Annotated in this window: 108 protein-coding genes and 2 pseudogenes (1 of these 110 cut by a window edge); 72 read left to right on the top strand and 38 right to left on the bottom strand. The window is 57.9% G+C overall.

The features are described 5' to 3' along the window. Together H097_RS28045 and H097_RS24855 are read left to right on the top strand one after the other, a co-directional pair. On the top strand, positions 1 to 13 hold the 3' end of the coding sequence (locus tag H097_RS28045; protein WP_082445677.1) for a fimbrial protein. Its footprint begins 944 nt before the window's first position; the window shows 13 of its 957 coding nt (coding positions 945-957); the start codon falls outside the window, past its left edge; the stop codon is at positions 11 to 13. A gap of 163 nt (positions 14 to 176) precedes the next feature. After that, positions 177 to 1,139 (top strand): DMT family transporter, encoded by a 963-nt coding sequence (locus H097_RS24855; RefSeq protein ID WP_032863181.1) that lies wholly within the window; start codon positions 177 to 179, stop codon positions 1,137 to 1,139. 105 nt (positions 1,140 to 1,244) lie between these two features. Here H097_RS24855 and H097_RS24850 read toward each other — a convergent pair whose 3' ends face one another. Further along, positions 1,245 to 2,633: a class II fumarate hydratase gene (locus tag H097_RS24850; RefSeq protein WP_032863180.1), complete on the bottom strand. Its 1,389-nt coding sequence runs from the start codon at positions 2,631 to 2,633 to the stop codon at positions 1,245 to 1,247. Between the two features lie 194 nt (positions 2,634 to 2,827). On the opposite strand from H097_RS24850, the gene H097_RS24845 reads away from it, so the two are divergent. From H097_RS24845 to H097_RS24815, 7 genes are all read left to right on the top strand, one after another. After that, a complete protein-coding gene (locus H097_RS24845) occupies positions 2,828 to 3,349 on the top strand; it encodes a DUF2059 domain-containing protein (RefSeq protein WP_029298732.1) in 522 nt (173 codons plus the stop codon). A gap of 12 nt (positions 3,350 to 3,361) precedes the next feature. Further along, entirely contained in the window at positions 3,362 to 3,655 is a 294-nt protein-coding gene (locus H097_RS24840; RefSeq protein ID WP_032863177.1) for a BolA family protein, read from the top strand. Between the two features lie 239 nt (positions 3,656 to 3,894). Further along, positions 3,895 to 4,836, top strand: coding sequence for a rhodanese-related sulfurtransferase (locus H097_RS24835; protein WP_032863175.1), 942 nt, complete (start codon positions 3,895 to 3,897; stop codon positions 4,834 to 4,836). A gap of 36 nt (positions 4,837 to 4,872) precedes the next feature. Beyond that, positions 4,873 to 5,475, top strand: coding sequence for a DsbA family protein (locus tag H097_RS24830; RefSeq protein ID WP_174553309.1), 603 nt, complete (start codon positions 4,873 to 4,875; stop codon positions 5,473 to 5,475). Positions 5,476 to 5,506: 31 nt separating this feature from the next. After that, a complete protein-coding gene (locus H097_RS24825; protein WP_032863439.1) occupies positions 5,507 to 7,288 on the top strand; it encodes an ABC transporter ATP-binding protein in 1,782 nt (593 codons plus the stop codon). A gap of 95 nt (positions 7,289 to 7,383) precedes the next feature. Then, positions 7,384 to 9,846, top strand: coding sequence for an EAL domain-containing protein (locus H097_RS24820; RefSeq protein ID WP_032863172.1), 2,463 nt, complete (start codon positions 7,384 to 7,386; stop codon positions 9,844 to 9,846). Between the two features lie 46 nt (positions 9,847 to 9,892). Beyond that, entirely contained in the window at positions 9,893 to 10,684 is a 792-nt protein-coding gene (locus H097_RS24815) for an iron-containing redox enzyme family protein (protein WP_032863170.1), read from the top strand. Between the two features lie 22 nt (positions 10,685 to 10,706). Here H097_RS24815 and H097_RS24810 read toward each other — a convergent pair whose 3' ends face one another. From H097_RS24810 to H097_RS24790, 5 genes are all read right to left on the bottom strand, one after another. After that, the gene (locus H097_RS24810) at positions 10,707 to 11,633 is read right to left on the bottom strand and encodes a GGDEF domain-containing protein (protein WP_032863168.1); all 927 of its coding nucleotides are present in this window, start codon (positions 11,631 to 11,633) and stop codon (positions 10,707 to 10,709) included. A 377-nt stretch (positions 11,634 to 12,010) separates the two neighbouring features. Next, positions 12,011 to 12,751: a YciK family oxidoreductase gene (locus H097_RS24805; RefSeq protein ID WP_032863166.1), complete on the bottom strand. Its 741-nt coding sequence runs from the start codon at positions 12,749 to 12,751 to the stop codon at positions 12,011 to 12,013. A 64-nt stretch (positions 12,752 to 12,815) separates the two neighbouring features. After that, positions 12,816 to 13,487, bottom strand: coding sequence for an N-acetylmuramic acid 6-phosphate phosphatase MupP (mupP, locus tag H097_RS24800; protein WP_032863164.1), 672 nt, complete (start codon positions 13,485 to 13,487; stop codon positions 12,816 to 12,818). Between the two features lie 4 nt (positions 13,488 to 13,491). Then, a complete protein-coding gene (ubiG, locus tag H097_RS24795; protein ID WP_032863162.1) occupies positions 13,492 to 14,190 on the bottom strand; it encodes a bifunctional 2-polyprenyl-6-hydroxyphenol methylase/3-demethylubiquinol 3-O-methyltransferase UbiG in 699 nt (232 codons plus the stop codon). 63 nt (positions 14,191 to 14,253) lie between these two features. Beyond that, positions 14,254 to 15,585 carry a TRZ/ATZ family hydrolase gene (locus tag H097_RS24790; RefSeq protein WP_032863160.1) on the bottom strand — a complete coding sequence of 444 codons (1,332 nt, stop codon included), beginning with the start codon at positions 15,583 to 15,585 and terminating at the stop codon, positions 14,254 to 14,256. A gap of 110 nt (positions 15,586 to 15,695) precedes the next feature. Here H097_RS24790 and mtnA point away from each other — a divergent pair, with 110 nt between their 5' ends. The 27 genes and pseudogenes from mtnA to H097_RS24670 all read left to right on the top strand — a co-directional run bounded on the left by mtnA (position 15,696) and on the right by H097_RS24670 (position 46,164). After that, positions 15,696 to 16,772 (top strand): S-methyl-5-thioribose-1-phosphate isomerase, encoded by a 1,077-nt coding sequence (mtnA, locus tag H097_RS24785; RefSeq protein WP_032863158.1) that lies wholly within the window; start codon positions 15,696 to 15,698, stop codon positions 16,770 to 16,772. A gap of 358 nt (positions 16,773 to 17,130) precedes the next feature. After that, a complete protein-coding gene (gene gyrA / locus H097_RS24780) occupies positions 17,131 to 19,785 on the top strand; it encodes a DNA gyrase subunit A (protein ID WP_032863156.1) in 2,655 nt (884 codons plus the stop codon). Positions 19,786 to 19,939: 154 nt separating this feature from the next. Continuing rightward, positions 19,940 to 21,025: a 3-phosphoserine/phosphohydroxythreonine transaminase gene (serC, locus tag H097_RS24775; protein WP_032863438.1), complete on the top strand. Its 1,086-nt coding sequence runs from the start codon at positions 19,940 to 19,942 to the stop codon at positions 21,023 to 21,025. Then, positions 21,025 to 22,119, top strand: coding sequence for a prephenate dehydratase (pheA, locus tag H097_RS24770; RefSeq protein ID WP_029298704.1), 1,095 nt, complete (start codon positions 21,025 to 21,027; stop codon positions 22,117 to 22,119). Before serC ends, pheA begins: the two co-directional genes overlap by 1 nt. Before the next feature lie 9 nt (positions 22,120 to 22,128). Continuing rightward, on the top strand, positions 22,129 to 23,241 hold the full coding sequence (hisC, locus tag H097_RS24765; protein WP_032863154.1) for a histidinol-phosphate transaminase: 1,113 nt from the start codon (positions 22,129 to 22,131) through the stop codon (positions 23,239 to 23,241). Positions 23,242 to 23,269: 28 nt separating this feature from the next. Beyond that, positions 23,270 to 25,480, top strand: coding sequence for a bifunctional prephenate dehydrogenase/3-phosphoshikimate 1-carboxyvinyltransferase (locus tag H097_RS24760; RefSeq protein ID WP_032863437.1), 2,211 nt, complete (start codon positions 23,270 to 23,272; stop codon positions 25,478 to 25,480). After that, positions 25,477 to 26,166 (top strand): (d)CMP kinase, encoded by a 690-nt coding sequence (gene cmk / locus H097_RS24755; protein ID WP_032863151.1) that lies wholly within the window; start codon positions 25,477 to 25,479, stop codon positions 26,164 to 26,166. The genes H097_RS24760 and cmk overlap by 4 nt, the downstream gene beginning before the upstream one ends. A 121-nt stretch (positions 26,167 to 26,287) precedes the next feature. Continuing rightward, entirely contained in the window at positions 26,288 to 27,982 is a 1,695-nt protein-coding gene (gene rpsA, locus H097_RS24750) for a 30S ribosomal protein S1 (protein WP_029298694.1), read from the top strand. Between the two features lie 330 nt (positions 27,983 to 28,312). Then, positions 28,313 to 28,609 (top strand): integration host factor subunit beta, encoded by a 297-nt coding sequence (gene ihfB / locus H097_RS24745; protein ID WP_008437689.1) that lies wholly within the window; start codon positions 28,313 to 28,315, stop codon positions 28,607 to 28,609. A gap of 25 nt (positions 28,610 to 28,634) precedes the next feature. Beyond that, positions 28,635 to 28,868, top strand: a complete 234-nt coding sequence (locus H097_RS24740) for a lipopolysaccharide assembly protein LapA domain-containing protein (protein ID WP_032863148.1) — start codon at positions 28,635 to 28,637, stop codon at positions 28,866 to 28,868. Positions 28,869 to 29,228: 360 nt separating this feature from the next. Then, positions 29,229 to 30,584, top strand: coding sequence for a Wzz/FepE/Etk N-terminal domain-containing protein (locus H097_RS24735; RefSeq protein ID WP_032863146.1), 1,356 nt, complete (start codon positions 29,229 to 29,231; stop codon positions 30,582 to 30,584). Between the two features lie 467 nt (positions 30,585 to 31,051). After that, positions 31,052 to 31,945 carry a glucose-1-phosphate thymidylyltransferase RfbA gene (gene rfbA / locus H097_RS24730; RefSeq protein ID WP_032863145.1) on the top strand — a complete coding sequence of 298 codons (894 nt, stop codon included), beginning with the start codon at positions 31,052 to 31,054 and terminating at the stop codon, positions 31,943 to 31,945. Beyond that, positions 31,942 to 32,475, top strand: a pseudogene (gene rfbC / locus H097_RS28955) (dTDP-4-dehydrorhamnose 3,5-epimerase); the annotation flags it as partial. The gene rfbA and the pseudogene rfbC, both read left to right, overlap by 4 nt. A gap of 63 nt (positions 32,476 to 32,538) precedes the next feature. Next, entirely contained in the window at positions 32,539 to 32,919 is a 381-nt protein-coding gene (locus H097_RS28950) for an FdtA/QdtA family cupin domain-containing protein (RefSeq protein ID WP_241495445.1), read from the top strand. Further along, complete coding sequence (locus H097_RS24720; RefSeq protein WP_032863141.1) at positions 32,912 to 33,454, top strand: GNAT family N-acetyltransferase; 543 nt, start codon at positions 32,912 to 32,914, stop codon at positions 33,452 to 33,454. Before H097_RS28950 ends, H097_RS24720 begins: the two co-directional genes overlap by 8 nt. Next, complete coding sequence (locus H097_RS24715; protein ID WP_032863139.1) at positions 33,451 to 34,578, top strand: DegT/DnrJ/EryC1/StrS family aminotransferase; 1,128 nt, start codon at positions 33,451 to 33,453, stop codon at positions 34,576 to 34,578. Before H097_RS24720 ends, H097_RS24715 begins: the two co-directional genes overlap by 4 nt. 2 nt (positions 34,579 to 34,580) lie before the next feature. Next, positions 34,581 to 35,825 carry an O-antigen translocase gene (locus tag H097_RS24710; RefSeq protein ID WP_032863137.1) on the top strand — a complete coding sequence of 415 codons (1,245 nt, stop codon included), beginning with the start codon at positions 34,581 to 34,583 and terminating at the stop codon, positions 35,823 to 35,825. Positions 35,826 to 36,044: 219 nt separating this feature from the next. After that, the gene (locus tag H097_RS28035; protein ID WP_162237658.1) at positions 36,045 to 36,578 is read left to right on the top strand and encodes a hypothetical protein; all 534 of its coding nucleotides are present in this window, start codon (positions 36,045 to 36,047) and stop codon (positions 36,576 to 36,578) included. A gap of 12 nt (positions 36,579 to 36,590) precedes the next feature. Continuing rightward, a complete protein-coding gene (locus H097_RS24705) occupies positions 36,591 to 37,502 on the top strand; it encodes a glycosyltransferase family 2 protein (RefSeq protein ID WP_032863134.1) in 912 nt (303 codons plus the stop codon). Further along, positions 37,499 to 38,845: a hypothetical protein gene (locus H097_RS24700; RefSeq protein ID WP_032863126.1), complete on the top strand. Its 1,347-nt coding sequence runs from the start codon at positions 37,499 to 37,501 to the stop codon at positions 38,843 to 38,845. The genes H097_RS24705 and H097_RS24700 overlap by 4 nt, the downstream gene beginning before the upstream one ends. A 7-nt stretch (positions 38,846 to 38,852) precedes the next feature. Then, positions 38,853 to 39,716, top strand: coding sequence for a glycosyltransferase family 2 protein (locus tag H097_RS24695; RefSeq protein WP_050593443.1), 864 nt, complete (start codon positions 38,853 to 38,855; stop codon positions 39,714 to 39,716). Between the two features lie 40 nt (positions 39,717 to 39,756). Continuing rightward, positions 39,757 to 40,563, top strand: coding sequence for a glycosyltransferase (locus tag H097_RS24690; protein ID WP_032863124.1), 807 nt, complete (start codon positions 39,757 to 39,759; stop codon positions 40,561 to 40,563). Between the two features lie 13 nt (positions 40,564 to 40,576). Then, a complete protein-coding gene (galE, locus tag H097_RS24685) occupies positions 40,577 to 41,581 on the top strand; it encodes a UDP-glucose 4-epimerase GalE (RefSeq protein WP_032863122.1) in 1,005 nt (334 codons plus the stop codon). Between the two features lie 18 nt (positions 41,582 to 41,599). Continuing rightward, positions 41,600 to 42,553 carry an NAD-dependent epimerase/dehydratase family protein gene (locus H097_RS28030; protein WP_082445667.1) on the top strand — a complete coding sequence of 318 codons (954 nt, stop codon included), beginning with the start codon at positions 41,600 to 41,602 and terminating at the stop codon, positions 42,551 to 42,553. Positions 42,554 to 42,604: 51 nt separating this feature from the next. Further along, complete coding sequence (locus tag H097_RS24680; protein WP_032863120.1) at positions 42,605 to 43,627, top strand: glycosyltransferase family 4 protein; 1,023 nt, start codon at positions 42,605 to 42,607, stop codon at positions 43,625 to 43,627. 95 nt (positions 43,628 to 43,722) lie between these two features. Beyond that, positions 43,723 to 45,720 carry a nucleoside-diphosphate sugar epimerase/dehydratase gene (locus H097_RS24675; RefSeq protein WP_162237659.1) on the top strand — a complete coding sequence of 666 codons (1,998 nt, stop codon included), beginning with the start codon at positions 43,723 to 43,725 and terminating at the stop codon, positions 45,718 to 45,720. Positions 45,721 to 45,828: 108 nt separating this feature from the next. Continuing rightward, on the top strand, positions 45,829 to 46,164 hold the full coding sequence (locus H097_RS24670; protein WP_032863118.1) for a helix-hairpin-helix domain-containing protein: 336 nt from the start codon (positions 45,829 to 45,831) through the stop codon (positions 46,162 to 46,164). Positions 46,165 to 46,181: 17 nt separating this feature from the next. On the opposite strand, the gene H097_RS24665 is transcribed toward H097_RS24670, so the two are convergent. The 3 genes from H097_RS24665 to eat form a co-directional block, all read right to left on the bottom strand. Then, the gene (locus tag H097_RS24665; protein ID WP_032863116.1) at positions 46,182 to 46,772 is read right to left on the bottom strand and encodes a TetR/AcrR family transcriptional regulator; all 591 of its coding nucleotides are present in this window, start codon (positions 46,770 to 46,772) and stop codon (positions 46,182 to 46,184) included. Between the two features lie 127 nt (positions 46,773 to 46,899). Beyond that, positions 46,900 to 47,067 carry a DUF2897 family protein gene (locus tag H097_RS28025; RefSeq protein WP_003172675.1) on the bottom strand — a complete coding sequence of 56 codons (168 nt, stop codon included), beginning with the start codon at positions 47,065 to 47,067 and terminating at the stop codon, positions 46,900 to 46,902. A gap of 111 nt (positions 47,068 to 47,178) precedes the next feature. After that, on the bottom strand, positions 47,179 to 48,543 hold the full coding sequence (eat, locus tag H097_RS24660) for an ethanolamine permease (RefSeq protein WP_032863114.1): 1,365 nt from the start codon (positions 48,541 to 48,543) through the stop codon (positions 47,179 to 47,181). A gap of 336 nt (positions 48,544 to 48,879) precedes the next feature. On the opposite strand from eat, the gene kdpF reads away from it, so the two are divergent. The 6 genes from kdpF (at position 48,880) to H097_RS24630 (ending at position 56,883) form a co-directional block, all read left to right on the top strand. Further along, the gene (kdpF, locus tag H097_RS24655) at positions 48,880 to 48,969 is read left to right on the top strand and encodes a K(+)-transporting ATPase subunit F (RefSeq protein WP_032863112.1); all 90 of its coding nucleotides are present in this window, start codon (positions 48,880 to 48,882) and stop codon (positions 48,967 to 48,969) included. Positions 48,970 to 48,977: 8 nt separating this feature from the next. Continuing rightward, complete coding sequence (gene kdpA, locus H097_RS24650) at positions 48,978 to 50,672, top strand: potassium-transporting ATPase subunit KdpA (protein ID WP_032863110.1); 1,695 nt, start codon at positions 48,978 to 48,980, stop codon at positions 50,670 to 50,672. 5 nt (positions 50,673 to 50,677) lie between these two features. After that, positions 50,678 to 52,741 (top strand): potassium-transporting ATPase subunit KdpB, encoded by a 2,064-nt coding sequence (kdpB, locus tag H097_RS24645; RefSeq protein ID WP_032863108.1) that lies wholly within the window; start codon positions 50,678 to 50,680, stop codon positions 52,739 to 52,741. A 63-nt stretch (positions 52,742 to 52,804) separates the two neighbouring features. After that, the gene (kdpC, locus tag H097_RS24640; RefSeq protein ID WP_032863105.1) at positions 52,805 to 53,350 is read left to right on the top strand and encodes a potassium-transporting ATPase subunit KdpC; all 546 of its coding nucleotides are present in this window, start codon (positions 52,805 to 52,807) and stop codon (positions 53,348 to 53,350) included. A 136-nt stretch (positions 53,351 to 53,486) separates the two neighbouring features. Beyond that, the gene (locus H097_RS24635; protein ID WP_032863104.1) at positions 53,487 to 56,138 is read left to right on the top strand and encodes a sensor histidine kinase KdpD; all 2,652 of its coding nucleotides are present in this window, start codon (positions 53,487 to 53,489) and stop codon (positions 56,136 to 56,138) included. Between the two features lie 49 nt (positions 56,139 to 56,187). Then, positions 56,188 to 56,883, top strand: a complete 696-nt coding sequence (locus H097_RS24630; protein ID WP_032863102.1) for a response regulator — start codon at positions 56,188 to 56,190, stop codon at positions 56,881 to 56,883. A gap of 123 nt (positions 56,884 to 57,006) precedes the next feature. On the opposite strand, the gene H097_RS24625 is transcribed toward H097_RS24630, so the two are convergent. Then, positions 57,007 to 58,044 (bottom strand): patatin-like phospholipase family protein, encoded by a 1,038-nt coding sequence (locus tag H097_RS24625; protein WP_032863100.1) that lies wholly within the window; start codon positions 58,042 to 58,044, stop codon positions 57,007 to 57,009. A 216-nt stretch (positions 58,045 to 58,260) separates the two neighbouring features. Between H097_RS24625 and H097_RS24620 the strand changes: the two genes are divergently transcribed. The 3 genes from H097_RS24620 (at position 58,261) to H097_RS24610 (ending at position 60,296) form a co-directional block, all read left to right on the top strand. Then, on the top strand, positions 58,261 to 58,539 hold the full coding sequence (locus H097_RS24620) for a hypothetical protein (RefSeq protein WP_032863097.1): 279 nt from the start codon (positions 58,261 to 58,263) through the stop codon (positions 58,537 to 58,539). A 95-nt stretch (positions 58,540 to 58,634) separates the two neighbouring features. Continuing rightward, positions 58,635 to 59,396 carry a CHAD domain-containing protein gene (locus H097_RS24615; RefSeq protein WP_032863095.1) on the top strand — a complete coding sequence of 254 codons (762 nt, stop codon included), beginning with the start codon at positions 58,635 to 58,637 and terminating at the stop codon, positions 59,394 to 59,396. A 102-nt stretch (positions 59,397 to 59,498) separates the two neighbouring features. Then, positions 59,499 to 60,296 carry a thioesterase family protein gene (locus H097_RS24610; RefSeq protein WP_032863093.1) on the top strand — a complete coding sequence of 266 codons (798 nt, stop codon included), beginning with the start codon at positions 59,499 to 59,501 and terminating at the stop codon, positions 60,294 to 60,296. A gap of 7 nt (positions 60,297 to 60,303) precedes the next feature. Here the strand turns inward: H097_RS24610 and H097_RS24605 are convergent, their stop codons facing one another. From H097_RS24605 to H097_RS24595, 3 genes are all read right to left on the bottom strand, one after another. Continuing rightward, positions 60,304 to 60,666 carry an Mpo1-like protein gene (locus H097_RS24605; RefSeq protein ID WP_032863091.1) on the bottom strand — a complete coding sequence of 121 codons (363 nt, stop codon included), beginning with the start codon at positions 60,664 to 60,666 and terminating at the stop codon, positions 60,304 to 60,306. Positions 60,667 to 60,811: 145 nt separating this feature from the next. Then, positions 60,812 to 62,293, bottom strand: a complete 1,482-nt coding sequence (locus tag H097_RS24600) for a methyl-accepting chemotaxis protein (protein WP_032863089.1) — start codon at positions 62,291 to 62,293, stop codon at positions 60,812 to 60,814. A 96-nt stretch (positions 62,294 to 62,389) separates the two neighbouring features. Next, positions 62,390 to 63,196: a TatD family hydrolase gene (locus H097_RS24595; RefSeq protein WP_032863087.1), complete on the bottom strand. Its 807-nt coding sequence runs from the start codon at positions 63,194 to 63,196 to the stop codon at positions 62,390 to 62,392. Positions 63,197 to 63,431: 235 nt separating this feature from the next. Here H097_RS24595 and H097_RS24590 point away from each other — a divergent pair, with 235 nt between their 5' ends. The 3 genes from H097_RS24590 (at position 63,432) to H097_RS24580 (ending at position 65,946) form a co-directional block, all read left to right on the top strand. Next, positions 63,432 to 64,853 carry a transglycosylase SLT domain-containing protein gene (locus H097_RS24590; protein WP_032863084.1) on the top strand — a complete coding sequence of 474 codons (1,422 nt, stop codon included), beginning with the start codon at positions 63,432 to 63,434 and terminating at the stop codon, positions 64,851 to 64,853. Positions 64,854 to 64,955: 102 nt separating this feature from the next. Beyond that, positions 64,956 to 65,390: a DoxX family protein gene (locus H097_RS24585; RefSeq protein ID WP_032863083.1), complete on the top strand. Its 435-nt coding sequence runs from the start codon at positions 64,956 to 64,958 to the stop codon at positions 65,388 to 65,390. Between the two features lie 247 nt (positions 65,391 to 65,637). Then, positions 65,638 to 65,946 carry a hypothetical protein gene (locus H097_RS24580; protein WP_032863081.1) on the top strand — a complete coding sequence of 103 codons (309 nt, stop codon included), beginning with the start codon at positions 65,638 to 65,640 and terminating at the stop codon, positions 65,944 to 65,946. 10 nt (positions 65,947 to 65,956) lie between these two features. Here the strand turns inward: H097_RS24580 and H097_RS24575 are convergent, their stop codons facing one another. From H097_RS24575 to H097_RS24565, 3 genes are read right to left on the bottom strand one after another with little or no spacing between them, the layout of a single operon-like run. Beyond that, complete coding sequence (locus tag H097_RS24575; RefSeq protein WP_229752163.1) at positions 65,957 to 67,738, bottom strand: Gldg family protein; 1,782 nt, start codon at positions 67,736 to 67,738, stop codon at positions 65,957 to 65,959. Between the two features lie 26 nt (positions 67,739 to 67,764). Beyond that, positions 67,765 to 68,445, bottom strand: a complete 681-nt coding sequence (locus H097_RS24570) for an ABC transporter permease (protein ID WP_346962902.1) — start codon at positions 68,443 to 68,445, stop codon at positions 67,765 to 67,767. A 41-nt stretch (positions 68,446 to 68,486) separates the two neighbouring features. Beyond that, entirely contained in the window at positions 68,487 to 69,413 is a 927-nt protein-coding gene (locus H097_RS24565) for an ABC transporter ATP-binding protein (protein ID WP_082445666.1), read from the bottom strand. A 309-nt stretch (positions 69,414 to 69,722) separates the two neighbouring features. Between H097_RS24565 and H097_RS24560 the strand changes: the two genes are divergently transcribed. Next, complete coding sequence (locus H097_RS24560; protein WP_050593442.1) at positions 69,723 to 70,916, top strand: hypothetical protein; 1,194 nt, start codon at positions 69,723 to 69,725, stop codon at positions 70,914 to 70,916. 138 nt (positions 70,917 to 71,054) lie between these two features. Beyond that, positions 71,055 to 71,528 carry a transcription elongation factor GreB gene (greB, locus tag H097_RS24555; protein ID WP_032863073.1) on the top strand — a complete coding sequence of 158 codons (474 nt, stop codon included), beginning with the start codon at positions 71,055 to 71,057 and terminating at the stop codon, positions 71,526 to 71,528. Positions 71,529 to 71,610: 82 nt separating this feature from the next. Here the strand turns inward: greB and H097_RS24550 are convergent, their stop codons facing one another. Further along, a complete protein-coding gene (locus tag H097_RS24550; RefSeq protein WP_032863071.1) occupies positions 71,611 to 74,121 on the bottom strand; it encodes an ABC transporter permease in 2,511 nt (836 codons plus the stop codon). Continuing rightward, positions 74,121 to 74,804 carry an ABC transporter ATP-binding protein gene (locus H097_RS24545; protein WP_032863069.1) on the bottom strand — a complete coding sequence of 228 codons (684 nt, stop codon included), beginning with the start codon at positions 74,802 to 74,804 and terminating at the stop codon, positions 74,121 to 74,123. The genes H097_RS24550 and H097_RS24545 overlap by 1 nt, the downstream gene beginning before the upstream one ends. A 10-nt stretch (positions 74,805 to 74,814) precedes the next feature. Here H097_RS24545 and H097_RS24540 point away from each other — a divergent pair, with 10 nt between their 5' ends. The 3 genes from H097_RS24540 to H097_RS24530 are packed head-to-tail and all read left to right on the top strand — an operon-like array spanning position 74,815 to position 76,802. Continuing rightward, complete coding sequence (locus H097_RS24540) at positions 74,815 to 75,420, top strand: arylesterase (protein WP_032863067.1); 606 nt, start codon at positions 74,815 to 74,817, stop codon at positions 75,418 to 75,420. Between the two features lie 56 nt (positions 75,421 to 75,476). Then, a complete protein-coding gene (locus tag H097_RS24535; protein WP_029297976.1) occupies positions 75,477 to 75,773 on the top strand; it encodes a hypothetical protein in 297 nt (98 codons plus the stop codon). 60 nt (positions 75,774 to 75,833) lie between these two features. Next, positions 75,834 to 76,802 (top strand): L,D-transpeptidase family protein, encoded by a 969-nt coding sequence (locus H097_RS24530; RefSeq protein WP_032863065.1) that lies wholly within the window; start codon positions 75,834 to 75,836, stop codon positions 76,800 to 76,802. 132 nt (positions 76,803 to 76,934) lie between these two features. Here the strand turns inward: H097_RS24530 and oprI are convergent, their stop codons facing one another. Continuing rightward, positions 76,935 to 77,186: an outer membrane lipoprotei OprI gene (oprI, locus tag H097_RS24525; protein WP_003172710.1), complete on the bottom strand. Its 252-nt coding sequence runs from the start codon at positions 77,184 to 77,186 to the stop codon at positions 76,935 to 76,937. Between the two features lie 614 nt (positions 77,187 to 77,800). On the opposite strand from oprI, the gene H097_RS24520 reads away from it, so the two are divergent. Beyond that, positions 77,801 to 78,082 (top strand): GNAT family N-acetyltransferase, encoded by a 282-nt coding sequence (locus tag H097_RS24520; RefSeq protein ID WP_029297992.1) that lies wholly within the window; start codon positions 77,801 to 77,803, stop codon positions 78,080 to 78,082. 56 nt (positions 78,083 to 78,138) lie between these two features. Here the strand turns inward: H097_RS24520 and H097_RS24515 are convergent, their stop codons facing one another. Continuing rightward, a complete protein-coding gene (locus H097_RS24515) occupies positions 78,139 to 79,215 on the bottom strand; it encodes a 3-deoxy-7-phosphoheptulonate synthase (protein WP_029297994.1) in 1,077 nt (358 codons plus the stop codon). 187 nt (positions 79,216 to 79,402) lie between these two features. On the opposite strand from H097_RS24515, the gene H097_RS24510 reads away from it, so the two are divergent. The 5 genes from H097_RS24510 (at position 79,403) to cysB (ending at position 83,274) form a co-directional block, all read left to right on the top strand. Then, a complete protein-coding gene (locus H097_RS24510) occupies positions 79,403 to 79,738 on the top strand; it encodes a thioredoxin (protein WP_050593441.1) in 336 nt (111 codons plus the stop codon). Beyond that, a complete protein-coding gene (locus H097_RS24505; RefSeq protein WP_032863063.1) occupies positions 79,735 to 80,697 on the top strand; it encodes a putative 2-dehydropantoate 2-reductase in 963 nt (320 codons plus the stop codon). Before H097_RS24510 ends, H097_RS24505 begins: the two co-directional genes overlap by 4 nt. Before the next feature lie 9 nt (positions 80,698 to 80,706). Further along, on the top strand, positions 80,707 to 81,624 hold the full coding sequence (locus tag H097_RS24500; protein WP_032863060.1) for a 5'-nucleotidase: 918 nt from the start codon (positions 80,707 to 80,709) through the stop codon (positions 81,622 to 81,624). A gap of 70 nt (positions 81,625 to 81,694) precedes the next feature. After that, a complete protein-coding gene (locus tag H097_RS24495) occupies positions 81,695 to 82,195 on the top strand; it encodes a universal stress protein (protein ID WP_032863059.1) in 501 nt (166 codons plus the stop codon). A 104-nt stretch (positions 82,196 to 82,299) separates the two neighbouring features. Further along, the gene (gene cysB, locus H097_RS24490) at positions 82,300 to 83,274 is read left to right on the top strand and encodes an HTH-type transcriptional regulator CysB (RefSeq protein WP_010176165.1); all 975 of its coding nucleotides are present in this window, start codon (positions 82,300 to 82,302) and stop codon (positions 83,272 to 83,274) included. A 5-nt stretch (positions 83,275 to 83,279) separates the two neighbouring features. Here the strand turns inward: cysB and H097_RS24485 are convergent, their stop codons facing one another. Both H097_RS24485 and H097_RS24480 read right to left on the bottom strand, forming a co-directional pair. Continuing rightward, positions 83,280 to 83,762 carry a GreA/GreB family elongation factor gene (locus H097_RS24485; protein WP_032863056.1) on the bottom strand — a complete coding sequence of 161 codons (483 nt, stop codon included), beginning with the start codon at positions 83,760 to 83,762 and terminating at the stop codon, positions 83,280 to 83,282. Positions 83,763 to 83,775: 13 nt separating this feature from the next. Further along, positions 83,776 to 84,135, bottom strand: a complete 360-nt coding sequence (locus H097_RS24480; protein ID WP_032863054.1) for a hypothetical protein — start codon at positions 84,133 to 84,135, stop codon at positions 83,776 to 83,778. 132 nt (positions 84,136 to 84,267) lie between these two features. Here H097_RS24480 and earP point away from each other — a divergent pair, with 132 nt between their 5' ends. Both earP and H097_RS24470 read left to right on the top strand, forming a co-directional pair. After that, positions 84,268 to 85,401, top strand: coding sequence for an elongation factor P maturation arginine rhamnosyltransferase EarP (gene earP, locus H097_RS24475; protein ID WP_032863052.1), 1,134 nt, complete (start codon positions 84,268 to 84,270; stop codon positions 85,399 to 85,401). A gap of 49 nt (positions 85,402 to 85,450) precedes the next feature. Continuing rightward, complete coding sequence (locus H097_RS24470; protein WP_032863050.1) at positions 85,451 to 86,023, top strand: elongation factor P; 573 nt, start codon at positions 85,451 to 85,453, stop codon at positions 86,021 to 86,023. Positions 86,024 to 86,082: 59 nt separating this feature from the next. Here H097_RS24470 and H097_RS24465 read toward each other — a convergent pair whose 3' ends face one another. From H097_RS24465 to H097_RS24455, 4 genes and pseudogenes are all read right to left on the bottom strand, one after another. Beyond that, a complete protein-coding gene (locus H097_RS24465) occupies positions 86,083 to 86,502 on the bottom strand; it encodes an organic hydroperoxide resistance protein (protein ID WP_032863048.1) in 420 nt (139 codons plus the stop codon). A gap of 114 nt (positions 86,503 to 86,616) precedes the next feature. Further along, positions 86,617 to 86,703, bottom strand: a pseudogene (locus tag H097_RS28945) (outer membrane lipoprotein carrier protein LolA); the annotation flags it as partial. Between the two features lie 46 nt (positions 86,704 to 86,749). Continuing rightward, positions 86,750 to 87,193 carry a MarR family transcriptional regulator gene (locus tag H097_RS24460; RefSeq protein ID WP_032863046.1) on the bottom strand — a complete coding sequence of 148 codons (444 nt, stop codon included), beginning with the start codon at positions 87,191 to 87,193 and terminating at the stop codon, positions 86,750 to 86,752. Between the two features lie 77 nt (positions 87,194 to 87,270). Then, on the bottom strand, positions 87,271 to 88,221 hold the full coding sequence (locus H097_RS24455; protein WP_032863043.1) for a LysR family transcriptional regulator: 951 nt from the start codon (positions 88,219 to 88,221) through the stop codon (positions 87,271 to 87,273). 110 nt (positions 88,222 to 88,331) lie between these two features. Here H097_RS24455 and H097_RS24450 point away from each other — a divergent pair, with 110 nt between their 5' ends. Next, the gene (locus H097_RS24450; RefSeq protein WP_032863042.1) at positions 88,332 to 89,081 is read left to right on the top strand and encodes a sulfite exporter TauE/SafE family protein; all 750 of its coding nucleotides are present in this window, start codon (positions 88,332 to 88,334) and stop codon (positions 89,079 to 89,081) included. On the opposite strand, the gene H097_RS24445 is transcribed toward H097_RS24450, so the two are convergent. Further along, positions 89,071 to 89,952, bottom strand: a complete 882-nt coding sequence (locus H097_RS24445; RefSeq protein ID WP_032863036.1) for a LysR family transcriptional regulator — start codon at positions 89,950 to 89,952, stop codon at positions 89,071 to 89,073. The two genes, H097_RS24450 and H097_RS24445, sit on opposite strands and share 11 nt — an antisense overlap. 70 nt (positions 89,953 to 90,022) lie before the next feature. Between H097_RS24445 and H097_RS24440 the strand changes: the two genes are divergently transcribed. Then, positions 90,023 to 90,229: a DUF1127 domain-containing protein gene (locus tag H097_RS24440; RefSeq protein ID WP_032863432.1), complete on the top strand. Its 207-nt coding sequence runs from the start codon at positions 90,023 to 90,025 to the stop codon at positions 90,227 to 90,229. Between the two features lie 43 nt (positions 90,230 to 90,272). Further along, the gene (locus H097_RS24435; protein ID WP_032863034.1) at positions 90,273 to 91,505 is read left to right on the top strand and encodes a winged helix-turn-helix domain-containing protein; all 1,233 of its coding nucleotides are present in this window, start codon (positions 90,273 to 90,275) and stop codon (positions 91,503 to 91,505) included. 51 nt (positions 91,506 to 91,556) lie between these two features. Here the strand turns inward: H097_RS24435 and H097_RS24430 are convergent, their stop codons facing one another. Further along, positions 91,557 to 92,903, bottom strand: coding sequence for a 3-deoxy-7-phosphoheptulonate synthase class II (locus H097_RS24430; protein ID WP_032863033.1), 1,347 nt, complete (start codon positions 92,901 to 92,903; stop codon positions 91,557 to 91,559). Positions 92,904 to 93,044: 141 nt separating this feature from the next. Here H097_RS24430 and H097_RS24425 point away from each other — a divergent pair, with 141 nt between their 5' ends. Beyond that, a complete protein-coding gene (locus H097_RS24425; RefSeq protein WP_032863032.1) occupies positions 93,045 to 93,800 on the top strand; it encodes a spermidine synthase in 756 nt (251 codons plus the stop codon). 85 nt (positions 93,801 to 93,885) lie between these two features. On the opposite strand, the gene H097_RS24420 is transcribed toward H097_RS24425, so the two are convergent. Next, the gene (locus H097_RS24420; protein ID WP_032863030.1) at positions 93,886 to 94,677 is read right to left on the bottom strand and encodes a crotonase/enoyl-CoA hydratase family protein; all 792 of its coding nucleotides are present in this window, start codon (positions 94,675 to 94,677) and stop codon (positions 93,886 to 93,888) included. 422 nt (positions 94,678 to 95,099) lie between these two features. On the opposite strand from H097_RS24420, the gene H097_RS24415 reads away from it, so the two are divergent. Further along, a complete protein-coding gene (locus H097_RS24415; protein ID WP_032863027.1) occupies positions 95,100 to 96,773 on the top strand; it encodes a DEAD/DEAH box helicase in 1,674 nt (557 codons plus the stop codon). Between the two features lie 95 nt (positions 96,774 to 96,868). Here the strand turns inward: H097_RS24415 and H097_RS24410 are convergent, their stop codons facing one another. Beyond that, positions 96,869 to 97,636, bottom strand: coding sequence for a class III extradiol ring-cleavage dioxygenase (locus H097_RS24410; RefSeq protein ID WP_032863026.1), 768 nt, complete (start codon positions 97,634 to 97,636; stop codon positions 96,869 to 96,871). A 103-nt stretch (positions 97,637 to 97,739) separates the two neighbouring features. On the opposite strand from H097_RS24410, the gene H097_RS24405 reads away from it, so the two are divergent. Next, positions 97,740 to 98,396: a thiopurine S-methyltransferase gene (locus H097_RS24405; RefSeq protein WP_032863025.1), complete on the top strand. Its 657-nt coding sequence runs from the start codon at positions 97,740 to 97,742 to the stop codon at positions 98,394 to 98,396. 57 nt (positions 98,397 to 98,453) lie between these two features. Here H097_RS24405 and htpX read toward each other — a convergent pair whose 3' ends face one another. Together htpX and H097_RS24395 are read right to left on the bottom strand one after the other, a co-directional pair. Then, a complete protein-coding gene (gene htpX, locus H097_RS24400; protein WP_029298042.1) occupies positions 98,454 to 99,341 on the bottom strand; it encodes a protease HtpX in 888 nt (295 codons plus the stop codon). 314 nt (positions 99,342 to 99,655) lie between these two features. Then, positions 99,656 to 100,867: a pyridoxal phosphate-dependent aminotransferase gene (locus tag H097_RS24395; protein ID WP_029298044.1), complete on the bottom strand. Its 1,212-nt coding sequence runs from the start codon at positions 100,865 to 100,867 to the stop codon at positions 99,656 to 99,658. 203 nt (positions 100,868 to 101,070) lie between these two features. Here H097_RS24395 and msrB point away from each other — a divergent pair, with 203 nt between their 5' ends. The 3 genes from msrB (at position 101,071) to H097_RS24380 (ending at position 102,581) form a co-directional block, all read left to right on the top strand. Then, a complete protein-coding gene (gene msrB / locus H097_RS24390) occupies positions 101,071 to 101,472 on the top strand; it encodes a peptide-methionine (R)-S-oxide reductase MsrB (protein WP_032863024.1) in 402 nt (133 codons plus the stop codon). A gap of 165 nt (positions 101,473 to 101,637) precedes the next feature. Next, positions 101,638 to 102,123 carry a glutathione peroxidase gene (locus H097_RS24385; RefSeq protein WP_032863023.1) on the top strand — a complete coding sequence of 162 codons (486 nt, stop codon included), beginning with the start codon at positions 101,638 to 101,640 and terminating at the stop codon, positions 102,121 to 102,123. After that, positions 102,120 to 102,581: a MarR family transcriptional regulator gene (locus H097_RS24380; protein WP_032863022.1), complete on the top strand. Its 462-nt coding sequence runs from the start codon at positions 102,120 to 102,122 to the stop codon at positions 102,579 to 102,581. Before H097_RS24385 ends, H097_RS24380 begins: the two co-directional genes overlap by 4 nt. Here the strand turns inward: H097_RS24380 and H097_RS24375 are convergent. Beyond that, positions 102,565 to 104,889 (bottom strand): response regulator, encoded by a 2,325-nt coding sequence (locus H097_RS24375; protein WP_032863021.1) that lies wholly within the window; start codon positions 104,887 to 104,889, stop codon positions 102,565 to 102,567. The genes H097_RS24380 and H097_RS24375 overlap by 17 nt on opposite strands. A 165-nt stretch (positions 104,890 to 105,054) precedes the next feature. Between H097_RS24375 and H097_RS24370 the strand changes: the two genes are divergently transcribed. Both H097_RS24370 and H097_RS24365 read left to right on the top strand, forming a co-directional pair. After that, positions 105,055 to 105,945 (top strand): ATP-binding protein, encoded by an 891-nt coding sequence (locus H097_RS24370; RefSeq protein WP_032863020.1) that lies wholly within the window; start codon positions 105,055 to 105,057, stop codon positions 105,943 to 105,945. Beyond that, positions 105,942 to 106,424, top strand: coding sequence for a GAF domain-containing protein (locus H097_RS24365; RefSeq protein ID WP_032863018.1), 483 nt, complete (start codon positions 105,942 to 105,944; stop codon positions 106,422 to 106,424). The genes H097_RS24370 and H097_RS24365 overlap by 4 nt, the downstream gene beginning before the upstream one ends. A gap of 138 nt (positions 106,425 to 106,562) precedes the next feature. Here the strand turns inward: H097_RS24365 and H097_RS24360 are convergent, their stop codons facing one another. The 5 genes from H097_RS24360 to H097_RS24340 form a co-directional block, all read right to left on the bottom strand. Then, on the bottom strand, positions 106,563 to 110,189 hold the full coding sequence (locus H097_RS24360) for a transporter substrate-binding domain-containing protein (protein ID WP_032863017.1): 3,627 nt from the start codon (positions 110,187 to 110,189) through the stop codon (positions 106,563 to 106,565). 8 nt (positions 110,190 to 110,197) lie between these two features. Continuing rightward, positions 110,198 to 110,824, bottom strand: a complete 627-nt coding sequence (locus tag H097_RS24355) for a response regulator transcription factor (protein WP_032863015.1) — start codon at positions 110,822 to 110,824, stop codon at positions 110,198 to 110,200. A gap of 353 nt (positions 110,825 to 111,177) precedes the next feature. Beyond that, a complete protein-coding gene (locus H097_RS24350; RefSeq protein WP_032863013.1) occupies positions 111,178 to 111,579 on the bottom strand; it encodes a response regulator in 402 nt (133 codons plus the stop codon). Between the two features lie 246 nt (positions 111,580 to 111,825). Further along, complete coding sequence (locus H097_RS24345; protein ID WP_032863012.1) at positions 111,826 to 113,157, bottom strand: deoxyguanosinetriphosphate triphosphohydrolase; 1,332 nt, start codon at positions 113,155 to 113,157, stop codon at positions 111,826 to 111,828. A gap of 72 nt (positions 113,158 to 113,229) precedes the next feature. After that, on the bottom strand, positions 113,230 to 114,139 hold a 910-nt coding region (locus H097_RS24340; protein ID WP_032863010.1), incomplete at its 5' end, for an EAL domain-containing protein.

The raw sequence follows: 114,139 nt of genomic DNA, 5'->3' as shown, positions 1-114,139 counted from the left end.
GGGGGTGCCATAAGGCCGAGCCTTGCTAAAGGCTCGAAGCTCCGAGCCGGGCACGCCTGCCATGGGTGCCCGGTCAAAATCAGAGGGCCTTCAGTGCGTGGGAATGATCGATATCCAAAACGCACCGCATCCCCCTAGAATGCCTGCTCCTCCACCTCTGGTTTTTTGGGGCGCTCATGCACATCTCCTCCGGCCGCTGGGTCTACGGTTTATCCCTGACCCTGCTGACCGCGCTGCTCTGGGGTATTTTGCCGATCAAGCTCAAACAGGTCCTGCAGGTGATGGACCCGATCACCGTGACCTGGTTTCGCCTGATGGTGTCCGGTACGTGCCTGTTTGTGTACCTGGCCGCCGTCAAACGCCTGCCCAGCCCGAAAGTCCTGGGCAAGCGCGGTGGCTGGTTGGTGGCAATGGCGGTGTGTGGCCTGGTGGGCAACTATGTGCTGTACCTGGTCGGGCTGAAGATGCTGAGCCCCGGCACGGCGCAACTGGTGGTGCAGATGGGGCCGATCTTCTTGATGATCGCCAGTGTGTTCCTGTTCAAGGAGCGTTTCAGCCTGGGGCAGGGCGTGGGCCTGCTGGTGCTGATCATCGGTTTTGCGCTGTTCTTCAACCAGCGCCTGGCAGAGTTGTTGACGTCCTTGGGCACCTACACCGCCGGGGTCCTGACCATTTTGCTGGCGACCACCATCTGGGTGTTCTACGCCCTGGGCCAGAAGCAATTGCTGACGGTGTGGAATTCATTGCAGGTGATGATGGTGATTTACCTGTGCTGCGCGTTTTTGCTGCTGCCCTGGGTGCATCCCATGGAGGCGCTGCAACTGAGCCCATTGCAAGGCTGGCTGTTGCTGGCGTGCTGTTTCAATACGCTGATTGCTTATGGCGCGTTTGCCGAGGCGCTGGCCCATTGGGAAGCATCGCGGGTCAGTGCGACCCTGGCGATCACGCCGTTGGTGACGTTCGTGGCGGTGGCGATTGCAGCCTGGCTGTGGCCCGATTATGTACATGCCGAACAGATCAACGGCCTGGGGTATGGTGGCGCGGTACTGGTGGTGCTGGGGTCGGCGTCGGTGGCGTTGGCGCCGTCCTTGATCGCGGGGCTCAAGGCCCGGCGCGCAAGGTTGATACAACCCTTGTAGGAGCCGGCTTGCCGGCGAAAAGCCCGAGGGCAACGCGGGGCATCAGACACCCCGCGTTATCGTTGACGTTTTTCGCCGGCAAGCCGGCTCCTACAGGGGAGGGGATCAGTGCCCCGCTTCGAGCATATTCTCCGGGCGTACCCACTGGTCGAACTCGGCATCGGTGAGGTAGCCCAGGTCCAGCGCCGCTTCGCGCAGTGTCAGCCCCTCGGCATAGGCTTTCTTGGCAATCTCTGCTGACTTGTCATAGCCGATATGCGGGTTCAACGCCGTTACCAGCATCAGGCCCCGTTCCAGGTGCTCGGCCATTTGCTCGGCGTCGGGCTCAAGGCCGGCGATGCAATGTTCCTGGAAGTTGCGACAGCCGTCGGCGAGCAAGCGGATCGACTCCAGCAGGTTATGGATAATCACCGGCTTGTACACGTTCAATTGCAAATGCCCTTGGCTGGCGGCAATGCCGATGGTCACGTCGTTGCCCAGGACCTGGCAGGCCAGCATCGACAGCGCCTCGCACTGGGTCGGGTTGACCTTGCCGGGCATGATCGAACTGCCCGGCTCGTTGGCCGGCAGGCGCACCTCAGCAAGCCCAGCGCGCGGGCCCGAGCCCAGCAGGCGCAGGTCGTTGGCGATTTTCATCAAGGCCACGGCCAGGGTTTTCAGGGCGCCGGACAGGGTGGTCAGCGGTTCATGGCCCGACAGCGCGGCGAATTTGTTCGGCGCGGTGACAAATGGCAACCCGGACAACGCGGCGATTTCTGCGGCGATCGCCTCGCCAAAACCATGGGGCGAGTTCAGGCCGGTGCCCACCGCCGTACCGCCCTGTGCCAATTCGTAGACGGCGGGCAGGGCACTGCGAATGGCGCGCTCGGCGTAGTCCAGTTGCGCGATAAACGCCGAGACCTCCTGGCCGAAGGTGATGGGGGTGGCATCCATCATATGGGTGCGGCCGGTCTTGACCAGCTTCATATGGCGCGCCGACAACTCTGCCAGGCCACCGGACAGTTCACGCAGCGCCGGCAGCAACTGCTCGTGCACCGCCTGCACGGTGGCAATGCTCATGGCGGTGGGGAAGCAATCGTTGGAGCTCTGGGAGCGGTTGACGTGATCGTTGGGGTGTACCGGGCTTTTGCCGCCACGGGGCTTGCCCGACAGCTCGTTGGCGCGGCCGGCGATCACTTCGTTGGCGTTCATGTTGCTTTGGGTGCCGCTACCGGTCTGCCAGACCACCAGCGGGAATTGGTCGTCGTGCTGGCCATCAAGCACTTCATCGGCGGCCTGTTCGATCAGCCGGGCGATATCGGCGGGCAGGTCGCCATTGCGGTCGTTGACCCGTGCCGCGGCTTTCTTGATCAAGGCCAGGGCATGCAATACCGCCAGTGGCATGCGTTGCTCGCCGATGGCGAAGTTGACCAGCGAACGTTGGGTCTGTGCGCCCCAGTAAGCGTCATCCGGGACCTGTACTTCGCCCAGGCTGTCGGTTTCGATACGGCTCATCGCGGGGACCCTCCTTGTAGTCGGTTTGCGCAGTTTAGGCCCTGGGCGCGCGTTTGGGTTCCATAAAACCCATTTCATCGGCCAAACTCCCGCAAAACCAGGCCCTACAAGGCGTGGGGTTGAGTGCCAGCGTTTTTTAGGCGCAGAATGGTCGCCCTTGGGGTCTTACCTCGCCTGCTAGAAAAGGAAACTCGATGACTCGTCTTCGTGCCATCTGTACCGCGGTTGCTCTGGTATGTGCCAGCGGCCAGGTTCTTGCCGATACCGCCAGCCACAACGCCAGTGCCGAAGCCTTCCTGACCCTGGCCCACGCAGACAAGCTGGGCACCCCGGTGTACATGCAAGTGCAGCAAATGTTTGCCCAGCGTTTCGAGCAGACCAAGGCGCCTGCCGCCAAGCAAACCGTTCTGGACACCTACCAGGCCAAGGCCAACGCCGCCCTGGACCAGGCCATTGGCTGGAACAAGCTCAAGCCGGACATGGTCAAGCTGTACACCAGCAACTTCAGCGAGTCCGAACTCAAGGACCTGGTTGCCTTCTACAAGTCGCCACTGGGCAAGAAAGTCCTGGAGAAAATGCCGCAACTGACCCAGCAATCGGCCCAGTTGACCCAGGCCAAGCTGGAAAGCGCAGTGCCGGTGGTGAACAAACTGTTGGAAGACATGACCAACGAACTGGCTCCGGCGAAAAAAGCCGCCGCGCCTGCCAAGAAGTAAGTGGAGCCAGCAATGACCATGCAACAGCGCATCGAGACGGCGCTTGACGCCCTGAGCCCGGAACACCTGAGTGTGCTGGACGAAAGCCATATGCACAGCCGTGGATTGCAGACGCACTTCAAGGCCGTGCTGGTCAGCCAGCAGTTCGACGGGCTCAATCGCGTCAAGCGCCACCAGAAGGTCTACGCCACCCTGGGCGACCTGATGGGCGAGTTCCATGCGCTGGCGCTGCATACCTACACGCCTGAAGAATGGGCAAAAACCGACGCAGCCCCGGCCTCGCCGACCTGCGCTGGCGGACATTGATGGGTAACGGTCAACCTCTGTAGGAGCGAGCTTGGCTCCGGGCGGCGTTCCGACGAAAAACGCAAAGGCGCCGCGTTTACCCAGGGTGCCAGCGTCATCGTTAACGAGCTTCGCGAGCAAGCTCGCTCCTACAGTTCAGGGTTTATCCCTGATAGAATCCGCAACGCGCCGCTCAGTCGGCGCGTTTTTTTTGCATCCGGTTCACCCTTTGCGAGGGTAGCCACCTGGAGAGAACACCCATGACACAACCCATCGTCGTGGCGGCACTGTATAAGTTCGTCACCCTCGAAGATTACGTCACCCTGCGCGAGCCTCTGCTGCAAGCCATGGTCGACAACGGCATCAAGGGCACCTTGCTGATCGCCGAAGAAGGCATCAACGGCACCGTTTCCGGTAGCCGCGAAGGCATTGATGGCCTGATGACCTGGCTGAAGAACGACCCGCGCATGGTCGACATCGACCACAAAGAGTCGTACTGCGACGAGCAGCCGTTCTATCGCACCAAGGTCAAGCTCAAGAAAGAGATCGTGACCCTGGGCGTCGAAGGCGTCGACCCCAACAAAAAAGTCGGCACCTATGTTGATCCACAAGACTGGAACGCGTTGATCAGCGACCCAGAAGTGCTGTTGATCGACACCCGTAACGACTATGAAGTGTCGATCGGCACCTTCGAAGGCGCGATCGACCCGAAAACCACGAGTTTTCGCGAATTTCCCGACTACATCAAAGCCAACTTCGACCCGGCCAAACATAAGAAAGTCGCCATGTTCTGCACGGGCGGCATTCGCTGTGAAAAAGCTTCGAGCTATATGCTCAGCGAAGGCTTCGATGAGGTGTATCACCTCAAGGGCGGCATCCTCAAGTACCTCGAAGAGGTACCGCAGGAAGAAACCAAATGGCAGGGCGACTGCTTTGTTTTCGATAATCGCGTGACCGTGCGCCACGACTTGAGCGAAGGTGACTACGATCAATGTCATGCTTGCCGCACACCGATTAGCGTAGAGGATCGCGCATCCGAGCATTATGTGGCTGGCATCAGTTGCCCGCATTGCTGGGATAAGCTGTCCGAGAAGACCCGTCGCAGTGCGATCGACCGCCAGAAGCAGATCGAACTGGCCAAGGCCCGCAACATGCCGCACCCGATTGGTTACAACTACAAGCAATCATCCACCGAGGCTTGAACCATGTCTGCACGCCTGCTCTATGTAATGGACCCGATGTGTTCCTGGTGCTGGGGTTTTGCCCCGGTGGCCAAGGCCTTGGTCGAGCAGGCCCAGGCGGCGGGCGTGGAGCTGCACCTGGTGGTGGGCGGTTTGCGTACCGGCAGTGGCGCGGCGCTGGAGCCGGCCACCCGGCGCTATATCCTGGAGCACTGGCAGGCGGTGACTGAGGCCACTGGCCAGCCGTTTCGCCTGGAGGGCGCCTTGCCTGACGGTTTTGTGTATGACACGGAGCCGGCATGCCGCGCGATAGTCACAGCGCGCAGTCTGGCGCCGGATTGCGCCTGGACGTTGCTCGGGCTGATCCAGCAGGCGTTTTATGTCGAAGGTCGCGATGTGACCCGCGCCAGTGTGCTGGTGGAGCTGGCCGAGACTGCGGGCGTGCCGCGTATCGAGTTTGCCGAGGCCTTTGACCGCGCTGAACAGCATGCCGCCACGGCCGCCGATTTCACCTGGGTGCAGGACCTGGGCATCGCTGGGTTCCCCACGTTGCTGGCTGAGCGCAACGGTCAGTTGGCGTTGTTGACCAACGGCTACCAGCCGCTGTCCGAGCTGTCGCCTTTGCTCGGTCGCTGGCTGGAGCGAGCTGCCTGTGCATGACCCGTCTCATACCGGCGAGCCACGCGCACGCATCGATCGGCTGACCTGGGCAGAAATTCGCCGCCTGGCCCTGCGCCATAAAAAAGCCCTGTGGATTGCCAATGGGGTCGCGGTATTGGCGACCTTGTGCAGCGTACCAATTCCCTTGCTCCTGCCCCTGCTGGTGGATGAGGTACTGCTGGGCAATGGCGATGCCGCGTTGAAGGTGATGAACCACGCATTGCCTACGGCCTGGCAACAGGCTGCTGGCTATATCGGCCTGATGCTGCTGATCACCCTGATCCTGCGTTGCGCGGCGTTGGTATTCAACGTGGTCCAGGCGCGCTTGTTTGCAGGGCTGGCCAAGGACATTGTCTACCGGATCCGTGTGCGGCTGATCGAACGGCTCAAGCGCGTCTCCCTGGGCGAATACGAAAGCCTGGGCAGCGGCACCGTGACCACGCACCTGGTCACTGACCTGGACACTGTGGACAAGTTTGTCGGTGAAACCTTGAGTCGTTTCCTGGTGGCCATGCTGACCCTGGTTGGCACCTCCGGGATCCTGATGTGGATGCACTGGCAGCTGGCGCTGTTGATCCTGCTGTTCAACCCGCTGGTGATCTACGCCACGGTGCAGTTGGGCAAGCGGGTCAAGCACCTCAAGAAGCTGGAAAACGACAGCACCTCGCGGTTTACCCAGGCCCTGACGGAAACCCTCGATGCTATCCAGGAAGTACGCGCTGGCAATCGCCAGGGCTTTTTCCTCGGGCGCCTGGGGCAGCGCGCCCAGGAAGTGCGCGATTTTGCCATCAACTCCCAATGGAAAAGCGATGCCTCCAGCCGGGCCAGTGGCTTGCTGTTCCAGTTTGGCATCGATATTTTTCGTGCGGCGGCGATGCTCACCGTGCTGTTTTCCGACCTGTCCATCGGTCAGATGCTCGCGGTGTTCAGCTACCTGTGGTTCATGATCGGTCCGGTGGAGCAACTGCTGAACCTGCAATACGCCTACTACGCCGCCGGTGGCGCGCTGACGCGGATCAACGAACTGCTGGCCCGTGCCGACGAACCGCAATATACCGGGGGCGAGGATCCGTTTACCGGGCGCGAAACCGTGGGCATCGAGGTGCGGGGCCTGGATTTCGGCTACGGCGAGGAGTTAGTGCTCAATCAGCTGAACCTGGCCATTGCGCCGGGCGAGAAGGTCGCGATTGTCGGCGCCAGCGGCGGCGGTAAAAGTACCTTGGTGCAGCTGCTGCTGGGGCTCTACACCCCACAAGCGGGCACGATCCGCTTCGGCGGCGCGACTCAGCAGGCGATTGGCCTGGAAACCATCCGCGAGCATGTCGCGGTGGTGCTGCAACATCCCGCGCTGTTCAATGACACCGTGCGCGCCAACCTGACCATGGGCCGCGAACGCAGCGACCAGGCCTGTTGGCAGGCCCTTGAAATTGCCCAGTTGGATGCTACGGTCAAAGGGTTGCCCCAGGGCCTGGACAGCATTGTCGGGCGCTCGGGGGTACGTTTGTCCGGTGGCCAGCGCCAACGTCTGGCGATTGCCCGGATGGTGCTGGCCGAGCCAAAGGTGGTGATTCTCGACGAAGCCACCTCGGCCCTGGATGCGGCCACCGAGTACAACCTGCACCAGGCGCTGGCGCGGTTTCTCAGTGGGCGTACTACACTGATCATTGCTCACCGTTTGTCGGCGGTGAAGCAGGCTGATAGGGTGTTGGTGTTTGACGGTGGGCACATTGCCGAAGATGGCGACCACCAGCAACTGATTGCCGATGGCGGTTTGTACGCCAAGCTTTATGGACACTTGCAACAAGTTCGCTGAATCGATCCTGGCCCCTATCCTGGAGGGATCGCGTTTGGCCTCGGCTGTGCTGTCAGGAGCAGTTTTTACTCGCCTGTGCTGATGCAAGGGACCTCATGAAGCAGAAGCGAACTCTCGGAACACCCCGGTTACTGGGTATTGTCTGGCCCTTTATTGCTGTCGTGCTGTTCCAGGCATTGCTGGGGTGCGTCAGTCTTTACATGCTGTCGGCCGTGCGCGGCTATGTGGCGGGCGAGAGCCTGTGGTCCAAGGGCCAGAAAGACGCCATCTACTACCTGACCCTGTACGCCGACAACCGTGACCAGGCGACTTTTCTCAAATACCAGAACGCCATTGCCGTGCCACAGGGCGGGCATGAGTTGCGCGTGGCCCTGGATCGCCCCAGCCCTGACCTGACGGCCGCGCGCCTGGGCATTCTCAAGGGTGGCAATCATCCTGATGACGTATCGAGCGTGATCTGGCTGTACCTCAACTTTCGCCATTTCAGCTATCTGGAGAAGGCCATCGAGTTGTGGACCGTGGGCGATGGTTACCTGGTGCAACTCGATGACCTGGCGCAGGAGATGCACCGGGCAATCCTGGCCAACCAGGTCAGCAGCAGCGAGATCCGTGCCTGGAAAGAGCGCATTATCGCGATCAACGATGGCGTGACGCCGGCGGCCAAGGCCTTCAGTGATGCGTTGGGCGAAGGCTCCAGGATGATTCTGCGCCTGTTGCTGATCACCAACCTGGCCACCGCCCTGGGCCTGATTGCCTTGGCCTTGTTGCGCACGCGCAAACTATTGGCCCAGCGTCATGCGTTTGCCGATGCCTTGCAACTGGAGAAGGAGCGGGCACAGATCACCCTGGAGTCGATCGGCGACGGAGTGATCACCACCGATGTCGATGGCGCGATCGCCTATATGAACCCGGCGGCGGAATTCCTGACCCACTGGAATGCTGCTCAGGCCCAGGGCCTGCCTTTGGCTGCGTTGTTCAACCTGCTGGATGAAAACGCCCAGGCCGATGGGTTTACCCTGATCGATCACATCCTGGGTGGTCAGCTTAGCGGTGGCAGCGAGCATTCCAAGCTGATCCAGCGCCTGGATGGCAGCACCGTCTCCGTGACCCTGGTCGGTGCGCCGATCCGCAGTGCCGGTAAAGTCAGCGGTGCAGTGCTGGTGTTGCACGACATGACCCAGGAGCGCCAGTACATTGCCAATCTGTCCTGGCAGGCGACCCATGACGCCTTGACCGGGCTTGCCAACCGACGCGAGTTCGAATACCGCCTGGAGCAGGCGCTGCATGGCGTCGGGCGCCAGCAATCGGGGCACCACGCCTTGATGTTTCTCGACCTGGACCAGTTCAAGCTGGTCAATGACACCTGTGGCCACGCGGCGGGCGATGAGTTGCTGCGCCATATCTGCGCCCTGCTGCAATCGGACCTGCGCGAAGGCGATACCCTGGCCCGCCTGGGGGGCGACGAGTTCGGCATTCTGCTGGAGAACTGCCCGGCGTCGGTGGCCGAAAAGATCGCCGAAAGCCTGCGTCACACCGTGCAAAACCTGCACTTCGTCTGGAAAGGGCGACCATTTGTCACCACGGTCAGTATCGGTCTGGTGAATATCTCGCACACCCCGACCACCCTGGAAACCTCATTGCGGGCCGCGGATATGGCCTGCTACATGGCCAAGGAGAAAGGCCGCAACCGGGTGCAGGTCTATCACGCCGATGACACCGAGTTGTCCTTGCGCTTTGGCGAGATGGCCTGGATCCAGCGCTTGCACATGGCCCTGGAAGAGGACCGTTTTTGCCTATATGCCCAGGAAATTGCACCCTTGGGCCACACCGTGGCGGGTGCCGGGCATATCGAGATCCTGCTGCGCCTGCACGATGAAGCGGGGCGGATCATCTTGCCCGACAGCTTTATCCCAGCCGCTGAACGTTACGGGTTGATGACCTCGTTGGACCGCTGGGTGGTAGAAAACGTGTTCAAGCTCATTGCCCGTTGCATGATCGAGCGCCCGGGCAGGCCGATGGCGATGTGTGCGATCAACCTGTCGGGCATTACCATCGGCGATGACGACTTCCTGCGCTTCCTGCGGGAGAAGTTCGCCGCCTATGACATTCCTCCGGGCATGATCTGTTTTGAAATCACCGAAACCAGTGCCATCTCGAATTTGGGCAGTGCCATTCGTTTTATCAACGAACTCAAAGCGTTAGGTTGTTGCTTCTCGCTGGATGACTTTTGCGCCGGAATGTCCTCATTCGCCTACCTCAAACATTTACCTGTAGACTTCCTGAAGATCGATGGAAGTTTCGTAAAGGATATGCTGGACGACCCGATTAACCGCGCCATGGTCGAAGTGATCAATCACATCGGCCATGTCATGGGTAAACGTACGATTGCCGAGTTTGTCGAGACACCGCACATCGAGCAGGCATTGCTTGAGATTGGCGTGGACTACGCTCAGGGCTACCTGATTGAACGCCCGCAATTGTTTACCTTTGATAGTTTGCAGTGTCGACCTGCGCGCCCGCAGCCCCTGTTATTCAGGGCGCCCGGCACGTTCCGCTGAAGCATCTGCCGGTCTGTACACATCACACATCAAAAGGAGCCCGACAGTGATCGACACATTCAGCAGAACCGGCCCGCTTATGGAGGCCTCAAGCTACCCCACCTGGGCTCAGCAATTGATCCAGGACTGTAGCGAGAGCAAGCGCCGGGTTGTCGAACACGAACTGTACCAGCGCATGCGCGATAACAAGCTCAGTGCCAAAACCATGCGCCACTACCTGATTGGTGGATGGCCGGTGGTTGAACAGTTTGCGTTGTACATGGCACAAAACCTGACCAAGACCAAGTTTGCCCGTCATCCTGGCGAGGATATGGCGCGGCGTTGGCTGATGCGCAATATCCGCGTGGAACTGAACCATGCCGATTATTGGATGCACTGGGCACGCGCCCATGGCGTTGGCCTGGAGGAGTTGCAGGCGCAGAACGTACCGCCAGAGTTGCATGCACTGAGCCATTGGTGCTGGCACACCAGTTCGGCAGATTCGTTGATCGTGGCCATTGCCGCTACCAACTACGCCATTGAGGGGGCCACTGGGGAGTGGTCTGCGCTGGTGTGTTCGACGGGCGTCTATGCCGCAGCTTTCCCCGAGGAAGATCGCAAGCGCGCCATGAAGTGGCTGAAGATGCATGCCCAGTATGACGACGCCCATCCATGGGAAGCGTTGGAGATCATCTGCACCCTGGCCGGGATGAACCCGAGCAAGGCGCTGCAAGTGGAACTGCGCCAGGCCGTGTGCAAGAGCTACGACTACATGTATCTGTTTCTGGAGCGCTGCATGCAGTTGGAGAAAACCCCGGTGACCCGCGAGCGCCAGGTGCTGGCGGCCAGCGAAGCCTGACCCAGGCATGGCGGGGTAGCGTTTACCCCGCCATTGCCAGGCGGTTGCGGCCTTCGCGCTTGGCCACATACAAAGCATTGTCGGCCCGGCGCAGCAGGCTTTCGGCGGACTCTCCGGTCAACAGGGTCGAGCAACCCAGGCTCACCGTCAATTCGATACGCGTGGTGTCCGCCCAATAGTCCTGGGCCTGCGCTGCCTGGCGCAGACGTTCGCCCACCATGGCTGCGGCATCCCGGCCGGTGTTGGAAAGCAGGATCAGAAACTCTTCCCCGCCAAACCGAAACACCATGTCCACATTGCGCAACTGGTTCTTGATCGAGGCGGCGACGGCCTTGAGCACCTTGTCGCCCGTGGCATGGCCGTGGCTGTCGTTGATACGCTTGAAGTGATCGATGTCGAGCATCAGCAAGGACAACGGGTGCAGATGCCGCTTGGCCATCTCGATTTCCCGGCCCAGGGTCTGGTCCATGGCGATGCGGTTGCCGGTCTCGGTCAGTGGGTCGCGCAGTGCGCTGCGGGTCGCGGCGCGATACAGCAAGGCGTTGCGCATGGGATAGAGCAAACTGGCCAGCAGCGACTCCAGATTGCCCTGTTCCTCTTCGCTGAAACGCTGGTTGCGGCGAAATACCAGTTCGCCCAGGTGCTCACCCTGATGGCTGAGGCTATAACTCACCGAATGATGGCCGCGCTGACCATATTCCAGGCGCAGGTCGCTGGCTTCATGGCTGTATTGCAAGGCATCCAGGGGCACCAGGCGCTGCACTTCGCGAAAGAACAGGCCAAGGATCCGCTCGGGTTCCAGGCTGGTCTGCAATTGCAGGTTCAACTGCTGACGCAACTGCGCGAGGCTGATGGGGCGCCGTGCAATCAGGGAAGGCTGGCCAAAGCCCAGGCGCTGCAATTTGGCACTGTCGAAGTCAATTGCGTTGGTCTGGGTCGGTGTTTTCATAAGCAGGTAGGCCTCTAAGCACTTAATGCTGTCTTACAGGCTCGGTGGGAGCGGCGTTTTACTGTTCCTTCAGTTCCGTAAAACATAGGTAACAGTCTAGTCCGCTTTACCGGGGGTTATAACCCCTGATCCCATGCCACACGTCTTGACGTCGCGCCGCCTGCTTAAACAAACTTGAGCGAAAAGCGTGCCATTTTGTGCAATGTTTTTTATTGCTTGTAAAACAATAGGATAGGATTTTATTGCGTATGCACAGTGCTGGAAATTTGGCGCCGGCCCCTTGTGGGAGCGAGCTTGCTCGCGAAGGCTGTGTATCAGTCAATAAATTTGGTACTGACACACCGCCTTCGCGAGCAATCCCGCTCCCACATTGAGAACTATTGCGCGTCAAACGCCTGCCCATTGATCCCTGAGCTGTCCGGGCCCATCAGGTACAGATAGACCGGCATGATCTCTTCCGGCAGCGGGTTGTTGGCCGGGTTTTCTCCAGGGTAAGCCTGGGCGCGCATGCTGGTGCGGGTGGCGCCGGGGTTGATGCTGTTGGCGCGCACTGCGGCGACGGTGTCGAGTTCGTCGGCCAGGGTCTGCATCAGGCCTTCGGTGGCGAATTTCGACACGCCGTAGGCGCCCCAGTAGGCGCGACCCTTGCGTCCGACGCTGCTGGAGGTGAACACCACCGAAGCGTCCTGGGACAGCTTGAGCAACGGCAGCAAGGTCGCGGTCAGCATAAACATGGCATTGACGTTGATATGCATGACGCGCATGAAGTTTTCGCCCGACAGCTGTTCGATCGGGGTGCGTGGGCCAATGATCGAGGCGTTGTGCAGCAGGCCGTCGAGATGGCCGAACTCTTTTTCGATCATTGCCGCCAGCTCATCGTATTGATGAGGCAGGGCCGTTTCCAGGTTGAACGGAATCACCACCGGCTGCGGGTGGCCGGCGGCTTCGATTTCATCGTAGACCTGGGCCAGGTTGGCTTCGGTCTTGCCCAGCAACAGCACGGTGGCACCGTGGGCGGCATAGGTCTTGGCTGCCGCTGCACCAATCCCGCGACCGGCGCCGGTGACCAGGATGACCCGGTCCTTGAGCAATTCTGGGCGTGCGGAGTAATCAAACATAATCGACCTCAACAAAATTCAGTGGGGCAGCACATATCTGAATGTGGGAGCTTCATTTAACCTGTCAGCAACTGCAGAGTGCGCTATCGAGCACCTTGCGCAGTTCCAGCGGGTGATCGACCACGACGTCGGCGCCCCAGTTACGGGCATTGTCGTCGGGGTGGATGTAGCCGTAGGTGACGGCAGCGGTGCGGGTGCCGGCGTCGCGGCCCGACTCGATATCGCGCAGGTCATCGCCGACGAACAGCACGCTGGCCGGGTCCAGGTCGAGCATCTTGCAGGCCAGGATCAGTGGCTCCGGATCGGGCTTGCTGTTCTTCACGTGGTCCGGGCAAATCAACAGGGCCGAGCGCTCGGCCAGGCCCAGTTGCTGCATGATCGGTTCGGCGAAGCGCAGTGGCTTGTTGGTGACCACGCCCCAGATCAGCTTGGACCGCTCGATGTCTTCCAGCAGTTCGGCCATGCCATCAAACAACTTGCTGTGGATCGCGCAGCCCTTGAGGTAGCGTTCGAGGAACTCCAGGCGCAACGCTTCAAAGCCTGGGGACTCGGGGTCCATGGAGAATGTCACGGCAACCATGGCCCGGGCGCCGCCGGAGATTTCATCACGGATATGCTGGTCGTTGATCGGCGCAAGCCCGCGCTCGGCGCGCATGGCCTGGCAGATGGCGATAAAGTCCGGCGCGGTATCGAGCAGCGTACCGTCCATGTCGAAAAGAACCGCTTTCAACTTCACAGGCTTATTCCTCTCGCAGGGTCTGGATCATGTAGTTGACGTCCACGTCGCTGGCCAGCTTGTAGTGCTTGGTCAGTGGGTTGTAGGTCAGGCCGATGATGTCCTTGACTGTCAGCCCGGCCTGGCGGCTCCAGGCGCCCAGTTCGGAAGGACGGATGAATTTCTTGAAGTCATGGGTGCCGCGCGGCAGCAGCTTCATGATGTATTCGGCGCCGATGATCGCGAACAGGTAGGCCTTGGGGTTGCGGTTGATGGTGGAGAAGAACACCTGGCCGCCCGGCTTGACCATACGGAAACACGCGCGGATCACTGATGAGGGGTCTGGAACGTGCTCCAGCATCTCAAGGCAAGTCACCACGTCGAACTGCTCGGGCAACTCTTCGGCCAGGTCTTCGGCAGTGATCTGCCGGTATTCCACACTCACGCCCGACTCCAACTGATGCAGTTGGGCCACGGCCAGCGGCGCTTCGCCCATGTCGATGCCCATGACCGTGGCGCCACGCTGGGCCATGGCTTCGCTGAGAATGCCGCCACCGCAGCCTACGTCGAGGACTTTCTTGCCGGCCAGGTTGACGCGCTCGTCGATCCAGTTGACCCGCAACGGGTTGATGTCGTGCAGGGGTTTGAACTCGCTCTCGCGGTCCCACCAGCGATGGGCCAGGGCTTCGAATTTGGCGATTTCGGCGTGGTCGACGTTACTCATGGGTAGTCCTCTAAATCCGATAAAACGGTTTGCCGGGTCTGGAATGCTGATCCAGGGCCGGCGTTATTCGTGGTGTCCGCTGATGCGCCGGCCCCAGGCAGCGGCTGTGGCGCTCAACTGCTGTTCATCCATACGTGTCAGTTGCCGGTCGTCGAGCAATGGCTTGCCGCCGACCCAAAGGTGTTTCACACAATCGCGTCCGGTGGCATATATAAGCTGCGAGACCGGATCGTAGATCGGTTGCTGGGCCAGTCCCGACAGGTCGAAGGCCACGATATCCGCGGCCTTGCCTACTTCCAGCGAGCCGATTTCAGCTTCCAGGCCCATCGCTCGCGCACCGTTGAGGGTGGCCATGCGCAACGCACGATGGGCATCCAGGGCGCTGGCCGAGCCGGCGACGGCTTTGGCCAGTAGCGCAGCGGTGCGGGTTTCGCCCAGCAGATCCAGGTCATTGTTGCTTGCCGCGCCGTCGGTGCCTACTGCCACATTGACGCCGGCCTGCCACAGGCGTTCCACCGGGCAGAAGCCGCTGGCCAGTTTCAGGTTGGATTCCGGGCAGTGGATTACGCTGCTGTTGCTTTCTACCAGCAACGCCAGGTCGTCTTCGCTGATTTGGGTCATATGAACGGCCTGTAGGCGCGGGCCGAGCAACCCCAGGCGGGCGAGGCGGGCCAGGGGCCGTTCGCCGTACTGCTCAACGGACTGCTGCACTTCAAAGGCGGTTTCGTGGATGTGCATATGAATGGCTGCGTCCAACTCCTCGGCGATCACCCGGACTTTTTCCAGGTTGGCATCGCTGACGGTATAGGGCGCGTGGGGGCCAAAGGCGATTTTGATCCGTGGGTGGTGCTTGAGGTCGCCAAACAGTTCGATGCCCTGGCGCAGGGCCTCGTCGGCGGTGGCGGCGCCAGGGATCGCAAAGTCGAGGATCGGAATCGCGATCTGCGCGCGGATACCACTGTTGTGCACGCGTTCGCTGGCGATCTTGGGGAAGAAGTACATGTCCGAGAAGCAGCTAATGCCGCCCTTGATCTGTTCGGCGATCGCCAGGTCCGTGCCGTCGCGCACGAAGGCTTCATCGACCCACTTGGCTTCGGCGGGCCAGATGTGCTTTTCCAGCCAGGTCATCAGCGGCAGGTCATCCGCCAGGCCGCGAAACAGGCTCATCGCCGCGTGGCCATGGGCATTGACCAGGCCCGGACTGAGCAGTATGCCCGGCAACTCGCGCACTTCGTGGGCCGCCAGCTTCAGGGCCTGCGTACGCGGCCCGATATACGCAATGCGCCCGTCGCGGATGCCCAGGCCATGCTCCTTGAGCACCACGCCGGCAGGCTCGACCGGTACCAGCCAGGTTGGCAGTAGCAAGAGGTCGAGCGGGGCAACGGGTGGTGTCATGGCGAGCAGCGTCCGGGGCGGTGATATAAAGAGGGGCGAAGTATACCCGAGCGTCCTGGCTGGCGGATCGCTATAATCGGCGGCTTTTGTTCACGAGTGCGGGGTTAGGGATGCGCGATCGACTGTTGGCAGCGGAGAAGGTGAAGGCCATCGATTGGCGTGATGGCGCACTGCACCTGCTCGATCAGCGTGCGTTGCCGTTTCGGGAAAGCTGGGTGGTGTGCTCGACTGTCGAAGAGGTGGCCGCAGCCATTCGCTCGATGGTGGTGCGTGGCGCTCCGGCCATCGGCATCAGCGCTGCCTACGGGCTGGTGCTGGCCGCGCGCGCGCGGATCGCCGAGGGTGGTGACTGGCAGGCCTCGTGGGAAGAGGACTACGCGCTACTGGCGGACTCCCGTCCTACTGCTTCAAACCTGTTCTGGGCCCTCAAGCGTATGCGCGATCGCCTGGACCGCCTCCGGAAGCACGCCGACCCGCTGGCGGTGCTGGAGGCCGAAGCTGTCGCAATTCATGAAAGCGACCGCGAAGCCAACCTGACGATGGCGCAATTGGGCGTCGAGTTGATCCGCAAGCACCAGGGCAACGCCCAGGCCATCCTGACCCATGGCAATGCGGGGGCCTTGGCCAGCGGCGGTGTGGGCACGGCTCTCGGGGTGATCCGTGCGGCTTTCCTGGAGGGTATGATCGAACAGGTCTACGCCAACGAAACCCGCCCGTGGCTGCACGGATCGCGGTTGACCGCCTGGGAGCTGGCGGGCGAGGGCATTCCGGTCACGGTGAACGCCGACTCGGCGGGCGCGCATATTCTCAAAACCAAGGGCGTGACCTGGGTGATCGTTGGTGCCGACTGCATCGCCGCTAATGGTGATGTCATCAGCAAGATCGGCACTTATCAGTTGGCGGTGTGCGCCATGCACCATGGCGTGCGCTTTATGGTGGTGGCGGCGAGTTCGACCCTGGACCTGATGATGGCTACTGGCGATGACGTCGCCCTGGAAGAGCGCGATGCCGGCGAGTTGCTGGAGGTTGCCGGGCAGCGCTTTGCTGCCGATGTCAATGCCTTCAACCCCGTGTTTGACGTGACCCCTGCTGACTTGATCGACGTGATCGTGACGGAAAAAGGCATCGTCGAGCGGCCTGATAGCGCAAAGATGGCCAAGTTGATGTGCCGTAAGCGCCTGCACTAAGGGCGTTGGTGTCTGGCAGATTGCTCGCGATTGGCCCGAAAAGCCAACAAAACCCTCGGATTCATACGCAAATCCGAGCCTTGATCCAGCTCTGAGCCCCTCTCGTCGTCCTCAAGCCTGTCATCCGTCAACTTACTACGCTCCATGCGCATCTGGGGGATAGGTGCGTGGCGGCGATTGTGATACCATTCGGCGGTTTCCAAGGTCACCCCGAGGGGCGGCCTTTAATGCGCAGATCCGTGTCATAACTCGTTGATTTGTCGTAAGTCGTTGCCAGGCATCATGTCGGCGGCGGCGAGCTTCGTTTGTCCCGTATGGATGTGACGAAGTTTCACCCGAAAAAGGAATCAGGCTTCTCATGGGCGAACTGGCCAAAGAAATCCTCCCGGTCAATATCGAAGACGAGCTGAAACAGTCCTACCTCGACTACGCAATGAGCGTAATTGTCGGGCGGGCACTGCCTGATGCGCGCGATGGCTTGAAGCCCGTGCACCGGCGTGTGCTGTTCGCGATGAGCGAGCTGGGTAACGACTGGAACAAGCCGTACAAGAAATCTGCCCGTGTTGTCGGTGACGTGATCGGTAAGTATCACCCTCACGGCGACACTGCGGTGTACGACACCATCGTTCGGATGGCCCAGCCGTTTTCCCTGCGCTACCTGCTGGTAGACGGCCAGGGCAACTTCGGTTCGGTGGACGGCGATAATGCTGCGGCCATGCGATACACCGAAGTGCGCATGACCAAGCTGGCGCACGAACTGCTGGCCGACCTGCATAAAGAAACCGTGGACTGGGTGCCGAACTACGACGGCACCGAAATGATCCCGGCGGTCATGCCGACCCGTATTCCCAACTTGTTGGTCAACGGCTCCAGCGGTATCGCCGTGGGCATGGCCACCAACATCCCGCCACACAACCTCGGTGAAGTCATCGACGGTTGCCTGGCCCTCATCGACAACCCCGAGCTGACCGTCGATGAGCTGATGCAATACATCCCCGGCCCGGACTTCCCGACCGCCGCGATCATCAACGGTCGCGCCGGCATCATCGAAGCCTATCGCACCGGTCGCGGGCGCATCTATATGCGCGCCCGCTCGATGATCGAAGACATCGACAAGGTCGGTGGCCGCCAGCAGATCGTCATCACCGAACTGCCTTACCAGTTGAACAAGGCGCGTCTGATCGAGAAGATCGCCGAGCTGGTTAAAGAGAAGAAACTGGAAGGCATCACCGAACTGCGCGACGAGTCCGACAAAGACGGTATGCGCGTGGTGATCGAGCTGCGTCGTGGCGAAGTGCCTGAGGTGATCCTCAACAACCTCTACGCCCAGACCCAGCTGCAAAGCGTGTTTGGTATCAACGTCGTGGCCCTGATCGACGGTCGCCCGCGCATCCTGAACCTCAAGGATCTGCTGGAAGCCTTCGTGCGTCACCGTCGCGAAGTGGTGACCCGTCGTACCGTATTCGAGCTGCGCAAGGCTCGCGAGCGTGGGCACATCCTGGAAGGCCAGGCGGTTGCGCTGTCGAACATCGACCCGGTTATCGCCCTGATCAAGGCTTCGCCGACCCCGTCGGAAGCCAAGGAAGCACTGATCAAGATGCCGTGGGAATCCAGCGCCGTTGTGGCGATGGTTGAGCGCGCCGGTGCCGATTCGTGCCGTCCGGAGACCCTGGACCCACAATACGGCCTGCGCGACGGCAAGTATTTCCTGTCGCCGGAACAGGCCCAGGCCATCCTGGAACTGCGCCTGCACCGCCTGACCGGTCTGGAGCATGAAAAGCTGCTGGCCGAGTACCAGGAGATTCTCAACCAGATCGGTGAGTTGATCCGCATCCTCAACAGCGCTGTGCGCTTGATGGAAGTGATCCGCGAAGAACTGGAAGTGATCCGCGCCGAATATGGCGACGTGCGCCGCACCGAAATCCTCGATGCCCGCCTCGACCTGACCCTGGGTGACATGATCCCGGAAGAAGAGCGCGTGGTGACCATTTCCCACGGTGGCTACGCCAAGACTCAGCCATTGGCTGCGTACCAGGCCCAGCGCCGTGGTGGTAAAGGTAAATCGGCTACCGGCGTCAAGGATGAGGACTACATCGCTCACCTGCTGGTTGCCAACAGCCACACCACGCTGCTGCTGTTCTCCAGCAAAGGCAAGGTGTACTGGCTCAAGACCTACGAAATCCCGGAAGCGTCCCGCGCCGCCCGTGGGCGTCCGCTGGTCAACCTGCTGCCGCTGGACACTGATGAATACATCACCACCATGCTGCCGGTTGAGGAATACACCGAAGGTCACTTCATCTTCATGGCAACCGCCAAAGGCACCGTGAAGAAGACCCCGCTGGAATCCTTCAGTCGTCAACGCAGCGTGGGCCTGATCGCCCTGGAGCTGGACGAAGGCGACGTACTGATCTCCGCCGCCATCACCGATGGCGAGCGTGAAGTCATGCTGTTCTCCGACGGCGGCAAGGTGACGCGCTTCAAGGAATCCGACGTGCGTGCCATGGGCCGTACCGCCCGTGGTGTGCGTGGCATGCGTTTGCCGGAAGGGCAGAAGCTGATTTCCATGCTGATCCCGGAAGAAGGCAGCCAGATCCTCACGGCTTCGGCGCGTGGTTATGGCAAGCGTACCGCTATTGGCGAGTTCCCCGAGTACAAGCGTGGCGGCCAGGGCGTTATCGCCATGGTCAGCAATGATCGCAACGGCCGTCTGGTTGGCGCGGTCCAGGTGCTCGATGGCGAGGAAATCATGTTGATTTCCGACCAGGGCACCCTGGTGCGTACCCGGGTTGATGAAGTGTCGAGCCTGGGTCGTAACACCCAGGGCGTGACCTTGATCAAGCTGGCCAGCGACGAGACCCTGGTGGGCCTGGAGCGTGTCCAGGAACCGTCGGAAGTCGAAGGTGAGGAGCTGGAGGGTGAGGCATTCGATGGCGAGGTGATCGCAGCCGGCGATGACAACGTCGACGAGCCAACCCTCGATGCCGCCGCAGACGAAGAAGAGCCGCAGGCGTAAGCGGACAAACAAGGGGGCGGATGAAGATTCGCCCCCTTGTTATTTGTCCCTTTTGAAAGTTTGCGATACTGCGCATTCCCCTGTGGGAGAGGTCTTGCAGGGGTTATGTGTCGAACACGAATTATGTGACCAACAGATCAGAGCGAGATTGGATGTGAGCAAGAGAGCCTATAACTTCTGTGCTGGTCCCGCGGCACTTCCTGAAGCGGTCCTGCAGCGCGCGCAGGGTGAACTCCTCGACTGGCATGGCAAAGGCCTCTCCGTGATGGAAATGAGCCATCGCAGTGATGAGTTCGTGTCCATTGCCACCAAGGCCGAGCAGGATCTGCGTGACCTGCTGGACATCCCGTCGGACTACAAGGTGCTGTTCCTGCAAGGCGGCGCCAGCCAGCAGTTCGCCCAGATCCCGCTGAACCTGCTGCCGGAAGACGGCACTGCCGACTATATCGATACCGGTATCTGGGGGCAGAAGGCCATTGAAGAGGCCTCGCGCTACGGCAACATCAACGTGGCCGGCACCGCCAAGCCGTATGACTATTTCGCCATTCCAGGTCAGAACGAATGGAAGTTGTCGAAAGACGCGGCCTACGTGCACTACGTGCAGAACGAAACCATCGGTGGCCTGGAGTTCGACTGGGTACCTGAAGTGGGTGATGTGCCTCTGGTGTGTGATATGTCCTCGGACATTCTCTCGCGCCCGATGGATGTGTCCCGCTACGGCATGATCTACGCCGGCGCCCAGAAGAACATCGGCCCGAGCGGCATCCTGGTCAACATCATCCGTGAAGACTTGCTCGGTCGTGCCCGCTCGGTGTGCCCGACCATGCTCAACTACAAGGTCGCGGCCGACAACGGCTCGATGTACAACACCCCGCCGGCCTTTGCCTGGTACCTCTCGGGCCTGGTGTTCGAGTGGCTCAAGGAGCAGGGCGGTGTCGCGGCCATGGGCAAGCTCAACGAAGAGAAGAAGCGCACCCTGTACGACTTCATCGACGCCAGCGGCCTGTACAGCAACCCGATCAGCCTGAGCGCCCGTTCGTGGATGAACGTGCCATTCCGCCTGGCCGACGACCGCCTGGACAAGCCATTCCTGGCGGGTGCCGACGCGCGTGGCCTGCTGAACCTCAAGGGTCATCGTTCGGTGGGTGGCATGCGTGCCTCGATCTACAACGCCGTTGATATCAATGCCATCAAGGCGCTGGTGGCTTACATGGCAGAGTTCGAAAAGGAACACGGCTAATGTCTGAGCAAGAACTCAAGGCCCTGCGCGTGCGCATTGACGCCCTGGACACCAAAGTCCTGGAGCTGATCAGTGAGCGGGCGCGCTGTGCCCAGGAAGTGGCACGGGTCAAAATGGCCTCCCTGGCTGAAGGCGAAGTGCCGGTTTTTTACCGTCCGGAGCGTGAAGCCCAGGTGCTCAAGCGCGTCATGGAGCGCAACCAGGGGCCGCTGGGCAATGAAGAAATGGCGCGGTTGTTCCGCGAGATCATGTCTTCGTGCCTGGCCCTGGAGCAGCCATTGAAAGTGGCTTACCTCGGCCCCGAGGGCACCTTCACCCAGGCGGCGGCCATGAAACATTTCGGCCACGCGGTGATCAGCAAACCCATGGCGGCCATCGACGAAGTGTTCCGCGAAGTGGCTGCGGGTGCGGTGAATTTTGGCGTGGTGCCGGTGGAAAACTCCACCGAAGGTGCGGTCAACCATACCCTCGACAGCTTCCTTGAGCACGACATGGTGATCTGTGGCGAAGTCGAGCTGCGTATTCACCACCATTTGCTGGTGGGCGAAAACACCAAGACCGACAGCATCAGCCGTATTTACTCCCATGCCCAGTCGCTGGCCCAGTGCCGCAAGTGGCTGGATGCCCATTACCCGAATGTCGAGCGCGTGGCGGTGTCCAGCAACGCCGAAGCGGCCAAGCGGGTCAAGGGTGAGTGGAATTCGGCGGCGATTGCCGGGGATATGGCGGCGGGTCTGTATGGCCTGACACGCCTGGCCGAGAAAATCGAGGATCGCCCGGACAACTCCACGCGTTTCTTGATGATCGGCAGCCAGGAAGTGCCACCGACCGGCGATGACAAGACCTCGATCATCGTCTCCATGAGCAACAAGCCCGGCGCGCTGCATGAGCTGCTGGTGCCGTTCCATGACAACGGGATTGACCTGACGCGCATTGAGACGCGTCCTTCACGCAGCGGTAAATGGACCTATGTGTTCTTTATCGACTTCGTCGGCCACCACCGTGATCCGCTGGTCAAGGGTGTGCTGGAGAAAATCAGTCAGGAAGCCGTGGCACTCAAGGTGCTGGGCTCCTACCCGAAAGCGGTTTTGTGAGGCTTTGACATGAGTGGCAACTTCCTCGCCCTGGCACAGCCGGGCGTGCAACAACTGTCGCCTTACGTTCCAGGCAAGCCTGTGGACGAGTTGGCGCGCGAGCTGAACCTGGATCCGGCAAAGATCGTCAAGCTGGCGAGCAATGAAAACCCCCTGGGTCCAAGCCCCAAGGTGCTGGCGGCGCTTCGCGAAGAGCTGGCCGAGCTGACACGTTACCCTGATGGCAATGGTTTTGCCCTCAAGTCCCTGTTGGCCGAGAGCTGCCGGGTTGAGCTGGCTCAGGTCACCCTGGGCAACGGTTCCAACGATATTCTGGAACTGGTGGCGCGTGCCTATCTGGCGCCGGGCTTGAATGCAGTGTTCAGTGAGCATGCGTTTGCGGTCTATCCGATTGTCACCCAGGCCGTCGGTGCCGAGGCGCGGGTGATTGCCGCCAAGGACTGGGGGCATGACCTGCCGGCCATGTTGGCCGCCATCGACGCCCAGACCCGGGTGGTGTTTATCGCCAATCCGAACAACCCGACCGGCACCTGGTTTGGTGTCGAGGCGCTGGACGAGTTCCTGCAAGACGTGCCGGAACATGTGCTGGTGGTGCTGGACGAGGCCTATATCGAGTATGCCGAAGGCAGTGATCTGCCCGACGGCCTGGACTTCCTGGCGGCCTACCCGAACCTGCTGGTCTCGCGCACCTTCTCCAAGGCTTATGGCCTGGCGTCGTTGCGGGTCGGTTACGGGTTGTCCACAGCCGTCGTCGCTGATGTGCTGAACCGGGTGCGCCAGCCGTTCAACGTCAACAGCCTGGCGCTGGCGGCGGCTTGTGCGGCGCTCAAGGATGCCGAGTACCTGGAAGAAGGGCGGCGGATCAACGAGAGCGGTATGCAGCAACTGCAGCAGGGCTTTCGTGAGCTGGGCCTGGGTTGGATTCCCTCCAAGGGCAATTTCGTTTGCGTCGACCTTGGCCAGGTGGCAGCCCCAGTGTTCCAGGGCCTGCTGCGCGAAGGCGTGATCGTGCGTCCGGTGGCCAATTACGGCATGCCGAACCACTTGCGTATCACCATTGGTTTGCCGGCTGAAAACAGCCGCTTCCTTGAGGCGTTGGCCAAGGTTCTGGCCCGTGGTTGATGTGATTGCAAAGCAACTTGCTGTGCCTGTGATCGGTCGCCTGGTGGTGGTCGGTCTGGGATTGATTGGTGGCTCCTTTGCCAAGGGCCTGCGTGAAAGCGGCTTGTGTGGCGAAGTGGTTGGCGTGGACCTGGACCCGCAATCGCGCAAACTGGCGGTTGAGCTGGGCGTGGTGGACCGCTGCGAGGCGGACCTGGCGGTTGCCTGTCAGGGAGCTGATGTCATTCAGTTGGCGGTGCCAATCCTGGCTATGGAAAAACTGCTGGCATTGTTGGCCAGCATGGACCTGGGCCAGGCGATCCTGACGGATGTCGGCAGCGCCAAGGGCAATGTGGTGCGCGCGGCACGGTTGGCGTTTGGCGGTATGCCGGCGCGTTTCGTGCCGGGGCATCCGATTGCCGGCTCCGAGCAGAGCGGGGTGGAAGCCTCCAACTCGCAGTTGTTCCGTCGGCACAAGGTGATCCTCACGCCATTGGCCGAAACCGACCCGGCGGCCTTGGCAGTCGTGGACCGCCTGTGGCGCGAACTGGGTGCGGATGTCGAGCATATGCAGGTCGAGCGCCACGACGAAGTGCTGGCGGCGACCAGTCATTTGCCGCATCTGCTGGCATTTGGCCTGGTTGATTCCTTGGCCAAGCGTAACGAGAATCTGGAAATTTTCCGTTACGCAGCCGGTGGTTTCCGCGACTTTACCCGGATCGCCGGCAGTGATCCGGTGATGTGGCACGACATCTTTCTCGCCAATCGCGAGGCGGTGCTGCGGACTCTAGATACTTTTCGCAGCGACCTCGACGCCTTGCGCGACGCGGTCGATGCTGGCGACGGGCACCAGTTGCTGGGTGTCTTCACCCGTGCGCGGGTCGCACGTGAGCACTTCAGCAAGATTCTGGCGCGCCGGGCCTATGTGGATGCGGCAGTGAACGCCGATGATGTGGTCTTTGTCGCCAGTCAGGGTGGGCGTTTGAGCGGAACGGTCCGAGTGCCGGGTGACAAGTCCATTTCCCATCGATCGATCATGCTGGGGTCGCTGGCGCAGGGTGTTACTGAAGTCGAAGGTTTCCTGGAAGGGGAGGATGCCCTGGCGACCTTGCAGGCGTTCCGTGATATGGGCGTGGTGATTGAAGGCCCGCATCATGGGAAGGTGACCATCCATGGTGTCGGCTTGCATGGCTTGCAGCCTGCGCCGGGCCCTATCTATCTCGGTAATTCGGGCACTTCCATGCGCCTGTTGTCGGGATTGCTGGCGGCGCAGCGTTTTGACAGTGTCTTGATCGGCGATGCTTCGCTGTCCAAGCGGCCGATGAATCGGGTAGCCAAGCCGTTGCGGGAAATGGGGGCAGTGATCGAGACTGGCCCTGAAGGCCGACCACCACTGACCATTCGCGGCGGGCAAACTCTCAAGGGCTTGAGCTATATGCTGCCGATGGCCAGTGCCCAGGTTAAATCCAGCCTGCTGTTGGCCGGGCTGTATGCCGAAGGGCGTACGGCAGTCACCGAGCCTGCGCCAACCCGTGATCATACCGAGCGGATGTTGCGCGGCTTTGGCTGCCCGGTGGAAGTCGCAGGCGCGACGGCGGCCGTTGAGTCAGGTCATGCATTGGTGGCAACGCGTATCGAAGTGCCGGGCGACATCTCTTCTTCGGCATTTTTCCTGGTGGCAGCCTCGATAGCCGAGGGTTCGGAGTTGCTGCTTGAGCATGTGGGGATCAATCCGACCCGTACCGGAGTGATCGATATCCTGCGCCTGATGGGGGCTGATATCACCCTGGAAAACCCGCGCGAAGTCGGGGGTGAGCCTGTGGCCGATCTGCGCGTGCGTGCTGCACCGCTCAAGGGTATCGAGATTCCGGAGGCGTTGGTGCCCCTGGCAATCGACGAGTTCCCCGTACTGTTTGTTGCCGCCGCCTGCGCGCAAGGGCGGACGGTATTGCGGGGTGCCGAAGAGTTGCGGGTCAAGGAGTCCGACCGGATCCAGGTCATGGCCGATGGTCTCCTGGCGCTGGGCGTGAAGTGTGTGCCGACACCTGATGGGATTATCATTGACGGTGGCAGCATGGCGGGTGGCGAGGTGCATGCACACGGTGATCATCGGATTGCCATGGCATTCAGTGTGGCTTCCTTGTGTGCCACTGGGCCGATTCGTATCCATGACTGTGCCAACGTAGCAACATCTTTTCCGAATTTTCTTACACTGTGTGCCCAAGTCGGCATTCGTGTTGCCCAAGAGGCTCAATTGTGAATATCAAAGCACCGGTGATTACCATCGACGGGCCAAGCGGTTCTGGCAAAGGCACGGTTGCGGGCCTTTTGGCCAAGCGTCTGGGGTGGTGCCTGCTGGATTCCGGGGCGCTGTATCGCCTGCTGGCTTTCGCAGCGCGCAACCATGGTGTCGACCTGACCAACGAAGAGTCGTTGGTGCTGCTGGCGGCTCACCTTGACGTGCAGTTCGTCGGGGCGACCGAAGGTCACTCGCTGCGCATTATCCTCGAAGGCGATGATGTGACCGATGACCTGCGTAACGAGCAGGTCGGCTCCTGGGCCTCCCAGGTCGCCGCATTGCCGGCCGTGCGTGATGCCTTGCTGCAACGCCAGCGGGCTTTCCAGGAGCCGCCGGGCCTGGTGGCCGATGGCCGCGACATGGGCACCGTGGTGTTTCCCGAGGCACCGCTGAAGATTTTCCTGACGGCCAGTGCCGAGGAGCGGGCGCGCCGCCGTTACTTGCAGTTGAAGGGCAAGGTGGATGGTGTTAGTCTGTCGAGTCTGCTAGATGAGATTCGTGCACGCGATGAGCGTGACACCCAGCGTGCGGTAGCCCCGCTCAAACCGGCGGCTGACGCCATACAGCTGGATTCCACGGAATTGTCCATCGAGCAGGTGTTGGAACGCATCTTGAGTGAAATCGCTCTTCGCGATATCGCCGGATGACTCAGAGGAAGTGCAGGGGACCAGTCCTAGACCTGCGCTTCTTCTCTTATATGAACGTAACCCACACCGTCTGGGGTGTGGCAGATGGGCGTATTCTTCGCCCTTATCAACAGGAATTAAAATGAGCGAAAGCTTTGCGGAACTCTTTGAAGAAAGCCTAAAAACCCTGAACCTTCAGGCAGGCTCCATCATCACCGGTGTTATCGTTGATATCGATTACCAAGCTCGCTGGGTAACCGTTCACGCTGGTCTGAAGTCTGAAGCACTCATCCCGCTTGAGCAGTTCTACAACGACGCTGGCGACCTGACTATCAATGTCGGTGACGAAGTTCACGTTGCTCTGGACTCGGTTGAAGACGGTTTCGGTGAAACCAAGCTGTCCCGTGAAAAAGCCAAGCGCGCTGAATGCTGGATTGTTCTCGAAGCAGCCTTCGCAGCTGAAGAAGTGGTCAAGGGCGTTATCAACGGTAAGGTTAAAGGCGGCTTCACTGTCGACGTTAACGGCATCCGTGCGTTCCTGCCAGGTTCTTTGGTCGACGTTCGTCCTGTGCGCGACACCACGCACCTGGAAGGCAAAGAACTCGAATTCAAGGTCATCAAGCTCGACCAGAAGCGCAACAACGTTGTCGTTTCCCGTCGCAGCGTCCTGGAAGCAGAGAACTCCGCCGAGCGTGAAGCTCTGCTGGAATCCCTGCAGGAAGGCCAACAAGTCAAAGGTATCGTCAAGAACCTCACCGATTACGGCGCATTCGTCGATCTGGGTGGCGTCGATGGCCTGCTGCACATTACCGACATGGCTTGGAAGCGTATCAAGCATCCTTCCGAAATCGTCAATGTTGGCGACGAGATCGATGTCAAGGTTCTGAAATACGATCGCGAGCGCAACCGTGTTTCCCTGGGCCTGAAGCAACTGGGTGAAGATCCATGGGTTGCTATCAAAGCCCGTTACCCAGAAAGCACTCGCGTAACCGCGCGTGTTACCAACCTGACCGACTACGGCTGCTTCGCAGAGCTGGAAGAAGGCGTGGAAGGCCTGGTACACGTTTCCGAAATGGACTGGACCAACAAGAACATCCACCCTTCGAAAGTCGTACAAGTCGGCGACGAAGTGGAAGTTATGGTTCTGGACATCGACGAAGAGCGTCGTCGTATCTCCCTGGGCATCAAGCAGTGCAAATCTAACCCATGGGAAGATTTCTCTGGCCAGTTCAACAAGGGCGATAAAATCTCCGGCACCATCAAGTCGATCACCGATTTCGGTATCTTCATTGGTCTGGACGGCGGCATCGACGGCCTGGTTCACCTGTCCGACATCTCCTGGAACGAAGTTGGCGAAGAAGCTGTTCGTCGTTTCAAGAAGGGCGACGAGCTGGACACCGTTATCCTGTCGGTTGACCCAGAGCGCGAGCGCATCTCCCTGGGTATCAAGCAACTGGAAAGCGATCCGTTCTCCGAGTACGTTCAAGAGAACGACAAGGGTGCAATCGTTAAAGGCATCGTGAAGGAAGTTGACGCTAAAGGCGCCATCATCACTTTGGGTGACGATATCGAAGCGACTCTGAAAGCCTCCGAAATCAGCCGTGATCGCGTTGAAGACGCTCGTAACGTTCTGAAAGAAGGCCAGGAAGTAGAAGCCAAGATCATCAGCGTTGACCGCAAGAGTCGTGTAATCCAGCTCTCCATCAAGTCGAAAGACGAGATCGAAGAGAAAGAAGCAATCCAGAGCCTGCGCGATAAGCCAGCTACCTCTGACATTGCTTCGGGTCCGACCACTCTGGGCGACCTGCTGCGTGCACAAATGGAAAAACAGAACTAAGTTCTGTTAGACCATAGAAAAAGGGCGACTTCGGTCGCCCTTTTTTGTGTCTGTGATTTGGGTTTTACGGGGCGGGAGGTTGGTAGGTGTAGCGCGATCGTCCTGAGGCTGCTTGCAGGCGGCGATCTTGCTATTGAGGCACACTTCCAGTGCTTTTCTGGGGAAGGGTCTCCTGCGCTTTCCTGGGGTGAGCCTGCTCTCGTCCTTGGTCTTGTGGGGGTTGCCATAATTTGCGCAAGATAAGTCAAGCCACAGGCTGTTCAAATTCATCTGGTCATGCTAAAACCTTCGGAGCGCTTTTCCTAGCTGCTTGAAAAAGAAGGGAAAAATATGACGAAGTCGGAGTTGATCGAACGAATTGTCACCCATCAAGGGCTGCTCTCATCCAAGGATGTGGAGTTGGCCATCAAGACCATGCTTGAGCAAATGTCCCAGTGCCTGGCCACGGGCGATCGAATCGAGATTCGTGGGTTTGGCAGTTTTTCGCTGCACTACCGTGCGCCACGCGTGGGCCGCAACCCAAAAACCGGCCAGTCCGTCAGCCTCGACGGCAAATTTGTGCCCCACTTCAAACCGGGCAAGGAATTGCGCGATCGAGTGAACGAAGACGAAGAAGAAAGCGTCTGAGTTTTTTTGGGGATAGGAGAAGTTTATGCGCGGTGTAAAGCGCGTCGCCCTGGTACTGATTGTGCTAGTCGTCACCTTGGTGGTCCTGGCATTCGTACTGGAAAACCAGCAAGGCGTCGCCCTGGCGTTTTTGGGATGGTCTACGCCAGAGCTGCCAGTTTCGGTGTTTGTGACATTGGCGTTGATTGTTGGGATGCTGGTGGGGCCGATCCTGGGGTTGCTAGTGCGCCGCAAGAAGCGCCTAAAGCCAGTGTTGTAGGGTTGGACTGACGGCTTAGACCGTTTGTCGACTGTATTGTAGGGTTGAGCCTTCCCTTTGGTGTCGGTTCCCTAGGCGGTTAAGCGCTTCTCTGTGTTCGGGAAATAGTGGCTTTAATAGGCTCTCTGGCCTTAATTCTTACAACTTCTTCGATGTTTGAGAATTGCCTTAAAGTTATGTCAAGTCTTGCAATGTGACGGCGAGATGGCAAAATGCAACCTGTTCTCGATACCAGTCATTTTGTGTGTCCAAGGCTAGGCAGCGACGCTGGGCTTTTGGTCGAGCCTTATAAATATAAAATCACCACAAGATCGTCTGCATAACGAGCCCGCAGTTTCTCCTTGAAGGCAGGTTTTTGTTGTGAGTAGTAGCTTCCGCGCGCCCCCAGTTCCCCCGTCCGACGAAGTCGACTTTGTTCAACTCGTTCAAGCTATCTGGGAGCAAAAAAAACTTGTTATGATCGTTACGGCCGCAGCAGGCTTGCTCGCTGCCACCTATGCCTTTCTAGCCACGCCCGTCTATGAGGTGAGTAGCGTCTTGCGCCCGGCGGCAATCAATGAGCTGGACGCCCTGAACCGCTCTGAGGTGTACAAGCTTCCTCCGGGTGAAGCTTTGATCAAGGTCGGTGCATCTCTAGAGTCCTATGAGGCTCGACTTGGCTTTTTTCGTGCGAATCCAGCATTGTTCAAGAGTTTTGAAAAGCCAGGATCGACTTTAGAGCAGAGTTTTGAGGAGTTCAATCGGGACTCTATTAGCTTGGTGCTACCGGATCCTAAGAAAGCGAATTCTCTCAGCGCTTATATCAAACTTGAAATGAGCTATCCCGAAGGGATAGATGGTGTAGCCATTCTCAACGGTTTTGTTAACTATGCGATTGCGAGTGAGCGCGAGCAGATTGCGGCGGACTTGAAGGTTATTGTAAAGAATCGACTGACTGAACTCGACGGCAAGCTCAACGCTGCGCGTGCAAGCTATGAGGTTGATAAAGAGGCAAAAATCGCGTCTCTTAATGAGGCTGATAATCTGCGTCGTGCTCAGTTACAAGATGAGTTAAAAGCATTACGATCTCAGCTCAAGACACTGCGTACCGATAGAGTCGCTCAGCTAGATGAGGCAATTGGCATCGCTAAATCGTTAGGTATTAGAAAGCCTACTACTCCCTCCTCGCTGGGTGACTCTGAGCGGGCTGCAAACAATAGTATGATGCGTACCGAGATAAATAATCAACAGATCCCGCTATATTTTATGGGTGTTGAAGCGCTCGAAGCTGAGCGTGGGGCTTTGTTGAGGCGTAAGACCGATGACTTCACGGAGGGGCGTATTGCGCAAATTGCAAAAGAATTGCAATTGCTTCAGGCTAATCGTGAAATTGAGGTATTAAACCGCCGTGAAAAAGAAGACCTGTTTTTAGCAGGTGTCCAGCCCTTGCGCGCTGAAGAGGCGCGGCTTCGTAACCTCAGCATTGATATGCCCGGACTGAAACTGGTCACTATTGATAAGCAAGCACTTGAACCGTTGAGTCCTGTCAAGCCTAAGAAGGCCTTAGCCGTGTTGATCGGGCTTGCGCTAGGTCTTATTGCGGGGTGTGCTTTGGCGCTTACCTTGCCTTTCATCAAAAGTCGTTGGGCGACCTCACCATCAGCTCTCATTTCAGTGCAAGGCGTCAGTAATCCGTCTTTTGCCGCTAGCGAAAAGCTTCCGTCAAACATTCGTTAGGTCTGTACGTGCAGGCCTAGGCTCTTATGCGCTTGAGTGTCGGCAGCGTCTCATTATAAAAGACTGAAATCGAATAGATTTTTCCCGGTCTCCGTTGTTTAATTGTCGTTATGCACGGGCTGAGCATTCTATTTTGATCATTTTAATTGAGGTTTGCTTGGGCCGATTTCTCTCCTGGTCAGGCTTGAGTTGGATTGAGTATCTGATTCGTGAGCTTGGGGTTAGGAAGGAAGGGCTTTCGAGGGTGTAGGAGGCGTAGCCTTCGCCGTGTTCCTGGCGGTCACCCTTAGGAGCTTGGTTCTCTCAAGGCGTAGCGGGCATACGCTGGAGCTTAAGAGTGCGCTTGGTAATGACTGCATTTCAGGCATTGATCGAATTTGCGGCATAATAACCCATCTATTACGCACATCTTTCCCCCCGTTGATGCCGCAAGGGGCGCGAACCGAATATTTAAGGAAGTTATTGACATGACGGACATCAAACGTAAAGGCATCATCCTTGCTGGAGGCTCTGGCACGCGGCTGCACCCGCTTACGCTGGGGGTCTCCAAGCAGATGCTCCCGGTTTTCGACAAGCCGATGATTTTTTATCCTTTGTCTGTGTTGATGCTGGCCGGCATGCGTGAAATTTTGATTATTTCCACAATTGAAGATTTGCCCTCCTTTAAGAAGCTTCTGGGGGATGGCAGCCAATACGGTATTGAGCTCAGCTATGCCGAACAGCCTAGTCCAGATGGTCTGGCACAAGCATTCTTGATTGGCGAAGAGTTTATCGGTGAGGACCCTTGTTGCTTAATTCTTGGTGACAATATTTTTTACGGGCAGCATTTTTCCGATAGCTTGCATGCTGCCATGTCAAAACCGTCGGGAGCGACGGTATTTGGCTGTCGTGTTTCCGACCCGGAACGATTTGGTGTCGTAGAGTTTGACGCTACAGGGCGGGCTTTGAGTATTGAAGAGAAGCCTGCGGTACCGAAATCTAACTATGCAGTCACTGGGCTGTATTTTTACGATAATCGAGTGGTGGAAATTGCCAAGAAAGTCAAGCCTTCAGCGCGCGGAGAGCTTGAGATCACTGATGTTAATCTCGCCTATCTGGACAATGGATCGCTGACTGTAGAAATGCTGGGCCGCGGGTTCGCTTGGCTCGATTCAGGTACTCATGAGTCTCTATTGGAGGCCAGCCATTTTGTGTACACCATTGAGCAGCGTCAGGGTCTGAAGGTAGCTTGCCTGGAAGAGATTGCTTTTGATAAAGGCTGGATAACGGCCAAACAATTAGATGAGCAAGCCACTAAGCTGAAGAAGACAGGTTATGGGCAATACCTGAAAAAACTCTTGAATGAGGCTTCCGGCGTATGAAGTTAATTCAGAGTGAAATCCCAGATGTTATTATTATTGAACCTACAATTTTCAATGACGATCGAGGCTGGTTTTTTGAGGCTTTTAATGAGCTTGTTTTTCATAAAGAGCTTGCATTGCTAAATTGCCCTATTCCTAGGCCATTTATCCAAGATAACCATTCGAACTCAAAAAAGAATGTTCTACGCGGTCTCCACTATCAAATGGGGCCTCATGCCCAAGGTAAATTAGTGCGAGTGATCAGTGGGGCGGTTTTTGATGTTGTAGTTGATATTCGTAAAGGATCATTAACCTATGGTAAGTGGTTTGGCATAGAGCTTAGTGCCGCTAATCAAAAAATGCTTTGGATCCCGGAAGGCTTTGCACATGGGTTTGTGGCACTTGAGGATAATACGCAATTTTTATACAAAACAACCGATGTGTATAGCCAAAAAAGCGAGCGCAGTATTCGTTGGAATGACCCTGAGTTGGCTATTGAGTGGCCAATATCTGAAAATCTGATCGTTAGTAAAAAAGATCAGGAGGCTCCGTTTTTTGCAGAAATTGGTTGCTCAGCAGAGTCACTCAAAGGTAGTACTGAGCCCCATGAACTTGTGGTACTTGGAGACGAAAGGGGTAGTTTGATTGCTCTCGAGCAAGGCCAAAATATTCCTTTTGAAATTCGTCGCGCGTACTATATTTTCAATACGAAAAAAGATGTGAGTCGTGGCTTCCATGCGCATTATCGACTTCAGCAATATATTGTATGTGTCGCTGGGCGTTGCCGAATTCTAACGGACGATGGCATGACGATAGAGAGCACTTGGTTGGATACGCCGAACAAGGCGCTTCACGTTAAAAATCTAGTCTGGCGGGAAATGCACGATTTTAGCGAAGACTGTGTACTTCTTGTTTTTGCAAGTGATCATTATAAAGAGTCGGACTACATTAGAAGTTATAGTGATTTTAAAGCAGCGGTGAAACGATATGCATAGTGTCGAGGGAAAAACCATTCGGTTGCGATTAGCAGGCAGTGATGATGCTGCATATATCTACTCATTGAGGGTTAATTCAAGTCTTAATGAGCACTTGTCGGTAGTTAGTGGCGACGTTGAGGCGCAAAAGAGGTGGCTTCTCAATTACAAAGCTAGGGAGCAGGCCGCCCAAGAGTACTATTTTATTATCGAACGCCTGGATACCGGGCTTGCCATTGGTACTGTCAGGCTCTATGACTTTATTGACGGTGATGCCTCATTTTGTTGGGGGAGTTGGATTCTCGACGAAAACAAAACGCGCTATGCAGCAATAGAAAGTGCGATGTTGGTGTATGAGTTTGCGTTCAAGAAGCTTGGATTCAAGTCTTGTCATTTTGATGTTAGAAAGCAAAATACTAAAGTTATCGCATTTCATGAAAAAATGGGTGCCCTGTGTCAAAGGGAGTCGGAGTTAGACTACTTTTTCACGATGAGCCCAGCGTCGTATGAGCGTTTTTTTTCTACGAAATCTAAGTATTTAGTGAGTGAGTCATGATCGATTTTCTGAATTTGAAGTCCGTTAATCAAAAGTATGCTGCTGACCTGAAAGTAGCTGCCGCCCGAGTGATAGACTCGGGTTGGTACATAGGTGGGAATGAGCTAACAAAATTTGAAGATGAGTTTTCTGAATATTGTGGATCAAAGCATTGTATCGGTGTTGCTAATGGTCTTGATGCATTGATCTTGACGTTGAGGGCTTGGAAAGTCCTAGGGAAACTTAATGATGGCGATGAAGTAATTGTCCCTGCAAATACTTATATAGCCAGTATCTTGGCTATCACGGAGAATGGCCTGACTCCGGTGTTGGTAGAGCCTGATAGCGAGACTATGAATATCGATATTCAGAATATTGCCCGTGCGCTGACCGTTAAAACAAAAGTAATACTTCCGGTTCACTTGTATGGTCAACTGGCGGACATGCCTGCAATTATGGAGTTTGCTCGTTTCCATTCCCTGCTCGTCCTTGAGGACTCTGCGCAGGCACATGGCGCCGCAATTGCTGGCAAAAAAGCCGGGAGTTGGGGAGATGCATCTGGCTTTAGTTTTTATCCGGGTAAGAACCTGGGAGGCTTGGGTGATGCTGGGGCTATTACCACTAATGACGATAGGCTTGCTACAACTCTAAGAGCGTTGAGAAACTACGGCTCGCATGAAAAGTATAAGAACGATATTCAGGGCGTCAATAGTCGCTTAGATGAAATTCAAGCAGCGTTCTTACGTGTAAAGCTTGCCCATCTAGATGAAGATACTGCCGTCAGAAAAAACATTGCAAAAATTTACCTGGAAGGCATCCGCAACTCCTTAATCAAGCTTCCTTTAGATGTTAAAAGCTATGATGTGAATGCAGATCGTCAAGTTTGGCATCTATTTGTTATTAGAAGTCGTCACCGTGCGGCGCTTCAGGAACATTTATTGGCTAATGGCATCCAAACGTTGATCCACTATCCGATTGCACCACATAAACAACTCGCCTATCGAGAGTGGAATGAACTGAACTACCCTATTTCTGAGGCTATCCATGAAGAAGTTATTAGTATTCCTATCGGCCCAACAATGACTGAAGAAGAGGCTCTTTCAGTAGTGAAAGCGTGTAACTCGTTTACGATTAATGAGTTGTAAGCATGACCCTTATCAAAACTAGTCTCCTTAATAGTGTCGCTGTACTAGTTAAAATTTTTGCCCTTTTAGGTATAAATAAAGTTCTTGCTGTCTATGTGGGGCCTGCTGGTTATGCATCCTTGGGGCAGTTCCAGAATGCGATCACTATTATCACTACGTTTGCGAGCGGCGCGCTTAATACCGGAGTTACCAAATATACTGCTGAATATGTTGATGATGAACCCAAGCAAATAGAGATATGGAAAACGGCCGGAACACTTGCGCTAGGCATTTCATTAGTGTTCTCGGTGTTAGTTGCTGTATTTAGTTCTCGTCTTGCATATTTTTTTCTAAATGATGCAGCTTATTCAAGTGTGTTTTTGTGTTTTGCGGTAGCACTATCTTTTTTTGTGTTAAATGCATTATTGCTTGCAGTTCTAGTTGGTAAAAAAGAGGTTCCTCGTTATGTCATGGCAAATATCGTAGGTAGCCTTCTATCCATCGCTTTCGTGTTTTATTTTGTAACGCTATGGGGGTTGTACGGGGCTCTAATTGCATTGGCGAGTTATCAGTCGGTTGCATTTTTTATCACATTGATAATCTGCTGGAATTTGAAATGGTTTAAAATTTCAAATTTTTACGGAACCGTCAATCGTTTGGCTGCAAGAAACCTCGGAAAGTTTGCGTTGATGGCGGTAGTCTCAGCAGCTTGCGTACCATTCAGCCAAATTTTAGTAAGGCAGTATATTGTAGAGGACCTAGGGTCTGAGAGTGCGGGGTACTGGGAAGCAATTTGGCGTCTCAGTTCCGCGTATTTAATGCTAGTTACTACTGTTTTGTCAGTCTATTACCTACCGAAGTTATCTGAGCTTAAGCAGTATGATGAGATCAGAGCTGAAATTATAAATGGCGCGAAAATTATTGTTCCAGTGACGGTGCTGGGCGCGATTTCAATATATATATTACGATCATTTATAGTGGAGGTTCTTTTTTCAAAGGAGTTTCTTCCCGTTGAGAATGTCATGGGGTGGCAACTGATAGGGGATGTTCTAAAGATTACTAGCTGGCTTGTTGCTTATGTGTTTATCAGTAAGGCAAGGTTTAAGGTTTTTATATTTATTGAAGTGTTCTTTTCGATAACGTTTGTATTGCTGTCGATTTTTTTTATTTCCAAGTACGGGCTGGTTGGTGGAGCATACGCACATATTTTAAATTACATTGCGTGCCTAATATTTGTGATTTATAAATTTAGCAAGTTCAAGGTGTAATAAATTATGCTACGAAACATCAGGGGTTTCTTCATAAGAAAGAAAGATGCCGGGCGAGTGTATCTTTGGGTGTATATATGTCTCAATACGTTTTATGTTTATCCGGTTTTCGCGATTTTTAAGTTGCCCATAAATTTTTTGTATTCTTTATATCTTACGAATCGCCTGTGTGGGTTTAGTGTTTTGCCCAGGGTTTATTTCTCCGCCGAGATATTTAGAGTGAAAGTCACCAAGGCTCGTGGTGCAATAGTCCAGTCAGCCTCTAAGAATATTTTTATATTCGAGAACTGGTTAGGTGGTGATGAGGCTGCCTGCATTCATTTGGAGACGGCGTCAGCATTGCATGTCATTAATGAGTTCCATCTGGGCGATGGGTGTAAAATCCACCTTCAAAAGGGGGGAGTACTTACGTTAGGTGGTAAAAGCAGCACCCAAATATCAGGGATGACCTGCAAGAGTATTATATTGTGCTCATCTAATGTCAAAGTAGGGGAAGGGACTATCATTTCTTGGGGTTGTTATATAACTGACAGCACTCAGCACAGCATTAATGGGGCGGTAAAAGTAGCTCCCGTTTACATCGGTAGTCATGTTTGGATAAGCGAAGGCGTGACATGTGCCCCAGGGGCTAATGTTGGAGCTGGATGTATCATCGGTAGCAAGTCGTATGTTAACAAAACATTCGGTACGGCAAATTTTATTGCAGGTGCTCCAGCAGCCGTATTGAAAAACAACGTAATCTGGCATCGTTAGGTAAAATAGATAATGCTCACGATAGTTATTCCTTCTTATAATCATGCGGAGTACATTATTTCATGTCTCGACGCAGCGCTTGCTGTCGAGCCCGCGACTACTCAAGTTTTAGTAATCGATGATGGATCTCCAGATAATACTTTGACGGTCCTACAGGAATATTTGGATACGCACTCGGCCGCGAACAGGGTTACTGTTATTGCCAAGAAGAATTCAGGCCTAGTAAATTCCCTGAATTTAGCTCTGTCCATGATAGAGACTGAGTTCGTCTATTTTATTGCCTCGGATGATGTGGCCATTCCCGAGGGTATAAATAGAATGCTTTCGAAAGTTAGACAGTCACCTTATTTGAATTTCGTTATTGGTGGAGGTATTTATTTTTACGGTGATCGGGACGAGGAAGGACCTGTTTATAAAAGAAAACATAAGTCATTTTTTGAGCTGTCTCCAACCAAGCGGCATGATGCATTGTTTTTGGATTACCCGGCCCCAATACTTTTGCAATCGACATTGTTCAAAACATCTACATTAAGGGAAGTTGGTGGCTGGGACTCAAATCTGAAGCTGGATGATTACCCTATGTTTGTTAAATTGTTTCAGCATAGTGCGATGTATGACAAAGACTTTGCTTTTATGTCGAATGTGAATGTGGTTCGTTATCGGCAGCATGATTTAAATTCTTATAGAGATGTCGTTAAACAGTATGGCTTAGTGGAACAAACACTGGACAGCATCACACCTGAGAGACTGCGCGCGAAGGCTAAAGGTCGGGCGCTCGCTTTTTATTTTCTGGTGGCAATTAAGAGTCGTGCTTTCGGTGCGAGTGTTCAGATTTTAAAAGTAGCCGGTACAAAACAATCTATCAGAGGTATATTAAGTTTGCCCTATGTTGCTTATCTTCATTTATTGAGAGACAAGGTATGAGTGATATAGAGTTTTTCGACCTGGCGTTTGGAGACTTAAGTTTCTTGTTAGGTTGTATGACTTTAGTGATGGCTATTTTTTACCTGTCTATTCGGAAAAAAACAATCGCAGGCTATTTAGACCCCTTCCATTTTTATTGGACGTTTACGATGGGGTCTGCTTATGGCATTGTATTTTTTATGTACCTCGCCGGGAAAATTGAAACGTATTTGTTGCTGGTGTTGGTTTCATATTGTTTTGCATTTATTTGTGTTTTTTCTTTTTTTTATGGTCGGGTTTTTTGGTTCTCTAGAGCTACAAAACTTCTATTGGTACCACCGGGTAAGGGGCGATCAGAGTTTGCTATCATCATTATCCTATATACATTGCTAGCTGCGTTTTTAATTATTAATGTAGGTTTTGGTTCTTCCGCGGAAACAAATAGGTTTGAGCAGAACAGGGGGTTTGGTGCCTTCGTTCGTGTCGCTGATGGGTTTAGGCTTTTTGTTATTGCGTACTTGACGCTTTGGATTGTTCGTCGGGTTCGTAGTAAAAATATAAATCTAGTCACTATTTCAATGGTCGTTGTTCTTCTTGTTGATATCATCGTTAGTTCGTTTTTGAATGGTGCGAAATTTGCGATTCTTGAATCAATTTATGCGGTTATCTTGGTTTTGTTTTTTGCGCAGTTCAAAGTTCGTCTAAGTGTTACGAAGTTGTTTGTCTTGGGTACTGCTGTGCTACTGTTTGCGGGTTATATTTTAACCCGTAATTTGGAAAATAGTGGGGTTGATGCGACCGAGCGCGGTGTATATATGCCAGACTCGTCTGTGCTTGTAGAACGGTTGGTTCTTAGGGTTTTTGCGAATGCAGACAAATATTATTTTTCACTTCCAAACAACGTCATTGAACGCCTAGAAACGGATAGTTTTTTTCTCCAGATGCTTTCTCCTCTAGTAGGTGTTACTACTCTGAGTAAAGCCGTAGGCCATCAGGTAAATGACTACACCGTTGGGCGTCAAACACTTCTGTATTGGTATCCATCATTTGATGTCGCTGGAGGCCCCACCAGTCACTATGATCTTTTTTCATACAAGTATTTGGGATATTTTGGTGGGCTTCTTTTTGTGATGGTGCTGAGTTTTTTTCTCTGCTCCATTTCCACGATGTCCAAAGTGCCTGGTAGTGATTTTTATTATGCTCTCGCTGCGACGTTCTGGTTAAGAGCGCTACCGATGTTGTTGGAACCCGCTGTTGGTCTATCCTATGTTCTGGATATATTTATACTTTTTTTTGTTATTAAGGTTTTTGGCTTGATTCTCCGTATTTTTTCTCAGCGAGGCATAGTTTGTGTTAAGGAATGATGTTGTGATGAATGGGGTTTCTATTGTAGTTGTTACTTATAATCCCGACCTCGTTGAGTTTAAAGTGAATTTGGATAGCTACATTTTTCAAGTGTCCAAAATTTTTATCGTTGATAACTCTACCGATGAGGAGAGGCGTCAGGCGCTAGCGATGCTGGTTGTATCCGATCCTCGAATCGAACTTCTCCAGCAAACGGGAAATGTTGGGATCGCGCGGGCTCAAAACATCGGGATCTCCAGAGCCATAGCTGATGGTTTTGAGTTCGTCTTGGAGATGGATCAAGACTCTTCTCTGCCGAGTGATTATGTTTCCTCTATTGTCGTATCATACCGCGACCTTCATTCGGAAGGAGCACGGGTAGCAGGGGTAGGGCCTCTTGCTGTGAGCATTTCAACCGATCATATCTATGATGGGCTTTCCCGAGGGCGCGGGCGGATTGCGGTGGACTACACCCTCAGCTCGGGTTTTTTAATAGCCACTGAGGTCCTCAAATCGGTTGGATTGAAAAGAGAAGAGTTGTTTATCGATTTTGTTGACTGGGATTGGTGCTGGCGCGCGACGCAGAAAGGTTATAGGAGTTTTGTTGATTCAAAACTTGAGATAAATCATATGCTTGGAGACGGTCATATTAGGGTCCTGTATTGGTGGGTTGGGAAGCCAAATCCGATTCGACATTATTATCAGTATAGGAATTTCATTTTTTTGTTACGCCAAACATATGTGCCCACCAAATGGAAAATTAAGTACTCATTGATATTTTTAATGAAGGTTGTGATTTATCTTGCTTTTTTCGATCAGAAAAAAGTAAGACTTGGATATATATTGAGGGGGCTAAGGGATGCATGCCGAGGGAAAATGGGAGCCTTTTGATTGATCGCTCTTTATTTTATTTTGAAATCATGGAGCTTTTATGCAGGTTGCTAAGTTTTCGGTACTGATGTCTGTCTATATTCTAGAGAAACCTCAGTATCTCCATGAGTGTCTTGCCAGTATGGTCGATCAAGTCCTGCATCCGACAGAAATCATATTGGTTGAAGACGGTCCCATAACGCCAGAATTGTGTGATCAAATTGATCTTTTCAGAGATAGGCTAAATATTGTATCTGTACAATTAGATGTCAATGTTGGACTTTCTGCAGCCTTAAACGCGGGGTTGAAATATTGCAGCTACGATCTCGTTGCTCGAATGGACACCGATGATATCAGTTTGCCAGAGCGCTTTTTACGGCAAGTTGAGTACATGCAACGATTTCCACAGATATCGGTTTTGAGCGCCTGGATTGAGGAGCGTGACCAGGACATGAAGGGTGTTCGGAGTGTTCGCCGATTACCCGCGCATCATACTGAAATTGTGCGTTTTGCGAAAAGACGCAGTCCGGTGAGCCACCCTGTGGTCATTTTCAGAAAGTCTGCTGTCCTTTCGGTTGGTGGATATCCTGCTGTGTTTCCTGAAGACTATGGTTTATGGTCAATTATGATAGTACGAGGGCACGAGTTTGCTAATCTCCAAGAGGTGCTTTTACGGATGCGCACCGGTGAGGATTTTATTACTCGTAGGGGCGTTGGTTTTTTGAAGGGAGAGTTAAAGTTACTGTCGTACCAACGAAGTATCGGTTTTCTGACGCTTTTTGATTATGTAGTGAATTATGCTATTCGCTGTGCCGTACGCTTACCCCCGGATTGGGTTAAGAAAGCGCTATATAAATTTGCTCGATAACCTGGAGGCTCGTATGATTTTAGTGACTGGTGGCGCGGGTTATATAGGCACGCATACGTTAGTAGAGCTCATCGCCGCAGGTTATAATCCAGTAGTTTTTGATAATTTTTGTAATAGCTCAGTCAAGGCAATTGATCGGGTTCTTGAAATAACAGGTGTTACTGTTCCTGTTCATCATGGTGATATTCGTGATAAAGACGCATTGCGCAAGGTGTTCGAAACGTATCAAGACATTGATTCTGTTATTCATTTTGCTGGATTAAAGGCTGTCGGTGATTCAGTAAAAGACCCGCTAAACTATTATGATAACAACCTAGTGGGCACTATTACGTTATGTCAGGTTATGAGCGAATTTGGATGTAAGTCTATTGTGTTCAGTTCTTCAGCAACGGTCTATGGTGATCCAGACTCTGTGCCGATTAATGAGTCATTTCCATTAAAAGCTACTAATCCTTATGGCCGAACTAAAGTAATGGTTGAAGAGTTACTGCGAGATCTATTCGTGGCGGATAGCGATTGGAAGATTGCGCTGTTGCGTTACTTTAATCCTGTGGGTGCTCACCCCAGTGGATTAATCGGCGAAAATCCGTCTGGAATACCAAATAATCTGATGCCGTACCTTGCGCAAGTTGCGGTTGGCAAGCGAAATAAGCTTTCTATTTTTGGGGGCGATTACGCTACCATCGACGGGACAGGGGTAAGGGACTATATTCATGTTGTCGATTTGGCAAAAGGTCACGTGAAAGCGCTTCAGACTATCGATACTCCGAAGGTTTTGACCGTCAACCTTGGAACTGGTGTGGGGTACTCCGTCTTGGAGCTTCTACACGCGTTTGAATCCGCGTCCGAGAAGACAGTGCCTTACGAGGTTGTCGATCGACGGCCTGGCGACATTGCTGTGTGCTACACCGATCCTAGTGAGGCTCAGCGTCAGCTCGGGTGGAGTGCTCAGTTGGGGGTGGACGATATGTGTAGGGATGTTTGGAGATGGCAATCGCGCAATCCTGATGGCTATTAATGACTAGAGTCCTGCTTGATGAAAAAGATATTGATAACCGGTGCTTCCGGATTTGTAGGTCGTAGTCTTGCTGCGAGATTTTTATTAGAGCCGTCGTTGGATGTCGTCTTGGCTATTCGAAAGTCCGTGGAGGCCACGTCTGATCGCGCGACGGTCGTTTCGGTTGGGGATATTAACGGTGACACACAATGGGCCCATGCTCTTCAGGGGGTTGATATCGTGGTGCATGCTGCAGCTCGTGCTCATGTCCTTAGCGAAAGCAGTGCGAACCCCAGCGTCGAGTTTAGAAAAACGAATGTTGACGGTACTCTGGCATTGGCTCGCCAAGCCGCAGAGGCCGGAGTTAAGCGATTTGTATTCATCAGTTCGATTGGGGTAAATGGTGCTGAAACCAGAGAGCACTCGTTCACAGAGTCGTCAATTGTTGCTCCTCAAGCCGAATACGCGTTTTCTAAGCTGGAGGGGGAAAATGGGCTGAAGAAACTGCTGGCGGACTACAGTATGGAATTGGTCATTATCCGTCCGCCACTTGTTTATTCAGCATGTGCCCCTGGAAATTTCAAACGCTTAGTAAAATTAGTGTCTGCACGAGTTCCGTTACCTTTTTTATGTGTAAAAAACAAACGTAGTTTAATTGCCCTGGAAAACCTGGTTGATTTTATATTTGTTTGCTCGGCTCATCCAAAGGCAGCCAATGAGCTGTTTCTTATTTCGGATGGCGAGGATGTATCAACAGCCGATATTGTAAAGCGGTTGGGTGAAGGGATGGGGCATAAAGTGCGACTGTTTTATGTTCCAAGATGGATCGCAGTTTTAGGTTTTACGATGATTGGGAGGAGATCCATATACTCGCAATTGTACGGATCATTAGTTGTCGACTCTTCGAAGGCTTTTGACCTTCTAGGTTGGCGTCCTGTTTTAAGCCCATCTTTAGCGATTAAGCTTGCTGGGGGTAATTTCAAAAAAACATAAGTTCTTAATTCGTTATTTTATTTTTATTGTGAAATTTGGAATTTTTCTCTGATGATTTACTGGCTTTTGTTACCCACAATTACATTGCTATCTTTGGTGCTTACGGGTGCCTTGCGGCGCTATGCGCTGTCGAAGAGCTTATTGGATATCCCCAACGCGCGAAGTTCTCATTCAATGCCTACTCCGCGGGGGGGCGGTGTGGCTATCGTTGTCGTTTTTTTGTTTTCTTTACCTGTTTTTGGGGTGATTGGATCCGTTCAATGGAATCTAATCTGGGCGTTGCTTGGTACGGGAGCGGGGATCGCGGTACTGGGTTTTTTGGATGATCATGGTCATATTGCCGCCCGGTGGCGGTTGCTTGGACATTTTGCAGGTGCTTCTTGGGCGTTATTCTGGATTAATGGGCTGGCCCCAATACAAATACTTGGGGTTTCTTTGGATTTAAGTTGGGCAGGTTACTTGTTCGCTGCGGTGTATTTGGTATGGATGCTCAATCTCTACAATTTTATGGACGGTATTGATGGTATCGCCAGCGTGCAAGCCATTTGTGCCTGCCTTGGTGCAGCTCTAATCTATTGGTTGGCAGGTTATATGGAGCTAGTGGTGGCACCACTGCTACTGGCATTTGCTGTTTTTGGATTTTTGTTTTGGAATTTCCCTCCTGCACGAATCTTCATGGGGGATGCGGGTAGCGGTTTTCTCGGAGTCATGCTTGGAATTCTATCGCTTTACGCAGCGTGGACTGCTCCTCAGTTACTCTGGATGTGGCTTATTTTGCTGGGGGTATTTATCGTTGATGCGACCTTAACTCTGGTGAGGCGTTTAGTGCGGGGTGACAAGGTTTATGAGGCCCATAGAAGTCACGCTTACCAGTACGCATCTCGTCAGTTCGGCAAGCATTTGCCGGTCACGCTAGCTGTTCTGGCAGTTAATTTTTTTGTATTGTTGCCAATTGCATTGTGTGTTGGATTATCCAAGATTGACGGTTTTGTTGGTCTGATCCTTGCGTACATCCCGCTACTTGCTTTGGCTTTTCGCTACCACGCCGGGGCGTTAGAAAAAACTGATCTTTAGGTAAGAGGTTCAAAATGAGAGTAAGCTAACTTTTGCTTACACGAATGATGCGTAGTGGTGATTTTGGTTTAGGGCAGCGAGAGGCGAGCAACAGGATTATGGACAAAATTCGAACAACGTTACTAGGCCTTCCACGTCGACAAAAGCGTGTGATTCAGGTGGTTGCGGACATTCTGTTGGTTTGGTTGGCTCTCTGGCTTGCATTTGTCGTGCGCCTAGGTATTGATGAGATGAGTAACCCTGTGAGGCAACACTTATGGCTGTTCCTCAGCTGTCCGGTTATTTCTATTCCGTTGTTTATTCGTTTTGGTATGTATCGTGCGGTAATGCGTTACTTTGGTAATGATGCGTTAATCGCAATTATTAAAGCTGTTAGTTTGTCTTCTCTTGTCCTGGGGGTTGTTGTTTATTGGTACAGCAACCACCAGAATGTAGTTCCACGCTCGATCATATTCAACTATTGGTGGTTGAGTTTGATTATGGTAGGTGGTTTGCGACTCGGTATGCGTCAATACTTTTTAGGTGATTGGTTCTCCGCTGCGCAACATGTTCCGTTCGCCAGCCGCGATGATGGTCTTCCGAAAGTTGCGATTTATGGCGCAGGCGCAGCGGGAAACCAATTGGTTGCTGCTTTGCGAATGGGGCGTGTCATGCGCCCTGTGGCTTTTATAGATGATGATAGCAGCATTGCTGATCGGGTAATCTCAGGCTTGCAGGTCTATAAACCGAAGCATATTCAGCAAATGATCGATATTACCGGTGCGCAAGAAATACTGCTGGCAATACCTTCTTCCTCTCGGGGTAGAAGGCGTGAGGTTCTTGGTTTGTTGGAGGGTTTTCCGCTTCACGTCCGTAGCGTCCCTGGATTTATGGACTTGGCGAGTGGACGAGTTAAGGTAGACGATATTCAAGAGGTTGATATCGCGGACCTTTTGGGGCGTGACTCGGTGCCTGCACAAGGCGAATTGTTGGAGCACTGTATCAAGGGACAAGTCGTTTTTGTAACTGGTGCAGGTGGTTCCATTGGTTCAGAGTTATGTCGTCAGATACTGTCACTTAGACCAACAGCTTTGCTGTTGTTTGAACACAGTGAGTTCAACCTTTACAGTATTGCATCTGAACTTGAGCAGCGCGTGATTCGTGAGTCATTACCTGTGCGACTTTTACCTATCCTCGGGTCAGTACGTAATCAGCCCAAGCTTTTGGACGTGATGAAAACTTGGCGTGTGGATACTGTCTATCATGCTGCTGCCTATAAGCATGTACCTATGGTTGAACACAACATTGCCGAAGGCGTGTTGAACAACGTTATTGGAACCTTGAACACTGCACAGGCTGCGCTCCAGGCAGGTGTCACCAATTTCGTATTGATCTCTACCGATAAGGCTGTTCGTCCTACGAATGTCATGGGCAGCACCAAGCGTCTGGCCGAGCTGACGTTGCAAGCCCTGAGTCGTGAACTGGCGCCGGTATTGTTCGGTGACAACGCCAATATTTCCCGCGTCAACAAAACCCGTTTCACCATGGTGCGCTTCGGTAATGTGTTGGGTTCCTCTGGCTCGGTGATTCCGCTGTTTCACAAGCAAATCAAGTCCGGCGGGCCTCTGACCGTGACCCATCCGAAAATCACGCGCTACTTCATGACCATCCCCGAAGCTGCGCAGTTGGTCATTCAGGCGGGCTCCATGGGGCAGGGTGGTGATGTGTTTGTGCTGGACATGGGCGAGCCGGTGAAGATCGTTGAACTGGCCGAGAAAATGATCCACTTGTCCGGCCTTAGCGTACGCTCCGACAAAAATCCCCATGGCGACATTGCCATCGAATTTTCTGGATTGCGCCCTGGGGAGAAGCTCTACGAAGAGTTGCTCATCGGTGACAATGTTGTCGCGACCCAGCACCCGATGATCATGAGTGCCAACGAAGATCACCTGCCATGGGATCTACTGAAGGACAAGCTGACTCAATTGCTCGCGGCAGTGGAAGCGGACGACTACAACCGCGTCCGCCAGCTCTTGCGCGATACCGTCAGCGGTTATGCCCCAGACGGTGAGATCGTCGATTGGATCTACCAGCAACGTCGCTTGGAGCCCTGAGTTAACACCCTGTAACTCACCCATTTTTGACTATCTCCCCACATCACCTAAGTTTGAAAAGCAGCTTCGGAAAGCTGCTTTTCCCACTGATGTCATGGAGCGTCTCTAATGCGTAAATCCGTTTTATCCTCCCTGGTTTTCGCCGTCCTCACCAGCCTGTCAGTCGCGGCCTTAGCCGCCCCATCGGCCAAGCCCGAGGCGCCAGTGCCGGTAGGGGCCCAGGTAGACAAAAGCGAACAGCCAACCCCAAAAATCAACCTAAACGCAGCCGACGCTGAAACCCTGCGCCGCGATTTGTTCGGCATTGGCGCAGCCAAGGCCAAGGCGATCATCGCTTATCGCGAGTCCAATGGATCGTTCACGGCGGTAGATGAGTTGTTGGAAGTGAAAGGGATCGGCAAGTCACTTCTGGAGAAGAATCGCGACAGGCTGGAGGTTAAGTAATCAACGCAGGAGGCCGGTCATTGACCGGCCTTTTTTGCGTCAGCAGTGGCTGTATTGATCCCGGTCTTCAGGCTTTCCCGCACGACGTCGAGTATGCGTGTCGCCAGTTCCGGATTGTCGACACTGCGCGCCAACACCAAGGCGCCTACCAGTGTCGACATGATCACCAGGCTTTGTTCGTCCGCGCTGGGGCTGGCCAATGCGGTTTCGATTTGCTTGAGTCGGGCGTCGAGGACTGTATCGGTAGTGGGGCTTTGTTGCCCGCGCTGGCCCAGTTCCGATGACATGGTGGGCAACGGGCAGCCTTGATCGGGGGATGTGTGGTGCCACTCGGACAAGTAGCTGTCGATGAAGGCTTCCAGCGGTCGTTCCTGGCTGAAGAGCATTTCGCAGTGGGCGTCCAGTTCGGTGGCGGCGGCTTGCAGGGCCTTTTCCACCAGTTCGTCCTTGGATTTGAAGTGGGCGTAGAACCCGCCATGGGTCAGGTTCAGGGCTTTCATCAGGGGTTGCAGGCCGGTGGCGCCGATGCCGTCGCGGCGAAACCGGACCGATGCCTCTTTAATGATGCGCTGGTGGGTTTGAGCTTTGTGATTTTGCGAGTAGCGCATGAGAGGCCCCTCTGAAACATTGGGCCATATTAACCAAGGTCGGGTGCTGTTTCTCGGCTGTATTACAAAATACCTGAACCGATTCGCCTGGCGTGCTGCCGGTCAAGGTCAGCACGGGGCGTTTGCTTCAACGATCCTGCGCGTCCTTGGCGTCCGCTTGAGCATTGCGCTCGGCGACACGTTTGCGTTGTTCGTCGGTCAATTCCACTTTGTTGGCGCTGTCACGCAGCATCATCAAGCCACCAACGATCGAACCGATGGCGACCACCATGATCAACCAGGCATACCAGGGCATAGGGCTCTCCTTGAGGCCGACTACCATGGGGAAGATTCCCCACGGCACTATCAGCTTTGAGTGACGACGTCCGTCAGTCGTTCCATTGTAGGCCCGTTCTGCCTCGCTGGTTTAGAGCCCGGTCAACATGGCATCCGCCGGTGCATCGGCGCGGTCTTGGGCGGTCAGTTGGAAGTAGATGAAGCCTACCGCCATGAACCCGAGGAAGATCAGGCCGATCAAGGTGTTGAACCACGCCATGGCCACCAGGCACACCAGTGCGAGGATCAGCGCGATGGCCGGCACGACGGGGTAGCCCGGTGCGCGGAAGGTGCGCTCCAGCAAAGGTTCGCTCTTACGCAGCTTGAACAGGCTGAGCATGCTCATGATGTACATGACGATGGCGCCGAACACGGCCATGGTGATCATTGCGGCGGTGAGGGTCATGCCGCCGAGGTTGATCAGGCCATCGCTGTAGATTGCGGCGATGCCCACCACGCCGCCGGCAATGATGGCCCGATGGGGTGTCTGGAAGCGCGACAGTTTGGCCAGGGAGGAGGGCAGGTAGCCGGCGCGGGCCAGGGCGAAGAACTGGCGCGAGTAGCCGAGGATGATCCCGTGGAAGCTGGCCACCAGGCCAAACAGGCCGATCCACACCAGCATATGCAGCCAGCCGGAGTTTTCGCCCACCACGGTTTTCATCGCCTGGGGCAATGGGTCGTTGATGTTCGACAGGGTGCGCCAGTCACCCACGCCGCCAGCAAAGAACATCACGCCCATGGCCAGGATTACCAGGGTCAGGATGCCGCTGATATAGGCCTTGGGAATCGTGCGTTTCGGGTCCTTGGCTTCTTCGGCGGCCATGGCGGCGCCTTCGATGGCGAGGAAGAACCAGATGGCGAAGGGGATCGCCGCGAACATCCCGGCAATCGCCGGGGCGCCAAAGGTGTCGGAGCCCGCCCAGCCGTTGAGGGCGAAATTACTGAAACTGAAGGCCGGCGCGACCACGCCCATGAACACCAGCAGTTCGGCCACGGCCAGTACACACACCACCAACTCGAAGGTCGCGGCCAGTTTGACCCCGAGAATGTTCAACCCCATGAACACGAAGTACGCCCCGACCGCCGCGTGTTTCGGGTCCAGGGCCGGGAATTGCACATTCAGGTAGGCGCCAATGGCCAGGGCAATGGCCGGGGGCGCGAAGACGAACTCGATCAAGGTGGCCAGCCCTGCGATCAACCCACCTTTTTCTCCAAAGGCCCGGCGGCTGTAGGCAAACGGCCCTCCTGCGTGGGGAATCGCGGTGGTCAGTTCGGTGAAACTGAAGATGAAACAGGTGTACATGGCGGCGACCATCAACGACGTCACCAGAAAGCCCAGCGTCCCGGCTACGCCCCAGCCATAGCTCCAGCCAAAGTACTCGCCGGAGATCACCAGCCCCACGGCGATGCCCCACAGGTGCAAGGTGCCCAAGGTGGGTTTGAGTTGTGTGTTCATTGTGCTGCTCCCTGAACGGTTTTGAATGTTTCAGGACATTGCAGCGGCCATGCCAGCTTGAAAAAGGGTGTCGCAAAGGGCTGGAACTGTCGTGTGGGAGATAGTCTGTTGTTTGAGACCGTTATTTCGTGCACCAGAGTAGGGCGGTGGTGGCTATGCTGACGCTATCGCGTGCTTGCCCGCGATAGCGGTCTCAACAGCCCCACAAACCTCACGTTCACCCCACTCTTTACGCCCTCTTTACGCCCCCTCCACCCCCTCGCCCTCGTTCCTTTACGCCACTCCTGCGGACAATGCCCCCATACGCGGCAGTCGCCGTATGACGGAGAAACTTCCATGAGTGTTCTGGACGGGGTGTCACTGCTATTGGCCGTGGCGCTGTTCATTTATCTGCTGGTTGCGCTGTTGCGCGCGGACCGGGGTTAGGAGCGGCTATGCACAGTTATGACTATTGGCTGATCATCGCCTTCTTCGCCGTGGTGCTGGTTCCGGCGCCATTTCTGGGGCGGTTCTACTACAAGGTGATGGAAGGGCAGCGCACCTGGCTTACGCCGGTGTTCGGGCCGGTCGAGCGCGTTTGTTATCGCGTGGCTGGGGTCGATGCGCAACAAGAGCAAAGTTGGCAGAAGTACACGTTGGCCCTGCTGGCCTTCAACCTCGCCGGATTTTTACTACTCTTTGCGATCCTGCTCTTCCAGGACTACTTGCCCCTCAACCCGCAGCAATTGCCCGGGCAGGAGTGGACGCAGGCGTTCAACACCGCGGTCAGTTTCATGACCAACACCAACTGGCAGTCCTACAGCGGTGAGGCGACTCTCAGCTACCTGAGCCAGATGGTCGGCCTGACCGTGCAGAACTTTGTCAGTGCGGCCACCGGCCTTGCCGTCCTCGTCGCCCTTTGCCGTGGGATTGGTCGCAAGTCCGCCAGCACCTTGGGCAATTTCTGGGTAGACATGACCCGCGCCACCCTTTATGGCCTGTTGCCGTTGTGCCTGGTACTGGCGCTGTTTCTGGTCTGGCAGGGCGTGCCGCAAACCTTCGCTCATTACGTTGATGCATTGACCCTGCAAGGCATCGACCAGGTGATCCCGCTCGGCCCGGCTGCCAGCCAGATTGCGATCAAGCAACTGGGGACCAACGGCGGTGGCTTCTTTGGTGTCAACTCGGCGCACCCGTTCGAAGACCCTACGGCCTGGGCCAACCTGTTTGAAGTGGCGGCGATCATCATGATCCCGGTGGCGCTGGTGTTCACCTTTGGCCACTACGTCAAGGACCTGCGCCAGAGCCGCGCGATCCTCGGCTGCATGCTCGCGCTGTTCCTGATTGGCGGTGCGGTGTCGTTGTGGTCCGAGTACCAGCCCAACCCGACCCTGAACAACCCGGCCGTCGAGCAGACTGCACCGCTGGAAGGCAAGGAAGCACGCTTCGGTACCACCGGCACGGTGTTGTGGTCGGTGACCACCACGGCGGCGTCCAACGGTTCGGTCAACGGCATGCAGGACAGCCTCAACCCCCTGAGCGGGATGGTGGCGCTGGTCAATATGATGGTTGGCGAGGTGATCTTCGGCGGCGTCGGCGCCGGCATGTACGGCATGTTGCTCAACGTGTTGATCGCGGTATTCCTCGCCGGCTTGATGATTGGCCGCACCCCGGAATACCTCGGCAAGAAACTCCAGGCCCGGGAAGTGCAACTGCTGGTGGTGACCCTGCTGGTGATGCCCGTAGGCGTCCTGGTGCTTGGCGCAATTGCCGCCAGCGTGCCGGCTACCGCCGCGACCATCAGCAACCCTGGCCCCCATGGTTTCAGCCAGTTGCTGTACGCCTACACCTCGGCCAGTGCCAACAACGGCTCGGCCTTTGGTGGTCTGGGCGCCAACACACCGTTTCACAACCTGATGCTCGGGTTGGGCATGTTGATCGGGCGCTTTGGCTACATCCTCCCGGTACTGGCCCTGGCCGGCAGCCTGGCGATGAAGAAAAGCGCACCGATTGGCCAGAACAGTTTCCCGACCCACGGCCCGTTGTTCGTGACGTTGTTGACCGTGACCATTTTGCTGGTGGGCGGCCTGACGTTCCTGCCGACGCTGGCACTGGGCCCTATCGCTGAACACCTGAGCATGGGTTTCTAAGGGGTATGAACATGAATATGCCTGTAAACAATGCCGCTCCGGTCAAGACCCAGGAGTCGGCGAAAACCGCGATCTCCGCCCTGTGGCGCCCGGCGCTGGTCCAGGCGTTCGTCAAGCTGGACCCGCGCCAGTTGAAGCGTTCGCCGGTGATGCTGGTGGTCGAGTTGACCGCAATCCTCACTACCGTGCTGTGCCTGGTGCCGGACAGCAGCGTGCCGACCTTTGTCGCGGTGCAGATTGCCCTGTGGCTGTGGTTCACCGTGCTGTTCGCCAACTTCGCCGAAGCCTTGGCCGAAGGTCGCGGCAAGGCCCGCGCCGACAGCCTCAAGGCCGGCAGTGAGGGCCTCAGCGCTCGGCGTAAAGAGGCCGATGGCAGCTTCAAGGTGGTGCCCGCCACCAGCCTGCGCAAAGGTGATGTGGTACGGGTTGCGGCCGGGGAAATGATCCCTGGCGACGGTGAAGTCATCGAAGGCATCGCGGCGGTCAATGAAGCGGCGATCACCGGTGAGTCCGCACCGGTCATCCGCGAATCCGGCGGCGACCGCTCGGCCGTCACCGGCAATACCCGGCTGGTCTCGGACTGGCTGCTGATTCGCATCACCGCCAACCCTGGCGAGTCGACACTGGACCGCATGATCGCCCTGGTCGAAGGCGCCAAGCGCCAGAAAACCCCCAACGAAGTGGCGCTGGATATCCTGCTGATCGGCCTGACCCTGATCTTCCTGCTGGTGGTCGTGACCTTGCAGCCGTTCGCCCATTTCGCCAATGGCAGCCTGCCGCTGGTGTTTCTGGTGGCACTGCTGGTCACGCTGATTCCGACCACCATTGGTGGCCTGTTGTCGGCCATCGGCATCGCCGGCATGGATCGTCTGGTGCGCCTCAACGTGATCGCCAAGTCCGGTCGCGCCGTGGAAGCGGCGGGGGACGTGCATGTGCTGTTGCTGGACAAGACCGGCACCATCACCTTCGGTAACCGGCGCTGCGCTGGCATCTATGCTGCGCCTGGCGTCAACGGCAAGGAGTTGGCCGAAGGTGCGCTGCTGGCCTCGCTGGCGGACGATACGGCCGAAGGCAAGTCCATCGTCGAATACCTGCGTGCCCTGCATCCGTACACCGAGCCCTCTGTGCAAGAGCTGACCGGTGTGCCGTTCAGCGCCGAAACGCGCTTGTCCGGTGTGGACTATCAAGGCCGCGTCTACCGTAAAGGCGCTGTCGATTCGCTGCTGGCCTTTATCGGCCAGAAACGCCAGGACCTGTTGCCAGCGCTGTCGCGGGAAATCGACAAGATCGCCCAGAGTGGCGGCACCCCGTTGCTGGTGTGCGCCGACGGCAAATTGCTCGGCGCGATTCACCTCAAGGACGTGGTCAAGCCCGGTATTCGCGAGCGCTTTGCCGAGTTGCGCAAGCTGGGGATCCGCACGGTGATGGTGACTGGCGACAACCCATTGACCGCCGCCGCGATTGCCGCGGAAGCGGGTGTGGATGATGTGCTGGCGGAAGCCACGCCGGAGAAGAAACTGGCGCGCATCCGCCATGAGCAGAACGACGGGCGCCTGGTGGCCATGTGTGGCGACGGTGCCAACGACGCTCCGGCCCTGGCCCAGGCGGATGTCGGCATGGCGATGAATGACGGCACCCAGGCGGCACGCGAGGCGGCGAACATGGTCGACCTCGACAGCGACCCGACCAAGCTGCTGGACGTGGTGCAGATCGGCAAGGAATTGCTGGTGACCCGTGGCGCGCTGACCACCTTTTCGATTGCCAACGACGTGGCCAAGTACTTCGCGATCCTGCCGGCGCTGTTCGCCTCGATCTACCCGCAACTGGGCGTGCTCAACGTGATGCACCTGAGCAGCCCGCAGAGCGCGATTCTGTCGGCGATTGTGTTCAACGCGCTGATCATCGTGGTGCTGATCCCCCTGGCCCTGCGCGGTGTGCGGGTGCAGGCAGCGAGTGCGGCGGCGTTGCTGCGGCGCAACCTGCTGATCTATGGCGTGGGTGGGCTTTTGGTGCCGTTCGCCGGGATCAAGGCGAGCGACATGCTGCTGACCGCGCTGCACCTGGTCTGACCCAACCCTGTAGGTGCCGGCAAGCCGGCTCCTACAGGTCACGAATCAATTGAGGAAGATGAAATGTCCAGTACGATCCGTCCGGCCATAAGCCTGTTGGTACTGATGACCCTGATCACTGGCGTCGCCTATCCGCTGGTGGTGACCGGCGTCGCCCAGGTCGCCTTTCCCGACCAGGCCAATGGCAGCCTGGTGCGTGATGCCGAAGGCAAGGTGCGCGGTTCCAGCCTGATTGCCCAGCAATTTTCCGGTGACCGCTGGTTCCACTCGCGGCCTTCGGCAGGTGCGTTTGCCACTGTATCGAGCAGTGCTAGCAACCTGGGCCCAAGCAACCCGGCGCTGGCGACGCGGGTGTTCGAAGACGCTGGCAAAATCCAGGTCCCAGGCCAGGGACCAGTGCCACTGGCACTGTTGACTACCTCCGGCAGCGGTCTTGATCCACACTTGCCACCGCAGGCAATTGCCTATCAACTGGCGCGGGTAGCGGCGGCGCGGCAGTTGCCGGTGTCGACCCTGGAGCGCTTGATGGACGAGCATATCGAGCAACCGCTGGTGGGGCCGCCGGTGGTGAATGTACTGGCGCTGAACATGGCGCTGGAAAAGCTGTAACTCCCTGTAGGAGCGAGCTTGCTCGCGAAAAACCTGAGGGCGCCGCGTTTATCCAGGATGAATGCGGTGCACTTGAGTTATTCGCGAGCAAGCTCGCTCCTACAGTGGCTCTATTGACCTTGAGAGACCTTTGCACATGAGTGACTCCGGCCGCGCCGATGCCCTTCTAGCCGACCTACCCAAGCACGGCCGTGGCCGGCTCAAAGTATTCCTCGGCGCCGCCCCTGGCGTGGGCAAGACCTACGCGATGCTCCAGGCCGCCCACACCCAACTGCGCCAGGGCGTCAAAGTGGTGGCCGGGGTGGTCGAGACCCACGGCCGCGCCGAGACCGAGGCCTTGCTGGGTGGCTTGCCCCAGCAGCCACTGCTGCGTTCGGAATACCGCGGGGTGATGCTCGAAGAGATGGACCTCGACGGCTTGCTCGCCACCAAGCCCAAGTTGGTGCTGGTGGACGAATTGGCCCACAGCAACGCCCCGGGCAGCCGCCACGAAAAGCGCTGGCAGGACATCCAGGAACTGCTTTCCGCCGGCATCAACGTGTTCACCACGGTCAACGTCCAGCACCTGGAAAGCCTTAACGATCAGGTGCGCGGCATCACCGGCGTGCAGGTGCGCGAAACCCTGCCGGACTGGGTGTTGCAGGAAGCCGATGAGTTGCTGCTGATCGACCTGCCATCGCGCGAGCTGCTGGAGCGCCTGCGCGATGGCAAGGTCTACGTGCCGGAGCAGGCGCGCGCCGCCATTGATGCGTTCTTTACCCAGACCAACCTTATGGCCCTGCGCGAGTTGGCGATGCAGACGGCCGCCGCCCACGTCGATGACGATTTGGCCCAGGGCTATCGGCAACTGGGCCAGGCCGCTCCCACCGTGCGCGGGCGCCTGCTGGTGGGGGTGGACGGCGATGCCGAGGCCGAGCGCCTGGTACGCCACGCCAGCCGTGTGGCCCAGCGCCGGCATTTGCCCTGGAGCCTGGTACATGTGGACAACGGCCGGGTGCGTGACGAACAGTCTCGGTTGCGCCTGCAAAACGCCCAGCAATTGGCCGAGCGCCTGGGTGGCGAAGTGGTGTTGTTGCGTGCCGGCGAGGTGGCCAAGACGTTGATCCAGCACGCCGCCGAACGTCGTGCCAGCCTGGTGCTGGTCGGGCAGTCGCGCCCGCGCTGGTGGCGCAGGATCTTCGGTGGCGGCTTGGCCGCGCGCTTGTTGCGCAATGCCCGGGGCCTGGAAATCAACGTCCTCGACAGCGATGGAGCACCCGCCGCACCGCGCTTGCCCGATGTACGTGGCCTGGTCTGGTTCGACTACGCCTTGGCGCTGCTGGCGACCGTGCTGGCCAGTGCGTTGGCGTGGGGCGTGTCGAGTATCTTGCCGCTGCCCAATATCTCTCTGGTGTTCCTCGCAGCGGTGCTGCTGGTGGCGGTTCGCAGCAGCCTGGGCCCGGCATTGGCTTGTGCGGCGCTGTCGTTCCTGACCTATGACTTTTTGTTTATCCCGCCGAATTTCTCCTTCGCCATCCAGCGTGAAGAAGATGTGCTGACGCTGTTGTTTTTCCTGCTGATGGCGGCGCTCACCGGCAACCTGGCTGCGCGCCAGCGTCGGCAATTGCAGGCCCTGCGCGACACCCAGGAAGAAACCAGCGAGCTGCTCGACCTGTCGCGCAAACTCACCGCTGCCACCGACCGCCAGGCGGTGATCAGCGCAGCGGCCCATCATCTGCAGGGGTGGAGCGATTTGCAGCTGTGCCTGGTCAATCGCGACGGGCCCAGTGACTGGAAGGTCGAGACCGGTGGCCCGATCACCTTCACCGAGGCCGAGCGCGCCGCCGCCGACTGGGCCTGGCAGCACGACCAGCCGGCAGGCATGGGCACCGGGACCTTGCCATTTGGGCGTTGGTGGTGGTGGCCGTTGACCGCCGAAAATGGTCCGCTGGGCCTGCTCGGTGTCAGCCCCAAGGCCGGCCTGGAACTCAGTGGCCAACGCCGGCGCCTGCTCACGGCCTTGAGCCAGCCATTGGCCCAGGCGCTGGCCCGTGCTCAGTTGGCGCAGAATCTGGAGGCGGCCCGTTTGCATGGCGAGACCGAACAACTGCGCAGTGCCTTGCTGGCTTCGGTGTCCCATGATTTACGCACGCCGCTGACCTCCATGCGCGGCAGCATCGACAGCCTGCTGGCCCTGGGCGAAGCCATTCCCCTGGAAGATCGTCGCGAACTGCTGGAAGGCACTCGCGATGAAGCCGAGCGCCTGGACCGCTATATCCAGAACCTGCTGGACATGACCCGTCTCGGCCACGGCGCCTTGAAGCTGGCGCGGGACTGGGTGTCGCCCGGTGATATCGTCGGCAGTTCCCTCGGCCGTTTGCGCGCGGTGCTGGCGCCGTTGCAGGTGAGCACCGATGTGCCGGCCGAGTTGCCATTGCTGTATGTACACGCCGCCTTGATCGAGCAGGCGCTGGTCAATGTCCTGGAAAACGCCGCGCGCTTTTCACCGCCCCATGGCCGCTTGCAACTGCGTGCCGGCGTGGCGGACCAGGCGTTGTTTTTCTCGGTCAGTGACGAAGGCCCGGGGATTCCCGAGGAGGAGCGGGCGAAGATTTTCGACATGTTCTACACCGCTGCACGCGGCGACCGGGGCGGCCAGGGCACCGGGCTCGGTCTGGCAATCTGCCAGGGCATGGTCGGTGCCCACGGCGGGCATATCAGCGTGACCGAGGGCATCGAGGGGCGGGGCACGTGCATCACTTTGTTCCTGCCGTTGCAGGCTCAGCCAAGCCTGGACAGTGAAGCGTGATACCCGGTGCGCTACTCTTATCTTTTTTTAGCGATTGTGACGGAACACCATGAGCCAGACTGCGACGATTTTGGTCATTGATGACGAGCCGCAGATCCGCAAGTTCTTGCGCATCAGCCTGGCCTCCCAAGGCTACAAAGTGCTGGAGGCCGGAACCGGTGCCGAAGGACTGGCCCAGGCGGCATTGAACAAACCGGACCTGCTGGTGCTGGACCTGGGCCTGCCGGACATGGACGGCCAACAGGTGCTGCGCGACTTGCGCGAATGGTCGACGGCCCCGGTGCTGGTGTTGTCGGTACGTGCCAGCGAAGGGCAGAAGGTCCAGGCACTGGACGGTGGTGCCAACGACTATGTGACCAAACCGTTTGGCATCCAGGAGTTCCTGGCCCGGGTCCGTGCGTTGTTACGCCAGGCACCTGCTGGAGAAGCCCAACAGGCGGCGCTGCAGTTTGGCCCGTTGACGGTGGACCTGGCCTATCGGCGGGTGTTGCTGGACGGGGCCGACGTGGCCCTGACCCGCAAGGAATATGCCGTGCTGGCGCAACTGGCACGCCATCCCGGCCGGGTGATCACCCAGCAACAGTTGCTCAAGGACATTTGGGGGCCGACTCACACCGAAGACAGCCACTACCTACGGATTGTGGTGGGGCACTTGCGTCAGAAACTGGCGGATGACCCGACCCAGCCGCGGTTTATCGTGACCGAGGCAGGGGTGGGGTATCGGTTGTTGGGGGCTGAAGTCTGAGGGAATGTGGTTGCTGGGCCGGCCTCATCGCGGGCAAGCCCGCTCCCACATTTAGATCTGTGAATACATTCAAGTGTGGGAGCGGGCTTGCCCGCGATAGGGCCCCAAGCCCCAGCGAAGATCTCAACTCTGCTCACTCTCATACCGATCCAGCGTATCACTGGCAATCTCGCGCCCCAGCGCGATCAATTCCGGTGCCTTGTAGAACTCGAAGAACCGGCACACCCGCTTTGGCACGTTGATCAGCACATCCGGCGGATAACCGGCGATCTTGTACTGCGCCAACGATGTCTGCATCACCTCGAAACTCTGGTTGATCAAATCCAGCAGCGACGCCGGCCCGACGTTGTCGATGATGAACGAGCCGGTAGCGGATTTCGGTGTGCCGGCAGCTTCCGGTGCGGCAGCCGGTTGCTGGGCCTCAGGCTCGGCGCCTTCGAGCCATGGATTGATATCGGCGGCTTGCGCCTGTAGTGCTTCCTGCTCCAGCAGCAACAAGTTCTCGGCTTGTTTGCGCCGAAACGGCAAGTGCGAGCCCAATGAACGCACCAGGCTGTCGAAGCGGCTTTTAAACGCCGGTGGGCGCTGGATCACCGGCAGTTTGTAATGCTTCTGGTTGGTGGCGTTGAGGTTGACCGCAATGATCAAGTCGCAATGGCTCGACACCACCGGCACGATGGGCAACGGGTTAAGCAGGCCGCCGTCCACCAGCATGCGGTTGCCTTGCATTACCGGAGTAAACAGGCTGGGAATCGCCGCCGAGGCCCGCATGGCCTGGTGCAGGCAGCCTTCCTGGAACCAGATTTCCTGCTGGTTGGTCAGGTCGGTGGCCACCGCCGTGTAGGGAATGCGCAGGTCCTCGATATTGATCTCGCCGACGATCTTGCGGATCTGCCCGAAGACTTTTTCGCCGCGTATCGCCCCCAGGCGAAAGCTCACATCCACCAGGCGCAACACGTCCAGATAGTCCAGGCTTTCGATCCAGTTCCGATAGTCTTCAAGCTTGCCTGCCGCATAGACCCCGCCCACCACCGCACCCATGGAGCAGCCGGCGATACAGGCGATTTCATAGCCGCGTCTTTCGATCTCTTCGATCACCCCGATATGGGCATAACCCCGCGCACCGCCGGAGCCCAGGACCAATGCAACACGTTTTTTCATGACCGGATCCTTCGCAAAACAGCTGTCCACAATGCACCCATCGAGGGGGCTGCTTCAATCCTAGCTGACAAGAGTGATTATTTTCAGAAGCCGAGCTATTTGCTCGGGTATGCTTTGACCATCGGCGCTGGGCATTTCAGGCTGTGTGATAAGGCACTTTTCGATGTAGGCAACGTCTACATCCCACGACTGTTTTCTTTTCTTGAGGTGTCATTGATGAAAGCCTGGATGTGTTTGCCTGTGATCGTACTGGCCTTGGCCGGTTGTGCTGGTAAAACGGCCTATCGCGATAGTTGTGGCAGCCAGTTGGATTCTGCCTGGCGTGAGCTGGACTTGGCCAAGGCTGAAGGTTTTGCCGGGACGGTCAGCTATTCCAAGGCCCTGTCGTTGCTGACCGGTGCCAAGACCCAGCAACAATTCGAAGCGTTCGAAGGGTGCGCCAATAAAGCGGAAAAAGCCCGTTTCTATATCCGTGAGTCGCGCGCCGGGCGTTGATCCGAGTCAGCGCAACACGCCGGGGTAGTGGTTAAGGTGGTTCCAGGCGCCTGTTTTGCGCAGGCGTATGGACGTTGTTTAACAGGGGAAGCAGCATGTCGGCGTTGGTAGATCAGTTGGTCGCCCAGGTCATTGGCCTGGAAGTCGGATTGTTGAGTTGCCAGGCGCGCCTGGCGGCGGTGACCGATGACGAGGCGTTGCATGACTTGCGCACCACCGTGCGGCGCTTGCGCAGCTTGTTGCGGCCCTTGCGCGGGCTGCCCGGTGTCGAGCAACTGGAAGCGGCCGCCAGCGCGGTCGGCCAATTGACCACGCCGCTGCGCGACCGTGAAGTGCTGGCGGCGTACTTGCAGCAGCACGGCTATCACGAAGCTGCGGCGCGGCGCCTGCGCCAGCAGCCACAAACCTATCGACAGGTGGCGCGTAGTCCGCAAGTCGCACACCTGCTGCTGATCCTGGATGCCTTTCCCCGCTTTATCCGCGCGTCCGATCACCAAAAATTGCTCAAGGGGCTGCAGGCGCGCATCGAAAAACGGTTGGCCAAGCAGTGGCAAACCCTCGATGAGGCCCTGCACGATCCCGGTCACGACCGTCATCGCCTGCGCTTATTGATCAAGCGCGTCCGTTACGCGGCCGAGGCTTATCCGCAATTGGGGCAATTGCCGGCCAAGGCCATGTCCCGTCTCAAGTCCGCCCAAGGCGCGCTGGGGGATTGGCATGACTGCTGGCAATGGCTGGCGCAGGCCGAACATCAGGCGGATCTGCAACCTTGTGTTGCGGTCTGGCATCGCACCATGGCCCAGGCCGAAGGCAAGGCCGATCGGGTGCTGGATAAGCTGGCGGCGGAGTGTTTCTGATCCGGCGGCTTATCTGTCCGGTTTTTTGGCCGGAATAAGCGCTGTACCTGACTGTCACGCTGGTTAAGATCGCACAATCGATTTTCTTGATGTGAGGTCGCCATGCGCTTTAGTGATTTGCTCGACGCCGCCCGTAATAACCCGTTGGATGTGTCTATCCCGGCCGAGTGGGCCCAGGGCCGCGCCACGTTTGGCGGGCTGGTCGCCGCTTTGCAGTACGAAGCCTTGCGCGCCCAGGTGCCGGCAGACCGCCCGTTGCGTTCGCTGGCCGTGACCTTTGTCGGGCCGGTAGCGCCAGACGTATCGGCCAGCTATCAAGTGGAAGTGCTGCGCGAAGGCAAGGCAGTCAGCCAGTTGCTGGGGCGGGTGGTGCAGGGCGGTGAAGTCATGACCCTGGTCCAGGCCAGTTTCGGCGCATCGCGCCCTTCGGAGATCGATGTGCAGGCGTTGCCGGCGCCGACCTTCAAGCATTGGGACGAGTGCCAGGAACTGCCGTATATCAAAGGTGCGACCCCCGAGTTCATGCGTCACCTGGCGATGCGCTGGAGCGTCGGCGGCTGGCCGTTCACCGGCAACAAGTCGCGGGACATGGGCGGCTGGGTACGTTTGCGTGGGGATGTGAAGGAAGAACCCTTGACCGAAGCGCATATCCTCGCGTTGGTGGATGCCTGGCCGCCGGCCCTGTTACCGCATCTGAAGCGGCCTGCAGCGGGCAGCACCCTGACCTGGACCATAGAGTTCATCCAGCCGCTGGCGCAGTTGACGACCCTGGACTGGTGCCAGTACCACGTCGAGATCGAGCATGCCCGTGATGGCTACGGCCATGCCGCTGCCAAGCTATGGGGGCCTGACGGCCAGTTGATCGCCATCAGCCGTCAGACCGTGGTGGTATTCGCCTGAGTGGCCTTCAGTGGCGGTGGCGCTGACGCCAGGCTTGCCACCAGCCGCCACTGAGGACAAAGCGCGGAAAAGTCACGAACTGCTCGACCAGCAGGCGCTGTACCGCATCTTTACGATCACTGAACGGTTCGCTGGCCTGGGCTTCCAGGCTATGGCCATGGCGTTGCAGCGCCAGGCCGGCCAACACGCCGATCACGCCGATGGCAAAGCTGGCCAGGCTCAGGCTGAACACCCCGGACACAATCAGCAGAAACCCGACGATGAACAGCGGCACGGCAATCAGGTGCAGTACCAGATTGGTCGGGTGCTGATGATTCTGCGGGTAGGCGCGCCATTGCCAGGCCGGGAGATTGGGGTGACGTTTGCCCATGATGATAAATCCTCTGTCCATTGATACTCGATGAGCAGAGTTTAGGTTGGGCGGGCAGGGTCGGCGAATTGGTGTTGGCTATGGGGGTTATAGCGATTTGATGGGATCCGCCAACGGCAAGCGTTGGCTGATCGGCAGGCAAACTTCACAACTTCAGTTGACCGATCGCCTTGTTCAACTCGCCGGCCAGGGTCGCCAGCTCGTTGCTGGTGGTCGCGGAATCCACGGTCTGTTGCACGGTGTTTTCCGTGACATCACGAATGCTCACCACTGCGCGGTTCATCTCTTCGGCCACGTGGCTCTGCTGTTCGGCGGCCACCGCAATCTGCGTGTTGCTCTCGCGCATCTGCGCCACGGCGCTGGTGATTTCGGCGAGTGAGGCGCCGGCTTCCTGGGCTTGCTGTACACAGTCATCTGCCTTGAAGGAGCTTTCCTGCATAAAGTCCACCGCGTCCCGGGTGCCGGCCTGCAGGGCCGAGACCATGCGAGTGATCTCATCGGTGGAGCTTTGTACGCGCTTGGCCAGGTTGCGCACTTCGTCGGCGACGACGGCAAAGCCGCGGCCCATTTCACCGGCGCGGGCGGCTTCAATCGCGGCGTTGAGGGCCAGCAGGTTGGTTTGTTCGGCGATGCTGTGGATCACGCCGACCACGCCGTTGATCTTCTGACTGTCTTCGGCCAGCTTCTGGATCATCTCTGCGGTTTGCTGCACGCCGGTGGACAGCCCGGCAATCGAGCGCTGGACCCGGGTCACCACTTCCTGGCCGCTGCCGGCCAGGGTGTCGGCGGTCTGCGACAGGTCGCGTGTGGCGCCGGCGTGTTGGGCTATGTGATACACGGTGGCGGTCATTTCATTGATCGCGGTGGCAGCCTGGTCGGTCTCGCTTTGCTGGCCGAGCATGCCGTGCTGGACCTCGTTCATGCTGCTGGCCAGGCGCGCGGCACCGTCGTCCAACAGTTTGGCGGTGCGCGCCACGGTACTGACTACCCGCTGGTAGCCGGCCTGCATGGCGTTGAACGCGCTGGCCATCTGCCCGACTTCGTCCTTGCACGCCAGGGGCACCCGAGCCGAGAGGTCACCGGTTTTTTCTACGTGCAGCATCACGTCTTTCAAGGTGTTGAGTTGGGCGAGCAAAAAGCGGATCAGCAACTGTGAGGCGCAGAGCATCGCCAGCATCAGGATCAGCACCGCTACCGCGTAGTGGGTGAAGCGTTCGGTAAACACTTGGCTCAAGCTGGGTGCATAGGCCAGGACGGCGACTTGCTGGCCGTCGGCGCGGGAGATGACTTCGGCGCCCAGCAACGGGTTTTCGCCGAACAGCGGCATAGGGTTGAACTCGACCCAGCCATTGGCCTCGCTGAGGGCGGACAGGTCCTGGTCTGCCAGTTCGGGCGCCAGGCCCCGCTGGAACACCAGCCAGTGTTCATCCTTGGGCAGCGCCTGCCCCGCCGGCCATGCGCCGAGCAAGCGGCCCTGGGCTTGTGCCGAGGCTTGGGAGGCATGGCTGCGGGCCTGTTGCTCAAGGTGCACGGCATACAGCACCAGCAGCAGCGTGGTGATGAAAGCGACCGCATTCACGGCCCAGAATTTGTACTTCAGCGAGATATTGCTAAGCCAGGCACCCATGGAAGGTTTTCTCTGATAGCGGAAACAGTTTTGGCAAGGTGCCATTATTGTGCCGCTATTCGAAAAAAGGGTGTTGATATGGGTCAATACGCCGCGTCAATCCAACGCAGGCAGGCCGAAAAACGCGCGGGCGCAGGCGGTGCTGTGTTGTGCCAGGTCTTCCAGGCTTTCTTCGCGGTGCTGGGCCACTTCACGCAAGACTTCCGGTAAATAGGCGGGTTCATTGCGCCCGTTCTTGGGTTTGGGACGCAGGGTGCGCGGCAGCAGGTAGGGTGCGTCGCTTTCCAGCATCAGGCGGCCTCGGGGGATTTCCCTGACAAGCGGGTGCAGGTGCGTCCCACGCCGTTCGTCACAAATCCAGCCGGTGATACCAATATGCAGGTCAAGGTCTAGGTAGCTGAACAGGGCGCGCTGCTCGCCGGTGAAGCAGTGCACCACGGCGGCGGGCAGATGGTCGCGGTAGTCGCGCAGGATCTCCAGCAAACGCTGATTGGCATCGCGCTCATGGAGAAACACCGGCAACTGCAATTCGACGGCTAATGCCAGGTGGGCTTCGAGGACTTTTTCCTGCTGGGGGCGTGGTGAGAAATCACGGTTGAAGTCCAGCCCGCATTCACCCACGGCGCGTACCCGGTCCTGGCTGAGCAGGTCACGCAGTTGCCGGGCGCTGTCGGCGTTCCAATCGCTGGCGCTGTGGGGGTGAATGCCCGCGGTGGAGAACAGCCGTTGGGCGCTTTCATCCCAACGCTGGCACAGTTCCAGGGCCTGTTCGCTGCCTTGCACACTGGTGCCGGTGACAACCAATTGGCCCACGCCGGCGGCATAGGCGCGGTCGAGCACGGCCTGGTGTTTGTCGTCGAAACTGGGGTTGGTCAGGTTGACGCCAATATCAATGAGTTGCATGGTGCTATCTCCGCCTGCGGCCGGAAAGTCTATCAGAGCTGTAGATTTATAAGAAAAACCTAGAACTACAACGAGTTATCGCTGTCTTTGAACGTCGCAAGTAACACCGTGGTTGGCCGATGAGCTGCTGCTGTGACACCCTTGCGCCCAAAGTCTGCGCCTCTGGCGCTCTGTTTCTGTCCCCCAATGTGGCGTTTTCCACGGTGCATGGGGCCTTGTTCTTTCCGGAGAGCGGATGATCCGACCCTCGGCATTGCTCATGGTATGCCTGACGCTGCTGCTGCCCACGGCGGCGGTTGCGCGCCTGGACGGGCCGCTGGAAGTGACCAAGACGGGCAAGGTCCGCGACCTGGCCGAAATCCGCAGCAGCCGCACGTTACGGGTGCTGGTCAACCAGAGTCGCAACAGTTCCGGTGAAGTCCAGGGGCAGTCCATCGGTGCTGAATACCATCGCCTGCGCGCCTTCGAACATTACCTTAATGGCCGGGCCCGTGACGGCCAGGAAATCAACCTCAAGATCATTCCCAAGGCCAAGGACCAATTGCTGGGGGCGCTGGCTCGCGGCGAAGGCGATCTGGTTGCCCCCGGTGAATTGCTGGATGCGACGGGGGCGCACAAGATCAGCAGCAGTGACCCGATTGCCAGCGATGTGCCGCTGTGGCTGGTGGGGCTCAAGGGCGAGCGGCGGTTTACCCGGCTGGAACAGTTGTCTGGGCGCACTTTGGCCTTGACCACTGGCAGTGCGGCGGGGGAGGCGGTCAATCAGATCAACCAGAAACTGGCGCTGCGCAAACTGCCGCCGGTCAAGGTGGAATGGGTGGACCCCAGCCTGGCGGTGGAGGATGTGCTGGAGATGGTCCAGGCCGGGATCTTCCATCTGACCATTGTCGAGCGACCGATTGCCGAGCGTTGGTCCAAGGTCCTGCCCAAGCTGCGTTTTGATCGGCAAGTGGCGATCAGCGAGCCGGGCGAAGAGTACTGGTTCGTGCGCCAGGATGCCTCGATGCTACGGGCGAGCATTGATCGCTTCCTGAAAACCTACAAGACCCCGTCGGACCAGGATGTGGCTTTCCAGCGTATCTATCGCCGTCTCTATAAGGTGCGCTATCCCCTGGCGCGGGCTGATCGCCAGCGTCTGGAAAAGCTGCGCCCGGTGCTGCAAAAGCATGCCCGGGAACAAGGCATGGACTGGTTGAACCTGGCGGCCCTGGCCTACAAGGAGTCATCGCTCAATCCTGCGGCGAAAAGTGGCAGCGGGCCGACGGGCCTGATGCAGATCACCCCGTCAGCCGCCCAACGGGTCGGGGTCAACAATATCCAGACCCTGGACAGCAATGTGCAGGCGGGCGCGCGCTACCTGGCGCTGATTCGCCGCAAGTTCTTCGCCAGCCCCAAACTCAACGAGCGCGAGCGCATGGCGTTCGTGCTGGCGGCCTACAACATGGGGCCGGAGCGAGTACAGGGCATGCGTGCCGAGGCCAGGCGCCGGGGCTTGAACCCCAATCAGTGGTTCTTTCAGGTGGAGCGCATCGCCATGGAGCAGGTCGGAATGGGCGGTGTCAGCTATGTTAATAGCGTGAACAAGTATTACTTGGCCTTTGATCGGGAACGGGACTCCCTGGAGCCGGTGTCAGCGAAGATTGTCTCGCGAAAATAATCGATATTATCGATATGATTTAGGCATTTTTTCCGCTTTTATCATTATTTAAACTGATTAATATAGCGGCCAACCAACCCCTACATTGAAAGGATTGTCAGCATGAGCCCATTGATCAAAAACATTCTGTCCACCCGCGCAGGCTACGGCCTGACGGTACTGCGGATTTTCGTCGGCATCATTTTTGCCGCCCACGGTTCGCAGAAGCTCTTTGGCTGGTTCGGTGGTGGTGGCTTGGCGGGGACGGCGCAGTGGATGGAAAGTATCGGCCTGGCACCGGGCACTCTAATGGCACTGTTGTCGGGCGGTACCGAGTTCTTTGCCGGCCTGGCGCTGATCATCGGTTTGCTGGTACGTCCAGCAGCGCTGGGCTTGGCCTTTGTCTCGCTGGTGGCGATTTTCTCGGTGCATATCAGCAACGGTTTGTTCATGGCCAACAACGGCTACGAGTTCGCCCTGGCATTGCTGGGCGGTACAGTGGCAGTGCTGTTTGAAGGGGCTGGCAAACTGTCTGTCGACCGCGCAATCGCCAATTGATCCTGCTAACGCTCCTGTAAAGGCCCGCCCCGTGCGGGCCTTTTTCGTTGTACGGGATTCTTGACACTTCCCCACCGGCTTCTCTAGGATGCTGCATGCGCCGATTTAAACAGCTAATTGCGGGGCGCCACAGGGACTCGATGCAGCCCCGACAGAAGCCTGCTCCAGGTTTCGAAATACCGCTAAAGCGCTGGTTCGGTGTTGCCTCTCACCTGCCCGCAGACTTTTGAGGCAGAGACACGACACGATGAATGCACTACGACCTCTTGTACGCTTGGCCCCGATCACTGCGGGCCTGACTCAGCGCAATCCGAAAATTCTTCTTGGCGGCAAGCACCAGCCGACGCTGCTGCGTTATCTGGATGGCTGGCCCCGGCGCACGGGTCGTCCTTCGGCTTTCCTGATCCAGTTTGTCGAAGACGGCGAGTCCCTGGCGCGTTTTGCCACGAACAGCTTTGATCTGGCGGTGATCCAGGCGCCGAACGCCGAGGATGCCGCTGAGTTCATCCAGCACCTGACCCGCGTGGCGCGCCAGGGCTTGATTACTCGGCGGTAACCCGTACGGCTCAGTAGAACGCTGCGGTAGGCGGATGATGGCGACGTCGCTGCGAGATGAAGATCCCCAGGCCCAGCAGGCTTACTATCAACGGAACGGTGGTGAGAGTGAGCAGTGCCACAGTGAGTTCGAGGCTGCGGACGTTCCTGTAGGCATCCCTTTCCAAGGTGTGAAGCTCCAAGCGTAATCGCAGGCGTTCTTTGTTTAACGCTTGCAGTAACGTATTGGAGGAGATGGCCTGACTCCCCAGCATTGATGACGGCGTGTTCAGCGACTGCCATTCTTTTTCTGCCTGGTCCAGGCGTTGCTCCAGAAGGGGGGCTTTTTTTCGATAGGACTGCGCGGCCTCGTTGCGCAACCTGTCCAGCAAACCGAGTGGTTGCCGGCCGCTCGCACGAGGGCTGATAGCGCTTAGTGTGTCGGGCGCAGCCAGGTTATCCAGGGTATTGAAGACAAACCTGGCATTGCCCGGAAGCCGCGCTTGTTGTCCGTTGGCATTGCGTGCGGCCAGCCAGACGCGGTCACTGAGCAGGTCAGTGTCGGCCACTACCACCACATGGATGTTGGCGGCCTTTTGCAACGTTGCTTTCTGACCATTGAGACCGTCAGGAAAGGCGGAATAGGCGGGCCCTTCTATGCGAGCGGCGATCACATTCTGCCGGCCGCGAGTGGTTGCCTCGCTGAGCATGGCGTCAAATGCGTCCTGTTGAGCGAAGCGTGCCCCATCGAACGTGCTGGCTTGTCTGGAACTCTGGAGTAGCGCGGTGAATGTGATGCGGCTTTTTTTCAGTGGCGTGAGCGTGCCGGGATTTAACAGCGTTATGTTGTCAACGCCCCAGGTGCTGATATCGTGCCGGGTCATCGCCTCTCTGGTCAGGGTGAGCGCCCCGGGATGGCGTACGGGCGGCAGGCCGCTCGCCAGTACTACCGGGGTTGCATAGAGGTTGTCTGCCAATACCTTGTTTGCTGGCATCTGCACGCCCCACGCCGCGAGCAGGTTTTGCTGGCCTGAGGTGTCGGCGGTTGAGCCCGGGTCATTCAGGGGGTCGATAAACATCATCAACTTACCCCCACCCAGGACAAATTGATCAATGGCAAACAGTGTCTGTTGCGGTAGACGATCGGGATGGATGACCATCAAGGTCTTTACATGCCCGGGGATGCGCGAGATGTCGCTGCCCAGGCTCATCAGATTAAACTGACTGCGGAGTGCCTTGAGTAACTGCCACGAAGGTGCGATTTCCTGGTTGGGTTCATCCCGGCTGCCGTCCATGGCCAATCCGGAGATTAGCCCGATTATGGGTTGTTCCTGGCGCGCGACGTTGTGGATCAGGCGACTGATCTCATACTCCAGGAAGCCCGCCTGGGCAGGGTCGAATCGTTCGATTTTCTGAGGTTCATGGTTGGTACGGGTCCCGATGAGGCCAAACAGCCCATGCTTGCTATCCAGGCCCAATAACTCAGCCTTGTACTCATCTTCTGAAAAGGGTTTAGGGTCAATCAGGTGCAGCGTAACGTTGCCCTTTGACGCGCTTTCATAGGCCTTGAGTAGCAGGGCGATGTACTCGCCATGGCTTTTCAAGGCTTCACTTTTTGGGGGATGGCTTGCGTTGAAAAAATACAAGTCCATGGGGGTTTCAAGTGCCGCGAGCAGGGCGTTGGTAGACGGTGACAGGATGTGGATTTTTTTCTCTGAGAGGTCCAGCCTATAATTGGGCAGCTTCAGTGCCCATACCAGATTGAAGGCGAGAAAAAGCAGGGCGATGACGATCAACGTCACGCCGAAGTTCATAAGGTTCCTCATGGGAATTTCCTTCCTCAGCTTTTTCTGAAATTTAAAATAAGGGTGGTCGCGGTGAGGAAGGCAATGATCATGCTTATGAAGTACGACGTGTCTTGTAGCGTCAGAAGACCGCTGTCTATCGTACTGAAACGTATTCGTGGATTGAGTGAAATCAAACTGTCAACTACCCAGATGGGGGCCTGATGGGACAACATATCCAATACTGACGATAAAGTGCTTGCTGTCAGTAACAGCGCGAGTGTGATGCCGAAAATAATCAGGCGGTTATAGGCCATGACACAAACAAGGCAGGCGAACGAGAGATAGGCACCTGCCAGTAGCCAGCTCCCTATGAATTGAGCCAGTATGGTTGAATTGTCTGCTATGACCAGGTAGTTAATGGTAATGACCAGTGGGAGCGTCAGTGAAAGCGTTAGTGCGCAAAGGATCCAGGCGGCTAGAAATTTACCCAGTGTCAGTTCTAGGGCTGATACTGGCAGTGTGTTTGTAAAGGAAAAAGCATTGTCTTTGTACTCGTCCGACCAAAGTAGAGTGGAAATAAATGGAATGAAAAAAAGATAAAGCCATGGGTGGTACTGAAAGAAAGCGTGCAAGTTTGTTGGCGTATTCTCCAGGAATTTTCCTACATAAAAACCGAGCGCAGTGTTGGCAGTCAAGAAGGTCGCGATGCCAAAATACGTGGACGGGGTCGACAAGTAGTTACTCAGTTGTCGTTTGAATATCACGGGTAGACGTTTCAATTGGGCGCCCCCTGGCTCAAATGGTGGATGACATCGCTCAGGCGTCCCGGCTCAAGGCTCAAGGTATTGATCTTCCAGCGGCGGTTGGCGACCAGGGCGTTGACATGTGGGTAGATGATTTGCCCCGGCATCGCGAGTACTGTCACGCTGCCGTCGGCATGCCGGTCTTCTTCGATGCCAGCCACCCCCGGAAGCACGGCCAGTGCCAGGAGGTCCAGGGGGGTATCGCCAGCCAGGGTGATTGCCTGGTAATGACGCGAACTACGTTGTAGCTCGGTGATGGGGGCATCGGCCAGTAATCTACCCTCGGACAGAACCAGCGCCCGTTGGCAGATACAGGAGAACTCTTCTGGATTGCGTGAGGCGATAATGACCGTCATGTCTTCGGTCAGCGACTGGATAAGCGTCCCGACCTTTTGTTTTTGTAGGGGGGCCAGGCCTTCTGTTGGTTCATCGAGTAGCAGTAGCCTGGGGTCATGCAGGATGGCTTGGGCCAGCGCCACTTTGCGCTGATGCCCTGGAGGAAGGGCTGCGATCGGCGAGTCAAGTATTCGCCAAAGCTCCAGGCGGGTGATGGCTCGATCGACCATCTTGCGCTTTTCCAGGCCATGGAATCCGCGGACTTCGGCCATGTAACCCAGAAAATTTTTTACCTTCATGTCGCCATGGCCGAGTGCCGATTCAGGCTGGTAACCTATTATTTTTTTTGCCTTTATGGGGTGGGTAGAGATATTAATATCATATATTTTCATAGTGCCGGAGGTTGCCGGAATTGCGCCTGAGAGCAATTTGAGTAGCGTGCTTTTGCCAGCACCATCATGTCCAAATAACCCTAGGCATTCCCGGGGATGGGCGCTAAATGACAAGTTGTCGATGGACGTCGCCCGTCCTGTTTTTTTTGTTAGATTTGTTATTTCGATCATTGGGTTTTCTACTTGGTTGTTTGCCTGGGTATGCGAGTATGCGGTGGCCTCAATAAGCCTGTGTCTTTAGGTTGAAAAATTCCGAAGGTTGAAGGCGAAAAGTATTGATCAAGTGTTTCAGGTGCGGCTTTGTTAAAAAATGGTACGTTCAATAGGATCGCTTGGAAACGCTGAGGCGCTGAAATAAGGGAAGTCCTACATGTGGCTCAATCACTCGCTGAAACAATTGTGTTGCTCTTGATGTGGTGTTGATTTTTATTTGATAGATGGCGTGTATATGAAGTACTACCGTAATGGAGTCCGACACTCATGATGCTTCTACGTACTCTTGTTCTTGAACACTCTGGTCATGATTCCCCGGTTAACGGTGCATTGCTCTGTTGCTTTGCGATACCCCAAATCGCTTCGAACTTTCTTGTCTATAGCCTGGACGAAGAGGTTGAGCCGGGGAGCTCTCGGGTCTATATCGCCGCCCTGCGCAAAAAGGCCGAGCGTTATTTTCTTGGCGGCATCGAGTCCAAGGAGAACCTGCAACTGGCGATGAGGGTCCTCAAGCAGATCATCACCCTGGCCACGGGGGCCGGTGTCAAGGATGGCAATACCTCAGAGGCACAGGTGCCTTACCACTTCATTGACCTGAAGGGTAGCAAGCTACCGACGGCTAGACCGGAGGATCACCACTCGCTGATGATCAAGAAGGCATTGGTGATGAAGGTGATCACCCTCGGAACGTCAGTCATTGGTCTACCCGCGATTGAGAGTACCGAGTTGATTGTGCCGTCTATTCGTTTCTCGTCAAAAATGGTGTCGCCTCCCAGTACGGCAGATGGCACTGAGGCTGTGGCGCAGGGGGCGGATGAGGAACCGTCAGTCGTCTTGCCGGTGGCAGCGCCTGCTGACCTATTGCCTCCCCCGCCTAAGGAGTCGGTGCCGCAGGTGCCCGCTCCGCGAGTGCAGCAGCCTGTTACGCCGCCGGAAGCCGTTTCGTCAGTCGTGGCCCGGGATCAGTCGTCCCTGCTTGAAGTGGACACCACGCTGACCAATCTTGCCCGTGTGGCGCAAGAGTTGACGCAACAAAAGCGTGCAGTGTTCCAACAACAGGAGGAGCTTGAGCTGCACAGAAGTCAGTTGCTACGGGAAAAGGCCGTACTGGAGCAGGCCAATCAACAACTGGCCGTACTGGAGTCAGCCTTGCAGCAGCGAACCGAAGCGTTGAATGGGCGTGAGGAGCACCTGGCCCAGGATGCGCAGTTGCAGCAGGCAGAACAACGCCGCCTGGAGAGCTGGGCCCGCCAGTTGGAAGAAGAGTCGTTCAGGCTACAAGCGTTGGATAGGGCATCGCAGCAACAGGCTGAGCAATTGGCGACCGGACTGGGGCAGTTATCGGGTTTCAGAGGTGATCTGAAGGGGTTACTTTATCGCTTGGACGGAACCTTGTTTCCGGTTGAGAAAGTTGACCGGCGGCAGGGTGCGGATGCAGGCAATGTGCCTGGTCCTGATTGACCAGGGGAATCAGGCCTGGCTACTTTCTGGCGTTCATTTATCATCAAAGCCGACCGATTGCCGTCAGGCAGCCAGTGCATTCTTGGCTGATGCAGAGGTGGTTTGAACCAATGGACATTTCCTGGGGATGTGACGCTTTTGAGTACCAAGCTGATTACCAAAGAAGGTCATGAGGCGCTGAAGAAAGAGCTTGATTACCTGTGGCGAGAAAAGCGTCCCGATACAACACGCAAGGTCACTTGGGCTGCCTCGCTGGGAGACCGCAGCGAAAACGCCGACTACCAGTACAACAAAAAGCTGCTGCGCGAAATCGACCGCCGGGTGCGTTACCTGCGCAAGCGCCTGGAAGATATGCGAGTGGTGGAATACATGCCCGAGCAGGAGGGCAAGGTATTCTTCGGGGCTTGGGTGGATATCGAGAACGAGCAGGGCGATACCAAGCGTTTTCGGATCGTGGGCTATGACGAAATTTATGAGCGCATGGATTACATCTCCATCGACTCCCCCATGGCCAGGGCCTTGCTGCGCAAAGAGGTGGACGATGAGGCCATTGTGCAGACGCCCGGCGGCGAAATGTGCTGGTGGATCACCGGCATCGAGTACATCAGGTAGGCGCCGGCTTGCCGGCGATGGCGCCAGGAAGAACGCCGTGATGCAGTGAGCCGGCTCCCACAGGGGGGCCGGCTTTTTTGTTTCAGCCTTCGCGCAATACCGTCAGCGGGCTGGCGTTCAGCGCACGGCGTGTACCGAACACCCCCGCACCGCCGATCAAGACCGCACCAATCACCGGAAGTACCAACAACCAAGGGTGAGGGTGCCAGACCAGGTCGAACGCATAGCGATACAGCACCAGGGTCACCAACTCGGTACCCAGCGCCGCCAGCAGCCCACTGACCGCACCCAACAGACCAAACTCGATACGCCGGGCCTTGACCAGCAACTTGCGCTCCGCCCCCAGGGCGCGCAACAAGGCGCCCTGGCGGATGCGTTCGTCCAGGGTGGCCTGCAGGCCGGAGAACAGCACCGCCATGCCTGCCGCCAGGACAAACAGCAGCACATACTCCACGGCCAGCGTGACCTGGGCCAGGATGCTGCGCAGTTGGGCCAGCAACGCCTCGACCTGCAGGATGGTGACTGCCGGGAAGGCCCGGGACAGGTCGACGATCTGCTGGTCATGGCCGGCGGCCAAGTAGAAGCTGGTCAGGTACGTGGCCGGCAGGTCCTTCAGGGTGCCAGGTTGAAAGATCATGAAGAAGTTGGGTTGGAAGTTGTCCCAGTTGATCTCCCGCAGGCTGGTGACCCGGGCCTCACGGTTTTCCCCGCCAACGGTGAAGACCAGGTGGTCATTGAGCTTGAGCTTGAGGCTTTCGGCGACCTTGGTTTCTACCGAGACACCAGGTATCTCATCCTTCGGCTGATCCGCCCACCAGGTGCCCGATGTCAGGGTGTTGCCCGGGGGCAGGTTGGCGGCCCAGGTCAGGCTCAAGTCCCGCTGTATCGCACGATCGCCACTGGAGTCCTTGCTGACAATTTCCTGCACGGGTTCGCCGTTGATGCTGATCAGGCGCCCTGGTACCACCGGATATAAGGGCGCTGCCTGCGCTTGCAACTCCAGCAGGCGGGCACCGAAGGCGTCCTTGTCGGCCGGCAGGATGTTGAGCGCGAAATAGTTGGGGGCATCCTTGGGCAGTTGGTTCTGCCAGGTGTCCAGCAGTTCTCCACGCAGCAGGGCGATCAACCCCATCGACAGCAGGATCAGGCCGAACGCCAGGGACTGGCCCGCCGCCGCCAACGGGTGGCGCAATAACTGGCCCAGCCCCAGGCGCCAGGGCAGGGCTGCACGCGCCAGCAGGCGGCGCAGGCTTTGCAATAGTAGCAGGAGCAGGCCGCCGAGGAGCAGCGCGGCGATAACCCCGCCGCCCAACAGCGCGAAGGTCAGCACCAGGTCCAGGCTCAGGCGCCACATGATCAGGCCCAGGGCAAACAATGCCGCGCCATACACCATCCAAGTGCTGGAGGGGATCGGCAACAGGTCGCGCCGCAGAACCCGCAGTGGTGGTACGCGGCCCAGCGCCGCCAGGGGCGGCAGGGCAAAACCGGCCAGGGCTACCAGCCCGGTACCGATGCCGGCGACGGCTGGCAGCAATCCGCCAGGCGGGACATCTGCCGGCAGCAGATCGTGCAACAGGTAAAACAGCCCCAACTGCGCCAGCCAGCCAAGTGCCGCACCGGCGAGGCTGGCCAGCAAGCCCAGGACGGTCAGTTGCAGGCTGAACAGCAGCATGGTTTCGCGCCGCGACAGGCCCAGGCATCGCAACAGTGCACTGGCGTCGAAGCGGCGGCTGGCAAAGCGATTCGCCGACAGGGCCACGGCCACCCCGGACAGCAGCACGGCGACCAGGCTGGCCATGTTCAGGTAGCGCTCGGCCTTGCCCAGGGCACCACCGATTTGCTGGTTGCCGTCCCGTGCATCCTGCAGGCGCTGGTTGGCCGCCAGGCCAGGTGTTATCTGGTCGCGGTAGGTTTGCAGGGCGGTACTGGCTGGCGGCGCGCGCCACAGCTCGCGGTAGCTGACGCGGCTGCCTGGCTGGACCACGCCGGTGGCCTCAAGGTCGGCCAGGTTGATCATCACCCGTGGGGTAAGGCTGTAGAGGTTGCCGGCCCGATCCGGCTCATAGGTGAGGACGCGGGTCATGCGCAGGGCTTTCATGCCGACGTCGATGCTGTCGCCGACTTTCAGGTCCAGTGCGGTCAGCAGGCGAGCCTCGACCCAGGCCTCGCCGGGTTTCGGGCCGCCGCCCGAGGTCTCTTGCGCGAACGGTTCAGCCGCGCTTTTCAGTTGGCCGCGTAGCGGGTATTGCTCGTTGACCGCCTTGATACTCGAAAGCTGAATGCCGTTGTCGGTGGCGATGACACTGGAGAACTCCACCACCCTGGCGTGCGTCAGGCCCAGTTGCGTGCCGCTGGTTAACTGCTCGGAGCGGGCCGGGGAACTGCCCTCCAGCACCAGGTCGGCGCCGAGGAACTCGGTGGCGCGCAGCAGCATCGCGCCGTTAAGCCGCGCACCGAAATAACCGATGGCAGTGCTGGCGGCCACTGCCACCAGCAGGGCGAAGAACAACACGCGCAACTCACCGGCACGGGCATCGCGCAGCAATTGGCGCAGGGCAAGGCTGAACAGGCGTAACAGCGGCAGACGTGCCATCAAGGCTCCAGGGGCTCGACCATCAGGCCGGCTTCAAGGCGGATCAGGCGTCGGCAGCGGTGGGCCAGGCGCTCGTCGTGGGTCACCAGCACCAGAGTGGTGCCGTTTTCTTTATTGAGTTCGAACAGCAAGTCGCTGATGCGCTCGCCGGTATGGCTGTCGAGGTTGCCGGTGGGTTCATCGGCAAACAGCACGTCCGGCTCGGCGGCGAACGCCCGGGCAATCGCCACTCGTTGCTGCTCGCCACCGGAGAGCTGGCGGGGCGAATGGGTCAGGCGCTGGCCCAGGCCGACCCGTTCGAGCAAGTGCCGGGCGCGTTCGCGGGCGTCCTTGCGCCCGTCCAGCTCCAGGGGCAGCATGACGTTTTCCAGGGCGTTGAGGCTGTCGAGCAATTGGAACGACTGGAACACAAAACCGACGTGTTCGGCGCGGATGCGTGCCCGCTGGTCTTCATCCAGGAGGCTCAGGGCCTGGCCGGCGAGGGTGACTTCACCGCTGCTGGGCAGGTCGAGCCCGGCCAGCAGGCCAAGGAGCGTGGATTTTCCGGAGCCGGAGCTGCCGACGATAGCCAGGCTATCGCCCTTGTTCAGTTCCAGGCTCAGTTCGTGCAGGATGGTCAGTTCACCTTCCGCGCTGGGAACCACTTTGCTAAGGTTCTGCGCGGTGAGAATGCATGCGCCCATGGAGAATCCGATGCGAATATGGTTTTTGAGTGCTGGCCTGGCCCTGATGTGCATGGCCCAGAACGCAGCGGCGGGTACTGTCCTGATCGTTGGCGATAGTATCAGTGCCGGTTTCGGCCTGGATACCAGCAAAGGGTGGGTGGCGCTGCTGGAGCAACAGCTCAAGAAGGAGGGTTTTGACGACAAAGTGGTCAACGCCTCCATCAGCGGCGACACCAGTGCTGGAGGCCTCGCGCGGCTGCCGGCGGCGCTTGCAGAGCATAAGCCAGACGTGGTGGTTATCGAGTTGGGTGGTAACGACGGCTTGCGCGGGCAGCCCCCGGCGCAATTGCAACAAAATCTTGCGTCGATGATTGACCAGTCCAAGGCCGGCGGTGCCAAGGTGCTGCTGCTGGGGATGCAGTTACCGCCCAATTATGGCCCGCGATACACCAAGGCATTTGCCGAGGTCTATGGCGTGTTGGCCAAGGAAAAAAACGTTCCCCTGGTGCCGTTTTTCCTTGAAGGCGTGGGGGGGCATCCGCAGATGATGCAGGCTGATCAACTGCACCCGGCAGTCGGCGCCCAGGCCAAGTTGCTGGAAAATGTCTGGCCGACGCTAAAACCGCTGTTATGACGCTTTTCTAGCAGCGGTCTTTCGGCTAAGGTGGCGCCCCCGATTTGGAGCCCCCGATGTCGTCGCGTCCTGCCTGGTCCCTGTTTGCCTACCAACTGATCGAGCCCGACGAGCAGTTGGATCTGTTCGCCTGCCAGGAAGTGAAGGTGCATCTGGTGACGCGCCAATTGGAGCTGGGCGGCACCATCGACCGCACGCTCTGTGGCACATTGCTGCCTGCCCAGCCACGCTGGTCCTCGGTGGATCGCTCGATCTTCCAGGATCAGCGCCTGTGCCCCCTGTGCCGGGCGATTCTTGAATCGCAAAAACGCGGCACACCGCCTATCTGGCCTGAGCTGCGCTTCGAGCTTTAAGGGCCGCTACACGCTACAATCGCCATTTTACCCCCCGTCGATCTGCGAAGGATTTCCCGGATGTTGTCGCGCCTCCCTGTCGTCACCCGTTGCCTGTCTCTCGCTGCCTTGTGTGCAGCCGGTCCTGTTGCAGCCCTGCAACTGCCCCTGCCACCGCCGGGTGAAGACATTGTCGGCCAGGTCCAGGTGATCAAGGCCAAGTACGAAGACACCTTTGCCGACCTGGGGGTGACATATGACCTGGGCTATTCGGAGATGGTCGCGGCCAATCCGGGTGTCGATGCCTGGCTGCCGGGGACCGGCGCCGAGATTGTATTGCCGACCCGTTTCATCCTGCCGCCGGGCCCCCGGGAAGGCATCGTGATCAACCTGGCCGAGTACCGCCTGTACTACTACCCCAAGGGTCAGGACGTGGTGTACACCTTCCCGCTCGGTATCGGTCGCGAAGGCTGGGGCTCGCCGATTGCCCATACCAGCATCATCGCCAAGACCCCCAACCCGACCTGGACCCCGCCTGCGTCGATCAAGGCCGAGCACGCGGCTGACGGTGACCCGCTGCCCAACGTGGTGCCGGCAGGTCCCGACAACCCCCTGGGGCCATTCAAGTTCACCCTGGGTACGCCGGGCTACCTGATTCATGGCTCCAACAAGAAGTTTGGCATTGGTACCCGTACCAGCCATGGCTGCTTCCGCATGTTCAACAACAACGTGCTGGAGATGGCCAAGATGGTTCCGGTGGGTACGCCTGTGCGGATCATCAATGACGCCTACAAGTTTGGCATCAGCGGCGGCAAGGTTTACCTGGAGGCGCATGCGCCATTGAACGACGATGGCACGCCGTCGGTGGTCGACAAGCACACGGCCGTCATCAACGCGATGCTCAAGCGCGAAGACCTGGCCAACAACCTGCGGGTCAATTGGGATGAGGTGCGTGATGTCGTGGCGGCCGAAGATGGCTTGCCGGCGCAAATCGGCGAGCCAGGCGAGGCACCTATGGTCACCAGCGCGCCGGGCGACTTGCTGCAATAACGTCACCCAATAGAAGCCCGCCACGGATTATTCCCTGGCGGGCTTTTTATTGCCTGGGATCCGGTGCCGAATTACGGGCAATAAAAAGCCGATCCAAAAATGGATCGGCTTGATAACAATCCCGAGGGATTATTACTTGCGGCTAGCTTTTTCAAGCATGCGCAGAGCGCGCTCGTTAGCTTCATCAGCAGTCTGTTGTGCTTTTTGAGCAGCAGCCAGAGCTTCATCAGCTTTACGGTAGGCTTCGTCTGCACGGGCCTGGGAGCGAGCTGCTGCGTCTTCAGTTGCAGTCAGACGAGCTTCGGTTTCTTTGGAGACGCTGCTGCAACCGGTAGCCAGAACTGCGGCCAGAGCCAGAGCAGAGAATTTCAGAACGTTGTTCATCGTGTTCCCCTTCAAGGACTTTCTATTTAATGGCTACTATCTCAGAGTGAGCTAATAGCCGGCGTACATACTACCCATTACTTGTAGTAAGTAAACTGACGTAGCGCAAGAAGCAAAAAAAATTCTTGTACCGCATCTATTTTGGCTAATCTTTAGCGAGTTTGTATAAAAAATGTCCAGTCTTTGATGCGCAGTCAAAGATTGGATCCAGGCTGAAAGCGCCAGCTGGCAAGTGTTAAACGTTGTAAGCGCAAGTCAATTTATATATCAAGGCGAACACTATTGTTCAGAATTTCCTGGCGTTGACGGGCATCTTTTGCGCATGTAGAGGTGACTTTAAGAGCCGCTGTTCGTCTCAAGCTTCAACTGCCGGCAATGTTCAGGCTATCGACCAGCGGATGCTCGATCAGCCCTTTCTATGTCCGCCAGCCCCATGGATGACAAGCGTCCCTTGAGCAATGACAGGATTGGTGCCTACTATTCCTGGGTGCGGGGCGTGAGTGCTGTAGGGCTTTTCTCGTTGTCGAAACCGGCACGGGGTGGCGTAGATGTTCCTTCGCCGGAAAAACATCGGTAAGGTAGGGGTCAGAAACCAAGACCCGCGAGGAGTAGTGATGAGCGAGGCGTTGTCCATCCACCATGACCAGGCTGGTCATCAGTTCGAGACCAATGTGGACGGTCATCGTGCCTATCTGACCTACATGGACCTGGGGAAACAGACCCTGGATATTTATCGCACGTTTGTGCCCAATGCCTTGCGTGGACGCGGCATTGCTGCTGCGCTGACCGAAGAGGCACTGCAATACGCCGAGAGCATGGGCTACACGGTGATCCCGTCCTGTTCCTACGTCGAGCGCTACATGGAGCGCCACCAGCGCCATGCCGCGAAGCTGTGAAAGCCGATAGACACGCATAAAAAAACGCCGGGCTTAGCCCGGCGTTTTTGTGTGCGTCAGGTACGTTTGCGTTTGGGCAATACGTCCTTGAGCTTGGCGTGCATGCTGCGCAGGGTAGTCTCGGTGGCGGACCAGTCGATGCAGGCATCGGTGATCGACACGCCGTACTGCAGGTCGGCCAGATCCTTGGGGATCGCCTGGCAGCCCCAGTTCAGGTGACTCTCGACCATCAGGCCGATAATCGACTGGTTGCCTTCCAGGATCTGGTTGGCCACGTTCTCCATCACCAGCGGTTGCAGGGCTGGGTCCTTGTTGGAGTTGGCGTGGCTGCAATCGACCATGATGTTCGGCTTGATCTTCGCCTTGGTCAGCGCCTGTTCGCACAGGGCCACGCTGACCGAATCATAGTTGGGCTTGCCATTGCCGCCACGCAGTACCACGTGGCCATAGGCGTTGCCCTTGGTGGTGACGATGGACACGCCACCTTCCTGGTTGATCCCCAGGAAGCGGTGTGGGCTGGAAACCGACTGCAAGGCATTGATCGCCACGGTCAGGCCGCCATCGGTACCGTTCTTGAAACCCACGGCCGAAGACAGGCCGGAGGCCATTTCGCGGTGGGTTTGCGATTCGGTGGTACGCGCACCGATCGCCGACCAACTGATCAGGTCCTGCAAGTACTGCGGGGAAATCGGGTCCAGGGCTTCAGTGGCCGTGGGCAGGCCCATTTCAGCCAGGTCCAGCAGCAGCTTGCGGCCGATATGCAAGCCGTCCTGGATCTTGAACGAGTCGTCCAGGTATGGGTCGTTGATCAGGCCTTTCCAGCCGACGGTGGTCCGTGGCTTCTCGAAATACACGCGCATCACCAGATACAAGGTGTCAGACACTTCTGCAGCCAGCACTTTTAGGCGCTCGGCGTACTCGTGGGCAGCCTTGAGGTCGTGGATCGAGCAAGGGCCGATCACCACGAACAAGCGGTGGTCAGTGCCGTCGAGGATGTCACGAATGACTTCGCGGCCCTTGGTGACGGTCTGCAGTGCAGCGTCGCTCAAAGGGATTTCGCGTTTGAGCTGATCGGGCGTGATCAGGGTCTCGTTGGATTCGACGTTTAGGTCGTTGATCGGTAAATCAGCCATCGTGTTACTCGTCAGGGTCACGGGTGCCGGCCGCCAGCGAACCCCGTGCGGCGGAGCACAGCATGATTTAAATGCAGCGGGGAGCCGAACCTTAGCGCGTACACGCCGGCTCGACAATGGGCAATTGCGCGCAGTGGCGTACGGCCTGATAGTGTGTTGCCTGGTTAAAGGGCGTGGTGTGGATCGAGTGAAAGCGTTTGAATTGACGGATTTGGATATCGACCAGCAGTTACTGACGTTACCGGGCACTTCGCTGCTGGTGTTTACCAGCGTCGGCTGTTCCAGTTGTCGTTGGGCACGCCAGCAGATACCGGGTTGGAACCTGCCGGTGGCGCGCATCTGCTGGGTCGACGCTGGGCACAATGGTGGTGCGGTGGAGCGCTACGGGATCTTTCATTTGCCGGCTTTATTTGTAGTGTGCGAGGGTCAACTCCACGGTGCACTGCAGGTGGGCCTGAACCCCAGCGACCTCAGCGACGCTATAAATGAGGCGCTCAAACAAGAACCAGAGGAGTTGCCATGACGAGTGCAGTTGAGCCTGGCCCGCGCATTGGGATTATCGGCACCGGTGCCATCGGTGGTTTTTACGGGTTGATGCTGGCGCGCGCCGGTTTCGACGTGCATTTCCTGCTGCGCAGTGAATACGCGGCGGTCAGTGAGCGTGGCTTGCAACTCAATAGTGCGGTGCATGGGGCCTTGAACCTGCACCCGGTCCAGGCCTACGCCAATGCGGCCGACATGCCGCCTTGCGACTGGCTGCTGGTGGGCACCAAAACCACTGGTAACGTTGAGTTGGCGCCGACGATTGCCCAGGTGGCGGCGCCGGGTGCCAAGGTCGTGCTGTTGCAAAATGGCCTCGGTATCGAGGATGACCTGCGCGAACATTTGCCTGAGTCCCTGCATTTGCTCGGTGGGCTTTGTTATATCTGCGTACACCGTTCCGGGCCGGGGATTGTCGAGCATCAGGCCATGGGCCGGGTCAGTCTTGGCTATCACAGTGGCAGTGCCACTCATGATGCTGCACGCCGCCAGGCGATTGTCGAAGAGGGCGCCGGGCTGTTCCGCGAGGCCGGGATCGACTCCCAGGCCATGCCCGACCTCGACCAGGCACGCTGGCACAAACTGGTGTGGAATGTGCCGTACAACGGCCTGTCGGTGCTGCTCGGTGCGAACACCTCGACGTTGATGGCCGACGAATCCAGCCGGGAGTTGATCCAGGGGTTGATGGCTGAAGTGGTGCAGGGCGCCCGGGCGTGCGGTCATGAGATCGCGCCTGGCTACGCCGAGCAGATGTTCAACATGACCGAGCGTTTGACGGACTACTGGCCAAGCATGTATCACGATCATCAGCACCAGCGCCCGCTGGAACTGGCCGCGATCTACGCCCGCCCGCTGGCCGCTGCCAGGGCCGCAGGCTGTGAGTTGCCGCGGATGCAGGCGCTGTACCAGGCCCTGAGCTTTATCGATCGACGCAACGGCTGAGGAACTGACATGGCCAAAGGGATAAGCGACAAACTGGTGCTGGCGATTTCCTCGCGAGCGCTGTTCGACCTGAGCGAAAGCCACAAGATCTACCTGGCCCAAGGCGTCGAGGCGTACCGCAAATACCAGATTGAGCACGAGGAGGAAATCCTTGAGCCGGGAGAAGCCTTTGCCTTGGTCAAGAAACTCCTGAGCCTGAACGCCAGCCTCGGGCGGGCTCGGGTCGAAGTGGTACTGGTGTCGCGCAACAGTGCCGACACCGGTTTGCGTGTGTTCAATTCGATCCAGCATTACGGTCTGGATATTTCCCGTGCCGCGTTTGTCGGTGGGCGTAACCCGCACCCTTACCTGGCCGCGTTTGGCAGTCACTTGTTCCTTTCGACCCACGCCGAAGATGTGCGCAGTGCGCTGGACGAAGGTTTTGCCGCCGCGACTATTTTGTCTGGAGGCGCACGGCGGGCCTCCAGCGCCGAACTGCGGATAGCCTTCGATGGCGACGCGGTGCTGTTTTCCGATGAGTCCGAGCGTGTCTACCAAACCGGTGGCCTGGAAGCGTTCCAGGCCAGCGAGCGGCAGTCGGCCCGCGAGCCTCTGCGCGGCGGTCCCTTCAAAGGCTTCCTGGCGGCGCTCAATCTGCTGCAGCGCGAATTTTCCGACGAGTCATGCCCGATCCGCACGGCGCTGGTGACGGCGCGTTCGGCGCCGTCCCACGAACGGGTGATCCGCACCTTGCGTGAGTGGGATATCCGCCTGGACGAGTCGCTGTTTCTGGGTGGCCTGGAGAAATCAGCGTTCCTTGAGGCGTTTGCTGCCGATGTGTTTTTCGACGATCAGGCCGGTCATTGCGAAAAAGCCAGGGCGGTGGTGGCCACCGGGCATGTGCCCCATGGCATCAGCAATGAACCAAAAATCCAGGTCGAAAGCTAAGTCCATCGCAGTCGCCAAGGCGCTGCTAAGCTGAAGCAACCCCCGCCATCCTGGCAGTCCAGGAGGTTTTATGATCGGTTCGATGTTGTACGCCACTGACTTGGGTGTTTATGCGCCTTATGTGATGCAACATGCGCTGGCGATGGCGCGAACGTTCAAGGCTGATCTTTATGTGATTCATGTTGTAGAGCCTATCGGGCTGTTCGCCGAGTCGGTGCTGCAAAGCTACCTTGATGAGCATGCACTGAGTGAATGGCAGACCCAGGGATTGGACACAGTGATGGCGAGTATTGAGCGGCGGGTACTGGACAGCTTTCGCGAAGAGCTGGAGGACGACGCCCAGGATTTGAAGCTGATTCGCTCGGTGCGGGTGATCCAGGGGGATCCCGCCCAAGTGATTCTCGACCAGGCGCAGAAACTCTCGGTGGATTTGTTGATCGTAGGAAGTCATAGCCAGGGCACAGGGATCTCGACCCCACTGGGACGTACTGCGGCGCGAGTGTTGCAGTTATCCCAGGTGCCGGTGTATCTGGTGCCTTTACTGCAGCGTCGGCGCAGTGATGATGTGTGATGGGGCGTAAACGATAAAAAGTTCTAGATTTATCATTCAAACCTTTAATATAGTTATATACCGTCGCTGATATCCGTGGCGTCTATCTGCTTTGAGGGACACATATGAAGCTTCAACAACTGCGCTACATCTGGGAAGTGGCGCACCACGACCTCAACGTTTCCGCCACGGCTCAAAGCCTCTACACCTCGCAACCGGGTATCAGTAAACAGATCCGCCTGCTGGAAGACGAACTGGGCGTCGAAGTGTTCGCCCGCAGCGGCAAACACCTGACCCGCGTTACGCCAGCCGGTGAGCGCATCATTACCACGGCCGGCGAAATCCTGCGCAAGGTAGAAAGCATCAAGCAGATCGCCCAGGAGTTCTCCAACGAGAAAAAAGGCACCCTGTCGATCGCCACCACCCACACCCAGGCGCGTTATGCGCTGCCGCCGGTGATCAGCTCGTTCATCAAGCAGTACCCGGACGTGGCCTTGCACATGCACCAGGGCTCGCCGATGCAGATCGCCGAAATGGCGGCTGACGGCACCGTCGACTTCGCCATCGCCACCGAAGCCCTGGAGCTGTTCGGTGACCTGGTGATGATGCCGTGCTATCGCTGGAACCGCTGTGTAGTGGTCCCTCAGGGACACCCATTGGCCAAACTGCCGAAGCTGACCCTTGAAGCCCTGGCCGAATACCCGATTGTCACCTACGTGTTCGGCTTCACCGGCCGCTCCAAACTCGACGAAGCCTTCAGCCATCGCGGCCTCACGCCCAAAGTGGTGTTCACCGCGGCTGACGCTGACGTGATCAAGACTTACGTGCGCCTGGGCCTGGGCGTCGGCATCGTGGCCAAGATGGCGGTCGATACCAAGCTCGACAGCGACCTGGTGGTGCTCGATGCCAGCGAACTGTTCGAGTCCAGCGTGACCAAGATAGGCTTTCGTCGTGGCACGTTCCTGCGCGGCTTCATGTGCGATTTCATCGAGAAGTTCGCCCCGCACCTGACCCGTGAAGTCATGGCCAAGGCGATCCAGTGCCACAACAAGCAGGAACTGGAAGAACTCTTCGACGGCGTTGAACTGCCGGTTCACTGATCGGCTCAGCGGGCCTCGGTCACGGTGAACTGTTGCCGGGCGCCCGCCACCAGAATCTCCACCTCATCCCCTTCGAACTTGCCCAGCAGGCTTTTGCCCAGCGGCGAACGAGGGGTGATGACGGTCACCAACTGCCCCACCACGTAGACTTTCAAGCCTGCCGCATCCGGTGCGAGGAACAGCCATTGCTGGCGACCGTTGTCGTCTTCCAGGCCGAGCAGGGCGCCCACTTCGATACCTCGTTGCTCATCGTAGGGCCGCAGGTTGAGGTGCTGGCACAGCACCAGTGACTGTTTGATCTCCTCGACGCGCTTGGCCTGTCCGGCGGCAAGGTAAGACGCCTCCAGGCCCAGGGTGTCGTATTTGTTCTCGGCGATATTTTCTTCGTGGGTCGCGGTTTCGTACGCGGTTTGCGCGGCGCGTTGGGCCACATCCAGATCGGCGGCGAGTTTTTCCAGGATCAACTGGAGGACGGCGTGTTTATTCATGGGGGCTTGCGGCTCAATCACACAATTGCAGGACGTTGGCCCGGCTCTTGTCGCTGGGGGCGTTCTGGTCCTGCTGGAGCCAGAACTGGCATTTGGGGTTGGACAGGTTGCGCGGGTTGGCGCGCGCCTGCTCCATCGCCTGTTGTTGCTCCTGCTTGTGCAGGTTTTGCTGGTATTGCTCGAACATTTGGTTCGGCGGTTCAGGCGTCACGGCAGGCGGCTTGCCCAACTGTTGCACGACCTGGGCCACGGGCTGTTCAAACAGGTAGCGCGAGGCCAGCCAGCCTGTCAGCACGATGGCGACAAAGCCCAGCCACAGGCCCAGGGCCACGGCAATACTGAGTTTGAACATCGACAGCGGGCGATCGGACATGGCGGCCTCCTGGCGGGCGGTTGCGGTGAGTTGCGGATTGTCGCACAGCCGGCGTGCAGAATAATCGCGATCAACCCTTCTGCATGGCGGCATTTATGCGGACAATCGAGCCTTTCAATGATGGAGCCCGGAATGAAAGCCCGCTGGGATATTTTTTGCAGCGTCGTCGATAACTACGGCGACATCGGCGTGACCTGGCGCCTGGCCCGGCAATTGGCAGCGGAACACGCCTGCGTGGTGCGCTTGTGGGTCGATGATTTACGGGCGTTCGAACGCATGTGCCCAGAGGTGGATGTGCGGTTGGACCAGCAGTGGCAAGAGGGTGTCGATGTCCGTCACTGGTCGCAGGAGTGGGTTGCGACGCCGGCAGCCGATGTGGTGATCGCCGCCTTTGCCTGCCAATTGCCCCATGACTACATGGAGGCCATGGCTGGGCGTGAGCTCCCGCCACTGTGGATGAACCTCGACTATTTGAGTGCCGAAGAATGGGTAGTCGGTTGCCACGGCCTGCCGTCGGTGAAGTTCAAGGGCGTGCAAAAGTATTTCTTCTTTCCCGGATTTCGTCCTGGTACGGGCGGCTTGCTGCGTGAGGCCGGGCTGATCGAACAGCGGCAGGCCTTTGGGCGTGATCGGCAGGCTCAGCAACAATTCCTACAAGCGCTGGGCGTCTTTCCCGCAAAGGGCGCGCGTTTGATGTCGTTGTTTGCCTATGAAAACGCCGGCTTGGCCAGTTGGCTGGACGTGTTGGCGTCTGATGGGCAAGCCACTCATCTGCTGGTGCCGGAAGGGCGCATCCTTGGCGACGTGCAACGCTGGTTGAGTATCGAGACGTTGGCAGCGGGGGATGTTCATCTGCGCGGTACCCTGACGGTACAGGTGCTGCCGTTCGTGCGGCAGGAACAATACGACCGCTTGCTGTGGTGCTGTGACTTCAACGCCGTACGCGGCGAAGACTCCTTTGTGCGGGCGCAGTGGGCAGGACGTCCGTTGCTATGGCATATCTACCGACAGGATGACGACATTCACCTGGACAAGCTCGATGCCTTCCTCACGCTCTACACCCAGGATCTGTCTGCACTGGCGAAAACTGCGCTGATTGCCCTATGGCAAGCCTGGAACACAGACAGCGATATGGCCTCAAGCTGGAAAATGCTGCTTGAACATTGGCCGGAACTGACCACACACGCCGAAAAATGGTGTCTGGAACAGGCCTTGCAAGCCGATCTTGCGACGGCGCTGGTACAGTTTTATGAAAATTGGATATGATACGCGACCTTGATTTTTGTAAATCCCATCCAAATTTCGGATATTCGTAATGAAAACTGGTAAAGAACTGAAACCCGGTACCGTGATCCGTATCGACAACGACCCTTGGTTGGTTCAGAAAGCTGAGTTCACCAAGTCTGGTCGTAACAGCGCAATCATGAAGACCAAGCTGAAGAACCTGCTGACCGGTTACAAGACCGAAACCGTATACAGCGCCGATGACAAACTGGACGACGTGATCCTCGACCGCAAGGAAGCGACCCTGTCCTTCATCAGCGGCGACACCTACACGTTCATGGACACCACCGACTACACCATGTACGAGCTGAACGCTGAAGACATCGAAGCCGTTCTGCCGTTCGTGGAAGAAGGCATGACCGACGTTTGCGAAGCCATCTTCTTCGAAGATCGCCTGGTTTCCGTAGAGCTGCCGACCACCATCGTGCGTAAGGTTGCCTACACCGAAGGTTCCGCTCGCGGCGACACTTCGGGCAAAGTGATGAAGCCTGCCAAGCTGGCTAACGGTACCGAGCTGCAAGTGGCTGATTTCATCGAAATCGACGACATGATCGAGATCGACACCCGCGAAGGTGGTTCGTACAAAGGTCGCGCCAAGAAGTAATTCTGGCGTTACTGACAAAAACCCGACCAAGAGTCGGGTTTTTTTATGCCTGTTTCCCGTCACACAGTGATATGCAAGCGCACATCGACATTGCCACGAGTGGCATTGGAGTACGGGCAGACCTGGTGTGCGGCATCCACCAGGCTTTGTGCCTCATCCGCGGCCAGGCCGGGCAGGGATACGTGAAGGTCGATGTCCAGGCCAAAACCACCGAGGATCTGGCCGATGCCTACATGGGCAGTGATCGAGGCGTCATCGGGGATTTTGCGTTTGCTCTGGCTGGCGACGAATTTCAGGGCACCGATAAAGCAGGCCGAGTAGCCAGCGGCGAACAGTTGTTCCGGGTTGGTGGCTTGGCCGCCGGCGCCGCCCAGCTCTTTTGGGGTGGCGAGCTTGACGTCGAGGATGTTGTCGCTGGAAACGGCGCGACCATCACGGCCGCCGGTGGCGGTGGCTACTGCGGTATAGAGGGTTTGCATGGGTTTTTCCTCGCTTCTTCTACACTAAAAGTTAGTGCGATAAATAGTTGGCGAGATAAATCTATCGTGCAAATATTTTGCGCGCAATATATTTTTTAAATGACCACGATTACCTGTAGGAGCCAGCTTGCTGGCGAAAAACCTGAGCGCGACGCGGGGCACCTGGCCCCCCGCATTATCGTTGGCGATTTTCGCCGGCAAGCCGGCCCCTATAGGGGCCTATGTTCGGTCGAAAACAGTGAGAGGGTCAGACGCTACCCTGCAAGTTCCTGCGCAATTGCAGCAAGTCCGCCTGCAGCTTCTGCAGTTGCTCCACCTGCAACCCGCTGGCGCCGAAGATGCATGGAGGAACATCCATAGCCTTGTCTCGCAACGCTCGACCTGCCTCGGTCAACTCCACCACGACCACGCGCTCATCGGCACGGCTGCGCGTACGGCTCAACAGGCCTTCGGCCTCCAGGCGCTTGAGCAGTGGCGTCAGCGAGCCCGGGTCGGTGAGTAGGCGGTTGCTGATTTCGCCCACGGTCAAACCATCCTTTTCCCACAACACCATCATGGCCAGGTACTGCGGGTAGGTCAGGCCAAGGGCTTGCAGCAGGGGTTTGTAGACCTTGGTCATCAACAACGACGTGGAGTGCAGGGCGAAGCACAGTTGGTTGTTCAGAAGCAGGGCGTCGCAAGAGTCTTTCATGGCAGTGCCTTAAAGCGTATTTGATCTGGAATCTAGCGGCCAAATCTTTAACGCGCCAGATAATTCTGTGGCAGTTGTCAGCCCCAGCCGCTTTGCAGTGCCAGATCCCAAGGCGGGACGGGGCTGAAACGGCTCTTGAGGTACTCCAGCAGCAGGCGGCTGCGGGCGTTGGCCTGCTGCTCCAGGCGCAGGGCGTAAATACCCGCGCTTTCGGCGGTAGGCAGGCCGTTTTCGCAGAACAACGGTACCAGTTCGCCGCGCACAAGGTATTCACTGGCCAGCCAGGTCGGCAGGTGAGCGATGCCCAGGCCGGCCAGGGCACCGGACAGCAGGGCTTCGGCATTGTTGGCGCTCATGCGGATACGCTGTGGGCGGTAAGTGTTCTTGCGCCCATCGAGTTCAAAGCGCCAGGCGAACATCGGCGCCAGTCCTTCCCAATCCAGGCCATCGTGTTCGTTGAGTTGGCTGGGGTGGGTCGGTGTACCACGGTTTTTCAGGTAGGCCGGACTGGCACAGGCGATTCGCACGATGCTGGCCAATGGCGTGGCGATCAGCCGGGTGTCGACGATATGTCCCGCGCGCAGCACCAGATCCACCTTGCCCAGGTGTTCGCCTTGCATGTCGACAAAGCTGTCGATCAGGTGCAGGTGCACGTCCAGGCCCGGGTAGACGGTCAGAAAGTCCGCAATGGCCGGCGCCAGGTGTCGCCGGCCAAAGGCGGCGGGCGCGTCCACGCGAATCAGGCCCTCGGGCGCATGGCTCAGCGACACGGCTTCGGCCCGCGCCAATTGCAACTCCCGGACAATCCGCCGCGCGCGCTCGGCAAACGCCAGGCCGGCGGGGGTGGGCAGCACCGCATGGGTACTGCGCAGGAATAACTGGCTGCCCAGGGCGCCCTCCAGGCTGTCAATCCTACGGGCAACAGCGGAAGGGGTCAGCGGATGGCGGCGCGCGGCTGCGGAAAAGCTGCCGGCCTCCAGCACATCGAGGAACAGGCCCAGCTGGTCAGTCAAGGTCGTGGGGTTCATGGGGGATTCGCTTGTGCGTATTTGGCATAGCCATTGTGCGTTGCTATGCGTTTCCATGCCAGAGTGGACTGCGTAGCATGCAGAGCTTGAGTCAGTGCGGGAGTGTAGCTGTGGTGGATATGGCGATGTATGTGGTGCTGGGCATAGCCCTGGGTACCGTCGGCGGTCTGTTTGGCATTGGTGGCGGGCTGATCGCGATTCCGGTGCTGGGCGTGCTGTTTGGCCTCGATCAGCAAATCGCCCAAGGCACGGCGCTGGTGATGGTGGTGCCGAATGTGATGCTGGCCTTGTGGCGTTATCACCAGCGTAATCGCATTGAGCTGCGCCATGCCTTGCCCCTTGGCGTCACGGGTTTCTGCTTTGCCTGGCTGGGTTCGATCTGGGCGGTAGGCATCGATGCGGGCGTCATGCGTATTGGCTTTATTGCGTTTTTGGTGGCCCTGTCGGCGTACAACTTGTTGCGTATGGTCACCAGCAATGCGCCACCCAGTGCGCAGATGCGTTACTCCTGGCCGTGGCTGGGGGTGTTGGGAGCGGCGTCGGGTTCCATGGGTGGCCTGTTCGGTGTCGGCGGCGCGGTGGTTGCGACGCCGGTCTTGACCAGTGTGTTCGGCACCACCCAGGTGGTCGCCCAGGGCCTTTCCCTGGCATTGGCCTTGCCTAGTACAGGCGTCACGCTGGTGACCTATGCCTGGCACCACGAAGTGGATTGGCTGATCGGCGTACCCCTGGCCGTCGGCGGGTTGCTCAGCATCAGTTGGGGCGTGAAAATCGCCCACGCATTGCCGGAGCGCCTGTTGCGCGGTTTGTTCTGCGGCTTCCTGGTGATGTGCGCGGTGATGTTGACCTTTAAAGTCTGAAACCCTCCAGGATGTATTCCGCCAGGCATTCGGTGATGGGGGAGGACATGCTCGGGTTGCGCAGCAGTCGCAGGTTGACCGTGTGCAGGGGGCCGAAACCTTCGTCACTGCCGAGTATGCGCAGATCTTCGGTGACCAGGCTTTCCATCATGACCGTCACCGCCAGCCCCGCACCGACCACCGCCTGGATCGCCGCGCCGTTGGAGCTGTGATAGGCCAGGCGATACTCGCGCCCTACGGCATCCAGCGAAGCGCGGGCCCATTGGGTGCAGAAGCTGTCCATGCCGGAAATCGCCAGGGGCAGGGCTTCGTGTTCATCCACGCAGAAGCAGGGGGAGGCCACCCAGACCATGCGTTCATTACGCAACAGCTCGCCGATTTCATTACCCGCCTCGCGGCTGACCACCGTGAGTGCCAGGTCGCGTCGCTGCATCAGGATGGGTGTTCCTTCGCAGTGCATCTCGATCTGGATCAGCGGGTATGCCTTGGAAAACCGCTTGAGAATGCCCGGCAGGTAGCGCATCACATAGTCATCCGGGGTGCCGATCCTCACCAGCCCGACCATGTGCGGTTCGCGCAGGGTGTTGAACACCTCGCTGTGCAGTTTCAGGATGCGCCGCGCATACCCCAGCAACACCTGGCCCTCGGGTGTGAGCCTGACCTGCCGCCCATCGCGCTCGAACAGCTTGCGTTGCAGCACGTCTTCTTCCAGGCGCTTCATCTGCATGCTCACGGCGGACTGGGTGCGATTGACCAACTCGCCGGCGCGGGTGAAACCGCCCTGGTCGGCGATGGCGACGAAGGTGCGCAGCACGTCGGTGTCGATGCTCGGGTAGTTGGACAATTGATCAATCTCCGAGATGTATAACATAAGAAACATTCGTTGGATTGATCATAGCCGCAGGCACAGACTTCAGTCATCCCCACTGGAGGGCGAGATGATGAAAGGTCAGAAAGGTTTTGTGTTGATGGTAAGGCGGCCGTTTTCCGGGCTGTTTCAACGAGTTTCTCGTTGGTATGCCCTGCATTGCGAACGTCAGTTGCTGGCAAGCATGAGTGATGAGTCGCTCAAGGATATCGGTTTGACGCGTGCCGATGTGGAGCAGGAGCGCCACCGGCATTTCTGGAATGATCCGTTGGGTAAATGACGGGCATCGCGCTACAGTTCGCGGGCGTAATCAGGAGATGCACATGCCCGCAGAACTGAGTTTTTCCCTCAAGCAGGCGCGCCGTCTGGCGCTGGCGGCCCAAGGTTTCAGCGGGCGCCAGCCGCCGGCGCAGGTCAAGGCCGCGCAGGTCAATCGCCTGATCGAGCGCCTGGGCGTATTGCAGATCGATTCGGTCAACGCAGTGGTGCGCTCCCACTATCTGCCGCTGTTTTCCCGCCTGGGCAATTATTCCCCGCTGCTGCTCGAACAGGCCGCCTGGAGCCAGGGCCGACGGCGCACGCTGTTTGAATATTGGGGGCATGAGGCCTCCCTGCTGCCCATGGCACTGTATCCGTTGATGCGCTGGCGCATGCAGCGCGCGTCCGAGGGGCAGGGGATCTATCAGCAGATGGCGCGTTTTGGCCGCGAGCAGCAGGCCACCATCCGCCGCGTGCTGGCTATCGTCGAACAACAGGGCGCGCTGGGAGCTGGCAGCCTGTCGACCCGTGAAGAGCGCGCCGGGCCCTGGTGGGACTGGAGTGATGAAAAGCACGCCTTGGAGTGGTTGTTCGCCGCGGGCTGGGTGACGGTGGCCGGGCGGCGGGGTTTCGAGCGGTTGTACGACTTGCCGGAGCGAGTCATTCCAGCGGCCATTCTGCAACAGGCGCCCTTGAGCGAAGCCAGCGCCCAGCGTGGTCTGATAGTGCATGCCGCAACGGCGTTGGGTGTCGCTACGGAAAAGGACCTGCGCGATTACTTCCGCCTGGAACCCGCGCAGAGTCGCGGGCGCCTCGCCGAATTGGTCGAGGATGGGCAATTGCAGGTCTGCCAGGTTCAGGGTTGGAAGCAGCCGGCTTATTGCCTGCCCGAGCCAAGCGTCCCGCGCAAGGTGGTGGCCAGTGCCTTGCTGTCGCCCTTCGATTCACTGATTTGGGAGCGTAGCCGCACCGAACGATTATTCGACTTTCGCTATCGACTGGAAATCTACACCCCGCAGGATAAACGGGTGTATGGCTATTACGTGCTGCCGTTTCTGCACAACGAACGGATTGCTGCGCGGGTGGACTTGCGGGCCGAGCGGGCCAATGGCCGGCTGGCGGTGCATGCCGTGCACGAGGAAGAACCGGGGTTGGACGAGGCGGGGATGCTGGCGTTGGCGTTGAACTTGCGGCAGATGGCCGATTGGCTGGGGTTGGCGCAGGTGCAGATCAACTGTCAGCGGCACAGTGCGGCCCGGTTGCGGGTGGCGATGCTGGCGATGGAAGTTGCCAGGTAGGGCGCTATCGCGGGCTTACCCGCGATAGCGGTGGATCAGGCCACCACCGCTCTAGCGTTTGACCTGTTTCAATGTCTCGGCAATCAGGAACGCCAATTCCAGCGACTGATCGGCGTTCATCCGTGGGTCGCAATGGGTGTGGTAGCGGTCCGACAAGCCATCCTCGGTAATCGGCCGCGCGCCACCAATGCATTCGGTAACATTCTGTCCGGTCATTTCGATATGAATCCCTCCGGCATAAGTGCCTTCGGCTTCATGAACCTGGAAGAACTCCTTCACTTCGCTGAGGATCTGCGCAAAGTCCCGGGTCTTGTAGCCGCTGCTGGCCTTGATGGTGTTGCCATGCATCGGGTCGCTGCTCCACAGCACCTGCTTGCCTTCGTGCTGCACGGCGCGGATCAGGTTGGGCAGATGGTCGCCGACCTTGTTGGCGCCCATGCGCGCGATCAGGTTCAGGCGGCCGGGGTCGTTGTCCGGGTTGAGGATATCGATCAAGCGAATCAGGTCGTCGGGGTTCATGCTCGGGCCGACCTTGACCCCGATCGGGTTGTTCACCCCGCGCAGGAACTCGACGTGGGCGCCATCGAGCTGGCGCGTGCGGTCGCCGATCCACAGCATATGGGCCGAACAGTCGTAGTAGTCGTTGGTCAGGCTGTCGCGGCGCACGAAGGCTTGCTCGTAGTTGAGCAGCAGGGCTTCGTGGGCGGTGAAGAAGCTGGTCTCGCGCAATTGGGGCGAGGTGTCCATGCCGCAGGCACGCATGAAGGCCAGGGTCTCGTCGATGCGGTCTGCCAGTTGGCTGTACTTGTCGGCCAGGGCGGAGTTGGCAATAAAGTCCAGGTTCCACTTGTGCACCTGGTGCAGGTCGGCAAAACCGCCCTGGGCGAAGGCCCGTAGCAGGTTCAGGGTGGCGGTGGACTGGTGGTAGGACTGCAGCAGGCGGTCGGGATCCGGGACGCGGCTTTTCTCGTCGAAACCGATGCCGTTGACGATGTCGCCACGGTAGGCGGGCAGGGTGATGCCGTCGATGGTTTCATCATTGGCCGAGCGCGGCTTGGCGAATTGGCCGGCCATGCGCCCGACTTTTACCACTGGGCAGCCGGCGGCGAAGGTCATGACAATGGCCATCTGCAGCAGCACTTTGAAGGTGTCACGGATCTTTGCGGCGGAGAATTCGGCAAAGCTCTCGGCGCAATCGCCACCTTGCAGCAGGAACGCGCGACCCTGGGTCACCTCGGCAAACTGGCGGCGCAGCTCCCGGGCTTCGCCGGCGAAGACCAGCGGCGGGTAACTGGCCAGGCTCTGCTCGACCTGCAACAAGTGCGCGGCGTCAGGGTAGCGGGGTTGTTGCTGGATCGGCAGGGCGCGCCAGCTGTCAGGGCTCCAGGGTTGGCTCATCGTGAACTCGAATGAATGTCGGGGACGTGCATGTTATCAGCAATTAGTGCGTGACCTGCTGGCGCTGCTTGGCCGACAATCGCGCCTTTCCCGCCTGGTACCAGGCGGCTTGCACCCGTGCCGGGGCCATTAGGAGATGAAATGTCTGAGGAGCGCGTCGAGCGCCTGCTGGCTGAGGTCCATGACGACTTCGGCATGATCCGTGTGCTGGAAGTGGCCGATTACCGCTTTCTTGAGTTTGGCGATGCCATCGAGCAGAGCTGTGTGTTTACTGCCGATCCGAGCTGGCTGGAGTATGACTACACCCGTGCCATGCTGATTGGTGCCCTGTGCCATGAGCAGCCCGAAAGTGCGCTGTTCCTCGGCCTGGGTGCCGGGACCCTGACCCAGGCTTGCCTCAAATTCCTGCCCCTGGAAGATGTCGAGGCCATTGAGTTGCGCCCGGACGTGCCGCGCCTGGCTATCGAGTATTTAGGGCTCGATGATGACCCGCGGTTGTACATCCGCGTGGGCGATGCACTGGAGTTGCTGGAGACTGCGGAGCCGGCGGACCTGATTTTCGTTGACTTGTATACCGATGTGGGGCCGGGGGTTGGTCACCTGGCCTGGACCTTCCTGGAAAATTGCCAGAAAAAACTCAACCCCGGTGGATGGCTGGTGATCAACCAGTGGGCGACCGATGATGGCAAGCCGCTGGGTGCTGCACTGTTGCGCGGGCTTTATCATCGGCATTACTGGGAGTTGCCGGTGAAGGAGGGCAACGTGATCCTGCTGGTGCCGGCGGATCTGGAGCAGACGCTGGACCTGGCGGCGGTTTCAGCGCGGGCCGAGGCGCTGGCGCCGCGCCTGGGGTATTCGTTGCAGGCGTTGATCAAGGCTGTTCGTCCGGCGACCTAGTTGCCTGTACTGGCCTCATCGCGGTCAAGATGACCGCGTACACCTGTGGGAGCGGGCTTGCCCGCGATGAGGCCATCACATCTGCTCACAATCCCTTGAACACCCCCGGCCGCTTCTCCAGCATCGCCCGCACCCCTTCCTTAGCATCCTCGCTGTTAAGCAGTTTCTCGACCAGCACTGGCAGCCCGGCCGCCGCAGCGGTCTCGCCTTCATCCCGCGCCTGGCGTGCCGATGTCAAAGTCGCCTGCACCCCCAGCGGCGCCTGGCTGGCGATCCGATTGGCCAGGGCCAGCGCCCGGGGCAGCAGGTCTTCGCTGGCCATGACCTCCTGCACCAGCCCCAGTCGTAGCGCTTCATGGGCATCGAACTCATCGCCCGTCAGCAACCAGCGCATGGCATTGCCCCAGCCGGCGATCTGGTGCAGGCGCAGGGTGGCGCCGCCAAAAGGAAAGATCCCACGCTGTACTTCCATCTGCGCAAAGCGCGTATTGCTGGCGCACAGGTTGATGTCCGCCGCGAGCATCAATTCGATACCGATGGTCAGGCAATAGCCCTGCGCGGCAACAATCACTGGTTTGCTGACCCTGGGCCCGGCGAACACGCCCCATGGGTCGCAGCCTCCCAGCGGCGGTTGCCAGCCTTGCGCCATGGTGTGGGCGACGTTGATCAGGTCCAGCCCGGCGGTGAAGTGGTCGCCATGCCCGAACACCACGGCCACGCGCGCTTCTTCATTGCGATCGAACTCGCCATAGGCCAGGCTCAGTTCGTTGAGCAGGTCGAGGTCAAAAGCGTTGCGCTTGGCGACCCGATCAAGTCCCAGCAGCAGGACATGCCCTTGTAGTTCACGGCTGACGCGGCTACTGCTGGCTTGTTTCATGGGTGGATCCTCGGGCGCGAAAGGCAGTTTCGGACCGAAGGGCCCACTGCAAAAGGTGAAGCGTTTAAGCGCAATGACCAACAGGGCCGGGCCTTTGAAAAATAGACGTTCCTGCGAGGATGCGCAAAGCCTGTGACACAGAGCAGTTGAATGGCCTTTTCCGATAAAAAAAGCTCCCTTTTTCAGGGATTTCCGGTATAGTGCGCGCCGGCCTTTAACCGGGCCGCGTTTAGGTAGCGCAATTCCCCGAAGTCAGCTTCGGCTGCACGTCCGCATAGCGGACTCTTCCTTGACGAATCTTTTTCATTCATTCGTTTTCGCAAATCCCCGCCGACAAAGCAGCCAGGGCGACTCTTGAGTCTCAACACGGCATGCGCAGCTTTGGAGCATGGGTCTTTGCGGATGCACTTAGAGGCAGACCCATGACCCAGGAAACCGGCGGCTTCGCCGCTTTTAATCTTAACCCGAACATTCTTGCTGCCGTCATCGCGACTGGCTACGAAGAACCTTCGGCTATTCAGCAGCAATCGATCCCGATCATCATGGCCGGCCAGGACATGATTGGCCAGGCGCAAACCGGTACCGGTAAAACCGCCGCGTTCGCCCTGCCTATCCTGCACTGCATCGATCCTGCCAAGCGCGAGCCGCAAGCCCTGATCCTGGCGCCAACCCGTGAGTTGGCGCTGCAAGTAGCAACCGCTTTCGAAACCTACGCCAAGCAAATGCCGGGCGTTACCGTTGTGGCCGTTTACGGCGGCGCCCCTATGGGCCCACAACTGAAAGCCATCCGTAATGGCGCACAGATCGTTGTCGCCACTCCGGGCCGTCTGTGCGACCACCTGCGTCGTGACGAAAAAGTGCTGTCGACCGTGAACCACTTGGTTCTCGACGAAGCTGACGAAATGTTGAAGCTGGGCTTCATGGATGACCTGGAAGTCATCTTCAAGGCGCTGCCACCGACCCGTCAGACCGTATTGTTCTCGGCCACCCTGCCGCAGTCGATCCGTGCCATTGCCGAACGCCATCTGCGCGATCCGCAACACGTGAAGATCCAGACCAAGACCCAGACCGTTACCGCGATCGAACAGGCTCACCTGTTGGTTCACGCTGACCAGAAGACCTCGGCTGTATTGAGCCTGCTGGAAGTCGAAGATTTCGATGCCCTGATCATGTTCGTGCGCACCAAGCAAGCGACCCTGGACCTGGCCAGTGCCCTGGAAGCCAAAGGCTACAAAGCCGCTGCGCTGAACGGTGACATCGCCCAGAACCAGCGTGAGCGTGTGATCGACTCCCTCAAGGATGGCCGTCTGGACATCGTTGTGGCGACCGACGTTGCTGCTCGTGGCCTCGACGTTCCACGTATCACCCACGTGTTCAACGTTGACATGCCGTACGACCCAGAGTCCTACGTTCACCGTATCGGCCGTACCGGTCGTGCGGGTCGCGAAGGTCGTGCATTGCTGCTGGTGACTCCGCGTGAGCGCCGCATGCTGCAAGTGATCGAGCGTGTAACCGGTCAGAAAGTTGCCGAAGTCCGCCTGCCGGATGCCCAGGCCGTTCTCGATGCGCGCATCAAGAAACTGACCAACAGCCTGTCGCCGCTGGTGGCTGATGCTGAATCGACCCACGGTGATCTGCTGGACCGCCTGACTGCCGATATCGGTTGCACCCCGCGTGCCCTGGCTGCAGCCCTGCTGCGCAAGGCTACCAACGGTCAGGCCCTGACCCTGGCTGCGATCGAGAAAGAACGTCCACTGGTGCCGAACAACGCTCCACGCGGTGATCGTCCAGAGCGTACCGGCGACCGTCCGGACCGTGGTGATCGCGAGCGTCGTGCTCCGGTTGCATTGGCTGAAGGCCGTGCTCGTTGCCGTACCGCGCTGGGCGCACGTGACGGTATCGCCGCCAAAAACCTGCTGGGCGCTATCCTCAACGAGGGTGGCCTGGCACGTGAAGCGATCGGTCGTATCCAGGTGCGTGACAGCTTCTCCCTGGTGGAGCTGCCGGAAGATGGCCTGGAGAAGTTGCTGGCCAAGCTCAAGGACACCCGCGTTGCCGGCAAGCAGCTCAAGCTGCGTCGCTATCGCGAAGATTGATCGACCTTAGGGTTGATTGATCGAACATAAAAAATCCCCGACTGGTTCGGGGATTTTTTTTGCCTGGGATTTGGGCCAGGACTGTAGGCGCGAAGTTATCCGAAGCGGTAGATGTCCATCCCCAATGCGCCCAGGGTGAAGCCTTGGTGCGCGATGCTGAACTCGCCTCCGGCCCCGCGCGCGAAATACAACGGTAACAAGTGCTCATCGCTGGGGTGGCTGCGCACCGCATAAGGCGCTTGCTTGCGGTAGTCGTGCAGCGCGGTCTCATCCTGTGCCGACAGTTTGTCGACCACCCAATCGCGAAAGTCCCCCGCCCAGGGCTCAATGCTTTCCGGCCCGGCTCGCCAATCCAGCTCACCGAGGTTATGGGTGATGCTGCCGGAGCCGATCAACAGCACGCCTTGTTCACGCAAACTGCGCAGTGCCTGCCCGATCCGGGTTTGCAACGCAGGGCCCATATGGCTAGGTAGCGAGACCTGTACCACTGGGATATCGGCCGCCGGATACATCAGCGACAGCGGCACCCAGGTGCCATGGTCAAACGGGCGCTGGTTATCGAGGCGGGCAGGCAAGCCATCGGCTGCGAGCAGTTCGACGATCTGTTGCGCCAGTGCTGGGTCGCCGGGCGCTGGATATTGCACCGCAAACAGTTCGCGGGGGAAGCCGCCGAAGTCGTGCCAGGTTTCTGGGGCAGGGCTGCCACTGACCAGTAGCTCGCGACTTTCCCAATGCGCGGACATCACCACGATTGCCCTGGGGCGTGGCAAGTCAGCGGCCAGGCGCTGGAGTGCCGGGCCGCTGGCGCCGGGTTGCAGGGCAAGCATGGGGGAGCCGTGGGAAATAAACAGGCTGGGGAGCATGAGCAGGGCCCTCAAGGTTAAGATGGCACCATCTTCAATCAGATCATTGATCTAAATCTAATATAAGTTTTAGCGCTATTTGATCAAGTTTTCAGGGGTATTCATGGATTCCACTTTTTGGCATGACCGCTGGGCACGCAATCAGATCGGCTTTCATCTGCCAGAGGTCAATCCCTATTTGCAGCGACACTGGCCGGGTTTGGGGTTGGCCAGTGGGGCCAGGGTGTTGGTGCCGCTGTGTGGCAAAAGCCTGGACCTGCTGTGGCTGGTGCAGCAGGGGTATCGGGTCCTGGGTGTGGAGTTGTCGCAAAAGGCTGTTGAAGAGTTCTTCCAGGAGCAACACCTGACTGCGCAAGTCAGCCAGCGGGGGGATTTCAAGGTTTATCAGGCGGACGCTATCGAGTTGTGGTGCGGTGATTTCTTCCAATTGAGCGGTGCTGATGTGGCGGGATGCACTGCACTGTACGACCGTGCGGCGCTGATAGCCTTGCCGCCGCCGATGCGTGAGCGTTATGTCGCGCATTTGCAGGCGATTGCACCTCAGGTGCAGGACGGCCTGTTGATCAGCCTGGATTATGAGCAGGCCCTGAAGGCAGGGCCGCCATTTGCAGTGAGCGACGATGAGGTTCGGGGGCTGCTGGGAGTGCACTGGCGCCTGAGTGTCCTGGAGCAGCGGGATATCCTGGCCGAGAGCCCGAAGTTCGCCCAGGAAGGCGTCGCGCGGCTGGAGGAGCGGGTTTACCAACTGACGGGGCGGTAAAACACGCGAGCACAAAAAAGGGGCGATTCAATCGCCCCTATTTGACCTGCTTGGCTGTCAGCCGCGACGACGCAGTGCGTCGATTCGCTCTTCCAACGGCGGGTGGCTCATGAACATCCGCGCCAGGCCTTGCTTGACGCCACCGTTGATGCCGAAGGCATTCAGGGTGTCAGGCATATGCACCGGCAGGCCCTGTTCGGAGCGCAGGCGTTGCAGGGCGCCGATCATGGCGGCAGTACCGGCCAACTGGGCACCGGCTTCGTCGGCGCGGAATTCGCGTTTGCGCGAGAACCACATCACGATGGAGCTGGCGAGGAAGCCCAGGACCAGTTCGGCAAAGATCGTCGCCACGTAGTAGGCGATACCCTGGCCGCCTTCGTTCTTGAAGATCACCTTGTCGACAAAGTTGCCGATGATCCGTGCGAAGAACATCACGAAGGTGTTCACCACGCCCTGGACCAGTGCCAGGGTCACCATGTCACCGTTGGCGACGTGGCCGATTTCGTGGGCCAGCACGGCCTTCACTTCGTCGGGCGAGAAACGCTCCAGCAAACCCTGGCTGACGGCAACAAGAGCATCGTTCTTGTTCCAGCCGGTGGCAAAGGCGTTGGCCTCGTAGGCCGGGAAGATCCCGACTTCGGGCATCTTGATCCCGGCTTCGCGGGACAGTTGCTCGACGGTCTGCAGCAGCCATTGCTCATGCCGGGTGCGCGGCTGGGTGATGATCTGGGTGCTGGTACTCATCTTCGCCATCCACTTGGAGATGAACAGCGAGAAGATCGAGCCGGCAAAACCAAAGACGGCACAGAAAACCAGCAGCTGATTGAGGTTCAGATCAACCCCGTTGGCCGCCATGAACCCGTTGAAGCCGAAAAGGCTCAGGGTGATGCTGGCAATCAGCACGACCGCCAGGTTAGTGGCCAAGAACAGCAGGATGCGCATCATGGTTGTAGAATTCTCCTCATGCTTAATATGTCGCGTACTGCGGGGTATATAAGGTGCGGCACTGGGCTATTCAACCGGGCGACTATTTCAAACTGTGTCCTACAGCTTGAATGTAGAGTCTTGAAGGTTTTTTCTGACTCTGAATGCCGAGGGAAATTCCCGTTCGGCAGCCTTGGGGCCCTGTGATTGTTGGGGACTACAGAGTCGATGGGGCGTGGGGCGGGGCAAGAAGGTGTTTCTGCCTGGCGTGGGCACAGATGTGTTGCCAGATACTCGCTGTACGACCTGTGCCGGGTCGTACAGCGAAAGCAGGGTTACTGGCGATAGGACTTCAGGAAGTTGCCGATGCGGCCGATGGCCATGTCCAGGTCATCCACACGCGGCAAGGTCACCACGCGGAAGTGATCAGGCCACGGCCAGTTGAACGCGGTGCCTTGCACCACCAGCAGCTTTTCCGACAGCAGCAGGTCGAGGACGAACTTCTCGTCGTTGTGGATCGGGCAGACTTTCGGGTCGATCCGTGGGAACGCATACAAGGCGCCCATGGGTTTGACACAACTGACGCCAGGAATATCGTTGAGCAGCTCCCAGGTGCGGTTGCGCTGTTCCAGCAGGCGGCCGGCTGGCAGCACCAGGTCGTTGATGCTCTGGTAGCCGCCCAGCGCGGTCTGGATCGCGTGCTGGCTGGGTACGTTGGCGCACAGGCGCATATTGGCCAGCATGTCGATGCCTTCGATGTAGCTCTGGGCATTGTGCTTGGGGCCGGAGATGGCCACCCAGCCGGAGCGGAAACCCGCCACCCGGTAGGACTTGGACAGGCCGTTGAACGTCAGGCACAGCAGGTCCGGGGCCAGGGAGGCGGTGCAGATGTGCACGGCATCGTCATAGAGGATCTTGTCGTAGATCTCGTCGGAGAACACCACCAGGTTGTGCTGGCGCGCCAGCTCCAGCATGCCCAGCAGCACTTCTTTGGAATACACCGCGCCGGTCGGGTTGTTCGGGTTGATGATCACCAGCGCCTTGGTGTTGGGCGTGATCTTGGCCTTGATATCGGCCAGGTCCGGCCACCAGTTGGCTTGCTCGTCACACAGGTAGTGCACCGGGTGACCGCCGGCCAGGGTCACGGCGGCGGTCCACAGCGGGTAATCAGGCGCTGGCACCAGCACTTCGTCGCCGTTGTTGAGCAAGGCCTGCATGGCCATCACGATCAGCTCGGAGACGCCGTTGCCCAGGTAGATGTCCTCGATGCCGACACCTTCCACCTGTTTTTGCTGGTAGTACTGCATCACCGCCTTGCGTGCGCTGAACAAGCCTTTGGAGTCGCTGTAGCCCTGGGCGGTGGGCAAGTTGCGGATCACGTCCTGGAGGATTTCGTCCGGCGCTTCGAAACCAAAGGGCGCCGGGTTGCCAATGTTCAGCTTGAGGATGCGATGGCCTTCCTCTTCCAGGCGTTTGGCGTGCTTGAGCACTGGGCCGCGAATGTCGTAGCAGACGTTGGCGAGCTTGTTCGATTTGCTGACCTGCATGGCGATGTGATCCTGAAAATGAACGATCCAGACGATGTGAAGACTACCGTGCTGGGAATCCGGCGTTTGGCTTGACCCATAAATACGTTTGAATGCCGATAACGCGGGTGCCAGACTGGCGCTTTGAAGAGGCGCAATCATACGTGCCGCCTGATCCATGGAAAAGACACAGATCAGGCTTTTTCAGTTGTCGAGGTGTATTGATGGAAAAGTTGGATAAAACCCTGGATGAATGGCGGGAAATGCTCGACCCGGCGCAGTATCAAGTGTGTCGCCTCAAGGGCACCGAGCGGCCGTTTTCCGGTAAGTACAACGCCACCACCACAGACGGTGTGTACCACTGCATCTGCTGCAATGAGCCGCTGTTCGACTCCAGTACCAAGTTCGATGCCGGTTGTGGCTGGCCCAGTTTCTATGAGCCGATTGCCGATAGCGCGATGATCGAGATTCGCGATGTCAGCCACGGAATGATTCGCACCGAAGTGACCTGTGCCAAGTGCGATGCGCATCTGGGCCATGTGTTCCCTGATGGGCCGCCGCCTACTGGCTTGCGCTATTGCATCAACTCGGTGTGCCTGGACCTGGTTCCCCGCGAAGATCGTTAACGGTGACGCGGGTTGCTTGGGTGAACGCGGCGTCTGGGCGTTTTTCGCGGGCAAGCCCGCTCCTACAGGGGAGAATGTTGGGGTATCAGTTTGGTCAATTACATTGTGTGCAATTGAATTGCTCGCTATGTTTATCTTGTCTTCCCTACTTCTTGAGGCCTTGTCATGAGCGACAACCTGCTGACCATCCCCTGCACCACCATCAAGGGCGAGCAAAAGACCCTGGCGGACTTCGCCGGCAAGGCGATCCTCGTGGTCAACACCGCCAGCAAATGCGGGTTCACCCCACAGTACAAAGGCCTTGAACAGCTCTGGCAGCAGTACAAGGACCAGGGCCTGGTGGTCTTGGGTTTTCCGTGCAACCAGTTCGGCAAGCAGGAGCCGGGCAACGAGGGGGCCATTTCCGAGTTTTGCGAACTGAATTTCGGCGTCAGCTTTCCCTTGTTCAAGAAGGTTGATGTCAACGGTGGCGAGGCCCACCCGTTGTTTGTGCAATTGAAGCAGCGGGCGCCGGGGCTGCTGGGTTCCAAGGGCATCAAGTGGAACTTCACCAAGTTCCTGATCGGGCACGACGGTCAGGTGGTTAAGCGTTTTGCCCCGACCACCAAACCCCAGGAACTGACTCAAGAGATCGAAGCGCTGCTCAAATGACGGACTTGCCTGCCACATCCCTGGCCCTGGATGACCAGCTGTGTTTCAAGCTCTACGCCGCCTCTCGGTCGGTGACACGGGCCTATAAACCCATGCTTGATCAGTTGGGCCTGACGTATCCGCAATACCTGGTCATGTTGGTGTTGTGGGAGTGGCACACCGCCGCGCCGCTCCAGCCGACGCTCAAGGCGCTGGGGGAGCGCTTGCTGCTTGATTCCGGCACGTTGACGCCGTTGCTCAAGCGCCTGGAACACCTGGCGCTGATCACGCGCCGTCGTAGCGCGGTCGATGAGCGTGAAGTGCACCTGCGCCTTACCGACGCGGGCCAGGCGTTGCGTGAGCGCGTCCAGCCACTGAAGGCCCGCCTGCTGTGTGACAGCGGAGTCGATCTGGGCCAGGCCGACGTTTTGCGTCAGGGCCTGGACCAGTTGCTCCAGCAGGTCAGAGGGTTGTCGTAGTCGGCACCCAGAGGTCGAGCAGGGCGTTGAGCTCTTCGCGGCGAAAGGGCTTGGCCAGGTAGTCGTTCATGCCGGCCGCCCGGCAGCGTTCGCGCTCTTCGGCCAGGGCATTGGCGGTCAGCGCGACAATCGGCAGCTCTGGCCAGCGTCCGCTGCGGCGGATCTGCCGGCTCGCCTCGTAGCCATCCATGACCGGCATGTTGCAGTCCATCAGCACCATATCGAAACGTTGTTCGTCCAACTGTTTCAGTGCCTCTGCGCCATGGGCCGCTACAACGACCTCGCAGCCGAGCTTGCCGAGCATGCCTTTGGCCACCAGTTGATTGACCAGATTGTCCTCTACCAGAAGGATGCGCGCGCGATGCGCAACCGGGCTGGTTTCCAACTGGACAAGGTCGAGGACGATTTCGCTGTCGGCGCGCAGGGTACGGTGCAGTACCTGATACAGCGCGGCGCGACTCAGTGGGCGCGCCTGTTGTTGCAAGGGGGCCAGGGCGACCACTTCTTCGCTGGGCATGAAGTTGCCGTAGGCGGTGACCAGCAGGATCGGTGCGCTGACGGTCGGGCGCAGGCGGAATAGGCATTCGGGGCAATCGGTGATCAGGATGTCGGGTGCCAGGCCACTCAAGTCATCGTCGATCGTTTTGCAGTACGGCGTCAGTCCCCAGTGCGGTAGCAGGGTGAGCAGCAGTTCTGCCAGGCCACTGCTGGCCCCGGTAATGACAGCAACCTCGCCCTTCAACGGCCCCAGCCGCGCCGCCGGTATGTGGGCGGGCAGTGGCAGTTCGGCACAGAACTGGCTGCCGAAGCCGGTTTCCGAGCTGATGGTCAGCCGGCCGCGCATGGCCTCGCAAAGATTGTGGGTCAGTGCCAGGCCCAGGCCGGTCCCGCCAAATTGGCGGGTAATGCCGGCACCCGCCTGGGTGAAGGGGTTGAAAATCCGCGCCTGGGCCTCCAGGGCAATGCCGATCCCGGTGTCGCACACTTCGATCCGCACGCCATCGGGGTGCGCACTGAGGCGTACATCAACGCGGCCGAAACGGGTGAACTTCAAGGCATTGGACAACAGGTTGCTGACAATCTGCCGGACCCGGGTTGGATCACCCACGACCTGGGCAGGAAACTGCGGATCGATCAGGCAGGTCAATTCGACGCTGGGCGCGGCGTTTTGCGACAGCAGGTTGGCAGTATCTTCCACCAGGGAGCCGAGGTCGAAGGGAATGCTCTCCAGTTCCAGTTGCCCGGCATCGAACTTGGACAGGTCGAGAATATCGTTGAGCAGTTCCACCAGGACTTTGCCGGAGTCATGGGCAATCGACAATTGTTGGCGCTGCTCGGCATTCAACGCGCTGTCCAGGGACAGGGCAATCATGCCGAGCAGGCCATTGAGCGGGGTGCGGATTTCATGGCTCATGTTGGCTAGGAAGGCCGCGCGTGCCTGGGCCATGCCCAAAGCGGTCATTTTCGAGGCTTCCAGTTCTTCGTTGGATTGGCTCAGTTGCTGGTTGATCGCCTTGAGTTCGGTGGTACGGCTCGAAACAATGCTCTCCAACTGGCCAAGGTACTCGGTCAGGCGGTCCTCGGCGTGGCGCCGTTGCTGGATCTCGGTCTCCATATTCTCGAATTGCTGGTTGGTGACGTTGACCAGCACGCCGATCTCGTCGTGTTCGTGCCCGGGTGGGCAATCCAGGCGAGTCAGGGGTGCACTGCCGGGGTTGCGGGTGCTCAGTTCGCGGATGATCCGGATCAGCGGCTGGGTCAGCATCACATAGAACAGGCCCAGCAGGATGGCGGTCAGGATCAGGCTGCGGGCAAAGCCATTAAGCAGCGTGATCTCTGCACGGCGCAGGAAACGGCTGCCAAATGCGTAGGTATCGACGTCAAGGCGTAAGACGCCCAGGGATTCACCGGGCATGTGCGTGAGGTAGAGGCGGTCTTCGAACTGGCGGTTGGCGCCAAACAAAAAGTCGCTGACAGGGCGGTAGGGGCTCTCCTTGCGAGAGCGGCCAACGTCAGCCAGCACCAGGCCATTGTTGTCGACCAACTGTGCCCGGATGATGGCGGGGGAGTGCAGCAGGCCCAAGGTCAGTTCCTGGGCCAGTTCAGCGTCGATGTTGTAGGCGATACGTGAGGCAGGGTTGTGACTGATTTCAAGCAGCGCGTGTATTTCACGGTTGATGGACGTGTCTTCGCTGGCATAATCAATGCCGATTTGGATCAGGCTGAGCAAGGTTCCCAAGACGAAACCGACCAGCACAGTCAGTCTGGCTTGTTTATAAGACAAGCGGTGGGCGAACTTGATATCCATTGGGTGCTGAACCACTTTACGTTTCCCTTCGCCCGGCAAGCATAGCTGAACATCCTCTGCGCCAGCCTTGCCCGGTATGAATGGTTTTTCAGGTGCAGTTGTCTGGCAACTGCGTCAGGGTTGCCAATACGCCATTTTTTATAAGAACTTGCCACAGGAATAGTCATGGATTCTCGATTGAATGCCTTTCTTGAACGGGCCGATGCGGTGCTCGCTCGTCTGGAACCCCTGTTGCCAGCGCCTCGCGAGGTCATTGACTGGAACCACTGCCTGGCGGCCCGCTGGCAGCGCGAGGGCCGCAGCGGGTTTTTGATGCCGCTGGAGGTCAGCCTGGATATGCGTCTGTCCGACTTGATCGGTGTCGACAAGCAGCGCGAGCAATTGGCACGCAATACCCAGCAGTTTATCGATGGCCTGCCTGCCAACCATGCATTGCTCTGGGGCTCGCGTGGCACGGGCAAATCGTCCATGGTCCGCGCCTTGCTGGCCCAGCATGCCAAGGCCGGCTTGCGCCTGATCGAAATCGAGCGTGATCACCTGGCCGATCTGCCGCGTGTGGTCGAGCAACTGCTCAAGTTGCCGCAGCGTTTTATCCTGTTCTGCGACGACCTCTCGTTTGAGGCCGGCGAAGGCGATTACCGTGTGCTCAAGAGCGTGCTGGACGGCTCGCTGGAGCAGGCCCCGGAAAACGTGCTGCTGTATGCCACGTCCAACCGTCGTCACCTGGTGCCGGAAAACCAGAGCGACAACGACAACTGGAAACGCGTGGACGGTGAGCTGCACCCCAGTGAGGCGGTGGAGGACAAGATTGCCTTGTCCGACCGGTTTGGCTTGTGGTTGTCGTTCTACCCGTTCACCCAGGAGCATTTCCTGGATGTGGTGGAGCATTGGATCGGTGAGCTGGCGAGCAAAGCGGGTCTGCAGTGGCAGCGCGATGAGGCCCTCGACATCCTTGCCGTGCGCTGGGCTACCGGCCGGGGCAATCGCAATGGCCGCTGTGCTTACCAATTTGCCCGTTACTGGGTGGGACTTAAATTGCTGGAGCGTCAGTCTTGATCGATCTGCAACAGGCCGGTAACGGCCTTGATGGGTACGCCATGCTCTGTGCGCAGCTGGAGTCGCTGCTGGCTGATGAGCGCGACTTTATTGCCAATGCGGCGCAGTTTTCCGCGTTCCTGTTCAACCAGCTCGATGATTTGAACTGGGCTGGTTTTTATCTCAATCGTGATGAAGAACTGGTGCTTGGGCCGTTCCAGGGGCAGATCGCCTGTGTGCGGATTCCGTTTGGCCGAGGTGTGTGTGGTGCGGCGGCGGCTTCGCGGCAAACCCAGCGGGTGGAGGATGTGCATGCGTTTGCCGGGCATATTGCTTGCGACAGCGCTTCCAATAGCGAGTTGGTGGTGCCCTTGATCAAGGCGGGGAGGTTGATTGGGGTGCTGGATCTGGACAGCCCGAAACTGGCGCGTTTCAGTTCTGAGGATCAAGTGGGTATTGAACGGCTGGCCGCGATTTTCCTGCGGTTGACGGAGTGCTGAGAGACGCGCGCTTAAGCCTTTTGGTAGGAGCGAGCTTGTTCGCGAAGAGCTTGATAACGCCGCGTTTATTCAGCAAGCCTGGGTTATCGTTGACGTCCTTCGCGAGCAAGCTCGCTCCTACAGTGGATGAGCGTTCAGTCAGTGTGGTGGCAGGCTGTCCAACTGTTGTTGCAGCACCTGCTCAAGGTCGAGCATGGCTTTCTCGATGGCCTTGCCCCAGGTGTCGACCTGCTCCTGGTCAGTATCCTCGCTAGCCTGTTCCAGCCTCTCGCATTGCTCGGCCAGTGCACGGGCCTGGACGATCCTGGCAGCGCCCTTGATCTTGTGGGCCTGGTCGATCAGGTCCTGGTGAGCGCCTTGTACGAGCAATGCCATGAGTTCCTCGCGATCACGACGGCTACTGCTCAGCAGTTCTTCCAATAGACGCTGGCTTAACAGTGGATCACCGCCGGTGAGGGCGTTCAGGCTTTCGAGATCGAAAATCCGCGCTGGCGACAGCGGGGTGATCTCGGCCAGGTGGCGTTCCAGCGTCGTAAGACTGATGGGCTTGAACAGGCAGTCATTCATGCCTGCATCCCGGCAGCGCTGTTTTTCCTCCGGCTGGGCATTGGCGGTGAAGCCCAGGATGATGCAGGGGGTGATGTTCTCCCGTTGCTCCTGTTCACGGATCGAGCGGGCCAGTTCATAGCCGTTCATGACTGGCATATTGCAGTCGGCGATGATCAGGTCGAAATGTTCCTGGCGCCAGGCCTGGAAGCCCGCTGCGCCATGTTGGACTGCGGTGAAGCGATGCCCGAGGAAACCCAATTGCTGGCACATAAGCAAGCGGTTTGCCGGATGGTCGTCCACCACCAGCACATTCAACACCGCTGCAGCATCCTGTGCCGCGGGCTTGAGTTCTATCAGCGGGTAGGCCGGTGGCAGGCTGGTCATCTGCAGCGAGACAAACACCTGGGTACCGACGCTGGCTACGCTGCTCAGGGTCAGTTGCCCGCCCATCATCTCGCACAGGCTGCGACAGATCACCAGCCCAAGACCGGCGCCGCTCCTGGCCAGATGCCCGGAATTGTCGGCCTGGGAAAAAGGTTCGAACAGGCGTTGCTGATCATCCCGGCTGATACCGATACCGGTGTCCTCGACCACCAGTTTCATCTGGATCTGTTGTGGCTGCCCGGTGGGCTGGATATCCACCTTGATCTTCACCTCACCCTGCTCGGTGAACTTGATGGCATTACTTACCAGGTTGGACAAGACCTGTTTGAAGCGCAGGGGATCGATCTGCACGTCGCGTTCTTCGACGCCGGGATTGAACTCCAGTAACAGGTTGAGATTCTTCTGGCGGGCCAGGCCATCGAACACACGCACGACTGACTCGATCAGTTCCCGCAGGTTGACGCGTTCCGGCGCCAGGCTCAGACGGCCCGATTCGATGCGCGCGATGTCGAGGATATCGCCAATCAACTCCAGTAGATCCTTGGCCGAATTGTAGGCGACCTCGATGGCCGGACGATCCAGGTGCCCGTGGTCGGCGCGCTTGAGGGTCAGCTCCAGCATGCCGATCACCGCGTTCATGGGGGTGCGGATCTCATGGCTCATGGTCGCCAGGAACGTGCTTTTCGCTCGGTTGGCCTCATCTGCGCGGTCCTTGGCGGCGCGCAGGTCATCGAACAGTTGGCGGCGCTCGCTGATGTCGATCCAGCCGCCGATGATGCCCTGGACCTTACCGACCGAGTCGCGATAGGGCAGGATCCAGTGATAGATCGTCAGTTGTTGCCCGTGAATATGCAGGGCGCGGTCAAGGATCAACGGCTTGCCTTCGGCCACCACCCGCAGATAGTCGGCATGGTACTGGTTGGCTTGCGCCTCGTTTTCCAGGCTGATCTGCCTGACACTCTTGCCAATGACCTCTTCGCGCTTGACGCCAAAGACCTGCAAGTAACTGTCATTGCAGGTCTGTAGCAAACCGTTGCGATCACGCACGTAGATCGGGTGAGGGGTTTCATTGACCAGGGCGCGCATGAATTCGTATTGATCGCTGAGGGCTCGCTCTGCCATCTGCCGATGCTTGATCTGCCTGCGCATGTAGCCGTTCCAGGCCAGTGACGTGAGCAGCAGTAGCCCGGCGGCGCTGATGATCTGGATGATCAGGCGGTGGTAGTTGCGCCAATAGCTGTCTGATGCAGCGGTATAGCCGCGCCAGCGATTGTTGATCACGCCAAGTTCATCCGGCGCGATGCTGAGCAGGGCCTTGTCAAGAATGGAGGCCAGTTCGGTAGCGTTGCGTGACGTGGCCAGGGAAAAAGACGCCAGTTGCGTGCCGATACTCGAACTGATCTGCAATTGACCTTGGAAAAAGTGTGATGAGAGGAAATAGTTGGCGACCACCAAAGAGTTGACGGCCCCGTCTACATGCCCCTGGGCCAGCATTTCTGAGGCCTTGAAGGTATCGCTGGCCTGCACCAGGGTGATCTGCGAAAAATTCCGACGCAGATAATCCACCAAGGGGTTGCCCTCGGTGATCGCCAGTTTCTTTCCTGCCAGTTGCTCAAGGCTTGAGGGGGCTCCAGGCTCCTTGCGTGTCAGCAGCACGTAGGAGTTCTGCAGGTAGGGCCGGCTGAAGTTGAGCCTGGCTTCGCGTTCGGGGCTTGGGCTGATGGCGGCAATGATGTCCGCGCTGCCATTTTCGACCTGCTCGATCATTTGGTTGACGTTGCGGGTGTGCTGGAACTCCAGGCGCAAGCCCGTACGCAGCCGTATCAACTCCAGCAGGTCGGCGGTCATGCCCCGCATCTGGCCGTCTGAATCGACGAACGTCAAGGGGGCGAAGGTTTCGTTGATGACCACTTTCACCACCGGGTGGTCCTTGAGCCAGCGCTCTTCACGTTGGCTCAACTGCAACTTGTGGTCGGTCAGCAGGATAGCGCTGCCTGCACTCCAGCGTTTGGCGATGTTTTCTCGCTCGTAGGTACCGATGCCCGTGAGGACCGTATCGACGATGCCCAATAGGGTTTGCTGGTCGCGGTGTACGGCGAAGCTGAAGCCGTACGCTTCGTGCTTGCCGAAATTGGCCATGCGGATGTTCTTCAGGTAGCCCTTGTTGATCATGTAATGGGTGGAAATGGTATCGCCGAGAAACACATCGGCCTGGTCGAAGGCCACGGCGTTCAGCGCATTCAAGTAGGACGGATAGACCTGGATGATCGCATTGGGGTAAAGCGCTTTGACTTCCTTCAACGGCAGGTAGTGGTAGACAAGGCTCAAGCGCATGCCCGCCAGCCCGTCATTGAGCGGGCGGGTTTCTGCGTCGCGGGTGACCAGCACCGGCTGGTCGACCGCGTAGGGCGTTGACAGGACGATGTCGGCGTTGCTCGCTTCAAAACCGTTGGCGCTACCCAGTAAATCGATTTTCCCGTCTTCCAGCGCCTGGATGGCTGCCTCCCGTGATGGGTAGCGCATCACCGTCACGGGTAATGCCAGGGCTTTGGCCAGGATGCCTGCGTAATCTGCAGTAATACCTTCATAGTCATGACCGCTGGCGGTGATGTCGAAGGGGGGGTAGTCGGGTGTCGAGGTTCCCAGCACCAGTTCGCGTTTGTTCTGTAGCCATTGGCGCTGCGTGTGGTTCAGTTGAGTGTCCAACTGAACGATGCCGGCACGACTCAGCAGTGAGTAGCGTTCTGGAGCGGTTTGAGTGGCTGGCACGGCTGTACTCATGCACAGTCCGGCACTCAAAATGATTAGATAGTCCTTTAAACGCCTTGGCATCCTGTTTCTCACACTAACGCGTTGCGTTTTGCCATCTCGATAAGCTCTACCAAAGACTTGGCCTTGAGTTTTTGCATCAGTCGTTTTTTATAAGTGCTGACAGTTTTGTTGCTGAGAAACATGCCTTTGGCAATTTCCTTGTTTGTACGGCCTTGCGCAAAAAGTTGTAAGACCATAAGCTCTCGGTCGTTGACTGATTTGAAAAGATTTAATTCTTCGTTTTCGCCGAGCTCGGTGCCATTGGTGTTCAATGCCTGACTTGGAAAATAGTTGTAACCTGAAAGTACGGCCCTGATGGCACTTAACAACTCACTTAGGTCGCCTTCTTTACAGACATAACCATCGGCACCTGAACGCATGCAGCGTGTGGCAAAAAGTGTCGGGGACTGGGCTGTCAGAATCAGGGTTTTCATTGGGGTGCTCATGGCATTGAACCTGCAGAGAACCTCCAGACCGTCGAGTTTTGGAATGCTGATATCAAGTATGATGAGGTCTGGAAGACATTCGCGGACCATTTGTATTGCATCACAACCGTTATCTGTTTCACCCACTACTTTGTAACCTTCATGTTCCAGCAACATTCTGATTGCAAGTCGAATAACCGGGTGGTCGTCAATAATAAAGACTGTATTCATGAGCCAATTCCATACTAGTGCAAATAAGCGCGCACAGTAGCTCAGAAGGTGGGGTAGGAGCATGAAGGGAAGGCTGAGCAGATATAAAACAGGAAAATTCCTACGCATAAAAAGGTGTTGGACTACGATGCGCTAAGGCTTTGTTGGCTGCGCTGTAAGAGTTTCTTGGGTGAAAGGTTTTAAAGTTGTGCGGTGTTGTTTGCAGGCTGAATAGAGGTGACATTTCATTTGTGTGAGCGTTTAGTATCCTACGTTAAATGTTGAAAAATACCTGAGCAATCAACAGGGTGTTGGTGTCGTGGAGCACTTCAGGTTTGTCAGGCAATTTGTGGTCAAGTGCAAAACAGTACTTTTTAATCGTAGGCAAGCCCTGATTGGCTGATCAACTCGATCCAGGCTTCTTTGTTCAAGGGCTTAGCCAAGTATCCAAGCAGACGCAAGTCACGTTGTATTGCTAAGGTTTTCAGATGTTCCAGTTCGAGGGCGGGTAGTCCACTTAGCAATACAGCACTTTTGACAAAGCCTGCATGGCTGGCTATCTCCACCAGCTCCAACCCGGTAAGGTCGGGCAGGCATTGATCACATAACATCACATCGAAGGGGACTTCGGTTGTTCTCATCAACTTGATCGCCTGCTCGGCATTCTCGGCAGGTGTCAGTTGATTGAAGCCGAAACTTTTGAGCAGGCACTGAAGGGCCAGGAGTTGAAAAGGATGATCTTCCACCAACAGGATGCGCAATTGTCGTTCGGGCATAGGAAGTTCCGTGGACGTAGCTAAAGCCGGAAGATACCAGCCAGTGCCAATGACGATTTGCCCAGTGAACCAGGCGCTGGGCGATCGAAGGTTTGCGTGAATGTAGGAGCTGATCGCTGGGGTGGATCAGAGAGGGGTGATTATTCATCGGGTGTTGGGGCGAATTCGATCAGGCCGCTCTGGAGCCTGTGTAGGTCAATTCTTTGAGGCAAGCACCCAGGCAGGAAAACCTGCCTGGGTCACGGGTCACTGAGGGTGCGAACGTCCAGTCATCTCGCGGGCCATTTCGCTGGCGTAGCTATCGGTCATGCCGGCGATGAAGTCGATCATGCGCAGAAACGAGCGATGCAGCGACCAATCAGGATGGGGGGCGCTATTACCCAGTAAATCCAGGACGCGCCGATTCTTGAAGGATGGGGTGCGGCCGCCATGTTGTTCCAGGGCTGCGCCACAGAAGGTGTTCAGGAGGATCTCCAGGGTGGTGTAGGCGCCGATCTCATGCAGGGTCTTGCGTTTGTCCTGGAAGATTTTCTTGCGCGCCATGTCCTTGGCATTCAGTACACAGCGTTTGGCCGGGCCATGCATATGCTCCACCAGATCCCCTTGCAGGGTCCCGGCCAGCAGCGCGGGTTGTTGCTCGACGAACGCCCGCGCGGCGGCGTTGGTCAGGTGCTCGATCGCCTTGCCGCGCAGAATCGCGAGTTTGCGTCGCCTGGAGTCCAGGGGCCCCAGTTGCCGGTAGGTTTCCGGCAGGTCATCGCCTACCAGGTTCAGCAGCAATGATTCGACCTCGGCGTACTCCAGCAAGTCCATTTCCAGGCCATCTTCAAGATCGATCAGGGCGTAGCAGATATCGTCGGCCGCTTCCATCAGGTAGACCAGCGGGTGGCGGGCCCAGCGTTGTTCCTCAAGTTGGGGCAGGCCAAGCTTCTGGGCGATCTGCTCAAGGATCGGCAGCTCGCTCTGGTAGCAGCCGAACTTGTGTTTCTTGTAGCCCAGGGAGTCGGCGTGACGGGCGGTCCATGGGTACTTCAGGTAAGTACCCAGGGTGGCGTAGGTCAGGCGCGTGCCGCCGTCGAACTGGTGGTATTCCAATTGCGTCAGGACGCGGAACCCTTGCGCATTGCCTTCGAAGTTGAGGAAGTCATTGCGCTCGGCGCCGCTCATATCATCCAGCCAGCCACGGCCGGCAGCCTGTTGGAACCAGTGGCGAATCGCATCTTCGCCGGAATGGCCGAACGGTGGGTTGCCGATGTCGTGGGCCAGGCAGGCCGATTGCACGACCATCCCCAGGTCACTGGGGTCGCACCAGTCGGGCAGGGCGCTGCGGATGGTCTCGCCGACGCGCATGCCCAGGGAGCGCCCGACGCAACTGACTTCCAGCGAGTGGGTCAGCCGGGTATGGATATGATCGTTGCTGGTCACCGGGTGGACCTGGGTCTTGCGACCCAGGCGACGAAAGGCCCCGGAGAAAATGATCCGGTCATGGTCTTTGTGAAATGGGCTGCGACCCAGCTCTTCCGGGCTGTGCAGGGGTTTTCCAAGGCGTTCGCGGGTAAGCAGGGTAGGCCAATCCAAGGCGAGGGCTCTCCGTGGGATGAATGTCGACCCCCAGCTTCCCGGTTCGGCGTGCCCGGAGCAAGCGAAAAACTACAGGCCGGCGGCGTCAATATCGATTAGCAGCAAGCGCTGACCGTTATCGAAGAATTGTCCTGCTGTCAGGCAGTATTGATTGGTTGTGGCATCGCGGTAGGTGGTGGAGAGAATCACGCGGCGTTCTTCCCAACCTTCGGCCAGCAGGTGATAGAAATAGGGGCGCCACGACCAGTTGTGACCCAGATAGCGGCCGTCCGCTTGCCAGGCATCCTGGCGCCACTCGAAGTTGGGAGTCAGTTGGGTGCCGTGGCGATCGCACTGATAGAACCGCAGCAGCCTGGGGAAACCCGGCAACCATGGCAGTTGATTGAGCGGCTCCTGGGCCAGCACCCAGCCTTGCAGGATCTGCATCAACTCGATCAGTTGCTGGCGCAGCAGCATGATTCGCCCGCGCTCTGCCAGTTTCTGCTGCACATATGCCTGGCGCAGCACGGCGAAACGCGAGACGAAGGCATCGGCTGCGAACCAGTTCAGTTGCGCCTGGGCAAACAGGTAGCCTTGGACATAGCGCGCGCCACATTCAAGGGCAAAGTTCAGTTGCGCTTCGGTTTCCACACCTTCGGCAATGATCCAGCACCCGGTTTTTTCCGCCATTTGGGCCAGGGCGCGTACCACCTCACTGCTTGGGCCTCCCAGGGCCGCAGCCTGGAACAGGCGCATATCCAGCTTGAGGATATCCGGGCGCAAGGCCAGGACCCGATCCAGTTGCGAATACCCGGCACCAAAATCATCAATGGCAATCCGTGCACCGGCCTGACGGTAGCGTGCGACGACTTCAGCCAGGCGCTGGCTGTCACCTCCCAGTTCGGTGATCTCAAACACAATGCGTTTTGGATCGATGTCATGGGCCTGCAACTGTTTCAGGCTGGGCAGCGGTTGGCCCGGTCGCAGCAGGGTGATCCAG

This window comes from Pseudomonas sp. FH4, assembly GCF_000510915.2.
Classification (GTDB): Bacteria; Pseudomonadota; Gammaproteobacteria; order Pseudomonadales; family Pseudomonadaceae; genus Aquipseudomonas; species Aquipseudomonas brenneri.
Note: the sequence above shows the minus strand (reverse complement) of the source record. Positions and strands in the feature narration are given on the sequence as shown.

Coding starts and splice junctions, on each gene's coding strand:
- H097_RS24460 (WP_032863046.1), bottom strand. CDS start 87,193: ATGAAAGACTCTTGCGACGCCCTGCTTCTGAACAACCAACTGTGCTTC.
- H097_RS24700 (WP_032863126.1), top strand. CDS start 37,499: ATGAGTGATATAGAGTTTTTCGACCTGGCGTTTGGAGACTTAAGTTTC.
- H097_RS24605 (WP_032863091.1), bottom strand. CDS start 60,666: ATGGGCAAACGTCACCCCAATCTCCCGGCCTGGCAATGGCGCGCCTAC.
- H097_RS24550 (WP_032863071.1), bottom strand. CDS start 74,121: ATGGCACGTCTGCCGCTGTTACGCCTGTTCAGCCTTGCCCTGCGCCAA.
- H097_RS24395 (WP_029298044.1), bottom strand. CDS start 100,867: ATGCAGGTCAGCAAATCGAACAAGCTCGCCAACGTCTGCTACGACATT.
- H097_RS28030 (WP_082445667.1), top strand. CDS start 41,600: ATGAAAAAGATATTGATAACCGGTGCTTCCGGATTTGTAGGTCGTAGT.
- H097_RS24375 (WP_032863021.1), bottom strand. CDS start 104,889: ATGGATATCAAGTTCGCCCACCGCTTGTCTTATAAACAAGCCAGACTG.
- H097_RS24740 (WP_032863148.1), top strand. CDS start 28,635: ATGCGCGGTGTAAAGCGCGTCGCCCTGGTACTGATTGTGCTAGTCGTC.
- H097_RS24410 (WP_032863026.1), bottom strand. CDS start 97,636: ATGCTCCCCAGCCTGTTTATTTCCCACGGCTCCCCCATGCTTGCCCTG.
- H097_RS24845 (WP_029298732.1), top strand. CDS start 2,828: ATGACTCGTCTTCGTGCCATCTGTACCGCGGTTGCTCTGGTATGTGCC.
- H097_RS24830 (WP_174553309.1), top strand. CDS start 4,873: ATGTGTTCCTGGTGCTGGGGTTTTGCCCCGGTGGCCAAGGCCTTGGTC.
- H097_RS24350 (WP_032863013.1), bottom strand. CDS start 111,579: ATGCCCGAACGACAATTGCGCATCCTGTTGGTGGAAGATCATCCTTTT.
- H097_RS24420 (WP_032863030.1), bottom strand. CDS start 94,677: ATGAAACAAGCCAGCAGTAGCCGCGTCAGCCGTGAACTACAAGGGCAT.
- H097_RS24690 (WP_032863124.1), top strand. CDS start 39,757: ATGCAGGTTGCTAAGTTTTCGGTACTGATGTCTGTCTATATTCTAGAG.
- H097_RS24435 (WP_032863034.1), top strand. CDS start 90,273: ATGCCCGCAGAACTGAGTTTTTCCCTCAAGCAGGCGCGCCGTCTGGCG.
- gyrA (WP_032863156.1), top strand. CDS start 17,131: ATGGGCGAACTGGCCAAAGAAATCCTCCCGGTCAATATCGAAGACGAG.
- kdpB (WP_032863108.1), top strand. CDS start 50,678: ATGAACATGAATATGCCTGTAAACAATGCCGCTCCGGTCAAGACCCAG.
- H097_RS24380 (WP_032863022.1), top strand. CDS start 102,120: ATGACGGACTTGCCTGCCACATCCCTGGCCCTGGATGACCAGCTGTGT.
- rfbA (WP_032863145.1), top strand. CDS start 31,052: ATGACGGACATCAAACGTAAAGGCATCATCCTTGCTGGAGGCTCTGGC.
- H097_RS24615 (WP_032863095.1), top strand. CDS start 58,635: ATGTCGGCGTTGGTAGATCAGTTGGTCGCCCAGGTCATTGGCCTGGAA.
- H097_RS24670 (WP_032863118.1), top strand. CDS start 45,829: ATGCGTAAATCCGTTTTATCCTCCCTGGTTTTCGCCGTCCTCACCAGC.
- H097_RS24430 (WP_032863033.1), bottom strand. CDS start 92,903: ATGAGCCAACCCTGGAGCCCTGACAGCTGGCGCGCCCTGCCGATCCAG.
- H097_RS24355 (WP_032863015.1), bottom strand. CDS start 110,824: ATGAATACAGTCTTTATTATTGACGACCACCCGGTTATTCGACTTGCA.
- H097_RS24630 (WP_032863102.1), top strand. CDS start 56,188: ATGAGCCAGACTGCGACGATTTTGGTCATTGATGACGAGCCGCAGATC.
- kdpC (WP_032863105.1), top strand. CDS start 52,805: ATGTCCAGTACGATCCGTCCGGCCATAAGCCTGTTGGTACTGATGACC.
- H097_RS24665 (WP_032863116.1), bottom strand. CDS start 46,772: ATGCGCTACTCGCAAAATCACAAAGCTCAAACCCACCAGCGCATCATT.
- ihfB (WP_008437689.1), top strand. CDS start 28,313: ATGACGAAGTCGGAGTTGATCGAACGAATTGTCACCCATCAAGGGCTG.
- H097_RS24835 (WP_032863175.1), top strand. CDS start 3,895: ATGACACAACCCATCGTCGTGGCGGCACTGTATAAGTTCGTCACCCTC.
- H097_RS24565 (WP_082445666.1), bottom strand. CDS start 69,413: ATGATCGAAATAACAAATCTAACAAAAAAAACAGGACGGGCGACGTCC.
- earP (WP_032863052.1), top strand. CDS start 84,268: ATGAAAGCCCGCTGGGATATTTTTTGCAGCGTCGTCGATAACTACGGC.
- H097_RS24465 (WP_032863048.1), bottom strand. CDS start 86,502: ATGCAAACCCTCTATACCGCAGTAGCCACCGCCACCGGCGGCCGTGAT.
- H097_RS24425 (WP_032863032.1), top strand. CDS start 93,045: ATGTCTGAGGAGCGCGTCGAGCGCCTGCTGGCTGAGGTCCATGACGAC.
- H097_RS24625 (WP_032863100.1), bottom strand. CDS start 58,044: ATGAAAAAACGTGTTGCATTGGTCCTGGGCTCCGGCGGTGCGCGGGGT.
- H097_RS24850 (WP_032863180.1), bottom strand. CDS start 2,633: ATGAGCCGTATCGAAACCGACAGCCTGGGCGAAGTACAGGTCCCGGAT.
- H097_RS24720 (WP_032863141.1), top strand. CDS start 32,912: ATGCATAGTGTCGAGGGAAAAACCATTCGGTTGCGATTAGCAGGCAGT.
- H097_RS24610 (WP_032863093.1), top strand. CDS start 59,499: ATGCGCTTTAGTGATTTGCTCGACGCCGCCCGTAATAACCCGTTGGAT.
- H097_RS24515 (WP_029297994.1), bottom strand. CDS start 79,215: ATGGCTGATTTACCGATCAACGACCTAAACGTCGAATCCAACGAGACC.
- H097_RS24695 (WP_050593443.1), top strand. CDS start 38,853: ATGAATGGGGTTTCTATTGTAGTTGTTACTTATAATCCCGACCTCGTT.
- H097_RS24590 (WP_032863084.1), top strand. CDS start 63,432: ATGATCCGACCCTCGGCATTGCTCATGGTATGCCTGACGCTGCTGCTG.
- H097_RS24620 (WP_032863097.1), top strand. CDS start 58,261: ATGAAAGCCTGGATGTGTTTGCCTGTGATCGTACTGGCCTTGGCCGGT.
- htpX (WP_029298042.1), bottom strand. CDS start 99,341: ATGATGCGCATCCTGCTGTTCTTGGCCACTAACCTGGCGGTCGTGCTG.
- H097_RS24415 (WP_032863027.1), top strand. CDS start 95,100: ATGACCCAGGAAACCGGCGGCTTCGCCGCTTTTAATCTTAACCCGAAC.
- ubiG (WP_032863162.1), bottom strand. CDS start 14,190: ATGAGTAACGTCGACCACGCCGAAATCGCCAAATTCGAAGCCCTGGCC.
- kdpF (WP_032863112.1), top strand. CDS start 48,880: ATGAGTGTTCTGGACGGGGTGTCACTGCTATTGGCCGTGGCGCTGTTC.
- H097_RS24805 (WP_032863166.1), bottom strand. CDS start 12,751: ATGTTTGATTACTCCGCACGCCCAGAATTGCTCAAGGACCGGGTCATC.
- H097_RS24710 (WP_032863137.1), top strand. CDS start 34,581: ATGACCCTTATCAAAACTAGTCTCCTTAATAGTGTCGCTGTACTAGTT.
- H097_RS24485 (WP_032863056.1), bottom strand. CDS start 83,762: ATGAATAAACACGCCGTCCTCCAGTTGATCCTGGAAAAACTCGCCGCC.
- H097_RS24370 (WP_032863020.1), top strand. CDS start 105,055: ATGGATTCTCGATTGAATGCCTTTCTTGAACGGGCCGATGCGGTGCTC.
- H097_RS24455 (WP_032863043.1), bottom strand. CDS start 88,221: ATGAACCCCACGACCTTGACTGACCAGCTGGGCCTGTTCCTCGATGTG.
- H097_RS24585 (WP_032863083.1), top strand. CDS start 64,956: ATGAGCCCATTGATCAAAAACATTCTGTCCACCCGCGCAGGCTACGGC.
- H097_RS24635 (WP_032863104.1), top strand. CDS start 53,487: ATGAGTGACTCCGGCCGCGCCGATGCCCTTCTAGCCGACCTACCCAAG.
- H097_RS24480 (WP_032863054.1), bottom strand. CDS start 84,135: ATGTCCGATCGCCCGCTGTCGATGTTCAAACTCAGTATTGCCGTGGCC.
- H097_RS24820 (WP_032863172.1), top strand. CDS start 7,384: ATGAAGCAGAAGCGAACTCTCGGAACACCCCGGTTACTGGGTATTGTC.
- H097_RS24530 (WP_032863065.1), top strand. CDS start 75,834: ATGTTGTCGCGCCTCCCTGTCGTCACCCGTTGCCTGTCTCTCGCTGCC.
- H097_RS24500 (WP_032863060.1), top strand. CDS start 80,707: ATGGCCAAAGGGATAAGCGACAAACTGGTGCTGGCGATTTCCTCGCGA.
- H097_RS24495 (WP_032863059.1), top strand. CDS start 81,695: ATGATCGGTTCGATGTTGTACGCCACTGACTTGGGTGTTTATGCGCCT.
- H097_RS24405 (WP_032863025.1), top strand. CDS start 97,740: ATGGATTCCACTTTTTGGCATGACCGCTGGGCACGCAATCAGATCGGC.
- H097_RS24440 (WP_032863432.1), top strand. CDS start 90,023: ATGAAAGGTCAGAAAGGTTTTGTGTTGATGGTAAGGCGGCCGTTTTCC.
- H097_RS24705 (WP_032863134.1), top strand. CDS start 36,591: ATGCTCACGATAGTTATTCCTTCTTATAATCATGCGGAGTACATTATT.
- H097_RS24545 (WP_032863069.1), bottom strand. CDS start 74,804: ATGGGCGCATGCATTCTCACCGCGCAGAACCTTAGCAAAGTGGTTCCC.
- H097_RS24560 (WP_050593442.1), top strand. CDS start 69,723: ATGATGCTTCTACGTACTCTTGTTCTTGAACACTCTGGTCATGATTCC.
- hisC (WP_032863154.1), top strand. CDS start 22,129: ATGAGTGGCAACTTCCTCGCCCTGGCACAGCCGGGCGTGCAACAACTG.
- H097_RS28025 (WP_003172675.1), bottom strand. CDS start 47,067: ATGCCCTGGTATGCCTGGTTGATCATGGTGGTCGCCATCGGTTCGATC.
- H097_RS24855 (WP_032863181.1), top strand. CDS start 177: ATGCACATCTCCTCCGGCCGCTGGGTCTACGGTTTATCCCTGACCCTG.
- H097_RS24470 (WP_032863050.1), top strand. CDS start 85,451: ATGAAAACTGGTAAAGAACTGAAACCCGGTACCGTGATCCGTATCGAC.
- H097_RS24575 (WP_229752163.1), bottom strand. CDS start 67,738: ATGAACTTCGGCGTGACGTTGATCGTCATCGCCCTGCTTTTTCTCGCC.
- msrB (WP_032863024.1), top strand. CDS start 101,071: ATGGAAAAGTTGGATAAAACCCTGGATGAATGGCGGGAAATGCTCGAC.
- galE (WP_032863122.1), top strand. CDS start 40,577: ATGATTTTAGTGACTGGTGGCGCGGGTTATATAGGCACGCATACGTTA.
- cysB (WP_010176165.1), top strand. CDS start 82,300: ATGAAGCTTCAACAACTGCGCTACATCTGGGAAGTGGCGCACCACGAC.
- H097_RS24505 (WP_032863063.1), top strand. CDS start 79,735: ATGACGAGTGCAGTTGAGCCTGGCCCGCGCATTGGGATTATCGGCACC.
- pheA (WP_029298704.1), top strand. CDS start 21,025: ATGTCTGAGCAAGAACTCAAGGCCCTGCGCGTGCGCATTGACGCCCTG.
- oprI (WP_003172710.1), bottom strand. CDS start 77,186: ATGAACAACGTTCTGAAATTCTCTGCTCTGGCTCTGGCCGCAGTTCTG.
- H097_RS24445 (WP_032863036.1), bottom strand. CDS start 89,952: ATGTTATACATCTCGGAGATTGATCAATTGTCCAACTACCCGAGCATC.
- H097_RS24540 (WP_032863067.1), top strand. CDS start 74,815: ATGCGAATATGGTTTTTGAGTGCTGGCCTGGCCCTGATGTGCATGGCC.
- H097_RS24595 (WP_032863087.1), bottom strand. CDS start 63,196: ATGCAACTCATTGATATTGGCGTCAACCTGACCAACCCCAGTTTCGAC.
- H097_RS24680 (WP_032863120.1), top strand. CDS start 42,605: ATGATTTACTGGCTTTTGTTACCCACAATTACATTGCTATCTTTGGTG.
- H097_RS24520 (WP_029297992.1), top strand. CDS start 77,801: ATGAGCGAGGCGTTGTCCATCCACCATGACCAGGCTGGTCATCAGTTC.
- H097_RS24790 (WP_032863160.1), bottom strand. CDS start 15,585: ATGACACCACCCGTTGCCCCGCTCGACCTCTTGCTACTGCCAACCTGG.
- rpsA (WP_029298694.1), top strand. CDS start 26,288: ATGAGCGAAAGCTTTGCGGAACTCTTTGAAGAAAGCCTAAAAACCCTG.
- mtnA (WP_032863158.1), top strand. CDS start 15,696: ATGCGCGATCGACTGTTGGCAGCGGAGAAGGTGAAGGCCATCGATTGG.
- eat (WP_032863114.1), bottom strand. CDS start 48,543: ATGAACACACAACTCAAACCCACCTTGGGCACCTTGCACCTGTGGGGC.
- H097_RS24385 (WP_032863023.1), top strand. CDS start 101,638: ATGAGCGACAACCTGCTGACCATCCCCTGCACCACCATCAAGGGCGAG.
- H097_RS24580 (WP_032863081.1), top strand. CDS start 65,638: ATGAATGCACTACGACCTCTTGTACGCTTGGCCCCGATCACTGCGGGC.
- H097_RS24535 (WP_029297976.1), top strand. CDS start 75,477: ATGTCGTCGCGTCCTGCCTGGTCCCTGTTTGCCTACCAACTGATCGAG.
- H097_RS24360 (WP_032863017.1), bottom strand. CDS start 110,189: ATGCCAAGGCGTTTAAAGGACTATCTAATCATTTTGAGTGCCGGACTG.
- kdpA (WP_032863110.1), top strand. CDS start 48,978: ATGCACAGTTATGACTATTGGCTGATCATCGCCTTCTTCGCCGTGGTG.
- H097_RS24840 (WP_032863177.1), top strand. CDS start 3,362: ATGACCATGCAACAGCGCATCGAGACGGCGCTTGACGCCCTGAGCCCG.
- H097_RS24715 (WP_032863139.1), top strand. CDS start 33,451: ATGATCGATTTTCTGAATTTGAAGTCCGTTAATCAAAAGTATGCTGCT.
- H097_RS24600 (WP_032863089.1), bottom strand. CDS start 62,293: ATGGGTGCCTGGCTTAGCAATATCTCGCTGAAGTACAAATTCTGGGCC.
- H097_RS24810 (WP_032863168.1), bottom strand. CDS start 11,633: ATGAAAACACCGACCCAGACCAACGCAATTGACTTCGACAGTGCCAAA.